Source organism: Acinetobacter haemolyticus (assembly GCF_003323815.1).
Classification (GTDB): domain Bacteria; phylum Pseudomonadota; class Gammaproteobacteria; order Pseudomonadales; family Moraxellaceae; genus Acinetobacter; species Acinetobacter haemolyticus.
In genome coordinates this window covers 288358-403700 of sequence record NZ_CP030880.1, presented here as the reverse complement: position 1 = coordinate 403700, position 115343 = coordinate 288358, and the positions used below count along the sequence as shown (strand labels likewise).

The window sequence follows — 115343 nt, the reverse complement described above, 5'->3', positions numbered from 1 at the left end:
TTAACCGAAAGCCTTAACCCAAAGCGATCTGAACATCAACACCAGCAGCAAGATCCAACTTCATCAATGCATCAACAGTTTTATCTGTTGGTTGAACGATATCGATCAAACGTTTATAAGTGCGGATTTCATACTGATCACGAGCGTCTTTGTTGACGTGTGGTGAAGTAAGAACGTTGAAGCGTTCGATGCGAGTAGGCATCGGGATTGGACCACACACTTGTGCGCCAGTACGCTTAGCGGTTTCTACGATCTCTTGAGCAGATTGATCAATCAGACGATGATCAAAAGACTTCAAACGGATACGAATTCTCTGGTTAGACATACCAGTAAACTCCAAGCCAAATATATAAAGAATCACCCATGACGCACCTCACCTTTTTGGTAAGTGTCAAGGGCAGTGAAAATCACTATGGTCGTGATCGATGCCACGACTGTAATGCGTTAACTACTTTCTTCGTAGAAAACGCCCTCCTTTTGAGGGTCGCCCATTATAGCGATTGTTTAAGTCTTATGCAATTCCTGTTTTTTATTTTTTATAATTTTATCCTCTTTAAACACCTACAACATATTCTATCGCTCGATTCAACAACTGATTACCTTGTTCGAATCTACTTTTTAGTGTCCTTTTTAGCTCCGATATGGGTTGAACGTACTCGCCATCAAAAATTGCCATTTCTTCTTCATTTTCAATCAACAACTCCAATGCATGTGGTGTCATTTCTGGATGAAATTGAAAACCAAGCACATTGCGTCCAATTTGATACATTTGGTTTCGACAAACTTTATTTTCTGCCAAATGTACTGCCCCCTTCGGGATTTCAAAAGTTTCACTATGCCACTGTAAGATATTGATCCGCTCAGGAAATTGGAAGCATGTTTCTGGAATATGTGAAGCACGCCCAACATCCATCCAACCTAGTTCCTGATGAGGATTACGGCTTACTGCAGCACCTAAAGCATTTGCAATCAACTGCCCACCTAAGCATAAACCAATGGCGGGTTTTCCTGCTGCCAAATAGCGGCGTAACCAGCGTTTTTCCAGCCTCAACCAAGGATAGTTCGCTTCATCATTTACACTCATGGTTCCCCCCATGATAATGAGCAAGTCCACCTCATCCACACGCGGCAACGCCTCTAGCTCAAGCGGCAAATCTACAGGCAAAGCAAAAAACTCAGTGGCTGTGATTTTTGCTTTATGTGCCTTTAGAAATTCATAACAACTTCCAAAACCCTCACCGGCGATGTGCTGAAAATAATGCACTCTTAAATGCGACTTCATGCGCTAAAACCTATTATCGTTAGAATGATAATAATTCTTAGCAAAAATAACGCCAGTTTTATTCCAAAGCATGATGCCCGTACCGATTCTGTACAAAAGCTGCAAATTACTGGCAGATAGATCACTTTTATCTTAACCTAGATCATCATATCGTTTTGATTTTGCCCCATGACTACACATAAAAATAGACAAACGCTTCTTATTCATGCACCACGCCAAGCCCCTCAATACATTGAAACCATACAACCTCCCCTATTTCGTGCATCCACCATCATTTTCCAGTCAACAGCGCACCTTTTTGATCGTCACTGGACCGATGCCTATGACTATAGTTATGGCACACATGGCACCCCCACAACATTCACTCTAGCCGATAATATTGCTCAGATTGAAGGGGGGCGATATTGCTTACTTGCACCGAGTGGTCTATCCGCGATTAATCTCGTGAATAGTGCAATATTAAGCAAGGGAGATGAAGTCTGGGTCGCTGATAATATTTATGGCCCTAATTTAGAACATTTAAGAAATCTGCAAGAACGCTACGGCATCATTGTTAGCATTTACAATCCAATTGATGCTGACAGTTTCCAACCGACAGAGAAAACCAAGCTAATTTGGCTAGAAGCAGCAGGTTCAGTTACCTTAGAATTTCCCGATCTAAAAAAATTAGTTAAAAAAGCCCAAAAAGCCAATGTGCTGACCGCACTGGATAATACTTGGGGGGCGGGCCTTGCATTTAATGCTTTTGATTTTTCAGATGAACACCTTTCAGTTGATATCACTGTTCATGCTTTAACCAAATATCCAAGTGGTGGTGGCGACATATTAATGGGTTCAGTGGTGACACGTGATCAAGCTTTACATCACAAATTGTTCCGTATGCATGCCATTCAAGGCATTTCTGTTTCAGCTGATGACACTGCTCAAATTCAACGTAGTTTGGCACACATGTCCTTTAGATATGACCAACAAGCACAAAATGCGCTTACTTTAATGAACTGGTTAAAGCAACAACCTCAATTCGCCCAAGTACTCCATCCAAGGCTTCCAGACTCTGCTGGCCATGCATTTTGGAAACAAATTTGTACCACAGGCAAAAGTGCAGGTCTTGTCAGTGTCATCTTTAAGCCTGAATATGATCTCGCTGCGATTCGGAAATTTTGCGACCACTTACAACTATTCAAACTTGGATTTAGTTGGGGAGGTCCTGTGAGCCTAGTAATGCTATATGACTTAAAAACAATGCGTTCACTCAAGAATACACATTTACAACAAGGATTATTGGTCCGCTTCTGTATTGGACTAGAACATGCTGAGGATTTAATTCAAGATATTCAAAATGCATTAAAACAACTGGAATGAAATCAAGAATAGGTGAAGAATGAATACACCCATCGTTATTGCTAAAAAAACCACAGATACCACACAAGATATTGTTCTACATTCTAAATTTGCCAACAGACACGGATTGATTGCAGGTGCAACAGGAACAGGTAAAACCGTTACCTTAAAAGTACTGGCAGAAAGTTTTTCTCGCCTTGGTGTGCCTGTATTTCTTGCTGATGCTAAAGGTGATGTCTCGAGTCTCGCCAAGGCAGGTTCGAGCAATCCCAAATTTGAAGAACGCCTTAGTCTACTCAAAATCAGCGATATCCCTTTTGCAGCATCACCTGTCATTTTTTGGGATTTATTTGGTGAGCAAGGTCATCCTATTCGTACCACCATTTCTGAGATTGGACCCTTATTATTAGCCAGAATGCTCAATCTCAATGACACACAAGAAGGTGTGCTTTCAGCAGTTTTCCGAATCGCAGATGATCAAGGTTTATTATTAATTGATTTTAAAGATTTAAAATCGATGTTGAGCTATGTCAGTGAAAATGCTTCGGCACTCAAAGCTGAATATGGCAACCTCTCTCCCGCAAGTCTTGGTGCCATTCAACGCAATTTACTAGCACTAGGTGATCAAGGTGGCGAACAATTCTTTGGCGAACCGAGTCTCAACATTTTAGACTTTATTCAGACCGATACCAACGGTCACGGCTATATCAACATTTTAGCTGCGGATAAGTTAATGAACACCCCGAAGCTATATGCCACATTCCTGCTTTGGATGATGTCAGAACTGTTTGAACAGCTCCCAGAAGTGGGTGACATGGACAAACCCAAATTGGTATTCTTCTTTGATGAAGCACATTTACTGTTTGATAATGCCAGTCCAGCTTTGCAACAAAAGATTGAACAAGTAGTTCGTTTGATCCGCTCTAAAGGTGTCGGAATTTATTTCATTACTCAGAATCCACTGGATCTACCAGAGAGTGTACTTGGACAATTAGGTAATCGCGTACAACATGCTTTACGTGCATTCACGCCAAAAGATCAAAAAGCGGTCAAAACAGCTGCGGATACATTCCGTGCCAATCCAGAGTTTAAAGTTGATCAAGCGATTACCGAGCTTGCTGTAGGTGAAGCACTCGTGAGTTGCCTCGACGAGCAAGGAACACCACAAATTGTTGAGCGCGGCTGGGTGATGCCACCTTACTCATCCTTTAGCCCAATTACACCGGAAGAACGTCAAGTTATCATTGCACAGAGTATTGTTGCAGGTATTTACGATCAAGCCGTTGACCGAGACAGCGCGTATGAAATGCTACAAAAGAAAGTCTTGCAACTATCTCAACAAAAAGAAGCCGATGCCTTGGCAAAACAACAGGAAAAAGAACAAGACGCTTTAGCCAAACAACAAGCCAGAGAACAAGAACGTTTTGCACGTGAGCAACAACGAGCCGCTGAAAAAGCACAACGCGATCGAGAAAAACTCACACAAGACATTGTAGGGACTTTTGCGAAAAGTGCTGCACGTAGTCTAGGGGGAAGCTCAGGACAAAAGATTGTCAGAGGTTTACTTGGATCTTTATTTGGTAAATAACAACCACATCTGCTTATAAATTAAGGGATAATAAATTATCCCTTAATTTTTTTATGGCTTTTATCATAAGATGTATTGCAAATACATTTTATAAGATGTATTTTAAATATATCTTATAAAATGATAGCCAAGAGAGATCAAACATGACTCCGCAGCAAATTGAACTCGTAAAAGCAACCGTCCCTGTTCTTCGTGAAAATGGCGTGGCACTCACTGGTTATTTTTATAACCGCATGTTAGGGAACAATCCTGACTTAAAAGAAACCTTCAATATGGGTCATCAACGTAGTGGTGCTCAAGCTCAAGCACTTGCAGGTGCCGTTCTCGCTTATGCAGAAAATATTGAAGATCCATCAGTATTGCTGCCAGTAGTTGAATTGATTGCGCATAAACATGTCAGCCTCAATATTCAAGCACCTGATTACAGCATTGTGGGCGAAAACCTGCTGCACTCGATCAGTGAGGTCTTGAGTATCTCTATGGATGATCCACTCATTGATGCATGGGCTGCGGCATACGGGCAATTGGCTGATTTATTTATCAGCACAGAAAAAGCGATTTATGATCAACACCAGCAAACAAAGGGGAGCTGGCTAGGTTGGCGTAATTTTAAAATCGCTAAAAAAGTAATTGAAAGCGATGAAATTACCTCGTTCTATTTAGCTCCTGTCGATGGTGGTGATTTACCCAAATATGAAGCAGGTCAATACATCTCTGTGCGGGTATTTGTACCTGAGCTAGGGTTAAGACAACCACGTCAATACACATTATCAACCTCACCTCAAGCTGACTATTTAAGAATTTCAGTCAAACGTGAAGATGAAAAAGAAAATTTAGCTGCGGGCTGGGTGTCCAATACACTACACAGCTTAGCCGAAGGCTCACAAATTGAAGTGTCAGCACCTACAGGCAACTTCTATCTGATTGATCATACAAAACGTAATGTATTTATTAGTGGGGGTGTCGGCTTAACTCCAATGATTGCGATGTTAAATCAACTTGTTACCTTAGATATGCCACAGCCTGTGAGCTTTATTCACGCATGTCGTAGTAGCCAAGTACATGCAATGAAAAAGCATATTCATGATCTTAAAGATAAGTATCCCCGTCTTAGTACGTTTACAGCTTATGAATTTCCACATGACGGCGATGTATTAGGTTTTGATTATGATAATGCTGGGCGTTTAGACCTCAGCAATGTAGATGCGGCTTTATTACCTAGTAATGCAGATTATTACTTATGCGGCCCTATGCCATTTATGGCGGAACAACATAAAGCTTTAATCGCACGCGGTGTTCCTGCCCAGAACATTCACAGTGAAGCTTTTGGTACAGGTGGGGTCAAACTCAGCTAATCGACACTGCATTTTGCACAGGGCTAGTCTATGATAGACTAGCCCTTTGTATTTAAAGCAATAGATTGAGTGAAATCCAATGCAACTCAATAAGTTTACTGATTATGCGCTGAGAATTTTAATGTATGTCGCTCGTCCGAGTGATGTACCTTATACAATCGCAGATATTGCAAAAGACTTACATGTCTCCCAAAACCATTTGGTTAAAGTGGTTCATTTTATGGGAAAGCAACAGTGGATTGTCACGATTCGTGGTAAAGGAGGCGGTCTTCGCCTCAATCCTGAAGCAAAAAGTCTTAAACTCGGTGAGATCGTACGCACTCTGCAAGGTCATCAACAAATTGTTGAATGCAATACCCCACCCTGTGTTTTACGTTCACATTGCGGGCTCAAAGGAATTTTAGACCAAGCTTTAGAAAGTTTTTATCAAAGTCTAAATCAATATACGCTTGGTGAGGTCATACAGCACGGCATTCTTCCATCTTCGAAGCATTCAAATATTGAGTTTCTAGAACTCATTCAAAAAGCATAACCATCAGATTCGCACGATTGACTGACATCCTTTATAATAGCTTTGCTATTTCAATTCAAAAGTAAGCTTCTATGCGTCAGCGTCAACAATCCAAAGACACCAAAGCCAAACTCGCACCCAAACAAAAAATCAGTTATGAAAAAAAGACTGATCCTGCATTGACTGAATATGCGGTACAGTCTTTGAATTGGCTACGTCAAGCTGAGTTTTTAATGAGTGCGCCAAAACTGGCTTTGTGCGTAGAAGATACGGGATATGAAATTGCATTCGCAGGACGCTCAAATGCAGGTAAATCTAGCGCGATCAACGCACTGACCAATAAAAAGCAATTAGCACGCGCCTCTAAAAAACCGGGTCGTACACAAATGATCAACTTTTTTAGTTTAGGCAACCCAGATCAACGCCTTGTGGATTTACCGGGTTATGGTTATGCAGCCGTGCCTGAATCGATGAAAATTGTGTGGCAAAAAGAACTCGAAAACTATTTAATCCATCGCAAAAGCCTACAAGGTCTAGTCTTATTGATGGATATTCGCCATCCTTTACAGCACTTTGATTTGATGATGCTGGAATGGGCTCATTCTCGTCATTTATTTGTGCATATTCTTTTAACCAAAGCGGACAAACTGAATCGTGGTCCAGCCAATAAAACCCTACTTGATGTAAAACAACAATTGAAGAAAATGAAATTAGATTTCTCGATTCAACTGTTTTCATCTCTGAATCGGATTGGTTTAGAAGAGCTCGCCAGTGTTATGGCAGGACGCTTAAATTACACCCTCGATCAACCCACTGAATTTGACCTTGATCAGATTCCTGAAGCCTCAGAAACAGACGCTGAAGAGTAAATTGCGCTTTTCATGCAACTTGATGCATAAAATAATTTTTAATTGTCCTGTATTGCTAAACACAAACACTAGGGAGTTTTCATATACTGCTTAGTGTTGGTTCATTGCACTATCGATTAGGACTAAACGATGAAATTACTATCATTTGTGAAGAACAAAGTTCTTGGTTCTTCGATTGACTATAAAATTCTCCCACGCAAAGTAAAATTTGACTGGGAGAAAACACCGGTAGACTGGATTCCAAACCAACCTTTTGCAAGTTATTTTATTAATGAAATTAATAACATATTACCTGCTGGTGAATTTTGGTTTTGCCGATTGTACAATAAAGTACTCCCGCAAATTACTGATGAAAAATTAAAGCAAGATGTCCAAGCTTTTATTCGTCAAGAAGCGATGCACGCTGTGGCACACACTTCTGCAAACAAGGAATATCTAAGCCAGCGCAATATAGATATTCAACGTAACTTAGATATTATGGACTTCCTTTTCACCAAAGCGCTTGCAGACAAGCCTTTTGATAAAGAAGTGCCACAGTTTCTAGAGCATCAATGGGATTTATTCCGTTTAGGTGTCATTGCAACTGTCGAACATATGACTTGTGTACTGGGTAAATATGCACTTTACAATAAACGTTGGGAAGAATTAGGCGCAGACCCTGAGATGATCGATCTCATCAAATGGCATGGCTCTGAAGAGATCGAACACCGTACTGTTGCATTTGATCTTTATCGCCATTTAGGCGGTGGCTATATTGCTCGTTATTATCTCAGTGTTGCGGTGATTATCGGCGTACTGGGTTTATGGGTAGATGGCGCAGCGCATATCATGAGCCAAGATCCTCGCTTTGCGGATAAAAAACCAAGTTTATTTAAACCTTGGATCTGGATTGAATGGTATAAACAAGGCCGCAAAGATGATCAAATCCTCCCAAATCCAATTTGGCTCGTTGCACAACAAATTGATTACCTCATGCCGTGGTATGATCCTGTCAAAGAAGGAAATACCCAAGATGCGGTCAACTATTTAAACAACTCACCTGCTGCGAAACGCGCTTTACAACAAGCAGCTTAAAACAAATTATTGTTTCCTTATACAAAAAAACCCCTCATCCTAGGATGAGGGGTTTTTCACAATCAACAGATATAATTAGAAACGATAGCGAACACCAGCTTCAAACGAACGTTCAGGACCTACGTAGATACCTTGACGTAAGCTCGCAATATAGCGCTTATCTTCTAAATTCTTTATTGCACCATAGAACTCAACTTGATCATTGAGTGTATAGCGAGAGGTTAAGTCAACGGTTGTATAAGCATCAATCTTTCCAGTAAAGAAACCTGATGTATTTTCTGCGATCGGCTTAGTATTGAGTTCATCAGTGAATTGTGAACCCATATAATTTGCGCTCAGTTGAGTACGTAAGCCAGCATAAGTATAACCAAAGCCTAAATTGGCGACCCATTCCGGCGTATAAGGTACACGATCACCATCTTTTGATTTAAGCGTGCCATTTTTATTAAAACGGTCACCCTTAAATTCAGCATCGGCAACCCAAGTCACATTAGCAAACATATCAAAACCGTTTTCTAACTCAACATTAATCGCACCCTCAAGACCTTGGTTAAAAGTCTTACCACCATTAGTTGTTTGGAAATCAGAATTACTGTTCGCAGGGATGATTTGATTGTCAAAATCCATTCGGAAGGCAGTCAACTCATATTTAAAGATATCTTGCTGCCCTCTTAAACCGAACTCCCAACTAACTGCCGTTTCTGCATCCAGTTTTTGATCTTTCATACCACTGAGGGAGTCGCCATTCAAAGCAGGAGAAAATGCTTTGTATACACTACCATAGAGCTGTACTGCAGGAACTAATTGGAAAGTAAGTCCCAGACCAGGCATCACTTCAGTATTTGAAGTTTTGACTGTTTCATTCTTTTTCTTATCTAAACGCTCTTGTTCATAACGTTCAATACGCAAACCAGGTGTTACTGATAGTTGATCCGTTATATCCAAACGATTCTGTGCATATAATGCAACACTTTTTGCTGAATCTTTAGTGTCTTTACTAACACTACCTGTACGTGGCATTGCGCGTGTTGCATCAATAGTAATGTCATCCATTTTTTCATTCATCAAGCGTAGACCAACTTCAGCCTCACTTGGAATATTAAATAGCGCATGTTTTGCCACCAAGCGAGTTTCAGCACCAATACGTTCAAAAGCACGGTTATTGCCACGCAAATCCCAATTATCTTGACCACCTTTTTCATTACCACGTGTTCCTGGTCCATTACGGTAATTCCATCGCCCATCATCAGTAATTGGGTTAATTTTATCAACCTCATAACGCCAGTAGTCACGGTTCATTTCACTCCAATACACTAAGGTTTGAAGTTCTGTATCCGCATTGATGTTCCAACGATGGTTAATATCGAATGAATTTCGTTCGGTCAAGAACCAATCATCTGGTGCTGGATTATTCTTTTTCTTGGCATGATATTCACCCAAGAACAGCCCACGATATGAAATGTTGGCATCATTTTCATAATGGGTAAATTTAACGCCTAACCATTGATTATCACCAATCGCCGTGCCTGCTTTGATCACAGCGTCTTTCATTTCATAGCCTTTGTCCATGAAACCATCACTTTTCGCCCAACTTAAAATTGCGCCAAAATTGCTGTCTTTATTTGGAGAACTACCACCAAGCTCAACCGTTGTTTTATAGGTTTCCCAAGATCCAATCGATACATCCACCAAAGCGCCATCTTTGGGTTGCTTGGTACGATAGTTAATTACACCACCGATATTCGATGGTCCATAACGTAATGCCGAAGAACCTTTTAGTACTTCAATACTATCCATGCGCTGTACACGTGGATTGTAATAACGGCCATTTCCAACAAACAAGCCTGGTGCAACAGGTACACCGTCTTCTAAAATTAAGGTTTTATAATCCTGTGAACTAATACCGCGCATACCAATATTTGCGACAACAGCCGATTCTTCCTCAGGTTTCACATATACGCCAGAAACACGCTTTAAGATGTCCTCTGTCGATGTTGGAACAAACTGCTGAATCTGCTCTTGATCCACAATCACAGCCGCGCCAGGAATTTTTGAAACTGCATCATCTTGTGAGCCGATTACCTGAATAGTTGGTAGTACTACAGTTTTTCGATCTTGCTCAGTTGCAGCATGCAACATAGGCGCGAAACTACCAAATAATAAGCCACTCATCACGATTGGATTTTTTAGAAAAGAACGGTTTTTCATAGCTTCCCCCGAAGCAGCAAAAAGATGGATCATCTTTTCCAACCCAAAAACTAGTAAGTGGTTAAAAAAGACACCAAACAAAAACAGACAAATGATAGTGCAAACAAGAACGATTATCCATAAAATATTAATAATTTAGAAATAAATCACTTTATTTTCATTAATTTAATTTTAATTAAACCTATTTTATTAAATTAATATTCACACACTTTATTGTTTTAAATCTGCCTATTAGAAAATTTAATGATTATTTTTTAATTTACTTTTCAACCATTTCACATAAATATATCTACTATATTGGTGTGCCAATTTTTTAGTTAAGAAATAAAACTGATGCAAATTCTGCATCAGCTTACCCTTGATCTGTTGTGGACTCCGATGCGTGTCGATCCACAACAACACTAATCATCATATCCCCCTGAACATTGACCACAGTACGTACCGTATCTAATAAACGATCAATTGGTAATAATATGGCAATCGCTTCCGCAGGTAAGCCAACAGACTGAAGCACCATAATCATGGTGACCATCCCCGCGCTCGGAATTCCTGGCGCACCTAAAGATGCAATAATTGCCACCAAGCACACAATAATTTGCTGCGTAATAGATAAATCTAGCCCCATTAAGTTCGCAATAAATAAGGCTGCTGCTGCCTCATAAAGTGCAGTTCCATCCATATTCAGCTGCGTCCCCAAAGGGATTACAAAACCTGCGGTTTGTGGCCGAACACCTAGATTTTCCTGCGCACATTTTAAACTTAATGGCATTGTTGCCGAACTAGAACTGGTGGCAAAAGCAGTCACTAACGCCGTTCTGGCCCCACGAAAGAACGTGATCGGATCCATGCGTCCAAAAACCCATAGCAAAAGTGGTAATACCACAAGACCATGAAAAATTGTCGTCCCTGTCACCACCGCAGCAAACTCAGCTAAGCGGCTCAAGACAGAAAGATCCTCTGTCACGATCAGCTTCGCCAACAGAGCGAAAATACCAATCGGAGCAAGTTTCATCACCCACCCAACCAGCATCATCATTATTTCAAAAAACTGCTGAAAACTATTCCGTACCAGTGCGAAACGTTCTCCCCCTTGTACCAAGGCCACACCTAAAAATAAAGCAAATACTACAACAGCCAATACATTCCCTTCACTAAATGCTTTGAATGGATTGATTAAGGTGTTTTGGACAAAATTGCTTAGAAAACTCGAAGGAGTCAAAGTATCAGGGCTTTGATGACTCTGCATATCCGCTTGAAAAAGCTGAATATCAACACCTTTACCCACATCAAAGAGATGAGCACATCCTATGCCTAAAATGAGCGCTAGTGTGGTCGTTGTAATGGAACATAATGCCGTGATCTTCCAAACACGACCAAATTGTCCACCTGCTTGTAGATTAGATACGCCCACAACAATTGAACTAAAAATCAAAGGAATCAATAACATTTTCAAAAGACCAATGAAAATGCTGCTTAAAATTCCTAAGCCATAAAGACTATGCTCTACAAATGCTGTTTCAGGGAAGGCGTTTAACAGGAAGCCAAACACTACGCCTAAAATGGCTGCAAATAAGATCTGGGTATTTAAATTCATTATCGGTATGAAAGCATTTTAACTTTCCAGTACTATCGCATGCTCAAACATAACAATCGAGCAATTTTTTGTCACATTGTCCCGTCCTGAAATAGATTGACAGTATTTCATTTAAAACCGAGTTAAGCAATTAGCTCGGTTTTTGCTTTCTCATACATCTGATTAGGAGTAATCATATTTAAACTTAAATGCGGTCTGTAGCAATTATAAATCACTATAGATTCCGAAATTAAATGGTCTAACTCCTCCATCGTTTTACATCGTGTAGTTAAGAACTCCTGTTTGAGTATGCCATTGATTCGCTCTGCTAAAGCATTTTGGTAACAGTCTCCTCCATCTGTCATCGAGGGACTTATACCGTAATGCTGTAGTGCCGATTGATATAATTCAGATCAATATTGAGAACCTCTATCTGAATGATGAATCAGGGTTGTTGCTCTATCTTTTATAGACTTCATTGCCATTTGTAAGGCTTGTACAACATTCTCTGCCCGCATATCACTTGATAACTTATAACCTTTAATTTGTCGGGTATAGGCATCTGTCACAAGTGATAGATAATGCACACCCTCTGCACTTTCAACATAGGTAATATCACTAACAAAGACTTCATTTGCCCGTATTGGATAATAATCCTTTAATAAATTAGGATGTTTCTTCATCCAGTGTTTGCTATCTGTAGTTTTGGTATAGCGACGTTTAGGGCGTATCAATAAATCATTCTCTTTTAATACCTTAAATAACTGATCTCGACCAAACTTCAGTCCTTGTTCTAGCAATTTTGGTTTGATCAGCCAATAGAGTTTACGCGTACCGATACTTGGCATCAAATAACGATACCCCATAACCAATTCAAGTACTTGCTGAGTTTCCTGAGCTTTGATTTGAGCACGTTTTTCTGATTGATAGTAAGCCTGTCGGGTGATTCCAACCCACTCACAATAACGTGAGACATTTAGTCTTCTTTGGGCTTGCCAATCTTTGAAACGTGCTCGGTATACTTTTTTCCAAGATCACTCCCACATTCTTTGTCTATGTGATAAATCACATCTTGGATAAATTCAGTTTTTAGCTTTTCTGCGGCTAATTGTTTTTCCAACTGGCGAATGCGTTGTTGAGGGGTGAGTTGGCGTTTTGAAGTGGAAGGCATAGCTTTAGAAGTCCAATCTTGTTGTCCGTACTTACGTAACCATGTAAGCACAGTTGATCTTCTTTGAATACCATATTTTGCTTGAGCTTGTTTATAAGTGATTTGCCCTTTTTCTACCTCATGGACAATCAGCATTTTAAAGGCAAAACTGTAATCTCGTTGTGTTCGTTTAACTCGTTGTTCTTTTTCATATTCCATAAAATAAGCCTCTTAAGGTGTAAACTTATTTCAGGACGGGACACATTTGCATCTTAAAAAAGCCATCATAATGATGGCTTTAATCTAATTTAATCGTTACTGCGTTTCAATTTCTCTGAGCCGAATCAAACCTTCTTGAACCGTGCTACAAACCAGCTGACCATTTTGCCACATACGACCAAAATTCAGTCCACGTGAACTTGCACTCACGGTTGCTTCCATTTCGTAGAGCATCCACTCATCTGCACGCAAAGGACGATGAAAATAAATCGTATGGTCAATACTTGCACACTGAAGATTTGGAGAAATCCAAGATAAACCATGTGGACGTAATGCTGTGGTCATTAACGTAAAATCAGAATAAAATGCGACAATCGCCTGATGTAACGATATCTCATCAAGATTTTTTGAAATATCACCATGTGTACGAATGTAATGCGCATAAAATGGCGCTTCAGGCTGTGGCTGAAAAGGATTGACAGGCTGAACTGGACGAATCTCAACATGACGTTCACGCATGAAACTTGCTCGAACATTCTCTGGCACGAAGTTGAGCATACTTTCTTTTAATTCATTTTCAGATTTTAAGTTTTCTGGTGCAGGATATTCAGGCTCTTTGTGTTGGTAATTCAATCCTTCTTCTGGATTGGCAAAAGATACCATTGCCGAAAAGATAATACGTCCATGCTGAATAGCACGCACTTGACGACTGGCAAAACTTTTTCCATCTCGAAGAGAATCAACTTCATAAATAATCGGTGCGTCTACATCTCCACCATAGAGAAAATATGCATGAAGCGAATGCGCTGGACGATTGGTCGTATAGGATGCTGCTCTTAATGCTTGCCCCAAAACCTGTCCACCAAACACACGTTTGCCAACCAAATTACGACTATTACCCCGAAAGATATTGGCTTCCAGCCTTTCTAGCGTCAAAAGCTCGACGAGTTCTTGCGTTAACGCATTCATTTAATCACCTTTTTAACAACAATTAGGGAGAGATAATTCAAGCAAAAGCAAGGTCCTAGTGAGAATAAGGACTAGCACGAAACAAGAACAATTATATTAATCGAGATTTATCGATTAATACAGTTAGCACTCAATATAAATGTTTTTCTCAGTATAACTTTATATTTATAACCGCTAAAAATACGTTTTTTAACGATAAAATCTACCAAATACGCTATATTTTGTCAGAAAACAACATACCGTTTTATGTAAGAATACCGCAGAATGTCGTGTTCATGTTTGTGTATTGGACATGGCCTTGTGCTGTTTAGATTGCAGCGCTATGCATTTGCTTAGGGTTATCATTTAGGAGTTTGTAATGTCCAAGACTGGATTTGGTCAAATGTATCGCCAACTTTCGAGTAAGTTACTTGACCTTGTGGTTACACCACATATTCTTGGTGAAGTTCCTGTAGAGTCCACCACAGAACAAAGCACAAACGATGCAAAAAAAGTCGTGTGTTATGTATTACAAAACTACTCTCATAGTAATGCACTGGTGGTCGATGGTGAAACCCGTCGTCTACAACTCAAACCCGCTTTGGATCCTTTGAGTTTTGGCGATTATCAAGAAAAAAATTCTGTTCTTTTTTTACATCAAAATGACAATATTCTTTTTAATACACAAACCTTCCCACCTCGTCTTTTACAACTCATTGAAGCACTCGAAAAAAATCCAGAAATCGAAGTACAACTCATCCCTGTTACTGTGCTATGGGGACGCTCCCCTGATAAAGAAGATTCTTGGTTTAAGCTTTTATTTTCAGACACGTGGGCAACTCCAAGCACTGTAAAACAATTGGTAAATATAGGCTTACATGGTCGCCAATCGTATTTAGAATTCCATGAACCACAATCCTTACGAGAATTGGTTGAGTATGCCAAAACCAATCATCCAAATGTTTCACCAGCTACTTATATTGCAAGCTCACTAGATAGCTACCTCGACCAACAGCGTGAAGTGGTACTCGGCCCAGATTTATCAGATCGTCGTAATGTAATGCAGTCTGTAGTGAAAGCACCTGACGTACAAGATGCGATTCGCCGCGAAAGTATTCAACATAAAATTAGTATGCTCGAAGCAGAGCGACGTGCGATTGGGTATGTAAATGAAATTGTATCAGACTATTCAGCCTCGGCAGTTCGCTTTGCTGATATGGCCTTAACACGATTATGGACACAGCTTTACGATGGTGTAGACGTACATAACTTTAGTACTGTCCGTGAACTTGCCAAAGATTACGAAATTATTTATACCCCATGTCATCGCAGCCATATTGACTATTTATTACTGTCCTACGTGATTTTTAAACGTGGTCTGATGATTCCTTATATTGCAGCCGGTGATAACCTCAATTTACCTTTTGTTGGTCAATTATTACGTGGTGGTGGTGCTTTCTTTATTCGCCGTTCATTCCGCGGAAACGCGCTCTACACCTCTGTGTTTAAAGAATATTTATACAGCATCTTATCTCGCAACACCCCAATCGAGTACTTTATTGAAGGTGGACGTTCACGTACAGGTCGCTTATTACCACCAAAAACAGGCATGTTGGCAATGACCGTACACGGACATTTACGTGGTCGCGCCAAACCGATTGCCTTTGTTCCGACCTATATTGGTTATGAACGTTTAATGGAAGGTTCAACCTATGTTGGTGAAATGCAAGGTAAACCTAAAGAAGCTGAATCCATTTTTGGTATTCTCAAGTCATTGCGAAAAATTGAACGTATCTTTGGTAAAGTACATGTGAACTTCGGTGAGCCTGTATTCTTAGATGATGTATTAAAACAGCACAATGCTGACAAGATTCAAATTGAAAAGAATGATGCGCCAGCACCAATTGAAATTTCTCGCGTTGTCTCTGATTCAGCCAACCGTATCTTAGAAAACATTAACCGCGCAGTAGTGATCAACCCTGTATCGCTATTGTCTTTAATTTTATTGGCGACACCAAAACATACTTTAGATGAAGAAATTTGCGCAAAGCAACTAGATATCTACCGTGACCTTGCTGCTAAACAACCTTATGATCAACGTACCCAAGTGACGTCGTTATCGGGTAAAGAGATTATCGAATATGGCTTAAAACTTAAACTCATCAAACGCGTTCAACATGTCTTAGGCGATATTATTGCGATCGAAGACAATCAAGCCGTATTACTAACGTATTTCCGCAATAACATTTTACATGCCTTTGTCCTACCTTCGTTGGTTGCATCTTTGGTTGAACATAATGGCAAGATTCACAAAACAGATTTAAGCAATGTCATTCGTACCTTATATCCATTCTTAAAAGCTGAATTGTTTATGAAATGGCAGTCATCTGAGTTACAACAGCAGATCGGCGCCTATATCGATGCCTTGTCAGAAATCGGGTTAATTTTCCAAGATCATGATGGCAATCTATTCAGCCCAACACCAAATAGCGAAGAGCATCAAAAACTTCTCACTTTGGCTATGCCAGTAAAACAAAGTTTAGAGCGTTATTACATGACCCTTGCGCTTATTACACAACGTGGCTCTGGCAACATCTCGACCAAACAAGTTGAAGAATTGAGTCATTTATTGGGCCAACGACTCTCTGTACTTTATGAGTTCAACTCACCTGAATTCTTCGATAAATCATTGTTCCAAAGTTTTATCAAGGTACTGACTCAGCAAAACTATATTCGCAACAATGAACAGGGCTTCATTGAATACGATGATAACTTTAGTGAAATGGCGGCAGGTGCTCAACTGGTACTGGATGAGACTACTTTGCAAATGCTGCAACATATCACCACATTTAGTGATGAAGAGCTTGCCGCTGCTTTAGAAGCGATGGCATCACAACAAGCGAAACGACGCTTAAAACGTAAAAAAGCATAGGTACAGTAAAAATAAAACGGCAACTTTGAGTTGCCGTTTTTTATTCATCCCTACTTTCTACATTCTATATATTTGGGTTCATCTAGACATCGTAATCGCCGAATCAGTTCAACCAAATAAGCATCATAATATCCCGATGCAACATAGCGATTGCGAATTCTGGTGACTAATGCATCATAGCCCTGCTTTTCGTAACTCGAAATATCTGCCCAATAATAGGCAGGCAAATGGTTTTCCCACTGCATCGCTTGTGCAGCCAATACATGGCTATTTTTTGCAAACCATGCGCGAATCGTATGACCAAATCCTGTAGGGTAAGCTTGTGGTCTGATTACAATATTGACTGCGAAATATGCAATAGGAAAATTGACCACTTGAGTCGATTCTCCAAATTCTTGTTTCAGGTTATACGGCAAAATACCATAGGCTGGCGAAGCCAAAATATCCATTTTCTTTTGTTTAAATAAATCAATCGCATTTGAGAAGTCCACATACGTAGGTTTTGCCCCAACACTTTGTGCTAGTGCCAACTGCGGAGGGTTATCTACCAAAATGCCGATACTCTTATTCCTAAGCTGTGAAACTTTATTAATCCTTTGGGTATTCATAATCATATAAACCGTACCCACAGGAATCATTCCAACCGCTTCATACTCAGCTTCTCGCATGCGCTTTTCAACATTCGGATTGGTAAATAACTGTAAAAATACACGTGCGGTTCGATTATTGGGAATTAAACCAATGGCGGCAGTACTACCCATAAATCGATTATAACGATAGGTGTTAAAATTTGAGGCAACCAAACCTGAACATTCTTTTTGATCAAATGCTTTAATCGCCTCTTGTTCATTTTTAAACGTTTTAAATTTCAACTGTACTTGGCTTTGCATTGCATGCACACGTACATCTTGCAAACGACGGCTTATATCACCTTGAGTACTTAAAGGATCAAATACACACCATGTCTGCTCTCCAGCCCAACTGATTGTTGCCATCAGACCAAGTAACATCGAACACATTATTTTTTTCATCATTGACCTTCAATGCCTCGCTGCAAACCCTGTGCACAATTCAGGCAGTTCCTTTACGGAATCTATTGGTATTTAAAATCCAAAATCCATACCAAGTATTATGGGCGCTTAAATATCAAAAACACCTTAATATTGTTTTTAGTTTAATCTAATTTTTCAGCATTACTATGTGCCGATAAAGCTGCTGCGTAGTCATTAAAGCAAATCAAATGGTCAAATTTAAAACCTGTCTGCATTAATCTGGTTGCATAAATTCGTTTGCCTGTTTGCTGCTCAGTGAGAAGTTTTAAAAGAGGTAAACCTAACTGCTGTTGAAACCACTGCAAAATTTCATGCATTGGCAATGGCTGATTATTAGACACAATATAACTGGCTTCTACATGGGGCAGATCGACCAACAATGCTAAAAATTTCGCTAAATCATCGATATGAATACGATTGCTAAAATGCAGGTTTGGATAGCTTAAAGTCTGCTCAGCCAAACGCTTTAATCGTGCAATCGAGATGCCATAGATCCCCGTCGGTCTAACAATAATACTCTGCAGTGGATAATAGGACTGCCAAAGTAATTCCATCTTCCGTAATAAGTGTCCTTGCTCATCAACTGGTTGGATTTCAGAATCATCATCAACTCGCTCCCCTGCATTCTGACCATAGACACGTGTTGACGATACAATCACGATACGCTTTACAGGATGCGAGGCTAGCGCTTGTACAATCGGTTTAATGCTATCCACATAAGTGTGTTGGTACGCATCTAGACCACTTTGAGACGGGGCTAAGATCACATAAACCACATCAATCGGTGCTAGGTCAGACACATCCAAGCAATAAACATCTTGAGTATAATGCGTCGCGTAACAATCTGTTTTCGGCGTGCGACTAATTGTGCTAATGTGGTGACCACGCTCAAATAAGTGTTTAGCAACACGCTGAGATGTTTTACCATAACCAATAAATAAAATATGCATATATATCCTTGATCAAGAATGACTTCAGTCCAGCAGTTACAAGGCGTTGGTGCTGCCGCAGCGACCTTATTAGAAAAGCTTCATATTTTTAGCACGGATGATTTGTTGTTTCATCTGCCGCGTGACTATGAGGATCGTAGCACTATTATTCCGATGAATCAGCTCATGGTCGGACGTAGTTACCTGCTAGAAGGCGAAGTTCGCTCTATCGACTTTCCACCTGGAAAAAAGAAATCTCTTGCAGCATTGCTACAAGATGATTTTGGTAAAGTCACTTTGCGTTTCTATCATATCTACAAAGGCTTAACTGATCGTATTCAAGTAGGAAATCGATTACGCATATTTGGTGAAGTTAGAGTGGGTGCACGGGGGCTTGAACTTTATCATCCCGAGATACAAGTGATTCTACAGCACACGCCTTTGCCTAAAACACAACTGACAGCGATCTATCCGAGCACTGAAGGGCTCACGCAGCCCAAATTACGCGAATATGTGCGGCAGGCTTTGGCACATCATAGTGATGATTTAGCAGAGCTATTACCCAGTAAATACAGCAATGGTTATGAATTAAAACAAGCGCTGCATTATATCCATGAGCCACCGATTGATGCCAATATGTTACAACTCAATCAAGGTTCTCATCCCGCACAACAACGTTTGATTTTTGAAGAATTGGTTGCGCATCAGATTAGCCTGTTAACCCGTCGTGCCTATATTCGTCAAATTGCGGCCCCCCAATTTACCAGCAGTAAAGTTTTAGCCAAACAGCTCTTAGAATCATTGCCGTTTCAGATGACCAATGCCCAAAAGCGCGTATCCAAAGAAATCTTGCAAGATCTAAAACAACAGCAACCCATGTTGCGGTTGGTTCAAGGTGATGTTGGTGCAGGTAAAACACTTGTGGCAGCCATCGCAGCGTGTCATGCACTTGAAGCTGAGTGGCAAGTCGCACTCATGGCACCGACTGAAATTTTAGCAGAACAACATTATTTGAATTTTAAACGCTGGTTTGAACCCTTAGGCATCGACGTCGCATGGTTGTCTGGTAAACAAAAAGGCAAAGCTCGCACCCAAGCAGAACAGCACATTAGAGAAGGCCATTCGCAACTGATCGTCGGTACACATGCTTTATTCCAAGACAATGTTGCATTTTCTAAGCTTGGTTTGGTGATTATTGATGAACAACATCGTTTTGGTGTTGACCAACGCCTTGCCTTACGCAATAAAGGTGCGGATCAATTTACACCACACCAACTCGTCATGACGGCGACCCCCATCCCCCGCACCTTAGCTATGAGTGCGTACGGTGATTTAGATACCTCAGTGATTGATGAACTCCCACCAGGACGTACACCCATTCAAACCGTAACTATTCCGCTAGATCGTCGCGAAGAAGTACTACAGCGAATTGCCCAAAATTGTCGTGAAGGTAAACAAGCCTATTGGGTCTGTACCTTGGTTGAACAATCTGAAACACTTGATGCTCAAGCTGCGGAAGCCACCTATCAAGAAATTAAAGAACGTTTCCCTGATCTAAATGTCGGACTTGTACATGGCAAAATGAAAGCCGATGAGAAACAAGCTGTTATGCAAGCCTTTAAAGATAATCAATTACAACTGTTGATTGCCACCACAGTCATTGAAGTAGGGGTTGATGTTCCTAATGCTTCAATTATGGTGATTGAAAATGCAGAACGTTTAGGCCTTTCCCAATTACATCAACTTCGAGGACGTGTGGGACGAGGCGCGACTGCGAGTTTCTGTGCGCTTCTTTATAAAACACCATTATCGCAAAATGGTCAGGAACGACTCTCCATCTTACGAGAAAGTAATGATGGCTTCGTGATTGCAGAAAAAGATCTAGAAATTCGTGGACCAGGTGAGTTGCTTGGAACTAAACAAACGGGAGACATGGGTTTCCGTGTGGCACGTCTAGAACGAGATGATCATTTACTGACACAAGCACATTATGTTGCAGAACAAATTCTGGAAGACTATCCGCAACATGCAGAAGGTCTATTAAAACGTTGGTTACCTGAAGCACCAAGATATGCTTATGTTTAAGTTACTTGGCAGTCAAACCCAACGATTCTTAGATCATTTCACTGCATGTGATTTATGTGAAATAGGAGCCAAACAATACTTTGGCGTATGCAAAAATTGTTGGGATGATATGCCTTGGCTGAAACAAACAATTGAACGCAATCAACAGCAGGTCTTCGTTGCCTGCCATTATCAATATCCCATCAACCGCATTATTCAACAATTTAAATATGAGCAGAAGCTACATCACCAGCGAGTGCTCAGTGGCATATTACAACAAGTTAGACTTCCCAAAGTTCAAGCGATTGTTCCCATGCCCATTTCAACCGATCGCTTAGTCGAACGAGGCTTTAATCAATCTTTATTATTGGCTCAAGGCTTAGCACAAACGCTCAATATTCCAGTTTGGCAACCTGTTCGACGTTTAGCCCAACACTCTCAAAAAGGCTTATCCCGCCAAGAACGTTTGGAGAATATCGAGCATCAGTTTATTGCTCATCCACCGAATAAAATCCGTTATCGCAAAGTCTTAATTGTTGATGATGTCATCACGACTGGCAGCTCGATTGATGCATTATCCAAAAGCTTACGCCAATTGGGCTGCCAACAGATCTATGCTGTTTGTCTTGCTGCTGGTGGGGTTAAGGACTCAATCCTGCCATCTGTTGCTTAAGCATCCACGGGATCACCACCTCTTTGGTTAAAGGGGCGAGTAAAGTCGCTGAATCATTTAAATCAATCCATTTCATTTCTGCAATTTCTGCTGCAATCTGCGGTTGTTGTTTTAACTCAACCATGTAGAGATAACTGACTAATAGATGATCAGGTTCATTGGCAGCAGCTGTCTCAAACTTTCCAACAAATTGCTGAATCTCACACTCACAACCAATCTCTTCCAAGATTTCACGTTGAATCGTGATTTCAGGTGCTTCATTGATTTCCAATTTACCACCGACCTGCATAAATGCTTGCGTATTCTTTTTCCGCACCAACAAGAGTTGATGATGTTGATTTACGATGACCGCCGCTGCAACCGTTATAATTTCCAATGAAACGTCCTCATGCTTGAATTTCATCAACCGACATCCATTTAGGCATCGCAGGTTGATAGGTAGAAAATGCGGTTAGGATTTCATTAATATCATTTGCCACAATCAATTGATCAACAAAACGTGACTGACTAAATCCACGTGCCACCGAACCTTGAATCATTTTAATTAAATCATCGTAAAAACCACCAACATTTAAAAATGCACATGGTTTTTGATGAATGCCGAGTTGATTCCAAGTCCATTGCTCAAAGATTTCTTCTAATGTTCCCGCACCACCAGGTAATGCAATAAATGCATCTGCTTGCTCAGACATCTGGGTTTTACGCTCATGCATATTATCAACCACATACAGTTCGGTTAACCCCTTATGTGCAAGCTCCCGATCAACCAATGCATTTGGAATAATACCAACCACACGTCCTCCAGCCTTTAATGCACTATCAGCAACGACACCCATTAAACCAGAACGACCACCACCGTAAATCAGCGTCTTACCTTGCTCTGCAATCGCCTGCCCAGTTGCTTGTGCCATTTGTTGATATATCGGATCGTTTCCAAGAGAAGAGCCACAGAAAACACATATTGAATTCATACAATTAAAACCGTTTTATGCAATTGTCATGCTGTTAAAGTAAGCTAAGAAACAAGATTTTTGAGAAAATAACGATTAGGCAAGTGTTTTTCATTGCATCCTTGTCTAAAATACACGCTGACTTTCTGCAAAGTGCAAAAAGTCCTGATATTCACTGCGCGAGGAAAAAAGACATGCTTGAAGCCTTTTATGCCACAGAGCGCGGTAGCCTAGAAGACGCAACCATCAATGGTGGTTTTGATCTCTACCCTGAGTTGGTCTGGATCGATCTAATCGCACCATCCCAAGAAGAGCAGCAATGGGTACTCGATGCCTATGAACGAAATTTACCTACCTTAAAGTCACTGGAAGATATTTCCTCATCTGCACGATTTTACCGTGATGATGATGGGATTTTGCATATCAGTACTTATTTTTTAACAAAGAATAAAAACTTTCAATCTGATCGAGAACAAGACGATTTAGAAAATACATTGGCGGCGACGGTACATACCGTTGCATTCTTGCTTGAAAAAAATCGACTCATTACTTTGCGTGGTGAAAAACTCGTTGCTTTCCGCGCCTTTCGTTCACGCGCTCGGCGGAATGATTATGAGATGGACTATAAAAATCCCGTTTGGATTTTATTAGGACTCTTAGAAGCTAAACTAGATGAACTGTCAGATATTCTTGAGGATACTCATCGATACCTTGAAGAATATTCTGCTGAGGTTCTCAATGATCATCATCGTGAGCAAATCTTGGATCTTGATGACATGATCACACGGTTAGCGCATCAAGAAGATATGCTAGGAAAAGCACAGCTCTGTCTAACTGACTTACGTCGAGTGCTGACCTTCCTATCACGTCCACGTGCATTAGGCAGTCATATATATGATGCTGATATTCGAGAAATGAGTGAAGATGTACGCTCTTTACTTGAGCATAACGCGTTCTTATTCCAGAAGCTAAAATTCTTACTTGATATCACGACTGGTTTTGCCAACACTGAAATGAATGAAACCTTTAAGCGTTTCTCTATTTTACCCAGTATGTTAGCCCCACCCATGTTGGTTGCCAGTATCTACGGTATGAATACAGATGTATTACCTTTTGCTCAAGGGGATACCAGCTTCTGGATTGTTATTACCTTTGTTACTACATTATTAATCGGTCCAATCCTCTATTTCCGTTGGAAGAAATGGATTTAGTGTGAAAAGTTGCGCTCTTTTTATGAGCCTAGCTATATTGGGATCAATTGCGTTAACACATACTGCATTTGCATGCTTGCCACATATATCTGATGACGTGTTTGTTGCACGTCTTCAAGCTGTTCAAAAGACAACAGCTCAAGATTATTATCATCTAACAATGAATCATCCTCAGTTTATCTTCCGAGGTTTTGGTGCATGGATAAAGTATCCAAAAGCAAAGCAATGGCAGAGCCACTTCTATCCAAACCTAAAAAAAGATGATTTAGTGATTGGCTTAGCCTACGTTCAAGATAGTGCAAATCCAAAAATATATAACATTACGTCCTTAGCGCGATTGTATTGTCACAATGATATTCTCTCAATTGGTCAACCAATCACACCATTCACCGCATGGGATAGAAAAAATAAAAATTGCCAATACAGCACCTCTATAGGGTTATTAGGTGGTTTTTTAGCACATGATCAAAGTTATTATCTTAAAAAGCTACGCAAAAAATACCCAACTTGCCAGTCTCTTTTATCAGCCTTTCCAAAATTATAGTTACAAAGAAAAAGAGAGCTTTATCAAAAGCTCTCTTTTCATACTTCTATTTCAGATCAATTTCAGATCATCTTGCAAATGACTCGCTTGGATGATTTTCAACATTTTCTCAGAAACGTTTTTGAAATGCAGCCCTTTACGCTCTGGTGTTTGACGCAACCATTGCACCAATACTGCCAATGATAAAGTATTACCATTTTCAAGCTGCGCAAGATCAACCACCAAAGGAAAATTCTGATGTTGCTGAATATGCTTTAAGCCAGCCTGATAAACTTGCTCTGCATTCTCAAAATTAATCGTTTTCGAAACAATCAATTGCTGATCAATATACTGAATCACCCATCACCTACTTATTTCTTTGTAACTGCAGCATCTGCATCTGGTTTAAAGGTTGCAATTGCTTTGTTGATGTCACCACCATTACGCTGAACAGTCGCAGCAAACTGGTTACGGAATTGCAAACCTAAGTCAATACCCGCCACATTCACATTACGGATGCGCCATTGGTCGCCTTTATCTACCAACTGGAATGACACAGGAATCTTCTCACCATTATTAAGAAAATCTAAAGTCACTACAGGATTTTTCGAGTTTGTCGCGCGGTATGGACGCATGGTGTAACTTTGATTCGTGTATTTCGCAAAAGCACTGCCATAGTTTTCGATGATCACTTCACGGAAGTTTTTTTCAAACTGTGCGCGTTGTGCCGCAGTTGTATGCTGATTATTTGCATAAGTACCCAATACGATACGAGTAAATGCTTGTGAATCTACATATGGATCAAGATTTTGGCGAATAATTGTTCTAACCAATTCAGGGTTGTTTTGTAACTTCGCATGATCAGCTTTTAAACGTGTCACCAAACCGTCCGCCACACGCTTTACAAAGTCTGGTGGGGTTTCTGTTGGTGCTGCAAATGCTGCACTAGCAAGCATAGTTGATAATACACTTGCAGTTAAAGTCTGTTTCAATAATGTGTTCACTTTAAACTCCTAAATACGATTACTCAGCAAAAGATGGTTCAGCATCTGCTTGTGATACTGAACTTTCAGTATCAGATGCAACTTTGCCAGCACCGCCACCAGTAATAAACTTACTGATTAAATCTTCTAGATCCATTGTACCTTGGGTATTTGAAATTACGTCACCACGCTTTAAGTAGTTCACACCACCACCTGGGATAACTTTCAAATATTTCTCACCCAATAAGCCATTGGTCGCTACCATTATATAAGCATCTTCATCAATACTGGTGATGGAGGTCATGTTACTGATAAGTTGCTGTTCCATTGCTTTTTGTTGCGCAGCGTCGGCTTGCTCATAATCAGCACTGTAACGTAACTCTTCCAAAGCATTGTTTTGAACTTCTTTGAGTTGTTCTGGATTAAAGCTCGTGAGTTTTCCATCTAGATCAAATTTAACTGTTGCTAAACGAGTCACTGGATCAAGCGTAATCGAGTCCACACGACCAATGGTAACACCACTCATGGTGACCTTAGCGCGCGTTTTCAACCCATTAATATTGTCAAACTGGGCTGTCATGCTATAACTGTCACGAAGATTAGTACCAACTAAACCACTCACCTTCATTGCCAGAAAAAATAGAGCAATACCGAAGATAATGACAAAAATACCTACGGCCAGCTCACTAGTACGTGATTTCATTAAATCCCTCCGAACATGACCGCAGTCAACACGAAATCAAAACCTAATACACAAAGCGAAGAATATACGACTGTTCTCGTCATCGAAGTCGCGATACCCTCTGGGGTCGGATCACAAGCATAACCTTGATAGACCGCCACCCATGTACAAATCAGAGCAAATACAATACTTTTGATGATGCCGTTGACCACATCATGTCCAAATTGAACACTGCTTTGCATCCCGCCCCAGAATGAACCTTCATCCACGCCAAGGAAATCCACACCTACCAGCTTACCGCCAACGATACCAATTGCAGCAAAAATCACCGTTAACATTGGTAAACTCACAATACCAGCCCATAATCGTGGCGATACGATTTGTTTCAGTGGATCGACTCCGATCATTTCCATACTTGCAAGCTGTTCACTTTGCTTCATGGACCCAATTTCGGCAGTCAGTGCTGACCCAGCCCGTCCTGCAAATAATAAAGCAGCTACGACAGGCGCTAACTCACGTAACAGGGTTAAAGACACCATGGTACCGAGCATGGCTTCACTGCCCACATTGACTAGAATCGAATAGCCTTGCAGCCCTAATACCAAACCAATGAATAAACCCGATACGGAGATAATCAATAAAGACATCACCCCGACACGGTACATTTGGTAAATAAAGCGTTGAAAACCACCTTTTGATGGCATTGAAAATAAAATTTGTAGGAGCATCAGTGATGCAGCACCAATCCCCTTTATTCGCTCAATAACGAGTCTACCTAGCCAGGCAATCGTATTCATGGACGAACCTCGTTATCTAAATATGCTTGATGCGTAAACTGGTATTCAACAGGCCCCTCTATTGAGCCTGTTAAAAACTGACGAACAAATGGTGAGGCATGATTTTTTAATTGTTCAGGTGAACCTTCTCCCTGAATTTTTCCTTCTGCAACCACATAAATATAGTCAGCAATCGACAATGTTTCTGCAACATCATGTGAAACAATAATTGTAGTTAAATCAAGCGCTTCTCGTAAAGATCGAATTAAGCGCGTCAATACACCCATCACGATCGGGTCCTGTCCAGCAAACGGCTCGTCATACATAATGAGTTCTGGATCTAATGCAATCGCACGTGCCAAAGCCACTCGACGATTCATCCCGCCTGAAAGCTCAGAAGGCATGAGTTGTTCAGCACCGCGTAACCCGACAGACTCAAGCTTTAAACCAACCAGTTCAGCAATAATGTGTTCAGGTAATTTGGTATGAGCGCGGATTGGGAAGGCAACATTTTCATACACAGACATATCTGTAAATAAAGCACCGCTTTGAAATAACATGCCCATACGCGCACGAGCAGCAAAAAGCTCTTGCCGAGACATCGTGGCAATATCTTGACCGTCTAGCAATACTTCGCCTTGATCTGGAACCAGTTGTCCACCGATCAAACGTAGTAAGGTGGTCTTACCCGTACCAGAAGGCCCCATAATTGCAGTAATTTGACCACGTCGAATTTCAAGACTGATATCGTCATAAATGACGCGTTCTCCTCGATTAAAGCTTAAGTTTCTAACTTCAATTAAGGCTTCAGCATCGAGAGGAGAGTTATTATTCATAATGGCATTCATTCCTGCACTTTTTATGCACGCATACTATACACTGAAAGATTAAATGGTTGTTTTTATTTTGATAAGTGATGTATCAAGATTATTTAATTTATGTAGCCATGTTTGGAATCAACATGCTCAGTTGTTTGTTGGGTATTTACTTTAAAAGCATTGGCATTAGTTTGATCAAAAACAGCATAAGCAAAAAATAAACCATTGCATAACATTAAGATGACGAACAAGCATGGCAGCCCTTCATTGCAAATGAAAGACCAGATTTGATGGCTAAAACCGTTGTTTTGATTAATCCTATTCATTTCTTTTATAAAATTTGAATTAGTACTCGTTTTTACAATTTTACCTGACTAATCACAAATAAAAAAGCCAGTTTTTCAACTGGCTTTTTCTTTTCATCGGTTTTTATCGATTAAAAATCGTTTTTGCGACGACGGTCGCCACCGAAAGTCTCTTCACGTGCACCACGTACCGGGCGATCATCGCTACCAAACTTACGTTTTGGACGGTCATCACCACCACCGAAACTACGTTTTGGACGGTCATCGCCACCACCGAAACTACGCTTTGGACGGTCACCAAAACCACCTTCACGCTGTTGCGGACGATCACCAAAATCACGTTTTGGACGATCACCGAAGCTGCCTTCACGACGTGGCTTATAATCTACACGGTTACCACGGTTGTCATCATTCGAGTCAAAACGCGGCTTATCATTGAAACCACCCTCACGGCGTGGGCGATCTGAATTAAATTCGCGACGTGGACGGTCTTCACCACCAAAACTACGCTTTGGACGGTCATCAAAACCGCCTTCACGACGTGGGCGATCTGAATTGAACTCACGACGCGGACGATCTTCAAAACCACCTTCGCGGCGTGGACGATCTGAATTGAACTCGCGACGCGGACGGTCTTCAAAACCACCTTCGCGACGTGGGCGATCTGAATTGAACTCACGACGTGGACGGTCTTCACCACCAAATGATGGACGTTCACCACGTGGTTTATCATCGAAACTACGACGTGGACGATCATCACCGCCTTCACGACGTTTGAAGTTACCTTCACCTTCGAAACGACGACCACCGCCAAAACCACCACGACCACGACCGCCGCCATCACGACCACCGCGACCACGACCACCGCCATCACGACCTGAACGTGCAGGAGGTGGAGATGGCTCTAAACCTTCAATTTCAGATACATTCAAACGTGCATCTAAATAATCTTCTAAAGCGCGAATTTTGCCGCGTTCACGGTAAGTTGCTAAAGTCACAGCTTGACCTGTACGACCCGCACGACCTGTACGACCAATACGGTGTACATAGTCTTCATTTTTCATCGGTAAACCGAAGTTAATCACGTGTGAAATCGTTGGTACGTCTAAACCACGCGCTGCAACGTCAGTCGCAACTAAGATTTTTGCACGACCTTCACGAATGCTACGTAAACGACGGTTACGAACGGTTTGTGGCATCGCGCCATGCAATGCAACAACAGAGTGACCTGCTTCAGCCAATTCTTCAGCAAGCATGTCTGTGTCTTCTTGCGTGCTCGCAAATACTACAGCTTGATCTACTGACTCATCTGATAACCAGTGAGTTAATAATTTTTTCTTGTGTTCGAAACCATCAGTCCAATGCAATGTTTGAGTTACATCAGTGTTGGTGCTGTGACCAGTTTCAATCGCAATACGTTGTGGATCATTCATCATACGTTCAGCAAGACGAATAATACGATCTGCAAAAGTTGCAGAGAACATTAATGTTTGATTACGGTTTGCAGCTAATTCACCAATCGCTTCTAAATCTTCAGCAAAGCCAAGATCAAGCATACGGTCTGCTTCATCAACAATTAATGATTCAACTTTATCAAGTTTTAATTGACGACGATTTACAAGGTCAAGTAAACGACCCGGGGTCGCAACAACAACTTGTGCACCTTTAAGCTGTTGAATTTGTTTACCAAAAGGCATACCACCCATAATTGCAGCGATACGAACACCTTTCATGTGACGTACAAATGCAATCGCATCTTGGCTAACTTGTTGAGCCAATTCACGCGTAGGAGAAATAACTAAAATCGTTGGCTGAGTCACTGCTTTCATGCGCTCTTTAAATGGCACAAAAGTTTCCTGACCCGCTAAAGCATTTAATGTAGGGAGTAAGAATGCTGCTGTTTTACCAGAACCAGTCTGGCTTGAAACCAATAAATCTTTTCCTTCTAACGCAGCTGGAATCGCTTGTTCTTGCACAGGAGTTGGTGTAGTGAAACCTAAACCTTCTAAAGCTTGTTGTAAGGTTTCGTGCAAAGAAAATTCGGCAAAAGTTTTGCTCATAGAGAGTTTCACCCTAATGGGTGCTCCATTTTAATAAATACAAAAAATAGACATCGGCAACAAGCGGCAAAGCGACTCAAGCTGAAAATAGATAAAATTCAGCGGCAATCCGAATAACGACGATGTGGACTAACGCACGCTTGATTACTGCCTCAACCTGAAGAATCGCTAAGCGATTTGGGCGCAAGATGTGGTCCTCTCTATGGACAGCGTGCGCATAATATGAATAGAACTGAATGTTCAGGTAATGAACTGGAATTTAAGTGCGTGGGCGGATTATAGCAGAATAATTTTAAAAGTCACCTATTTTAATTGGTTTTCGTGATTTTATAATTAAACTTCAATCAAAAATCTCTTCAAAATAACCATAGTTTTAAAAATTATTCATATAAAACAATCAACAAAGATTCTAAAAGAATGATTTCCTACTTATTTCCCCAATATTTCTATTATTCTAGAAACCACTAGTGTTGGTGTTTCACTTGTTAAAACGATTTTACAATTTAATCCAGTATAAAGTTTAAATCGTGCTCTGATCTTTAATTCTTCTTTTTCAGCACTCATATCTTCTAAATACACTCGCCCCATCTGCCTTTTAAGCGTCTCCTTAACGCATGCTTCAAAATCCAATGAAGGTAACAGTAAAAAAGTAAATAGATGGTGTTCTACCTCCTGTTTTATTTTTAAATAGTCTTGATGTACATCATCTGAATAAGTCATAAATCCAGATGAACACACGATAATGCTTACCTTTTTAATCTTATGTTTTGCTTGTAATTCTAAAAATGCCTGAACATTCCGAGATGCATACTTTTGATAGCCATTTTCTTTGATGTACTTAGAAATATCACCCTCTATTTGCATAAAGTATTCATCCAAATCGTAGCAAACTCCCCCTAATTGAAATGCCAATAAATGCCCCGTGGTTGTTTTCCCTGCCCCACCAGGACCAATGAAATAGATCAGCAATCTATGTGCCTCCTTACGCTAAGCTCGCATAAAAAAACCCTCAAATATTGAGGGTTTTTTTAGAATTCGACAAATTATTTTGCAGCTTCGCCCCAAGCTGGAACAACGGTCTGCATCAATGGTTTTAACAATTTAAGTGAACATGCTAGCACTTGACCATTATCAAATGAATCATTACCACCACGAGCATCAACCACGACACCACCCGCTTCTTTGACAATCAATTCACCCGCAGCGATATCCCACGGTTTTAAACCTAGTTCAAAGAAACCATCAAAACGACCCGCAGCAACATATGCTAAATCTAAAGCAGCTGAGCCACCACGACGGATTTGCGCGCCAGATTTAGTCACTGCCAATAATGAAGCGAAGTGTTGCTCTGCATAAGAAACAATTTCACCATTACGTTTTGCACGGTACGGATGTCCTACTGCAAGAAAAGTGTTTTCAAGACTTTCTTTGACATTGGCACGAATACGACGTTGATTCATCACTGCACCACGACCGCGACTCGCAGAAAACAACTCATCACGTACTGGATCGTAGATCACACCGTGTTGAGTTACACCTTTGTGTTGTACAGCAATAGAAATACAGAAATGTGGGAAACCGTTGATAAAGTTCTGTGTACCATCTAAAGGATCAATCACCCAGCACCAATCTGCATCGTGACCTTTACCTTCTTGCATACCAAACTCTTCACCATGGAAGCTGTGGTTTTTATAACTTTTACGGAGGGTATCAATTGTTAGTTCTTCCAAGTAACGATCTACACGCGTTACTGGACCATCAATGCCTTTTTCTTCAACTTGTAAATCGAGTTTATGACGATTTTGATGAGCCTTTAAAAGCTCTTGACCAACTGTTTGAGCTGCGCGCGCAGCCATAACCACCATAGGTTCCATTGAACACCCACAAATTTGAAGATTTTGACAAAGAATAATGCATAAAAGCCCGCATATTCTATCAAATATACGGGCTTTTAGGTAAAAAATGTTTACTAAAAATTATCTACGTATTTACAGATGCTTATGTGTCATAACCAAGCTTGTTCAATAGAAAGTAAAATTCCTTTGGCATCCAAACCACAGTCTGCAAGCATTTGTTGATGTGTTGCTTGATGTAAGAACTCATCTGGAAGCCCCAGATTTAAAATTGGTTTTACAATCTTCGCTTGCGCCAAGAACTCATTCACAGCACTACCGGCACCTGCCATCACCGCATGCTCTTCCACTGTCACAAAGAGTTGCGTACGTGGCGCCAAATCTCGCAGTAATTGCTCATCCAATGGCTTCACAAAACGCATGTTCACCACACGCACCCCAATAGCTTGTTGATTGGCAAATTGCTCAGCCGCTTCGATTGAAGCTGCAACACGACTACCAAATGCAAGAACACTAATTTGCTGATCTGCGTTTGAATTAAACTCAGCAACAATCTCAGCCTTACCAATCTCTAAAGCTGTCATTTGCTGTTGTATTTCCACACCTAAACCGACACCACGCGGATATCTTACTGCCGTAGGTCCGTTAAAATGATAAGCGGTATGTAGCATTTGACGGCATTCATTTTCATCTTTTGGAGCCATGATGATCATATTCGGGACAGTCCGCATAAACGCATAATCATATGCCCCAGCATGGGTTGGTCCATCTTCTCCAACGAGTCCTGCACGATCAATTCCAAAGGTCACATCCAAATTTTGCAATGCAACATCATGGATCAATTGATCATAACCACGTTGTAAGAAGGTTGAATATATCGCTACCACAGGTTTTAAACCTTCACATGCCATGCCAGCAGCTAAAGTCACAGCATGCTGTTCGGCAATCGCAACATCAAAAAAACGCTCAGGATAATGTTGGGCGAACTTAACCATACCCGACCCTTCACACATCGCAGGGGTAATAGCCAATAAGCGCTGATCTTGAGCTGCTTCATCACACAACCATTGTCCAAACACATCAGAATATTTTGGTGGTGCTTTCTTAACGGTTGTAGAGGTTACTGGTGCAATTTTAGTAATTGCATGATAAGTAATTGGATCGGCTTCAGCTGGCGCAAAACCTTTACCTTTTTTAGTATAAACGTGAACTAAACGTGGTCCTTTGCGTTTTTTCAATGCCTGAAAAACTTGTGTCAGTTGTTCAACATCATGACCATCGAATGGGCCAAAATAGTCAAAGCCAATCGCTTTAAATAAATTATCAGCAGCATCTGTTGCAGATTGATGCAAACGTGAATTATAAGTCCATTTTGGATGGGGTTGAACATAGGCTTCGCCATGTTCATTGACATTAACAAGATGTCCTGTTTCCCAGATTGCAGCCAAATGTTTAGCAAAACCACCTGTACTACACGAAATAGACATGTCATTGTCATTTAACACAACAATTAAATCAGCATCATGAGCTACTGCGTCATTCATGGCTTCAAATGCCATACCTGCAGTCATTGCACCATCACCAACGATCGCTACTACATCACATGGATCTTTTTGATAGCGACGTGCAAGCGCCATGCCCAAACCGGCTGAAATTGCAGTAGATGAGTGTCCTACACCAAAAGTATCAAACTCAGATTCGTCACGGGCTGGAAATGCAGCTAAACCGTTTTTTGTACGAATCGTCGTGATCTGCTCACGGCGACCTGTGAGTACTTTATGTGGATATGCTTGATGCCCTACATCCCAGACCAAACGATCTTGTGGTGTATTAAAGCAATAATGCAAAGCAACAGTAAGCTCAATCACGCCTAGATTTGCGCCAAAGTGACCACCGCTTTGCCCTGCTGCATACAAAATATATTGACGTAACTCATCCGCCACTTGTACGAGTTGGCTTTGCTCGAGCTGACGTAATTGTTGCGGATGATCAATTCCATCTAACAATGGCGTAACAGGGCGTTGAGTTGGAATTTCGGTATACAACATAGTGTGGCAAAGCCTTTTTAAGCCTGGCAAATCCGAAGCTGGGTTAAATGAGGCCAATCATACAATTAAATACGATCTACCTTCAATCAGCCACCTGTGCGAATGATGCAGCGCTGAACATTCTTTTACCAATCATTGGTGACTGGCTCGGTGATTATCCTGAATTATGTCACTGTTAATCAACCATTATTGTGTGGTTTGTATGAAAAAGAAAAACTCAATATAAAAAATCAGAAATTCCAATTCACTCAATCTTCACACATTAAGCTATACTTTCACTGTTTTAATCATAATAGTGAGCTCTCTGTGCCAATTGAATTTATTGCTACATCAAAGCTACCAACTGCTTTTGGTGACTTCAATATTTCCGTGTTCCAAGACCCAGAAACAGGTGAAGAGCATGTGGCGCTTTCTAAAGGCTTAGAAACTGCTCCCAATCAACCCGTACTGGTACGTATTCACTCTGAGTGTTTAACTGGTGACGCTTTTGCTTCATTAAAATGTGATTGTGGACCACAGCTGCAAGCCACGCAACGCCTAATTAATGAGGCTGGACAAGGTGTAATTTTATATTTACGTCAAGAGGGTCGCGGGATTGGTTTGACCAATAAAATTCGTGCCTATGCCTTGCAGGATCAAGGTCATGATACCGTTGATGCAAACTTATTGTTAAATCTACCTGCTGATGCGCGTCGTTATGATATGTGCAGCATTATGCTCGATCATCTGCAAGTGAAAGAAGTAAAATTGCTGACGAACAATCCACTCAAACTAAAAGCACTCACTGATCTTGGAATTAATGTGGTCGAGCGCGTTCCGCTCACTGTAGGTCGTAATCCGTTCAATGAACATTATTTAAAGACCAAACGTGAGCGTATGGATCATCTTTATAAAAAAGATGACTTCTAATTCACATTTTAAAACTTATAGAAATAAATGAACTAAGGGATTTTTAATCATGCTTTTAAAAATCCCTTACTTTTTTTATGGATTTATGTTTTGATGTTACTAATTCCTAGATCACCTTAAGAGGATCATCATGCAGCATCCAACTTCAGCTGATATTCAACGTGTTCGCGAGTTTTTACTCGATCTTCAAGCACGAATTTGTGCAGGACTAGAGCAACAGGAACGTGCAGGCGGCGGAACCGCTGAGTTTATCATTGATGATTGGCAACGAACCGAGGGTGGCGGTGGTCGCTCACGGGTTTTGCAAAATGGTGAAGTGATTGAAAAAGGTGGAGTGATGTTCTCCCACATCAATATCAGCAAACTCCCCGCTTCGGCCACTGAACGCCACCCACAAATCGCTGGTGCAAAAGCACAAGCGTTGGGTGTATCACTTGTGATTCATCCTAAAAACCCGAATATTCCGACCTCACATGCCAATGTGCGTTTATTTGTCGCAGAGCCAGAAGGTCAAGATCCCGTGTGGTGGTTTGGGGGTGGTTTCGACTTAACTCCATTTTATCCAGATGATGAGGATGTTCAGAACTGGCATCAAACTGCCTATGACCTATGTCAGCCTTTTGGCGAAAATGTCTATGCTGAACATAAACAATGGTGTGATGATTATTTCTATTTAAAGCATCGTGATGAACAGCGTGGCGTTGGTGGTTTATTCTTTGATGATTTGAATCAGTGGGATTTCGGAACTTGCTTCAAATATATGCAAGCTGTGGGTAATGGTTATTTAGAAGCCATCTTACCGATTTTTGAAAAACATCGAGAACAAACTTATACCGAAGCACAGCGTGAGTTCCAACTGTATCGTCGTGGTCGTTATGTTGAATATAATTTAGTTTATGACCGTGGCACTTTATTCGGCCTACAAACAGGTGGAAGGATTGAATCCATTCTCGTGAGTTTGCCGAATCTGGCGGGCTGGTCTTATCGTCCAGAGTGGGAAGCTGACTCCCCGGAAAAACGTCTTACCGATTATTATTTAAAGCCGAGAGATTGGTTAAATCTGCAAAAATAATAAGTAGCAATCCCTAATCGTATATTAGGGATTTTTTTTGAATATTAAAAAATAGACACTACTCCCCAATAAAATGTACAATAAGAAGAGGGTTTAAAATGTCACATATCTCATTTACACATGCCCGAGCCAATCTGGCTAAATTAATTCAGCAAAGCCAACAAGGCCAAAGAACCTTTATTGCCCAACACGGTCGCACTTCTGCAGTTCTTCTTTCTTATTCTGAATATCAAAAATTACAAAGTGAGCCAGAAAACTTTATGCAGGCTTGGGAAAACTGGCACCAACAAGCACTTCAAGAATTAAATACCGAAAATACTGAATTTAATCCTGAGCGAGACTCAAGCCAAGGACGTGAATTTTCATGGTAAGTCAGATCAGCTATTTACTTGATATTAATATTATTTCTGAATTAGCCAAATCTCAACCGGACTCAGCCGTGTTACAACAATTTTATCATGCTCAACATGAAATTGCGATTTCGAGCATTGTCTGGCATGAATTACGGTTTGGCTGGCTCAAAATGCCTGATGGACAACGCAAGCGACTCATTACCAAATTTTTACATGATGTGGTGAGTTTAATTCCGATTCTGGATTATGATGCACAAGCCGCTAAAATTCATGCAGAAATTAGAATACAAACTCAAAAAAATGGAAATAATATTCCTTTTGTTGATGGACAGATTGCAGCCATCGCAATGGCTCAAGGCTTGACACTGGTCACTCGAAATACGAAAGACTTTCAAGCCATAGAGGGGTTACGACAGATCAATTGGTTTGCCGATTCCTTATGACCAAGAAACATTAGCACTTGATCCTCTTCCTGATATTGGTGAATCACTCATGACCAAACAATTTGCTGTAATTGGAAATCCAATCGAACAATCTCGCTCACCAGAATTGCATCATGCTTTTGCAGCAAAAACAGGTGTTGATTTAAATTATAAAAAAATCCTTGCTCCACTAGATGGTTTCGAATCCGCAGTCAAAGCATTCTTTAATCAAAATGGTGTAGGCATGAATGTCACTGTGCCATTTAAAGAGCAAGCTTTTGCGCTATGCGATCAATTGACTGAACGCGCCAAGATTGCCAAAGCCGTAAATACTTTATGGATGCAAGATGGCAAACTATATGGCGACAATACGGATGGACAAGGCCTGGTTGCAGCGATTCAAGCCTTAGGTTGGAATCTTGAAAATAGCCGCATTCTCATTTTAGGTGCAGGTGGCGCAACCCGTGGTGTAATTTACCCACTGGTTCAAGCTGGCGTAAAACAGGTCGTGATCGCCAACCGTACTTTAGCCCGTGCAGAACAATTGGTTGAGGATTTAAAAGATGCTGTACCAAATGCAGTACTTCAGGCTATCAGCCTAGAACAACTCACTGGCGAATTTGATATCGTAATTAACGCAACATCGGCAAGCTTAACAGGCGATGCGTTACAACTCCCCGAAAGCCTTGTGTTCCACCATGCTTATGAAATGGCCTATGGCAAACCGTCAAGTTTTCTAGATCAAGCTCAAGCTCGCCAAGTTCCCGCGACTGATGGTTTTGGTATGCTGGTTGGTCAAGCAATAGAAGCTTTTTATATTTGGAATAAGGTTAAGCCTGAATTAAACGATTTTTTGTAAATCCAATAAAAAGAACCTGCATGATGCAGGTTCTTTTTAGATCTTAGTATTATTTGACCATTAACATCTTTTGATAAACATCTTTAAAGATTTCATAATCAATAAACTCTTCATGTTCAACCTTTAAGTTTTGAATCGTCTTCAAAGTCAATTTGTTATGACGTGCGGCGACATAAACTTGCCCTAGAATATTTGCAGTCTGCTCTAGTAAGACTTTTTCTTCACTTGAAGCACCATTCTCACGTTCAAATTGAGCTTGGTATTGCTTAGCAAACAACTGTTGCGGCTGTTTATATTGAGCTTGCAACTTTTTCCATGCTTGGCGATCTTGATCGCTATGCATTGCCTCACTCACAATACGATTTACAGACTCACCCAAACGATAATCGAACTGCTCGTCATCTTCTAAATGATGTTTTTTCTGTAAGGCTTCGATTGTTTTGAGTGCTGTGCCTTTGGGATTATAGACGTCTTCACTAGAATACCAATACGCATAAACACTTGCTATTTCTTGCAACTCTTGAGTGGAGTAGCGTTGGACCATCTGTGGTGAGCTTTCAGTTAATTTAGCAATAAATACGGCTTTATACGTTTGCTCATAAGAGCGTGTTGCATCATACCGTTGTGCTGCAATCACTTTGAGTTGATCATCTAAAGAAAGGGTATAAGGTTCGGCTGCACGCTCGACAATTCCCGACTGCCCCATTTTTTCAGAGAAACGCCCTATCGCTTGCTCAAACATCGATCCTTTACTTACTTCTGACCATGACTTTGCACGTTTTAATTGTGCTCGATCAATCGGCGTGCCTTTCCCATAATTTAAAACTTGCATATCCGCTTTAATGTTCACACGCGATCGCAATTCTGGGGAAGTGTAATTTAAATCATAGTCATAGTTAATCGCACGCCCTTTTTCATCCAAACTAATATCCATGATCAATGGATTGCGTTTATTAGTCGCTGGCAAGGCTTGATTGATTTCAGACTGATGCTTCATCCAAAGTGCTTTGAACGCATGATCGTCAATAAACTGAGCTTGGTTATAGACAGAGAATAACTCTTCTAACGCACTTAATTTCGCGATATAAGAAATTAAACTTGAGGTACTAGACTGTGTTGGATTGAACACATCTATACCATACATACTTTGGCAAAATTGTGCATTGCCATAGGTAATTTTAGGGTTTGATGATAAAGAGTCACATTGCTCACGACTTAAACCACTTTCATCAGCAGCATCCATATCCGATTCGGAACCATAGTCGCTTTCTGCTGCATGATCCTCACCATCACTTTCCCATGCAGCTGCTTGGCTTGATTCCGCTGCGGCCATGGCTTCTAAAGCGGCAACAGTTGCGTCATCAGAAGCAGAACCATATACATCATCTTCAACACCAAAATGTTGATTCACCAATCGATAGAGCTGCTGGCTCACCACACTGGCATCATTCGATGAAGTTTTGGCATTTTTAGAAGATACTGTTTTAGCCTTAGTTTGAGCATCAACTTCATCTGCAATTAGTTTTTCTAAGCTTTGTTCATTGATATTTAAAATGCTTTGCATTAAATATTTTTCATTGACCTTGCCATATAGCGTCGATTGTAAGATCGCTTCTTCAATAGTGGTTTTTAAGCGAATTTTTTCAACGACGCCTGCTGCACGCTCTTTAGATGACACAGGTAAGGTATGTATATTTTGCGGATCAGCTAAACGATAAAACACGCCACTTGAAGCTTTTAGATACTCAACAAACTTCTTGTAATCAACTTGTTTGATCAAACCTTGATATTTAGAAAAATCGAAATAGGCTAAATTATTCTGATTTTCTTTATTCACCAAATACGGCATTAAGCCAAAGTAATTGACATAAAACTTATGGTCGTTTAAATCCAGCACCATAGGCAATTTGGCTTGTACCAATAGCGTCGGTTTCTCATAACGCGCTGTCAGATTAAATGATCCCATTTTTTGACGATAATGCACTGAACCATCGTATTCAAATTGCATATCATTCAAAATCGTTGCCATTCCTTGGATCACTTTATCCACTTTGGCTTGACCATACGAACGATTATCTTGTGCCAATACATCATATAACGCTTGTTTTTGTTGCTGATTCAACTTGACTTTTTGCTCACGCAAATATTGATCAACTTTTTGTTTCACCCCAGTATCTAGCGTTGCTTTGGTTTTTGAATTGGTTGATTGATCACCATCTTGCTCAACCTGGATATTAAACTTTCCTCGATAATCATAACTTGGATATTCATACATCGCATTGATGCTATTAATCGCTTTTTGATCCAACCCCACCTGAGCATTATTGGTTTTAATGACATGCTGAGAACAAGCTGACAGACTCAGTCCCAACAAACATAAAGTTAAATATTTTAAACGCATAGTTTTACCAATCACCCTTATATCATTATATTTTCAATAAAAAACCGACCTATTCTCATTGTAAACTTACGTTTAAAAATCAAATAAAAAAAGGACTCACTCACGAATTAAAGCCTTACAAAATTCGCTTTTCTGACATTTTTTTCTACTGGGCTTATCAATGTATTTTGATTACCATTGTGAATAATCTAAATTATCGAAACAGATAATCCAAAATGATTCAAATACAGGATTAAGATTATGCCAGCATATAAAGCCCCGCTCCGTGATGTTCGTTTCTTAATGAACGAAATGTTAGATTATCCAGCACATTACCAAACTTTGACAAGTGGTCAAAATGCGGATGCTGAAACTGTAGATATGATTTTGGAAGGTGCAGCAGATTATTGCGAAAATGTACTTTCTCCACTAAACCAATCTGGTGATGAAGAAGGTTGCACATTCAACAACGGTGAAGTGACTACGCCTAAAGGCTTTAAAGAAGCGTATGACCAATTTGTAATGGGTGGATGGCAAGGTCTTTCTTATCCTGAAGAGTTTGGTGGTCAAGGCTTACCAATGTCTCTAAACCTCATCAAGTCTGAAATGATGGGTACTGCTAACTGGTCATTCACCATGTACCCTGGTTTAAGTACAGGTTGTATGAACACCATCATGCAGTTCGGTACGGATGAGCAAAAAAATACGTATATGCCTAAACTCGTTGAAGGCACTTGGTCTGGCACAATGTGCTTGACTGAGCCTCAATGTGGTACTGACTTAGGTCAAGTAAAAACTAAAGCAGAACCTGCTGCTGACGGTACTTATAAAATCTCTGGTACAAAAATCTTCATCTCTGCAGGTGAACACGATTTAACAGAGAACATCATCCATATCGTACTTGCTCGTCTTCCAGATGCACCTGCTGGTACTCGTGGTATCTCTTTATTCATCGTACCTAAGTTCATTCCAACTGCTGATGGTGGCGTAGGTGAGCGCAACACGGTTTCTTGTGGTTCGATCGAGCACAAGATGGGGATTAAAGCCTCAGCAACAGCAGTATTGAACTTTGATAACGCAACTGGTTACTTAATCGGTGAAATCAACAAAGGTTTACATGCAATGTTTACCTTTATGAACACTGCACGTATTGGTACAGCTGTTCAAGGTATCGCACACGCTGAACTTTCTTTCCAAGGCGCTTTACCTTATGCGAAAGATCGTATGTCTATGCGTGCCCTTTCTGGTAAGAAAGAGCCAGAGCGCGTTGCTGATGCAATCATTCACCACGCAGACGTTCGTCGCATGCTTTTAACTCAAAAAGCTGTAGCTGAAGGCGGTCGTGCCATGATTTATCATGCTGCAAAACTTGCTGATAAAATGACTGATGCGCTTGTAAACGGCGACCAAGCAGCTTACGAAGCATACGATGACAAATTAGGTTTCTATACACCGATTCTTAAAGGTTTCTTGACTGAACTCGGTTTAGAAGCAGCGAATCACGGTATGCAAGTTTACGGCGGTCATGGTTACATCCGTGAATGGGGTATGGAACAAATCGCACGTGATGCACGTATCTCTACACTATATGAAGGCACAACAGGTATCCAAGCACTTGACTTAATTGGCCGTAAAGTTCTTTTAAGCTCAAAAGGTAAAGTTGTTCGTGACTATACTGCTGAAATCTTAAAATTCTGTGCTACACATGCTCGCAACAAGTATCTACGTCGCTTCGCTTGGGACTTAACTAAGCTTTGTGCACAATGGAACACATTGACTGTTCGCATCATGCTTGCTGCACGTAAAGACCGTGACATCGTATCTTCTGCTTCTGTAGATTTCTTGATGTTCTCTGGTTATGTCATGATGGCTTACTTCTGGGCTCAACAAGCTGTGATCGCTTCTGAAAAATTAGAAGCTGGTAACGGTATTGAAACACCTGAGTTCTATAAAGCAAAAATCAAAGTTGCAGATTTCTACTTTGATCGTTTGTTGCCACGTGCTCAAGGTCATGCAGAGTCGATGGTTACTCCATCTCGCACCTTGACTTCTCTAGCACCAGAACATTTCAGCTTCGATTATTAATTCAATCTAAACTGATAAATAAAAAGAGCGCTTTAAAGCGCTCTTTTTTACTTTAACCAACTCGTTTAAAAACATACGCTTTTTTCGGGAATGGGTACTCTTTAAAGAATGCTTGATTCTCTCCGTTATTTGCATGCCATAACTTATCTAAATCTAAGACCAGATCTCTATCTTGATTGATCTGATAATACAGACTGATATTGGCAGCATCACAACGCACCATAATTTCATTCTGTGCTTCATGCGCATACCATTGCACTTGATTACACATCTGCTCTATTTTCGTCACATTGCGTGAAGGATCTGCCCCTAAACGGCCAAAACTGGTATTGGTCCAATACACAGAACCATCTTCAAGCAGATTGAGAATATACTCCGCCTCATTTTCATGATTGACACAACCCGCAAAAGGATCAGTACATGGGATACGAGCATGGTAACGTCCCACATACGCCAAACTCGCTTCTGAGGGCTGAGTCAAATTACGCACTGGAGTTCCTGAATAAGGCAATGATGCTTGCCCTGCAACTTTCGTTAGGGACATTCCTTCAGCGACCACTGACTGCTCATCTGCCTCATGGCTTGGTTGCGTCTGGGCTTGCTGGGTTGACTCTGGGTGCTGGCGATCACAAGCACTTAAACCCAAAACCAAAAGGATTCCTACGCTAAAATGCGGGAAGGACAACCGGAACTGCATATCCACAAATCTCTAACATCAACAACATGGCTATCGCACATTACACTTAGATCTTTGATAAACGATAAGTGTATTAATTACATCAGAGTACTGGCTTATTGAATGTTCATTCAACCAATACTGCGGCAAAGCGATAGGACTGTAGCACAAGGGACAAAGCGACCTGCTTTAAGTCGGTGCATTTTAGGCGATACTGTTGGTTTTTCCAGCAAGAAATTACACATCGTAACTAATTTATCTCTTATTTAAACTTTAAATCACCTGAATAGCCCCTATCTCATAATTATCAGTAATTCACAAAGCTATTGTTTACTTTTTACTGAGGTTTCATTTAGTTAAGGAGAAGAAATCGATGACCAATTCTGGTTTATATCGCTCAAACCAAAAAAGCATGATCGCAGGTGTAATGGGCGGTATTGCTGAACGATTTGGTTGGAATGCAAATTTACTACGCCTGATCTTTGTTGTGATCTCGATTATGAGTGCAGCGTTTCCTGGGATTTTGGTTTACCTCATTTTATGGTTGGTTATTCCTAAAAAGCAGGATACCCAAACTGCACAGGTACAAGGTTATCAACAACCTGTAAAAACGATTTATGAAGAGAAAAATATAAACCGCTAATCTTCCCCTTACCTTTTGGTCGCTACGGTTGAGTTCACCCCTAATACAACCGTAGCTTTTTTTTAGTCAAAATTTATTGGCTTAACTGCTGTTGCAAAGCAGCAATCATATCTGCACGGCTGATCATCCCGATCAAGCACTGTTCTTCAACCACAGGAATATAATTAAATGATTTCTCTACAAAGTAAGGGAGTAAATCCTGAATCGGTTGTCGTGGATCCACCGTAACTACTCGACGATGCATAATTTGTTTGACGTAATGCTGCCAAGAGTTTCGCGGATCTGTGGCATTTTTAAACCACTCGACTACTTCATATAAAGCAAGTGTCCCGACTAAGTGATTCTGATTATTTACAACTGGCAAACTCATCAAATTCACTGCCTTAAATTTATCTAAGGCTTGATGAATATCATCATCTTCATGCAACTTAATCACATCTTTACTCATAATATCCTGACAGACAAAATCAAGATGCAATCGCCCTTGTGCACGTTCTTGTGCATCCAAAATAATTTTTTCTAAGTCATATTGACTAATATCGAGCAACTCCGTGTGTTGCTCTAGCGCATATTCAATATCTTTTGGTTGAATAGAAACCTTTTGAGTTGGCGTTGGATCCTTAGAACGTGCATTGACATGTGCGGTCATTGGATAATGACGCCCAATCACACGATTAAACAAAACGGCAAAGAGCAATAATATAACCGTGTTGAGCAATACAGGATAAAGAATGAAATAAAAACCTAAACGATGAACAGCCTCCCCTCCCAATACCGCTGTAATTGCCACAGCACCACTCGGCGGATGCAAAGAATCAGTCGTCATCATCACAAATATTGCCAGTCCCACAGCAACACTGAAAGCAGTGGTTAAATCAGGCAGTAACTCAACACATGCCACCCCAATAAAGGCTGCCAGCGTATTACCGATAATGACATTCCAAGGTTGTGCCAAAGGGCTACTTGGTAAAGCAAATAATAAAACAGATGAGGCTCCCATAGGCGCAATATACCAAGCATTCATACCGTCTAAAACATGCCAGCTTAACAAAGAGGAAATTGCCAAACCGCATAAGGCGCCAATTGCTGAAAGGAGACGCTCTCTTATCGGTAGAACTTTGTAGTTTGGTTTAAGCAAATTTAGCCAGTCTGATCGGGTCGAGCTCACAATGCACCTTGCTGGAAGCATATCATTATCATCAATCGCACAATTATATGTTGAATTATGAGAAAGATGCATTTAGGTTACACCTTAAAAACATAGGCTCCCCCCTCCGTAAGCGTTTAATATTGCAGCACTTAAGTAAAGATTAGACTAAAGTCTAATCCAGAACAAAACATAATTTATTATTAAAAAACAATAAATTAAAATTAAACATCGTTTTATAAGTGAAATAAATATCTCTCATTTTTTTATCAAAAAACTAAATATCCATTTGTGTTTAAATACAATAAAATTCAAACGTTCAAAAACTGGACAGCATAATCTTTGAAATTCATCTTTCAAAGACAGGACGATGCTCAAAAACATAAGGGATTGATTAAAAAGGTTTAATTTTAAATTTTATCTACATAATGGGCTTATTCCACCCATAAATGATCATTTTTTCTAATCCAATCCCTGTGTTAGCAACAAAAATTTAATCTCAACATCTATGAGATGAGTTGGGTAAATCACACAACTCTTTGAAAGATTTTACATGGATGATCGAAGTTAGTATTTACGATATATTTGCGAGCAATACAGTTATTCTGCCAAATGTAGCTTTGTGGCAAATAACAACACAAATAAGGATATTGTATGAATGTTCCTCACTTAGAAACACCAACCAATGCGATGCCGAAAGGTGTACTCCGCGGTTGGGTGATTATTGCGATTGCAGCCCTGCTGTCATTCGGTTTATATGAAATTCTCCCTTTTGAGCAAAATGCCAACAAAGGTTTAAGTTTATTATTCTTTATTGGTGTTTTATGGCTCACCGAAGCAATCCACATCACCATTACAGCACTGCTGGTTCCTGTACTCGCTGTACTCATCGGAATGCCAAGTGTGGGTAGTAATGATGAAGTCAGTCCAATCACGACAACTAAAGCACTAAGTACTTTCGCCGATCCGATTATTTTCATATTTTTTGGCGGTTTTGCTTTAGCAACAGCCTTACATGTGCAAAAGCTTGATCGAAAAATCGCGATGTGGGTGATTGCCTTATCACGAGGGCATTTAGGTTTAGCGGTCTTGGCGATCTGTATTGTGACTGCATTTTTATCAATGTGGATTTCTAACACCGCAACCGCAGCGATGATGCTCCCACTTGCATTGGGTTTATTAACGCATTTGGATGTTGCCAAAGAACGTAAAACTTTCGTCTTTATTCTACTGGGTATTGCGTATTCAGCCAATATTGGCGGTTTAGGGACGTTGGTTGGCTCACCACCAAACGCCATTGCAGCAAAAGCTTTAGGTTACGATTTCGCAGACTGGATGAAAATCGGTTTACCGCTGATGTTATTAATTTTCCCAGCCATGCTCGTCAGTTTGTATTTCATTTTGCGTCCTAAATTAAATCACAGAGTTGAATTTAAAGCTGAATCGATTCCTTGGAACCGCGACCGTCTACTGACCATGATTTTATTTATTGTCACTGCAATCGGCTGGATTTTTGGCAAAAGTGTAAGTGAGAAATTCGGAATCAGCCAACCAGATACATGGGTCGCTCTGAGCGCTGCGTGTATGGTGGTGATATTAGGTATTGCCACATGGAAAGATATTTCAGATAACACCGATTGGGGTGTACTCATGTTATTCGGTGGTGGTCTAACGTTAAGTGCGGTTTTAAAAGATTCAGGTTCTTCGTTAGTCCTTGGTCAAACGCTGGCAAATGCTTTCGGCGATGCATCTCCGTTCGTTGTCATCGTTGTTGTTGCCGCCTTTATTATTTTCTTAACCGAGTTGACCAGTAATACTGCATCTGCAGCTTTACTAGTTCCTGTATTTGCTGCAATCGCTGCACAGATGGGGTTACCAAAAGAAATTCTTGTGATTGTGATTGGTATCGGTGCGTCATGTGCCTTTATGCTTCCTGTTGCAACGCCACCAAATGCGATTGTATTTGGTACTGGACATATTCAACAAAGTGAAATGATGAAAGTCGGCTTTATGTTGAATATATTATGTGTGGCGATTGTATCGATCTTTATCTACCTTTTCTTCCTCTAATTTTGAGGCATAAAGATCTATCGATTTGAAAAAGTCCAAATAAAAAAAACAGCCCGCAATGCGGGCTGTTTTTTTAACAAATGAATTAATTCATTTTTGCAACACCTAACCAAGTAAAGGTGTTTGGCACATCATTTAATTGAATGGTTTGTTTGATTTTCAAGTTTTTTAAATCAAGTTCAATAATTGTTTTTGCTTCAGTGTTATTGATAAAAACGGTATCCGAAGCAGCATTGACCACTAAACGACTTTTAGAAAGCTCAGTACCAACAACATTGTTAATCGCCTGAATTTGACCTAATCGTTGCCAAGTTTGTGTATCAATCACATGTACAGTTCCCATACTATCTAAAATCGCGAGATAACGTCCAGTTGCATCAAAGCTTTGCTGTAAGCGTCGAACAGCCGTTGTCCCATCCAACTCTTTTGCATCTGCTGACCAATTTAAACTGGTTGCATTTAATTTTTCAGGATCAACAATAAATAAAGCATGTGTACCTGATGCAAAAGCGGCAAACTGATTGATTTTTTCATGCCCTGCAATGGTAGAAATTCGTTGGTCAATAAAAACCTTTTTATCTACAAATTCATCTTTCTTCTGTTCAACCACCAAAACACCATCTTCACAGCCAAATGCAGCATATTTAGCAATCGAGGCTGCCCCGTGTAAACGATTACATGGATTGGTTAAAGTCTGCTCTTCATGGAAATGATCACCATGAATATGATAGCTTTTGACTATGCTTAATGTGCTCGCATCTGTCGGCATATAAGTACTTAACACATACTCGCCACGTGGTTCAGCAACACCATGATGTCCTTTCGGTAGTTTTTGAGTCGCAATACTTTTTTGTGCAATCATACTATCCGTAAACACTTCAAACTTAGACACCTCCGAAGCACTACCATCATAGAACAATGCTGCAGTACCATTGAAACTACGATAATGGGCAGGTGTCGGACCACTCAATTGGAACGTTAAGATATTAGGTGTATTGATTTTGAGTTGGTTGCTTTGCGTAAAGATACCACCATCAGCAAATTGCACCACCCCATTATTACGGCTCAACATCACTGCATAACGTAATTGAGGGCTGCTATACATCGCTGAAGGCATGTAATTTAATGCTTTAGTATCAATCACTTTCTGATCTTTAAGATCATAGACCGATAACGAAGGACGCTCTGTATCCGCATTGGCAATCGCTAGGCGACCTTCATGACTTTGAGCTGGCTGTTCAGGCTTTTGTGTATTTGATGATGAGCTAGATGAGTTACTACTCCCCCCACATGCTGACAACAACACACTGCTGAATAAAACACTTAGTAGATAAGTTTGTTTTAACCTATTCATGCTTATTTTTCCTGTTGGACTGATTTGTATTAATTTTGAAACGTTATAACATAACATTTACTTAAAATTAATGCTTCCTTTTATTTTTTTCAGTCTTCACAAAGCCTATTCGTCAAAATCAAACTCTAAGGAGCTGTATTATTTAATAAAATCCTTTAGATAATTTTTTCGTTGAGATAACGCCAATAACGTTTTGGTAAATACTGCACATGCAATTTCACATTCTGACGCTCTTTAATATTGATACTATTAAAATAATCTTTCCAAAGCTGATCATATAATTCTTCGTGTTCATCTAATTCTAATTGGAAATTTTGACTGGCACCATTTTCGATATTACGGTCAATCTGATGGGCTTCTAAAGAGACTTCATGGATCTCGTGTAAGTCATAATACAATCCATATTTGCGTTGTTCGTCATAAATCAACCAACGTTGATCTTGATAACGACGCTTAAAATGCGGCTGTATCAAAGGCAATACATTAAAATCAGGACGGACTAAACTCAAAAAAAGCCCATCTGTGGTTTTCTTAAAACGCACAAAAGCTTCCATACGATGCTTTTCGCGCCCGACCTTTTTCGTCCATTGTGAAATCGCCAAAACACTGGGATGCGAATAATTCTTCTCAACTGAATGTTGATGCCGAAAGACGTAGATACAGTAATTAAATAAATGCTGATAAGCATCCAAGGATTCTGATAAATAGGCAAAATAAAATTGCCTCAAAGATGAATGCGACAATTTCTGCTGTAAGGCTGACCAAACACGTGCTGCATGTTGCTCATGATTTGGAATTTCAACCACCATCGCGAATAAGCCATGCTGTGCGCCTTGGTTTAAACAGAGTTGCACGTGGAATTCTTTAAATTGAAAAGCACGAAATACGCAGTTGAGTAAACCGACCATAGAGCCATCAAAGTAGTAATAAACCACACTATCACTGAGCATGTTTAGAATCCTAAACTCAGTTGTGGTGACAGTTGTTTCACGTACTTGGATGAACCCTGCGTTAATATTTGCTGACGAATATCAGTCGTAGAAAGTTCTTTTTGAAACCGTGGACTATCTTCACAACGAATAAAAAACTTAGCACGTGAATACGCCACACCGAGTTGTTTCAACAAATCAATATGCACCTTTCCAAAACGACGCGCTTGTACGATTTTCTTGGCTGATTTCACTCCGATGCCGGGTACACGAAGGATCATGCGATAGTCAGCACGATTTAAATCCACTGGAAACTGCTCAGGATGACGTAATGCCCAACTCAGTTTTGGGTCTACATCTAAATCAAGATGTGGGTGTTTTTCATTGACGATTTCATTGACTTCAAACCCATAAAACCGCATCAACCAATCACTTTGATAGAGTCGATTTTCTCTTAATAATGGCGGTGCTGAACCGACTGCTGGTAAATAGTTATTTTCCGTGTTAATTGGTATATAACCTGAGAAATACACCCGTTTGAGTTTAAATTCTTTGTAATGTCGATCTGCCATAAATAGCACATCTTGATCGGTTTCCTGATGTGCGCCGACTACCATCTGTGTGGTCTGTCCTGCGGGTACATATTTCGGGACATGCTTAATAATTTGGCGTTCATCTTTGAGTTGAATCAGCCGATCTCGAACTAGACCTAAATCTTTTTGTACTTCTTGATGGGATTTTTCAGGAGCAAATGCTTTTAATCCGATCTCAGTGGGCATTTCTAAATTGATGCTCATACGATCCGCATAAAGCCCTGCTTCATGAATCAGTTCAGGCGATGCTCCGGGAATGGTTTTAAGATGAATATAACCATTAAAATTTTCTTCTAGACGCAACTTCTTCACCACTTGCAGCATACGCTCCATCGTATGGTCTGCAGATTTAAAAATTCCTGAGCTAAGAAATAATCCCTCAATATAATTACGACGATAAAAATTAATGGTCAGATCAACCACTTCTTGTACGGTAAATGCAGCACGTTTGACATCATTAGAACGGCGTGACACACAATAGGCACAATCAAAAATACAGACATTACTGAACAGGATTTTCAGTAATGAAACACAACGACCATCTTCAGTATAGCTATGGCAAATCCCTGCCCGACTGGCATCACCTAGGCCCTTGTCTTTATTTTTACGGTCACTGCCACTGGATGAACAGGACACGTCATATTTGGCAGCGTCCGCAAGAATTTGCAATTTTTCACGAATGCGATCAGACATTTCAAACGACCTGATGAGAACAGAGAATATCGTTTAAAAATTAGCATTTTCATATTGTGAAATTAAGAGCATGGGAGATGCAATGCGTCACGTGGTGTCGTATAGTTGATTAGTTAAATATTAGCGACAACCAATTTTCCTAACCCTTTCATTTAGATAAAACAATGATCCTAAGTTTTTATAAATTACTTACCCAACGGCTTGATGTCAGTAAAGATCAAATTTGGCGTTGTTTAATTCAAACTCCGTTCTATGCTGCTATTCCAATATTTTTTATATTGTCCGTTTTTTTCGCACCTAACGATTACTTTTCTATAGAAATATTGAACGTATTCTACGAAATGTTCCTTGCCATCCTTTGTATTGTATTGATCTACTTCATCTTAGTTTTCCTTCCAACCTATTTAGTTCAAGTTTTATTGAAAAAATATAACGTCCTCAATTTCTTTTCGATTATTCCGTATGCACTCTTATTTACCTCGATTGTCCCTAGCCTGATTATGATTCTAAAAACTGCTCAGATTAATATTATCCCATTCGGCTTTTTTCTTATTTTCTGTTTCTTCTCACTCACATTTTCCCTGACCAACTGGATTTTATTACTTAGAACTGTAAATAAAGCAAAGGCATCTTACAGACTAAAAAATGCTAATTAGCGCCTCAAAGTTAAGTTTACAGTTACTCTTTATTTCAACGAATAAAAAGTGAGTACATTCTCATGATGTACTTCTAAACACCAACTACGAGTGTGATCAATAACATTTAAGCTCATTCCAATAGACCAACTAAAAATATCCCAATGCCTTACAAAAACTTTCCATTTGGTTTTAATGACATGCTCGTCATAAAGCATATAAATATCTTGATCAAAAGCAATCTTGCATTGAAATAACCATTCTCGAACTTTGGCAATTTCTTTATCAGAATTCCAACTTTCAGAAATATCTAACATAATTTTATCAGCAAACGACTTAGGAATTTCTTTAGATACAAGGCGAATAAATTCAGTTGCTTCAAAACCTTTTAGGAAACTTGTCCGTTTAGATAAGTATGTCTCTAACGCCGATTCATCGATAAGGAAAAATAAACCAGATGGCAATTCAGCATAGTTTTCCCAACGTTTGAACTTATTTTCATAATCTGTCAGATACATGATTTGCTTTAATTTTGATCTAGATGAAAAACAGTATAACTTGAGCTATAACCTTTGCCACTCCCCCCCAAAATCCTTATACTTAACCACAATTTTTGTTTGATTCCAGTGGATGCACCATGAGTCGTGCTATATCGCATATTGATACATTTCAGGGCTTAATTCTTGCCCTACAAAACTATTGGGCGGAGCAAGGCTGCGTCGTATTACAACCATATGATATGGAAATGGGTGCAGGTACATTCCACACTGCAACTTTCTTACGCGCATTAGGTCCAGAAACTTGGAACGCGGCTTATGTTCAACCTTCACGCCGTCCGAAAGATGGTCGTTATGGTGAGAACCCAAACCGCTTACAACACTATTATCAGTTCCAAGTGGTACTTAAGCCAAACCCAGACAATATCCAACAGCTTTATCTTGATTCGTTAAAAGCGATCGGCATCGATACCCTGACTCACGATATTCGCTTCGTAGAAGACAACTGGGAATCTCCAACTCTTGGTGCTTGGGGCTTAGGTTGGGAAGTTTGGCTCAATGGTATGGAAGTGACTCAGTTCACTTACTTCCAGCAAGTCGGTGGTGTTGAATGCTACCCTGTTACTGGTGAAATCACATACGGTTTAGAACGTCTTGCGATGTACCTTCAAGGTGTAGACTCAGTTTACGACCTTGTTTGGACCAAAGGTCAGTTCGGTACAGTAACTTACGGTGATGTATTCCATCAAAATGAAGTAGAACAATCGACCTATAACTTCGAATATGCGCCAGTCGATAAATTATTTGAATTATTCGATTTCTATGAAGCTGAAGCAGCTCGTTTAATGGAAGCTGAACTTCCACTTCCTGCTTATGAGCAAGTGATTAAAGCATCGCATAGCTTTAACTTGTTGGATGCGCGTGGTGCGATTTCTGTAACTGAACGTCAACGTTACATCTTACGTGTTCGTACCTTAGCGCGTTCAATCGCTCAAAGTTATGTGGCTGCACGCGCGAAACTCGGTTTCCCAATGGCAGAACCTCATTTACGTGATGAAGTATTAGCGCAGTTAAAAGCACAAGTTGAAGCAGAAGCAGCCCAAGCTGAAAAAGCGAAGGAGAATAAATAATGACAAAGCATACTGTTTTATTCGAGCTTGGCTGTGAAGAACTTCCACCAAAAAGCTTAAAAACTTTACGTGATGCTTTAAAAGCTGAAACGGAAAAAGGCTTAAAAGATGCAGGCTTAAATTTTGCTGCAATCGAAGCCTATGCAGCACCTCGTCGTTTGGCATTAAAAATTGTTGATATTGATGCTGCTCAAGCAGACACACAAAAACGTTTTGACGGCCCTGCTGTTCAAGCCGCTTATGATGCTGAAGGCAAACCAACTAAAGCACTTGAAGGCTTTATGCGTGGTCAAGGCATCACGGTTGATCAGCTTTCGACGTTCCAAGCAGGTAAAGTTGAAAAAGTTTGCTTCTTGAAAGATGTGAAAGGTCAAAGCCTTGATGCTTTACTGCCACAAATTTTACAAACTGCGCTAGACAACTTACCGATCGCAAAACGTATGCGTTCAGCAGCAAGTCGTACTGAATTCGTGCGTCCAGTAAAATGGGTCGTATTGCTGAAAGATGATCAAGTGGTTGAAGCAACCATTCAAGATCATAAAGCAGGTAATGTGACTTATGGTCACCGTTTCCATGCACCTGAAGCTGTGACTTTGGCGCATGCAAATGACTACCTTGCTGCTTTAGAAAAAGCTTATGTTGTTGCGAACTTTGAAAAGCGTCAAGCAACGATTCAAGATCAAGTGAAAAAGTTAGCTGATGAAGTTAATGCAACTGCGATTGTCCCAGCAGACTTACTTGATGAAGTCACCAGCTTGGTTGAATGGCCAGTTGCATTACGTGCGACTTTTGAAGAACGTTATTTAGCTGTTCCACAAGAAGCCTTGATTACCACGATGCAGGATAACCAAAAGTATTTCTGTTTGATCAATGCTGAAGGTAAATTACAGCCTTACTTCATTACTATTTCAAATATTGAGTCGAAAGATCCGATTCAAATTATTGAAGGTAATGAGAAAGTTGTACGCCCTCGTTTGTCCGATGCAGAATTCTTCTTCTTACAAGATCAAAAGCAACCGCTTGCATCTCGTAAAGAAAAACTCGCGAATATGGTATTCCAAGCGCAATTGGGTACGCTTTGGAACAAATCAGAACGTATTGCGAAATTAGCCGTTGCCTTGTCACCGATTACAGGTGCAAATGCAGCGGATGCTGAAAAAGCAGCGTTACTGGCTAAATGTGATTTGACCTCTGAACTTGTGGGTGAATTCCCTGAACTTCAAGGGATTGCAGGCACGTATTATGCTCGCCTTGAAGGTGAGAATCATGAAGTTGCTGAAGCTTTAGGTGAGCAATACTTACCTAAGTTTGCGGGTGACGTATTACCACAAACCAAGACAGGCACAACGATTGCGCTTGCAGATCGTTTAGATACGCTGGTTGGTATTTTTGGTATTGGTCAAGCGCCAACAGGTTCTAAAGACCCATTTGCATTACGTCGTTCTGCAATCGGTATCTTACGTTTGATCATTGAAAATGAACTCGATGTGACGATTGAAGAACTGGTTAACTTTGCGCTTCAAGGCTATGGCGATGTAGTTAAAGATCATGACAAGACCCGTGCGGATGCCGTTGCGTTCCTTGAAGGTCGTTACCGTGCTAAGTATGAAGACCAAGGCGTAGCAGTTGATGTGATTCAAGCGGTTCAAGCACTTGCTCCAAAATCTCCACTTGATTTTGATAAGCGTGTGACTGCGGTGAATCATTTCCGTACTTTGCCAGAAGCGGCTGCATTGGCTGCGGCTAATAAGCGTGTTGCGAATATTCTTGCTAAAGAAGCAACGCCTGAAGGTGCTGTGGTTGACGCGAATCTAGTTGAAGCTGCTGAAAAAGCGCTTTATGCGGAGTTGTCTGCACTTACGCCAGTGGTTCAGCCTTTACTTGCTGCGCGTAACTATACAGAAGCGTTGTCTAAGCTTGCTGCCCTTCGTGCACCTATTGATGCTTTCTTTGAAGGCGTGATGGTTATGGCAGACGACGCTGAATTAAAAGCGAACCGCTTACGTTTACTCGCTCAATTGCGTGATTTATTCACAGCGATTGCAGATGTGAGTGTATTGCAGGGTTAAATCTTTATTTAACTGAATAATTAAACAGACCCCGCTATAAATTAGCGGGGTTTATTTTCGGCGATTTCGTTGGCGGCTTTTCTATACGTTGCGGACGCAGCAGATTTTGGTTTATTGCTCATCTAATTTCTCCCGAAGACTCTAACGCCTAAGTTAAGCCGCGCCACGAAGCGGCGTCGGCTTGAGGAAATTGTTAGCCATCATCACCACACTCTGCGTGCGCTGAAAGGCCCTTCGATGTATAGGATTTCGCAGTACTTCGTGTCAGTCTCTTCAACCACTCAAAGTCGATCATAACCAGCGAGCATTCCTTTCGTATCTGGGGTAAGGCGAAGAATGGACTCAGGGGCTTTCGACAAGCTGGACTATCGCCCACACAGGAACAACTTCGGTAAACCGTTCAGTAAGGCTGCTGCGTTCTAAATGCTACTGCACGATCTTCTTATTGCAGTGTGCATGTTGCTGGGATTCGCAGCTAGAGAAATCTTCTGAGCCGATTCAAACACCCTGGTGCTCACTGATCACCTTGCAAAAATTATGTGCCGAGTATGTGCAACCAGTCAGTTCATAGGTCGCCTGCTTCGGCTGGACAACCACAGTCTACTGCTTTGTCGGCAATAAATCTATGAAAAAGGGTGCCAAGTTAATCGACTTCATGCCTAACTCTTCACAACCATTTTGGCTTACGAATAGTGATGCTGGGAAGACCTTGGCTCGACTTCCTGATAGTCACGTCGGGTGTAACCTTAGCCACCGCATCTGCCGCTTGTCTACCAGCGGTCGCAATCGCGATGTTCGTGTTCGTGATCGCCCTGTTGATTTCTCGATTCACGTTGCGCGTTGCTTCCGCCATCTTGTATGGGTCCATCGAGAGCCGTGCTGCCTGCCATGCTTGAAACGCAACGCTGTTTGCACCGAGAACATTTTTAAGCTGGCTCTCAATTTGATCGTAGGCTTGCGTGATTGAGTTGTTGGGGCCGAAACAGCCATTGGAAGTTCCTATGCCACCGGAGAAGCATTTATCCAGTTCCCGTTCCAGTAGTCGACCACCCGCGCAGGCCACGAAGAGCTTAGGCTGGCCACCCGTCGTAGCGGCGCATTCAAGTGCGATGGTGGTCTCTGGATTAGGATTGAATATGGACTTAGGAAGGGCGCACAACCCCATTGTCCAGTAGTTTGGTGTCTGTCCTGATATCATTTGAGTGCGTACACAGTTAACCAAATTAGCCGCTTCTGGCGGCGCATTCTTCATGGCAAGACACTGCGGATAGGCGTTCCACTCCTGTCCGTACTGGGCGTAGCAGTCAGCAGCATCCTGAGCAATCTTTTTATTACCGCTCCCCAACTGGTCATTAAGGATGCACATGCCCAACTCGATCCTATCCTCGGCCTTTTGAGCGCATTCCATCGCGGCCTTCTCATGTGGCCCAAATACGCTACCTGCTATGCATGAATAGAAAGCTGACTCATCCCCGTCAGCACTAGTGAGGCAGGCCCGAGCTTTCTGCTCGTCAATCAGTGGTGGGATGCCTGAATAGGTACCTTCACTGAAAGCGTTCGCGGGAATGGGATTTCCAGCAAGCTGCCTGGCCATTATTTGCGGCGACTGACCTGGCATTGAAAAAAAAGAAACCTGAACGACCTCCTGCGGCTGAGGCGTGAACGGCGCCGGAAATTGTGCCGCCCACATTTGATCGAACTGACATTGCCCGAGAGGAACCACCCGGGTTGGCTCAACTGCAATCAGCATTCTGTTTCGCTGGATCCAGAACTGGACGCCAGGCACTGCCGATTTCACCTGCATCAAATTGATACCGGTCGGATCGGGACGCATTTCGTACTCGGCATAGCTGTAGCCAGGTTGATGCGGTCGAATAAGCTGGCTGAAGGTAGGTGTCATCCCACCGATCACCGGGTTAAACACCCGAGTCTCGACGATGTCGAGGTGCTGATAATGCATTTGGTCGTAGCACTCGCCGACCTTGACCCGCTGCTGCGCATTGGCTGTACCATGCGCCAACCAGAGACATAACCCAATCAAAAGCCCTATCACAACTTTCATAGCATTTCCCCTTAGTCAAATAAGGTACAGCCGCAGCCCCTACTTTCGCGCCTCAATTTGTACGTTTAAGCTCTTTGATTAGATCGTACACAATGGCTCTAGACGAGACTGTGTTTTCCACGCTATTGATTAAAATAAAACGTGAAAATATTGATTTTACTGAATTAAAACTATCATGGGGAAAACAGGGCGTCAACGATCATAATTTCTTAATTTGGTGAGGTAGCGAATACAAACATATGTGTTATCGAACTGAACAGACATAATTTTTACGTACCGTATCAATTTCACATCACCTACATTCTTTTCTTGAACTTGGCGATAAGCTATAAAACTTGAATTGCAGCAATATTGCCAAAAGGATAAAAGATGATGAAAAAAGTACCTGCACTGTGTTTAGCGACTGCACTGATCGCATCGTCTTCTCTCTGGGCAGCCGAAACAAATACAACTACGGCGAATGCAAATACTGCAACGGCTGAAAAAACACTTCCTTATGGTGACAACCCAAGCCTTGGTCGAGTATTGCTATATAAAACAGGCAAAGGCATGCAAAACCTAGGTGAATCTATCCAAGGTGCATCTGAAAACACCTCACAAAAAATGAGTGAGAGATGGAAAAACACCAAAGAATATACCGCTGAACAATCTGAAATCGTTCAGGAACAAACACAAAAAGCCAAACAATTTACCGCTAAAAAATGGCAAGACACCAAAGATGCGGTGGTTGGTACCAATGATGGAAATGTTCCTATTGAACGTGCTGAACTCAGCCAACCGTCATCGAATTAAAAATAAAATACCTCTAATCAAAAGTTAGAGGTATTTATTAATGGCAGATATTTAAGCTGTTTCAGTTTCGAGCTTAACCTGATGATCAATCAGATATTCATTTAAGTTAAAACGGCTAAGTTGCTGACGCATCTTAAACGTTGTCCACGGCCAGACCGTACTATTTCGCCCGTTCCGATCAATGAAATAACTCTGACAACCACCCTTGTTCCAAACCGTGGTTTGTAAAGCCTCTTGTACGCGTTGATTAAACTCAGCGATACGCACAGGATCAGGTTCTATGGTTTTGATATTTTTTTGAATCGCTTGTTTCAACGCATCCATAATATAAGTGAGTTGCGCTTCAATAATGATAAAAGCCGAAGAACTCACCGCAATATTCGGTCCAAACATCAAGAAACCATTCGGGCAATCTGCCACCATTGTTCCCATATAACCTTCTGGACTGCCCTGCCATACATCAGACATGCTTTGTCCATAACGGTTATAGACACGCTGAGCAATTGGCGGTTCAGCCACCTCAAAACCCGTCCCAAGAATGATCACATCAGCCTCAAAGCTTGAACCATCACTGGCAATTAACTGCTTGCCTTTGACTTCGCTTAACGCCCCTGCAACTACATTGACATTGTCTTGAGCTAAGGCTGGATACCATTCATTAGATTGCAGAATACGTTTACAACCGATCACATAATTTGGCGTCACTTTACGACGTAATTCAGGATCTTTGATGCCCTGTTTAATATGAAATTCAGCAATACGCTGTACTTGCCGCATCGCAGCATTACTTTGTAAACCACCATTTAAGGTTTCAAAGATGCCATAGACTGAACCACGCATCACTGACTGAGTGACAGGAATATATTTAAATAAAGTTTGAATGGCACTTGGCAATGGCATATCAGATTTTGGTAATACCCAATGCGGTGTACGTTGAAATACAGTGAGTTGTTTTACCAACGGCTGAATTTGTGGTACAAACTGAATTGCAGATGCGCCTGTACCAATCACCGCAACACGTTTACCTGTTAAATCCACATCATGTCGCCAACGAGATGAATGGAAAATCTCACCTTCAAAATCTTTGAGACCTTTTACATTTGGGATCACAGGTTCATGCATTGGCCCACATGCCATGATCGCAAATTGTGAATGGAATTCACCTTGATTGGTTTTGATAATCCAACACTGTTTAACATCCGACCACGTTGCAGCTAAGGCTTCATGATTGAAATGAACATGCGGTAAAACTTGATATTTCTGCGCGGTGTTCTGTAAATATTGTTTGATTTCCGCTTGTCCCGCGAACACTCGACTCCATGTAGGATTCGGCTCAAAAGAATATGAATACAATGCCGATGGCACATCACAGGCACATCCCGGATAGGTATTTTCACGCCATACACCACCGAGTTCATTGGCTTTTTCGAGCAAGATGAAATCATGAATACCCGCTTGTTTGAGTTTAATCGCAGCACCTAAACCCGCAAAACCACCACCGATCACAATCACTCGATAAAATGGCACAGTCTTCGACTTGGTATTCATGACTCGTTTTCCCTTATTTTCATTCCGCATACAACATGGCATAAACTAAAAATAAGTTCATTAACCTGACTGACCTTTCCGATGGTCATTTTTGATACAAATTACTAATTATATTTTTATCTTTTCCAAAGAATTCATTATAAATTTACATGGCCATTTCAAAAACTAAATTGAACTTAACTCGCTTTGCCGACACACTGAAATGATTGATATTTATAGAACTGGAATTTCGCACATGAATGTAACGCCGTTAAAAGCACTTTTATTTTCAATCACCACAAGCCTTATCTTTACAGGCTGTTCTTCTTCTCCGATCCAGACAACTACAGCTACTCAAATTTTAGAACAAGTTCAAAATATCGAAGCAACCCCTACGACCGAAAACAATACCGCTCGACTTATTCAACAACCGAAAAATTGCTTTATTGAATTCACGGGTAATTTTGAGGGTGGTCAAGCTGTGGAGCATTGGATTTTTAATCGTCAAGGCTTAATTTCAGCCAGCACCAGCACAACACAATATTCAAATAATACCAACTCACCCACCCAAACATCCGCCATATTTAATATTCAAGAACCAGCCATTCAAGCAAATTTTAAGAAGCTGCAAAGTAATTTTAGTGCTGACAATTTAGCTAAATGTCATTAATAATTTAAAAAAAACTCGTTGCAGATTAAGATCATGCAACGAGTTATGGCACTTTAAAACGTACTCTAGATCAATTTAAACTATAAAAAATTAACCTTAATTGGATGATAAGCCGTTACTTGCAGCCAATACATCAATACGCGGGAAGACCAAACCAGTTCTCGTATCGGTAACTGACTTGCCTGTGACTCTCAAGCGATGAATGGTTTGATCAATGCTTTCCGTTGGACTCACACTATTCGCACGCAACAATGCTATCGCCCCTGCCACATGCGGTGCAGCTTGTGATGTTCCACCTTGTGTCTCACCACCTGCGGTAATCAATGCACCTGGTGCGAGTAAAGTGACCAGTGAACCACCATTGCTGAAACAAGTAACCTTATCCGCATTTGTAGTTCTATCAGTACAATTACTCCACGCTAAACTTCCCATATTACTATCGTATACAGCACCTACACGCACGGCACCTGCAACACATGCTGGTGAAGATATCCCATCAGCAAATCCATCATTACCAGATGCGACGACAGGAACAACCCCGGCTGCACGTGCATTGGCAAAGGCAGTTGCGTAACTACTGTTTTGGCATTCCGAGGTATATTTCACTCCAGGCACGCCCAAACTCATATTAATCGCTTTAATATTATAGGCTTGAGCATTATTTACTGCCCAATTTACACCTGCGAGAATATCACTATCATAGGCCGTGCTGACCCATTGCCCTTGGGATCTGACCTTTCTAAATGCATCGATACCAATAATTTTAGTTTTCGTCGCAACTTTAGCAACGATGGCCGAAACATTACTACCGTGCCCATCATCATCTAAGCTGCCATCGTCAGGTGCAGTATCAAAGGAATGCACCACGCGACAGGTTGAAGCTGGCGTATTGACTGCCGTACAACCGAAATCCGAGTGCTTATAATTCACCCCAGTATCGATCACCACGACACTCGAACCTTCGCCTGTAAAGCCATTCGCTACAGCTTGAGGTTGATTGATTAATGGCAAACTTTGCATTGTGGTCGGTGTATTCTTACGATTCGGATATACCCCTTTGACTGAAGGATCATTTAGAACCTGAGCCAATGTTTTTCGGTCTTGAATTCGATAGAGTCCCATCGGTATTCCATTAAATTCGCGTAAAGTTTGGAAACCTGAAGCTTGAGCAAATTTTGCTTTAAACTGCGTTTTTCCCTCAGCAATATAACTCAGCTTTTCTGCACTTGGTGAAATATGAGAAAAATTCGTCTCATACTCGATGAGTAAATCATTCGACTCATTATTTACCAAAGCATTAAGATCGATCTTGCCTTTAGCAACTTTAGCTAAAGCAGTTGAATTCAACTGTTGCTTTAACTGTGCTGCACTCAGCGCTGCTGCTGTAGTATTGGTACTGTATAAAATACATAAACTTAGTAATAACAACGTTTTATTTTTCAATTTCTATCTCCATTGTTCTTGGATAAAGAACATGTATCTCTCATGGGCTTGGATAAAGACCATGCGATGATTAAAGCGTTTTAATTTGATTTGCTGGATCAGTTTCTGGATCTATCGGTTGAATCGCTGGGTCACTTTTGGTGTTATAAAATTGAGCCTCCTCTTCCGATGTGCCAGATTGGTTTAATAAAGTTGTTGTTTTAATCTCTTTTTGGTTAATCTCCTGCTGATTGAGTGGTTTGGATGGAACTTCAAGATAATCATCTTTCATCTGGTGGATATACAGATCATTTGATGAAGTCAGTGGGTCAGATGGTTGGAAATACAGTACGATCACGCCTAATCCAACCAATAAGAGTAAAAATGCCGCAATCATTTTCATTCATATTCTCCAATATTTCTTTTACTGCTTATTGCAAGGTTTTGTTTTAATCATCTATTAACCAATAATTATTAACATTAATATTCACATTAATTTTCATATTTTACAAACATTGAAATGAATTAAATGCAAATTGCGATAATACTTGGTTTTTAGACGGCAATTACCTCATAGTAGAATGGTTTGAGAGATGATAAGTTTTCTATTGAGATCAATAAATTTAATGAAAACTCAAAATAAATTTTCCACATTTTTATACCAAGCAATAAAAATGCCACTTTTTAATTTAAATCATGTTTGAGTAAAAATTAGATAAAAGAACGGCTCTTCTTCATTTTCATCGAGATTAGCTGCATCATAAAATAAGCTAATCACCAAGAGATACATAGATTTCAAACTTTAATTAAAACTATATATTTCACATATTTATAGTTTTAGGCATTCTCCACAATTTACCGCTAGAGTGTGTTTCTGCTGTAACGTGCTTGTAAAGTTTTGCTGAAATCCATAGCTTTCTCCTTTTTGCTCGCTATGATGCAATGGCGATTATGAAGTGCCCTGATATGGCACATCACTTAAGGAAACCGCAATGAAAAAAATGATCAAAACAGCTATCGTGACAACAAGTATTCTTGCTTCTGCATCAGTTTTTGCACAAAACGTTGGTGCAAATGCGAGTGGCTCAGCACAAGTTTCTGTACAGTCAAACGGCTTAATTAAAGGCGTTACGGGTGCAGTCAAAAATACAGCACAAGGCGTAGGTCAAACAGCTCAACATGTTGGTCATGCGGCTGTAAACACTGGGGTAAATGTCACCCAAAAAACGGTGGGCACTGCTGCAAATGTTGGCTCATCTGTCGTTCACACGACTGGTGCTGCTGTTAAAAATGGAAGCAACTACACGGTAAACAAAGCAGTAGATGGTAAAACTGTCGCTACTGAAACACGTGCAGAGGCTAAAAAACGCTATCAGGATCGTAAAGCTGAATCAAAATCAATAGGTCTAAATACACAAACTGGCGTTCATGTTGGCAACTCATCTGTGCAAGCACAAACAGGCTTGAATGCTGATCGAAAACAAGCACAAGCAGGTGCAAATGTTGGTGTAAAAGTGTTAGGCGTAAACGCGAATGTAAACACCAATGCTAAAGTGGGTGCGAACTAAACTCAAATATTCATCAAAAAAAAGCCTTTTGAATGCTCAAAAGGCTTTTTTTATGCTTCTGATTTCGCACTCAAATCAAGAATAATTTGGTCTGTTCATCTACGTTATTTTCAATAAAATGGCTTAAACCGTTTGCATCACAAGCCAGAGTCAATTGCTTATAGCTCACACTGCAAAATTCAGCATATTGCTTGAAAATCAATGGCGATTGATCCAAAGGTAACGGTTCATCTAACGCGATCAGCTTATGTATACCCCGATCATTCATCGTCAATAAATAATGGTCGCCATTCAACGCTAACTCGACCAAAGCAGTACCTTTACCATTTAAAGGAAGCAAATATTGCGACTGTGCAGCAACCACATCTGCACAATAACTTTCGAGTTTTAAACTCACCAAATTAAAAACCAAGAACTCATGCTGACTCGTGCTAACTTTTGGGCTTACCGCCCCATTTTGTTGCACAAAATGGGGTAATGCTCCTAATTTCACTAAGTTCTGCTCAGTGCCCTGTTTCATTCGGAACAATTGCTGCACGAGTTTTTGTTTCATCACTGCATCGAAATAACGTTCATCTAACTGTAGATCGTTATCTTCTAAAATTTTTAATAACGCCTGATGATGTCGAGGCAGTAAAGCATCAAGTACATGACGATAATAGAACTTACTCTGCTTCTTCACTTGACGAACCCGCTGATAGAAGTAGGTAATATCAAATGGCTTTTCAACAAAATCATTCAGTAATTCAGAACTCGCCAAAACAGAAAGTGCTTCATGTCCTGTAAAGGGTAAATGAATCACATGCATTTGCGGTAATAATGGTTTAATTTTTAAGAAATGCTCTTTGTCTTCAGCAAAATATGGATCATAGACAATGATATATTCACGAGATGAATCAACTTCATCCGATTGAATTTCCATATGTTGATGAATTGATACATCAAAAAACTCTGCATAACGGCGGTCTTGCACCACTTCAGGATCAATGGTGTATTGTGGTACAAAAGCCACAATTTTTTGCATATTCAATAAATTTGAATACTTAATGGCAGCATAGCCACCCATCGAGCCACCATAGCCGACTCGCTCTTTAAACTGTGCTAAAAATGGTTGAATCTGTTGCTGCATGTTGAGCATGCTGCTTTTGGGAAACCATGTCTTTTGCTTCGGCATAATGCCGATCACATTGTATTGGTATTTTATTAATGATTTTTCAGCATTGATGGACATGCCTTTAGCGCGACTAATCAAATCGCCAAACGAAACCACTAAAGTATCACTTGAACCTTTTAAAAAAATAACGCGAATATGATCATCTTCAAATATTATTTGTTTATCCATGCTCACACTAAAAAAAGATCCTTGATGGGAATCAACAAATACTTACTTTGCCAATCCAAAATTGCGGAGTATCTTATTTTATAGAGATCGGGCAGATTAAAAAGCGCAAAAAATGACACAATCCTTGCATCCAGCGGCACAAAAGGGCTTTAGTTTAGGGGCTGAACTCTACCAACAGGTTCGCCCCAATTATCCACAAGAAATAGGGGTTTGGCTGCAAGATCGACTCCAGATAGATGAAAATTCCACTGTTATCGACCTAGGTTCTGGGACTGGCAAATTCTTACCTTACCTCTTACAAACCCAAGCAAAAATTGTTGCAATCGAGCCTGTAACCGAAATGTTACAGCAGTTACAACAAGCACATCCTATGGTAATTTCACTACAAGCGTTTAGTGATCAACTCCCTTTGGATGATGAATCCATTGATGCCATTGTTTGCGCACAATCATTTCATTGGTTTGCTAATCTAAAAACATTGAAAGAGATGCATCGTGTGTTAGCACCTTCAGGACATTTAGGCCTAGTCTGGAATCAACGCGATATTGACGTCGATTGGGTGAAAGCCCTAGCAAATGAGATTGCACCATTCGAAGGTGATACGCCTCGTTACCATACTGGACAATGGAAACAGGTATTTGAACATCAAGGACTGTTCAAATTCAATGGACTACAAAACTTCCAGCTCTATCATCATGGTACTGTAGAACAAGTGGTGAGTAAGCGCTTACTTTCGACCAGTTTTATTGCTGCCATGTCCCAACACGAGCAACAACGATTAAAGGCAAAATTTGAACAAATTGTATTTGATTTTACGGGATTAAATCCGCAAGATCAGATTGACTTTCCTTATCGTACTTTTGCTTATCATTTTCAGAAAATATCAACTTGAGTGGAACTATGTCTAAAATTAAAAAAACGCTGGCGATCACATTTACATTAACTGCAGCGCTCATGCTCAGTGCATGTAACAAAGAACAAGAACCCTCACGATCAAATGATCGAACGAGTGATTCTGTCAAAGATGCAATTGGTCAACTCAATCCAGTGCCAATCAAGCAATTTCCTGATACTGCAAATGACGCTGCGGATATTGCCATTCTAGAAGATTACGAGCAACGCTTCACGGACATGACGGACAGTATGGAAATTGAAGTAGCGGAAATGCGTGAGAAAGGGACACTCACACCTGAGTTTGAACAGCAACGCCAAAAAGATAATGTAAAATCTGCGCTGACCATGCTCAAGGAACTAGATCTTAAAACCGAACAAGGACGTTATATCCAAGGTCTACTCTATAGTTATTGGGAACATCAAGCCAAAGTTTTGGATCAACCCAATACTCAAGCAGATTCTGCTCAGCAAGTAGACCAACTTAATCAGTATTTGCATGCTCAAAGCCAATTACACCACTGGAAAAACAAGCAAACACCTGAAGACTAATTGAAAGTTTATACATTTATCTCATAAAAAAGCCCCTCGTCTTAAACTCAGGGGCTTTTTTCCATTTAAAGCTATCTTTTTAAATTTTCTGTCTTTCGATCCATTCAATCGAACTCACGCGAAATAACTCACACGCACCATCACCAACGCCACCAGGAGTTAGAGAAGATGTCCAAACTAGATCCTTATCACGCACTTCAACCAACTCACCTTTTAGATTGACTAAATCCCCACGCTTGACTTGTTTGATTTGCTTTGCAATCTCAGGATTTGCTGGAATGATGTGCATATTTGATACCATTTTAATGGCTTGATCAGGTGGCACAGGCAAAGTTTTCATGTTCCAATTGAGATAACGATCATACTGACGAACCGAGATGGTTCGAGCAATTTCTGGATCGGTAAATAAATCCAGACTCACGGCGTAATCAATCGGTGAAAATTTTGCTTGCTCATCATCATGATAGACTTTAGAACCAAGAATTCGAAAGTTCCCATCAAAAGGTTGAAGCACAGAAATTGATTGGTACTTCACGACTGGCGCTAAGCCGTTGGCAATATTATATTCAACGCCATTACTTGATGCGTGTGTTTGTCCAAGTGCCGCAACCATGCATAAACTCATCCATAGACGCTTTTTCATGGCTCAATCATCCTCAAAATATCACTAAAAACTTAAAAAACTAACTCTCTTCATAGTATGCTTGGATGGTGAAAAAAAGTGCGTTTTTTAGTAACAATCAAACTCACTTTGGTCATATTTTTGTGCTGTTATTTATGTGTTGCTTTATTTAATCAAGGGATGGATCTGTATGATTTATCAATTTTATCAACGCCGTATCTTTCCTCATTTACTCAATCAAGTCATGCAAACAGCCAGTTTGATGGATCGACGTCGTGAACTATTACTGCCGATTGAAGGCGATGTACTAGAAATCGGCTTTGGTACGGGCCTAAATATTCCATTTTATGGCAATATCGACACGCTATATGCATTAGAACCAAATCCTGATATCTACCAACTTGCGGTAGAACGTGTTCAACATGCGCCATTCTATGTCAAACATATTCAAGCCAGCGCAGAAAAGCTGCCTTTTGCTGATGCATCTTTGGATCATGTTGTATCAACATGGACATTGTGTAGTATTCCTCAACTCGACCAAGCACTTGCAGAAGTTTTCCGTGTGCTAAAACCAACGGGAACATTCCACTTACTCGAACATGTCAAACATCCAGATTCTGCTAAAATCCAATCTCTACAAACGATCTTAACACCTATTCAAAAGCGCATTGGCGATGGCTGCCATCTCAACCGAGATATAGAACGGCATCTATTGCAAACAAAGTTTCAATTTGCAGAAAAAGAATATTTTGACGCTGAAGGTATCCCCGTCATTGCTCAAAAAATGTTATTGGCAAGAGTACAAAAGTCTAAAAATGCCTAGCCCTCAAAATCGATTCTCAGCGTTTCAAAGCGTACCCGCCCTTCTTGCACTGCTTGAGCAATGGCTTGCTGCCCTTTACTCAAGCGTGCACCACCACTTTTAATATCCAGTAAAATCACCTCAATATCTTCGGCCTCGCCATCCCCATCACGAAAGTCGGTATAACCATCAAAAATGACATAATCCACTGGGTCACCCAAAAACTTAGCATCACTGGGTAAATAACGAAACTCTGGAAGGATGGGCGCAAACTGCTCAGCCATTTTTCCTTTGAGTACAGCACGACTGGTATTCACACTGCGTTTCTGTGCATCTAATAATGCTTGTTTATGTTCCAACTCTAATTCTGCAATATATTTTTCATACTCTGCTTGAATTCGTCCGTTACGACTATTGGACAAAATAATTGTGGTCAAAACCACACCGATACAAGCACCTATCAGCATTGCAAGCCAAACCGACATAAAAACGTCCTTATCCTTCAAGGTTGCTATTTAACTGCAACATTAAACTTTTGTCATGTGTCACACACTCTGGTAAAAAAGATGCTAAGGTATAGTTGAATATATAAAGACCTGTTAAATAAATCTAAGTTCATGAAGACAATATTAATCGCAAATCAAAAAGGTGGCTGTGGTAAAACCATGACGGCAATCACCCTCGCTACAGCATTATCACAAAAAGGATATAAGGTTGCTTTAGCAGACGCTGACAACCAAAAATCCGCATTACAATGGTTAAAACAACGTCCTGAAACCGTCACAGAGATCCAAAGTCTAGATTGGCGCCATGAGAAATCAATTGGTGATGCACCTAAAAACTTGGATTATTTGATTATTGATGCGCCTGGGGCACTTTCAGGTGAACACGCTGAACAACTGGTCAGTGAAGCACATGCGATTGTCACACCGATACAGCCTTCATTTTTTGATATTGATAGTACTCGTCGCTTCCTCAAACATTTACAAGAGATTAAACGCATTCGTAAAGGTAAAGTACAAATTTTACTGATTGCCAATCGCGTTAAGCCAAATAGCGCGAGTTCCAAAGATATTCAAAACTTTTTTACCAAAATTGAGCATCCACCTGTGGCATGGATTTCTGAACGAAGCGCCTATGGAACACTCGCTATGCAAGGTTTGAGTATTTTTGATAAATCACAAAAGAATTTTGTGACGATACAAAGCCAATGGCAGCCTGTGCTCAATCAGTTGGTTGATGATCCGAGTGAATGGTTTTAGCTTTTGCAAAGAAAAATAGGGTCTGTTGGCATTTCACAGATGCTTGCGGCAGAGGATATTTTTTAGATGATACAAGGCATGTTTTGCGAAATTTAGTCATTCTAAATGAGCAAAGCATAACGCAGTAGCGGCAAAAAACATCCCTGCCCCAAAGGGTTATGGCTAAAACTTCCCCAAACTGCGTTATGAAACTTGACAAGGGGATCGCCATTGCCTGCATTTCATGCCTTGTTTGAGTCGTTTTTGCCTATAACGCAATGCATGGCTGAAATGTCAACAGACCCTAATCTTTTGATATCAAATCTTAAAAGATGAAAAGGAAAATATCGCTGCTCTGATTTTTCAGTTAATATGGATTCATTCAACTTCAAGCACTAGAGAAAATTATGGTGCAACAATACGCTCCTGTCTTACAACGCGTTTTGCTGTTTGGACTGTTCTTTGTCCTGATGTTTTTGGGATTTAATATTCTCAAATATTTTATTGTTCCAGTTCTTTGGGCCGCGATTATTGCTTATATGACGTGGCCAGTTTACCTATGGGTGCAACGTCGCTTTTTTGGGGAAAATCGTCCAACCTTAAATGCAACAATCATGATTAGTTTGGTCATTCTAGTGATTGGAGTCCCTTTTATTTTTGCGATCTTCTTGCTTCAATTAGAAGGTCGAAACCTCTACATGAACTTACAAAAACAATTATTTTCAGGGCATATTCAAGTTCCTGACTTCATTCGAAACCTTCCTGTTATCGGTGAAGATATTAGCCATACGATCAATGAACTCAGCGGTGACCCCAATAGCATCACCCGCAGTATTGCAGAATGGATTCAAAGCCATTTAAGTTATGGTCGCTTTGTCCTAAGTGAAATTAGCCGTAACTTGGTCAAATTGACCTTTGCCTTGATGACTTTATTCTTTTTCTATCGAGATGGACAAACCATCTTGGCGCAAGTCAGTCGTGCACTCGAAATGGTGATCGGCCTTCGTGTACACCATTACTTGCAAACCATCTCAGAAACCACACGTGCTGTGGTATACGGCATCGGTTTAACAGCAGTCGCCCAAGCACTTTTAGCGGGTTTAAGTTATTTTGTCGCTGGCGTGCCGAACCCGATGTTGCTGACGATTGTTACTTTCATATTGGCATTGATTCCATTTGGAACCCCTGTTTCATATCTTGGCGTTGGGTTATGGCTATTTGCCCAAGGACAAACGGTTGAAGCAATTGGTGTCGTGACATGGGGAGTATTGATTGTAAGCAGTGCTGACAATGTTATCCGTCCACTTGTGATCTCTGGCGCAACACAGATTCCGTTCTTATTGATTATGTTTGGTGTCTTAGGCGGCATTGCGAGTTTCGGTCTTGTTGGCTTGTTTATTGGACCTGTCATCTTGGCGGTGTTACTGGCAATTTGGCGCGAATGGCTACATGAAAATGTCGAACAGCAACCTGTTGCTCAACTCGATGCTCCTCCTGATCCTAAATAAATCGCTGTGGGTATCTTAAAAGATATCCACAGTTTTCTCACTTATTGACTAAAACTTCTTTCTTAAGTATTGGTGCATTCTTTATAGTATCCCGATAGACAGCATCAAAGGCATTTAAGAAAGAAGTCTAGTAATTGTCCATTACTAATATTCAAAATCATAACTGTGCATAGATCTTGCTTAATAATTAGTTGAACAATCAACCTAATCTTGATGCAAAAAAATGACATATCATATTGATCAAACAATACTTCGATCAGGAAGATTTGTTTGTATGACAAAAACCAGATCAATTGAAGAAAAATAATTATGAATAGTCTGTATCTGCTCTTTAATCGTTTTGGATCAAATTCAATTTTGCGGTATTGCCTACAAATTTTTATTGTTTTAATCGGTACAACATTACTGCTACACGCATTGGGTCTAAGTGAATTTATTGTGCCTGTCACACTAGGTGCAATTGCAGCAGCCCTGACTGATTTTGATGACCGACTCAGCATCCGACTTCGAAACTTATTTTACGTCTGTGTACTGTTTTTTACGGTCAGTACAATTTTAACCTTTCTAGCACCTTATAAATTCTGGTTTATCGTCTATTTGAGTTTATCTAGTGCTGCTTTTGTACTCATGGGTGCATTAGGTCAACGCTACGCTACTATTTCTTTTGGCACAATCTTACTTTCCATCTACACCATGTTTGGATTGGGTGATTACCCACATTGGTATCAGCAACCTAGTTATTTTGTCTGTGGTGCGCTGTGGTATGGTTTTACCTCTATCCTGTTTTTTATCATTCACCCTACATTACCGCTACAAGAAAAGATTTCGACTACGTTTAAAGAAATGGGGGAGCTGTTACAGAGCAAAGCTAAGCTGTTCGATCCTGACAATGTCGATAATGTTGAAACGCTGCTATTTGAACTCTCACAGAAAAATGCACAGGTGGTGAATAGCCTGAATCAAGCCAAACAATCTTTGCTCTCTCGCCTTAAATCTTCACGCATGAATAACAGCAGTATCTATTGGTTAAATTTGTATTATTTTGCCCAAGATATCCATGAACAAGTGACCTCAAATTATTTACATTATGAAAAAATCCATCAGAACTTTAACCGGAGTGATTTAATTTTCCGTATACAAAAAAATATGTTCTTACAAGCAACAGCCTGCAAAAAACTGAGTCAGGCATTGCTACATAAAACCACTTATCAAAACAGCCCACTTGCCGATGCTGCCCTTGCCCAACTCGAAGCCTCAATGCAAGATTGGATCGCGCAACACCCATATAATTTAGAAGTTAAAAACTTAGAACTCATTTTGAATAACTTAAAAAGTATTCACGAACAATTCGCGCAACTGCAATTAAAACAAAACATTGAAACGGGATCACCACAACATCAGCAAGCACACCTCAATCTACTAGATGAAGATATTCAGGGATTTCAGGACTTCTTCTTAAAAATTAAGCAACATCTTAGTCCACAGTCTGCTTTATTTCGTCATGCTATTCGTTTAGCAATCGTCTTTGCTGTAGGTTATGCAATTTCTTTGCTGCCGTTTGCCAAAAATGGTTATTGGATTTTACTGACCAGTTTATTTGTTTGCCAGATCACCTATTTTGCAACCAAAAGTCGGCTAAAACTGAGAACCATCGGCACGTTATTGGGTGTGTTGTTAGGCATACCTATACTTTATTTTGTACCCAGTATTGAGGGACAACTTATCATTACCGTGATTAGCGGTGTGTACTTTTTCTATTTACGCCAAAAGAAATACGCGCTGGCTACGGTGATGGCAACACTGATGGTTTTATTGATTTTTAATCTTAAAGGTGCTGGTTTTAGTATCGTTTTACCAAGAATGATCGATACGCTGATTGGCTGTGCCATTGCTTGGTTAGCAGTGAATTTGATTTGGCCAGATTGGAACTTCCGCAATATTCCTGAAAACATCCGTAAAAGTAGTCAAGCAACGCTGGATTACTTCGATGCTGTCATCCAGCAATATCATCAAGGTCGTTCCAATGATCTTGAATATCGAAAAGCGCGTCGTGCGGCCCATAATGCACAGATCGAGTTGTCTAATATGATTTCGAGTCTCAGTACCGAACCACAACCCAATCAAGAACTGATCCATTATGCATTTCGCTACTTGGTCTATAGTCATAGTCAGTTGAGCTACGTTTCGGCACTGGGTCATCAACGTACTCAGATTCAAGATCAACACATCTTGGCGCTGCTTGATCAAAGTGTTGAATTGCTCAAACATGCTTTGATTCAACAACAACCGATTCCACATCAGCAAATTGAAGACATGTTAATCAAAATCCAGCATTTAAGTTCGCAGGGTCAGGTCTCAGAGCAAAACCAATTGTTGCTAAAACAAATTAGTCTGTTGCTTGAGACCCTCACTGAACTGGTGATGTTGAAAAATAAACTTCTAGAACTGGAAATTCGCTAATCAACTCACACTTCAGCGGTTTTAATTTATGCCTTGTTGCTGACGATCTTGCATTACTTGTTTCAAAACACGTCTAGGCTGAGCAAACCATAAAGCAATCAAGGTCACGCTTGCGAGTGCAAAAGCCCAAATATGGAAATAAGTATACATTAGACGAACCAACTCAATGATAATGAAGAAACTCATCATCATCACCATGGATACCGCTGCAGCTACTGTTCCCTTCGATACTTCTGAGGACATCAAGGCAAAACGATACATCACAGAGAAACTAATCCCTTCGCCAAAGCTGATCAAAGTCATACCGATCAATAAACATGGCACTAAATACAGCGGCCAAATTACACCCAAAATCAGAAATAATGTACCGAGAAACATAATCGGCAAACCCACCAAGATGGTTTTACCTAATGCAAAACGATCCATGACTTTGATCAAGACGATGTTACCCGCAATCAAACCGAAGAAAATTGGAAATTGCGCCAAGCCATATTGCAAACTACTCAGTTTCAATTCATCGACCAAAATCACAGGAGACAATGCAATCCATAACATCAACGGCATCGCAACCAAAGGCAAAGCTAAACTTGTACCTAAGAAACGACGATTACTAAATACCTTTTTGAAATCATCAAAGATATAACTAAATGGTTGCTTGGCTCTGCTTTCTTGTACAGATGGCATAAATTTCTTTAAACCAAACCAACTCAAAAAAGAAACTGATGCAATTGCAACAAAGCCCCAATGCCAGGAAATATGTTCAATTAAAAAAGCACCCAGTACAGGGCCTAATAATGGCGCAAGCAAAGAAATATTGGCCATCAACGCCATGACCTTAATGGCATCTCGCTCTTCAAATGTTTCTTGAATAGCCGCGTAACCAACTGCAGAAATGACAGTCAAACCAATGCCTTGCAAGAAACGCAATGCTAAGAATTGTTCGATGTTATGCGTCAATAAAATCAACAAGCAACATATCGTAAAGAAAGCGACACCCGCTAGCAGGACTTTTTTACGTCCAAGTCGATCTGAAAGGGGGCCAAGCAACCACGCAACACTGGCACCACCCAATAAATAAAATGACATAGATGAAGGAGCCCACGTCGCACTGACACCAAATTCTTGGGTAATCGACAGCATTGCAGGCTGTATCAAGTCATTACCAATATAAACCGCAAACTCAAATAGCACCAAAGCTAAAGGAAACATGAGCGTTATACGGTTTAACGTCATATTTTGATTATTCGTCATCATGTTCTATTCACAAAAACAACCAATTCGGATGCGCCCCATTTCCATACAAAGAAAATAGGAACATCACCACACGATTTTATGGTTTAGATTTAAATTAAATTTTGATTTTCATGCTGTGAGAGCGCATGTAATAAATGTGAAAACACCGTATTCACAAGGTGTATATAAGAAAAAATATATTTTCGTGAGATTGATAAAATATTTTATCGTTAGGAAAAATTTCCACGCGCAACTGTAGCACTTTTTAAAAATGACCGCAATTTAGGCAAATGTTTTAATATGTGAATAACCCAAAAGTTATCCACAATATTGTCTATCTTTCAGTCAACTCAAAATCATATCAATGGATCAAGGGCATAACTCAAATTGGAAGTTAGCTGTGTTCTCCCCTCTAGCACATTGATAGCTTTGTTTCTTATTCACGATTTTCCACACCGTTTGATCACGTTTTAATTGATATTCTGTACGAATGGCAATCACAGAATCATCGAGTTGAGACTGTTCAACTGTCACTTGTGCTTCACTAGGATTTTCTGCACGATTAAATTGCTGATCTATTTTTAGATTACTGTCTTCATCAAATAAATTCGGCTGATCTGATAATACCGCATGCATCGCTGTATTCGGTTCGGTCTCGGCTTGCTGCGGAGATGATGGCGTAGGTTGATTACATGCAGTCAAAAACAACCCAACGCCTAAGATCATACAAAGTTTGTGCATTTTTCATTTTCCTCTAAGCATTACCTATTTATGTTACTCCTCAGAAATAAATCGACTAGTCGTTATATGTATACGTGCTGCAGATCCATGTTGTATTTACGATATAAGCGACTGAGAGCGAACTTGGAAGCAGCGTTCATCAAGCAATCGTTGATTTTTGGTCAATAGTATTTTGCTTATTTATACATTTTTACTCATGAATAGACGCTCTAGAATGCACTCAAGTTTTTGAAATCTATTTTGAGTTATTCCATGAGCAATATTTTAATTATTAATGGTGCTAAACAATTCGCTCACTCAAATGGTGAATTGAATGACACCTTGACCGACTTTTCAGAATCACATTTAAAAAGCTTAGGTCATACAGTACAAGTAACACGTACCGACAGTGACTATGATATTCAAGCCGAAATAGCAAAATATCTCTGGGCAGATGTGGTGATCTATCAAATGCCGGGTTGGTGGATGGGTGCGCCATGGACCATGAAAAAATACATTGACGATGTGTTTACCATTGGTCATGGCTCACTTTATGCCAGCGATGGACGTAGCCGTTCTGATGCTTCTAAAAAGTATGGTTCAGGTGGTTTGATTCAAGGTAAAAGATACATGTTGTCGCTCACATGGAATGCACCAATGGAAGCATTCACTGATCCTGATCAATTCTTTCACGGTGTGGGTGTAGATGGTGTGTATTTACCTTTCCATAAAGCCAATCAATTCTTGGGTATGGAATCACTCCCGACCTTTATCGTAAATGATGTAATCAAAATGCCAAATGTCCCAAGCTATATCGAAGATTATAAAGCCCATTTAGATCAGTTTTTTACGAACACGAATTAAGAGAGAAATACTATGTTGACGATTATTGCTGAAATTCAGACACATGCAGGCACAGAACACCGCCAAGCCGTATTAGATGCGTTCCAAAAAATCATTCCAACTGTATTGGCAGAAGAAGGTTGTCATGGTTATGCCCCATTGATTGATCATCTGCCAGCGATTGAAATGCAGTCACAAGATGAAAATAGCATTGTGATGTTAGAGCAATGGGAAAGTACCGCTCATCTTGAGGCACATATGCAAACAGCACATATGCTGAAGCATTTTGAAGCGACCAAAGCGCATGTGGCTGATGTAAAAGTGCGTATTTTGGAAAGTGGGATTTAGAACAAAGATTGGTTATTTATCAAATCCTCATAAAATATATGATACTCGGTAATGTCATCTGCAACCTGCGTGATTTCAAGAAGATACTGTTTCTGCGATAGATTTTAATTAATGCAAGAAGTGAACAGGTTTTGCAGATGACAATGCCTTTGGTTACTTTGGGCAAAACCAAAGTAACTCCAGCCGAAGGCTAATCTTAAATATGAATGAGAACACAATACGACTCCGTCAAGACAAAGAAAAATATAAGCAAATGATTTTACTGATAATAATACTGCTTCATATGTCGGCTATACTCCGTTAAATAACGCTCTAAGCCCTCTCGACGATCAGCTTTTTGCATCTCTTTAGCAGCCAACTGCTCAATCTTAGTTTTAAGTAAATTCAGAATCGCTGCTTGTTCCGCTTCAGGGAGTTGGGCTTTTTCTTTCTGCTGTTTTTTAATTTCCAAATAATCCTCTGCCCAATGACGTAATGGATCATGTTCAGAAACTTGTGCAAATAAATCGGTAATCAATAATTCAGGCATCACTTCTTGAGTTGCTAACTCTGCCGACATCAAACCACGAATCGAATAAAATACTTTTTTATAAGTAAAATTATTTGCGGTTTGCATCACTTTCATCCCGCCCTTCGCCAGCGATAAGTAGTGGTGATAAAGCGCGCTATAGTCGATTCGCTCTAGCAGTCCATCTCGAAAGCTTTGCCATTCTGGAAAAGCATTAAAATACACAATATGCGCTCTTACCCACTCCAAAACTGTTGGGTTACTTTTTTCCAGTAATCCAAACATTTTATCGAGATCATAAGAAACGAAATCAAAATCCCCATCCATGATCTCAATTAGATCACGGTACTTTTTATAGTCAAAATATTGATCTTTACTCGGCAAATGAAAACCACGTACATCATAGTCGCTGTCAGGGCTAGCCATACCCCATAAACGGCTACCACTTTCAATATAAAATAATGGGATATCTTGACGTTGTTGAAACAGTTTTTCGATTTCTTGGTGGATGTTCATATTTCTCTCTAAGATTCGATTAAACGAGAATTTTATTATTTGTAACCTATCAATTTGATTCTCTACCCTTAATTTGTCCAATAAAAAATAGTATTTTTAATTTAATAGCTAAGTTAACCTATAACACATCAGTAAAATAGATAAGTCCTATCCGTTCATTGTTTAAGTTATGGAGCTCGTAATTCTTAAAGAAATTTAATTCTCCGTTATAACAAAGAAAATTTATTTCACAATGAATAAGCTCTCCTAATATCCATGAAGAGAAGTCTTTGAATATAAATGAACAAGAGTAAAATAGATTCCCAATTTTTACTCTCAACATAATACGCATACACTTTACATTATGTTCATTATAAAAATGATCAATATAGTCTCCATATACTTGATCACTCTCTAGATAAATATAAGCTTGAGTTTTCATATTGGTTTTATAAAAAAAGCGCATCTTACGATACGCTTTTAGCAGAAATTCTTTTATCTAATCAAGCATTAAAGATCAAATAATTTGCCTGGGTTCATAATTCCTTTCGGGTCAAATGCCAGCTTCAATGCTTTCATATATTCAATTTCTTCAGGCGAACGAGAATATTCCAAATATGGCTTCTTGGTCATGCCCACACCATGCTCAGCAGAGATCGAACCATCATATTTTTTCACGGTATCAAATACGTATTTATTGACCACCTGACACTTCGCAAAGAACTCATCTTTAGTTAAGTTTTCAGGTTTCAAAATATTTAAGTGTAAGTTACCGTCACCAATATGACCGAACCAGCAAATCTCAAAATCTGGATAATTATCAGCAACAATTGCATCAATTTCTTTGATAAATGCTGGTACATGGGTAATCAACACTGAAATATCATTTTTATAAGGAATAAATGGCGCGATTGACTCTGAAATATCTTCACGCAAACGCCACAAGCTTTGCGCTTGATCTAGACTTTGGCTCATCACACCATCAATGACCCAACCCTGTTCCATACAATGCTCAAAAATCTGCATGGCTTTGTCCATGATCGGCTCATACGGCGCTTCAAATTCAAGTAACACATAAAATGGCGCTTGCGTTTCAAACGGGCGCTGAACATGGCCGCGATCCAAAACTTTCTGCATTGCCACTTCACCAAAAAACTCAAACGCGGTTAAGTCGATTTCTTTTTGGAACGCATGCAATACTGGCATCACCGCATCAAAATCAGGTGTACCCAAAACCATCACTTGCAAGTTTTGTGGTTGACGCTCTAGCTTAATTTCAGCTTCAGTGATCAGACCTAATGTGCCCTCACCACCGATAAATAAATGCTGTAAGGCATAACCGGTCGCATTTTTAATCATGCCTTTGTTTAGGCGTAAAATATCGCCTTTACCCGTAACAACCGTTAAACCAAGCACCCAGTTACGAGTCATACCGTATTTGATGACTTTGATCCCGCCTGCATTAGTACCAATGTTCCCACCGATCTGGCTTGAACCCGCTGATGCGAAATCCACTGGATAGTACATGCCTTGTTCTTCGGCATAATTCTGTAGTTGCTCAGTCACCACACCCGCTTGGACGCGTACCATACGATCTGCTGGGAAGAACTCCAAGATCTGATTCATCTTGTCAAAGCTAATCACGATCTCGCCATTGCTTGCCACTGCACCAGCCGAAAGCCCTGTACGACCACCTGATGGTGTAATCTCAACATTAAATTGGTTGGCAAGTTTGACAACAGACTGAACTTGCTCAGTGCTTGAAGGAAAAACGATGACTGATGGGTTCGGATCAAAATGTTTAGTATGATCTCGTCCCCAATTTTCCAAGCTATCGGCATCGGTTTTTATACGGTTTTCACCCACAATTGCCGTTAATTGGGTCAATAACTCAGGGGTTAAAGCGACTGAAGCATTCATCGTTTATAGGCCTAGCAAGAAGTAAATATAGGGCATTTGAATCACCACATTATTTTTCTAATCTTGAGAAAAATGAAGATGATGTGATAACTCAAATATAGCAACACTACAGAACAGCTCAAACCCGTTTGTATTCAGGCGAGCGCATTAGGTCTATCCATTTTACATCGAAGCGTGCATTGGATAAAGCATTGCATCAAGATACTGCATCGTACAAGGCTAAACTTGAAAATCAGTCAACATTTCCATGAAAAATGATCAGTATTTCGATGCCCCAATTTGCAATCAAATCGCCCTCATTTTGATCAAACATGTTATGATACGGCGATTTAAATCCGACCTGATATAGCGTAGAGCCGTTATGAGCCAACATCTATCACTCCCTAAAGATAAAATCCGTTTTCTATTGTTAGAGGGCGTTCATCAAAACGCTATCGATACTTTAAACGCTGCGGGTTATACCAATATCGATTACCACAAAACTGCACTTGAAGGCGATGCATTAAAAGCCGCTGTCAAAGATGCGCACTTTATTGGTATTCGTTCGCGTACTCAATTGACTGAAGAGATCTTTGAAGCAGCGAATAAATTGATTGCGGTAGGTTGTTTCTGTATCGGTACAAACCAAGTCGATTTAAAAGCAGCGATGTCGCGTGGTATCCCTGTTTTCAACGCACCATATTCAAATACTCGTTCAGTTGCTGAACTCGTTCTAGCTGAAACTATTTTATTACTTCGTCGTGTTCCTGAAAAATCAAAAGTTACACATGCTGGCGGTTGGGATAAATCAGCTGTTGGTTCGTATGAAACTCGTGGCAAAACTTTAGGTATTGTCGGTTACGGTTCAATTGGTTCACAGCTTTCTGTTTTAGCTGAAAGCTTGGGTATGAAAGTCATCTATTTTGATGCTGTGACTAAATTACCTTTAGGTAATGCTCGTCAAGTTGGTTCTATGGATGAACTTTTAGCAACTGCTGACGTAGTTTCATTACATGTTCCAGATGTACCATCTACACGTAACTTCTTCAAGAAAGAACAGTTTGCAAAAATGAAACAAGGTTCGATCTTCTTAAATGCAGCACGTGGTACATGTGTTGTTATTGAAGATCTTGCAGATGCGATTAAATCAGGCCACCTTGCAGGTGCAGCGGTTGACGTATTCCCGAAAGAGCCTAAAGCGAATGGTGAAGAGTTTGTTTCACCACTACGTGGTTTAGACAACGTGATCTTGACTCCACACGTTGGTGGTTCAACCATGGAAGCGCAAGCGAACATTGGTTTAGAAGTGGCTGAGAAATTTGTTGCGTATTCAGACAAAGGTATGACGCTTTCTGCGGTGAACTTCCCTGAAATCGCATTACCGCTTTCTGATGGTCAACACCGTTTACTTCACATCCACAAAAACGTTCCTGGTGTATTGTCTAAGATCAATACATTATTCGCTGAACAAGGCATCAATATCTCTGGCCAGTCATTAATGACTAAAGGCGATATCGGTTACTTGGTAATGGATGTTGATGCTTCTGCATCTCAAGAAGCTTTGGATACGCTACATAATGTAGAAGGTACAATTCGCGTACGTGTATTGTTCTAAGTCCATTGACTGCAAAAAAATCACAGCATTAGCTGTGATTTTTTTTGCTCAACGATTAAGGACAGTTTGGAATAACGACACCACTATTATCTTTGGCTTCATCATTACCCCAACGCGATAGCATATACGCGGAAACCCATTGATTGGTCGGTCCAACATCTAAATCTGTTTTTAACCACCAATGGTTCCACTGGGTACCTGTCGAGTTTTGAACCTTCGGTCCCCAAACCTTACAATACACATAATGGGTCCCTTTATATAACGTTCCTGTAATCGTACCACCCGGACTAGAACGTCCATTGGCATCCGCCCACGTGTCTACCCAATATTTATTGCCACTTGGTGGCGGTGGTGGAGGTGTTGTACCTCCACAACCATTATCACTGGTGAGAACTCTTTGCCCATAACTTCCTGGATAAGGCGCAAGCGAGTTTCCATTAATCACAATACTTTGTGCTGTACTATTTAGACGTTGTTCATAATGTAAATGTGGTCCTGTACTCTGTCCTGTACTTCCGACAGTACCAATTTGTTGACCTTGCCCAATTGAAGCCCCCACACTGACATGAATGGCATTTAAATGAAAATAATGAGTTGACCAACCATTTCCATGATTGATCACCACCATATTACCTGCACCACCATTCCAACCGATCGAGCTTACCGATACAGTTCCACCAGCAGAAGCAAGCACAGCTGCTCCTGATGTTGCACCATTATCCCAGCGCACAAAATCTAAAGCATTGTAGTTGTGACCTGGGTAAGTGCTATAACTCCAAGTTTGACCACAGGAAAAAGGAGCTTTAAAAGCAGGTGCGGCATATACTGAGAAAGGAATGAATGTCATGATACCGATGGCAAAAACTTGTTTTAGTTTCAACATCTTATTATCTCCATAATTATTATTTCATTTATTTAAGTATTGTCAGTTTTACTACTTTTCGGGGTCTATAACGCCCCCAAGTTTTATAGCAGAGATACAGAAAGCTTTGTTTAGTGATCTGACGAACTGCATCGACTCTCACGACTATTCACACGAATTTAGAAGATTAAACACTTCATCAAACTTGGAATTAGAATCCAATGAATCTGAATATGTATGAGAGTTATTCGTAAAATAGGATCAATAAAATCTGAGCGATAAAATGATATAAATAAATAATTATTAAAAAGAACCTTAAAACTTATTTAATAATTAAAACAGTCATCATCGCAACTTCAAAATCAATAAAATTATGCTCGTTTCACAACCAATCTTGAGATAAAATTAAATTATTATGTGAAAATTACACCAACTTGATTGATGATTAAATGTCCAATTCTTCTCTAAAGTCACCACTCTATGCCATAGCATTATTGATGCTTGCAATGATTTGCGTTCAAGGCAGTGGTTCTTTAGCAAAAATTTTATTCCAAAGTTTCCCAGTTTTGACCGTTTCTGCGATGCGTTTATGTTTAGGTGCAATCATTTTGGCGGTAATTTTCAAAGTTTGGACTATTAACTTTCGTGCAGTCCGCTGGAAAGCGATCTTGAGCTATGGTATTGCTTTGGCTGGAATGAATGGATTGTTCTACTTATCGCTAGAGCGACTTCCTCTCGGGATTGCCGTTGCTTTTGAATTTATTGGGCCCTTAAGCGTCGCGCTCTATCATGCACGCCAAAAGTATGACTTTATTTGGGTTGGTTGTGCCATTTTAGGCTTGATTCTCTTATTTCCATTGCAACAGGCTCAGCATAGTCTTGATCTCGTTGGTGTATTTTTTGCCATCAGTGCAGGTGCATGTTGGGCACTCTATATTATTGCAGGACAAAAACCTTCAGGTATTTCTGGCAATCATACCGTATGTCTTGGAATGAGCATCGGCATGTTGTGTTTACTACCATTTGCTGTATTTTCTGGTGCAATTGATCGTGTTTTTGAGCTACCAAATCTGTATTATTTTATTGGGCTTGCCATTCTCGCCAGTGCCTTGCCATTCTCCTTAGAAATGATTGCTTTGCGCAATCTGACTCCATTGAGTTTTGGTACATTAATGAGCTTGGAACCAGCAGTTGCGGCACTTTCAGGTTTTGTATTTTTAGGTGAAAAATTATTGTGGAATCAATGGCTCGCCTTAACCACCATTATCATCGCCTCCATCGGCTGTACTTTTACCATGCAACGCGCTCGACAGCAAAAAGAGGCTAAATGAAAAATCTCCAATTGGTTGCTGTGCTTTACATGGTGTTGTCCATGGTGGCTTATCAAATCAGCGCGTCATTTGCTAAACAGCTGATCACAACACTTGATCCCCTCACTGTGACGATTTTAAGGCTGAGCTTTGCAACAATCATCGTGGCAATCATGTTTCGGTCTTGGACTATCATTTCCAAGCTCAAACACCTGAAATGGCGAGATTTACTGCTTTATACAGCATCCTTAGGCTGTATGAATATTTTGTTTTACACTTCTCTGGGCAAGCTTCCTCAAGGCATTGCTGTAGGTTTAGAGTTCATTGGACCGCTAGGGTTAGCATTGCTTTCAATCAAACAACGCAGTGATTATCTTTGGGTCGCATTTGCAATTTTAGGCATTGCCTTAATGGTCCCTTGGCATGATGCCAACCAACATAATTTTTCTTATTTTGGTGCTGCTTGCGCTGTAGGTGCGGGGATTTTTTGGGCCTTATATATTTACTACGGACATCGGGTCGCACAACAAAATATAGGAATGCATGCATTAACGATTGCCATCGCATTATCTGCCTTGACCTTATTGCCATTTGGTTTATGGAATAATGCGCCTGTTCTTCTGGATACCCAATATTGGGGTAAAGCTCTCGTAATTGCGATTCTTGCGACGGCGATTCCGTATGCGCTCGATCTAATGGCATTGAAACGTTTAAGTAAACTGAGTTACGGGACATTGACCAGTCTAGCGCCTGCTTTAGCGGCATTGGCAGGACTGGTCATTCTCCATGAACAAATTAGCCTGATTCAATGGGTTGCCTTATTTTGTATTATGATCGCATCCATTGGTGTGACCTTACGTGGAGAGAAATCTCCAGCCCCGTAAAGTCACAATAGCGTCTTTTTGACCTCAAGCTGTTTCGGTTTTATATTTTTTATACTCCGCAAGATATTGTTTACCTAATTTTTCTTTTTCAGCATCTGCCAAGATTTTTCCAGCTTGCTGGAAAAATTTATGTTCCTCTTCTTTTAAATGATGATGTACCTTTTCACTTAATTGTTTAGCAGTTGCCAGCCAGCTTGGATTACTCATATCTGTTTCTTCAAGTGTCTCAACTAATTCATCCATTTCATGATGTTCAGCCAAGGCATGACGTGTAATGTCCAACCCGACATCATCAAACATCAGTGGAATATATAAATAACGATCTTCAGCAACTGAGTGTGCATAGAGTTCATTTTTCAACAAATCAAAAAGCTCTTTTCGCTCCTCACTATGTCCGCTGGTTTCAACTAATTTTTTTGCAAGTGAACGTTGCTTATCATGACTTTCTCGTAGTGCTTCAAATATATTCATTCTTCACCTCTAAAATTGGCTAACAACCACAATACGAGACATATCTCGATACTGTGGAACTTGGCTAGAATCTCATCTTAGAAAGTGTGCGTTTTTTAGACAGCATCATTTAAGTATGTTTTTGTTGTCAAACTTTATCTTTTGAGTCAAACCGCAACAATAATCTGATATCCCAAACGGCAAATTAAGATACTCACTAAAATCAAAAATAAGATACGAATAAAACCACTACCATATTTTAACGCCAAACGAACACCGAGTAATGAACCCGCAATATTGGCAACCGCCATCATCAAACCCAATGTAAACAACACATGACCTGTGGGGACAAAAAAGCTGAGTGCAGCGAGATTGGTCATAAAATTGCCAATCTTCGACAAGGCTGAAGCATGTAAAAAATCAACTTGTAGAAAGCGAATGAAAAAGAAAATAAAGAAGCTACCCGTCCCTGGGCCAAAGATACCGTCATAGAAACCAATTGCTAAGCTTCCGATCGCAGCGAACATAAGCAGCTTCGGTGTAATCCGCTGATCGACATGCACTTGCCCAAATTGCTTTTTCATCAAAGTATAGACTGCGATCACAATCAACATGATCAAAACAAAGGGTCTTAGAATATGTGTCGGAATCATTGAGACACATGCCGCTCCTGCAAACGAGCTGACAAATGCAAAAATTGCTATCACCAACAATAGTGGCCATTTCAATTTTACTCGTCGTACAAATGAAAAAGCAGCTGAAGCAGTGCCACAAATCGAAGCGAGTTTATTGGTTCCAAAAATCGTGGCTGGTGCGGTTTGAGGTAGTGCCCCCATCAATGCAGGAATTTGAATCAATCCACCACCACCAACGGCAGCATCAATCGTCCCCGCACAAAAAGCAAAGAAGACTAAGCTGAGAATGAGTTCCCATTCCATGGAGCAAGACCTTATAAGTTGAGTAAGCGTTTTGGTACAAGACGTTTTTTATCAGTGATTTCAGCTAAACCTAAACAACGCTCTCCATCAAAAACTAACACCTCAGCTACAGCCTCATGATCAATATTGCTTTCTTGACCATTACCAAAATATTTTTCACGTCCTTCTGGTAATTGAACACGTGGAAAATGTTCTACAGGTGCATACACTGGAAGCAATAATGCATCCCGTTGTTCTTGTGACAAACTTTCTAAATACTCAATGGTATAGTCTGGATTAATTTCAAAATGACCCGTCTGAGTACGATGCAAATACGTCAAATGACCACCGCAACCCAAAGCTTCACCTATATCCTCTCCAAGTACACGGATATAAGTCCCTTTTGAACAGGTCACATCTAAAGTTAAACTATCTTCGTTAAAACTCACCAAAGTTAGATCATAAATCGTGACAGGACGCGCTGCTCGTTCAATCTCAATGCCCTAGCGTGCCAACTCATATAAAGGGCGGCCTTCTCGTTTCAATGCAGAATACATCGGAGGCACTTGCTGAATATCACCACGAAATTGAGCTAAAACCTGTTCTATACTTTCACGAGTCAAAAGCGGAACAGTTCGTTGCTGAAGAACTTCGCCTTCGATATCTCCAGTCGTTGTGGTTTGTCCAAGCTTTACCGTCGTTTGATAACGTTTGGTTGAATCCAATAAATAATGAGAAAATTTGGTTGCTTCCCCTAAACAAATCGGCAATAAACCTGTTGCTAATGGATCTAAAGCACCTGTATGTCCTGCTTTTTGTGCATTAAAAAGTCGACGTACTTTTTGCAATGCTCCATTTGAACTCATCCCTATTGGCTTATTTAAAAGAAATACACCACTCAAATGACGATAAGCACTTTTTTTCATAAATAAAAAGTCGAAATACAAAGATACATTTTATCAAAACTATTCATTAATTTTTTAAAAATAACTGTTCAAAAAAAAATCAATCATGCTAGACTCCTTTCGCTTTCGAAAACAAAAGAAAAATGGATGCGGTTTTATGAATAAGAAAGGAAACAAAACGATCATCTACGCTGGACTCATACTCAGTTCCATTTTATGTATCGTTGTTATTTATTGGTTCTATCCGAAGTCCGAAAACTATTCAGGAAATATAACATCGTCTTCTGAAAATCAATCTAGTCAACACGTTCAGCAACTCAATTCACACAATAATTTAGCCCAAACATTACTTGGATTTCAAAGCTCAAGCCAGACAGACACAGAAACCAATTGTCAGTTGCAATTTAATGCCTCAAAAACATTAATCATAAATGAACAAACCCGAAACTGTTTCGAATATTTCCTATCACAGTATGGAGAAAGAAATATCACAGAAATTCGCAAGAATTTTCAACTTTATTTAGAACATCATTTTCAATCAGCACAACAACAGCAAATCTTAGCACTTTGGTCTCGTTATTTAGATTACCGCGAAGCACTGAGCCAACTACAAATACATGAAACAGCGAAGGAAAACTATCGCTATTTCCAAGCAGCTTTTCACACCATACAAGATCTAAAACAACGCTTCTTTTCTACCACAGAAATAGAGGGGTTATTCGGCACAGAAGATGAATATCAACAATACACTCTAGATCATATGCAAATTTTAGAGAATAACTCGCTAGATACGTCAACTAAAGCCAAATTACTCCAAGAGCGTTTTGAACAACTTCCTCAGGACTGGCAAGAAAATATTAAAGATTTATCTAGATTAGAAGATTTGCGTGCATTAACAGCACAAATTAAAGCCCGCAATGGTTCACCACAAGAATTACGTGATATGCGTCTTCATTTAGTTGGCGAAGCAGCAACACAACGCCTAGAACAACTTGATCAACAAAGATCAGTATGGAAGCAACAAGTACAATCCTATTTAGAAGAACGTAAAACCATCATCGATAGCAATATGAGTGCGTCTGCCAAGACTCAAGCAATTCAACGGCTCAAACAACAACAATTCAAATCCACACAAGAACAACAACGCCTACAAACTTATGAAACGATCTATGATCAAGGAGGGACACTACCATTTAGTTATTAAAAAACAAGCACAAGACATTGAAAGATCATCAAAGGACAACGATGCAATGTCGAATTCAAATAAATCATTAAAGACCCAATTTAGGAATTTTAAAAGAGAATAAAATGCAAAATTTAATTCGTTATCTTGCTTTAACTGTAATGACCATCGGTATCTCAACAAGCTATGCTTCAAATGCGACCCAAGTCAAAAGCAGCTTTGTTATTTCAGACTATGCAAAAACCAAATATCCCATTGTTTTTGTCCATGGTGTCGCGGGCTTTTCCCGTGTAGGTAGTGACCCGATGGGGGTCGATTATTGGCATCAGATCTTACCCAATATTGCAAGAAATGGCGGCAATGTTTGGGCTGCCCGTTTATCCCCATTTAACTCAAATGAAGTTCGTGGTGAGCAACTCTTACAGCAAACTGAAGAGATTTTAGCGATTACAGGCCAATCCAAAGTGAACTTTATCGCTCATAGCCAAGGCGGACCAACTTCCCGCTATGTTGCAGCGATGCTTCCTGAAAGTGTAGCGTCTATAACCAGTGTGAGTGGCACTCATAAAGGCTCACCTGTTGCTAGTCTTTTAATGAAAAGTTCGGGAACCATGTTTGGTGATGCGAGTATTGCCTTGACTAATTTCTTCTCAGCGGCGACTGTTTGGGCCCAAGGACTTGATCCCCAAAGCTACCCTCATGATGCTGAGGCGGCTGGACAAAGTATTTCTGTGGAAGGTTCAGAAAAGTTCAATGCTCAATATCCAATGGGCGTTCCAACGACTGCTTGTGGAGAAGGTAGCTATAAAGAACAAGGAATTTACATGTATTCCTTTTCTGGCGTTCAAGCCGCGACCAATATTCTTGATCCACTTGACCCAATATTTATCGGTGGCAGTCTGATTGTTGGTCCTAGAGGGGATAATGATGGTATGGTCAGTCGCTGTAGTGCAAAATTCGGTCGTACTATACGCGATAATCTGCCATGGAACCACGCGGATGAAGTCAATCATGTAATGGGATTAAAAGCACTGTTTGCACCTGATCCAGTCGATATCTACCGTCAACATGCAAATCGCCTTAAGTTGCAAGGCTTATAAACTCAACATAAAAAAATGCGCCTCACGGCGCATTTTTTATGCTCTACAACAAAGTTAAAATTAACCTTGTTTACGAGCTGGTAACTTTTCACGAATACGTGCAGCTTTACCAGACAACTCGCGTAGGTAGTAAAGTTTAGCACGACGAACGTCACCACGACGTTTCACTTCGATTTTAGCAACGATTGGAGAGTGAGTTTGGAAAACACGCTCAACACCAACACCGCTAGAAATTTTACGAACTGTGAAAGCTGAGTTTAAACCACGATTTTTCTTCGCGATTACAACACCTTCAAATGCTTGAAGACGCTCACGATCACCCTCTTTTACTTTAACCTGAACAACAACTGTGTCACCAGGAGCAAAAGCAGGGATATCAGTTTTTAACTGTGCATTTTCAACAGCTTGAACTAAAGGATGTTTACCACTCATTGTGGAATCTCCAATATGTGCGGGAGAGAAGAGGTCTCTTACACCGCTGAGGATAGAGGCTAAAGCGCATATCTCTCGTTTAACTTTCCCTTTAAAGCAGAATGCCTTAAAGAGCCTATTTATACTTAAATAACTTTAAGTATCTAAACTTTTTAGCCATTTTTTTTGCTGTTTGGTCAGCTCAACTTTTTCCACCAATTCTGGTCGACGATCTAAAGTTCGCTGATAACGCTGCAAAAAACGCCATTTCTCAATATTGGCATGATGTCCTGATTTTAGTACTTCAGGGACATCCAAACCTTCGAAATGGTCTGGCTTTGTATATTGTGGACAATCCAATAAACCATCCACAAAAGAATCTTGAACTGCAGATTGTTCGTCAGACATAACATTCGGCAAACGACGAATAATACTATCCAACAACACCATCGCAGGTAATTCACCGCCCGATAAAACGTAATCTCCAATTGACCATTCTTGATCAACATAATGCTGGATTAAACGCTCATCAACACCCTCATAACGTCCACACAATACAATCAAACCATCATAATCAACGAATTGTTGTACTGCTTGTTCATTTAAGGTTTTGCCTTGTGGTGACATATACACCACTGGAGCATGAACACAGCCTGCTTGCGCTGCAAGTTGTTTAGCATGGGTAATTGCTTTCGCGAGTGGCTCAGCCATCATCACCATACCAGGACCACCACCGAACGGACGTTCATCCACTCGTCTATAGTTGCCCTCTGCAAAATCTCGAGGATTTATACAAGAGACTTGTACAATCTCTTTTTTTACAGCTCGACCGCTAATCCCGTACGCTGTAATCGCTGCAAACATTTCAGGAAATAATGTGATGACTGCAAAAAACACCGCAGACTCCTCTATTTTCCTGCTGCGCTACAACTCTATCAAGAGTTAGTAATCTACGCCCCAATTGACGTAAATGCGACCCGCTTCAAGATCAACACGTTGTACTACATCTTTATGCCAAGGAATCATTCGCTCTTCGGCATCAATACTGTCCGGTGTCGCTTTGACCACCATGACATCATTGGCACCCGTTTCAAAAAGCTCAAAGATTTGACCGAGATTAACTTCCTGTTCATCCTCACCAAGACCAAACACAGTTAAGCCTTTAAGATCAGACCAGTAGTACTCGTCCACATCCGCTTTAGGAAGCTGAGATTTAGCAATCCAGATATTGGCACCGACTAAGTTTTCTGCACCAGTGCGATCAATCACACCTTTGAGCGAAACTACCAAGCCTTTACCATGTGGTTTCCAACGTTTTACATCGATGGTTTGCCAACCTGCCTTGGTCTCAATGTACCAAGGAAGGTAGTCAAACATATTGCTCATAGGCTCAGTATTTGAGTAAACCCAGAGCCACCCATTCAGTCCATATGCTGAACGTAACTGTCCAATCTGAATACGATCTTCGGGTACATTCTGTGTTGCTGTCATGGGTTACCTACTACAAGCTTATGCAGTAGCTGCAGCTTTTTTAGCTTGAGCAGCTAAAGAAGCAACACGCTCAGAAGGTTGAGCACCTTGTGAAATCCAGTGTGCAAAACGGTCAGCATCTAAACGAACTTTTTCAGCTTTACCTTGTGCAGTTGGGTTAAAGAAACCAATACGCTCGATGAAACGACCATCACGTGCATTACGGCTATCAGTAACAACGATTTGATAGAATGGACGTTTTTTTGCACCACCGCGCGCTAAACGAATAACAACCATGAGAACAACCTTATAGTTTTTACGGATTATCCCTGCGCCGACCATCGACAGCATTTCAAACCCCTTTAATAGAGGGCGATATTCTACGTTAAATTTACACTGAATGAAAGATTAAATATTAAGTTATCCGCAGCTTTGAATTTAAATCGCTGAAATCTAAATTTATTACCACTCTTCTGAAGCTAAACCACAACTTTGATTGGTGATATTGGCTGGTGTTTTAGTCTTACATTTTAGACCAATACTGGTCATAAGTAAGGAGTAATTACGTGGATTTTGGCTTTCAGCCTTAAGTGACCAAGTCTGTGAATCAACCGTTAAAATCAAGGTAAATTTTTGCTTACCACTCGATGCATTTAAAGGTAAAAGCAACATTGTCTTGGTTGCATTATCCACATCTGCATAGGGTCCTTCATTGCGCACAGGATCTCTTAATATGAAGCCCTCATAACTGAAGTTACGCGTTCGATGTTGTTCTAATAATGCAGCAATTTTATGCATCTCTTGTTGAGCTGTTGATAAGTCTGCTTTACGAATATAAATGTCATAACTCGGGATAGCGATCACTGCTAGGATAGCAATGATCGCCACTGTGATCATCAGCTCAATCAGAGTAAAGCCAGATCGCCTATTCATTACTTTCATACCATTTTAGTGGCACAATTTGACGGCGCATGGTATTGATTGGAATTGAACCAGTAGCAGCCACATTACTTTGAATTAATGCACGTGACGGTGAACCACTTGTTCCACTACTTTGACCAGAACCAACATTGAGTGCCACAATCCCTTTACCTGCTACAAAATTATTAACTTGCCCTTTATTCGTTTGGAGCTCTTGCTCACATATGCCAAACGGTAAACAGTAACGATGCACTTTGGTTTCTCCACGTACTTGAACGGGACACGTTGGTGTTATGCCAGGATCATAAACACCAGCGTATAAATTTTTATTGATCACCGCCATTTCATTCAACACTTTTTTACCGTCAGCAAAGGCAACGAACCAACCATGTGGAATTAAATCCTTAACTTCCTCAATATTTTTACCTTCAGTATCTTCGAATGTAAGTGCTGCTTTTAATACGCCACCACTTTCTGTCTCTAACGCGAGCTTTATATTTTTAGTCTCAAGCCCACTCTCTGCTAGTGTATATAAATTTGTTTTGGTGACATCTTTATCAAAAATATTATAAATCGCTCCTGAACCTGGGTCACTTACAGGTAAACTACGATTCCCCGATGCAATACTCACTACTGCTAAAGGTTTCTCATATCCATACACACTAAAACTCGGTGCATCATAGAATCGTGGAATTGGTTTTGTAACATCACTTGGACGGACATTCAAAATTAGTGTTGCACGTTGTGCAAAATCGCCTGTAGCTGTATTCGCATTAATATCTACACGCCATACTTGCCCACCCAGATCACCAAAATATAAATGATCTGCCAATCCATCGCCATTTCGATCTGCAACATTAATACGGCTGACCACACTATATTTCATATCGGTGACATTTAAAGCATTTTCTGTTGCTGTATTTTTCGTGGTTGCGTTGGCACTTGCCCACCATAACAAATCACCATTATTGGCATCAAACATATAAACGCCAGCACCTTCTGAAAGACTAGGGTTATAATCTTTATCTTCATAACCCATATCATAGCCACCACCGACAAACATCACCTGTTTACGCTGGCCTTTCCAATTAATATAAGCAATGGTGGGTTTAGACCAACTTTGCCCCATACAACCTAGTGGATTTGAATTAGAGCAATCTCCTGTTGGATTGATATGGAATTTGATTTTCGGATTGTCTAAATCTGTAAGATCAAGTGCGTAATAGCTACGCCCACCCATTCGTAGTCCACCATATAGCACTTGTTTACCTTGTGGTTTATTTGTACCACGCTCAACCTGATCAACAGTGGCAATCACTTTACCGTCTTTCATCCCATAGACATATTCAGTATGCGCAGTCCAAGCACCATCAACACCATAAGACATATTGCGCCAACTTCCCTGACTCTGAGCTGTAAAAGCTTTTCTTTGCTCACTGTTTTCAAGCATTTCGTTAGGCACAAAGGCAAATTTTTCTTGGCCATCATCTGCATCGACCACATGCAACAAACCTTGGGTTGAACCAAATACAATATAATCATCACGGGCAATGCTGCCGTTACTATTAAACTTGGCAAATTGTGTGATTTTCAATGGTGTAGAATGAAGCGGCATTCCGATTTTCCAGAATGGTTCACTTGTGGCTAAACTCCCTCCTGTCGCTGTTTCAGCATCGACGTTATAGCCCAATAAATTCATCAAATAACCACCTTTGGTATCTTTTGCAGTAGCATCTATTGCGCAACGAGCTTCACTCGAATCATTCAAATAGTCAGATGTTACTTTTTTCAGGCTTTGACTTTCAGTAAACTTTCCATCTGCATCACAGTTTCGATTGATCCACAATGTTCGGGTAGACGTATCTGTTTTTGTTGGACGTAACGTTTTTAACTGATCGAGCATTCCTCCCTTAAATAAAGTAGAACCATCTGCCGCTTCGGCTGTGTTTGAGCTCCATTTGTCTTTCCAATCCACGGTACGAATAATATTGTCGCCAGTGCCTGTATTCGCTGCGGAATATCTTTTTAGATTTCCGCTCCAACTTTGGTGATCTGTTGGCTTAAAGATACTGTTATAAACATCATCACTGAGTTGATAAGGCGTTAATGGATCAGCAGGGATCGTTTGTAAACCCATAAATGGGTCTGACTCTGCGTCGACGATATGTTGACTAAAATCAATGATACTTTGTGCAATACCACCCGTACTGGCTTCAGTGTACCAACCACCTTTACCATCTTTACCCCAATGTACGAGATTTTCGACATCATCAGCAGGAAGAGATGTTGGTAAAACCACATTGACCAAATTTGTAAGACGACCTAGATCTAAAAGACCTAAGGTTACAGCGTCTACAAGTTCTAATACAGAAGTTAATAACATTTTTACAGCACCGAGCAAAGTATCAACAATACTTCCACTCGTACCTGCGCCAGAGACCGTATTACCATTTAACTGTACATAATGAAAATCTTTACCAATCCCCGCCACACCTGTTTTCAGTTCATACACGGGGGTGGTTGGTGTATTCAATAAAGCTTGTGAATAATTGGCAATACATTGCCATGTTGCCGTTGTTGAACCTCTAGTTGACCATCCAGCAGGTGAATTACTACAAAAATCCGCCAAATTATTACTTGGCGTTTGCCCAAGTGATTTTTGCATCACTCGTTGCACACCTAATGAATCTGCTGGAGCAATTTTTGGTATGCTCCCAGTTAAAACAAGAATTCCTTGAGCCTGACATTGTGATGTTGTTACGTTCGTTGAAGGTTTAGGTTTAATTGAGTCTGGTTTAATATAATGATCACTATTCTGAGTTCCATTTGTAGCATATTTATAGCCTGAGTAAATCGCATCCGAAGCATAATAGTAACGAATCACTCGTTTATCAGTATTTCCAGATAGCCAGCCAAAAATAGAACCAAGTAAATCTCCTAATAAACCATTACTTGGTGTAATCTGTTCTGTACGAATATGGCCTGTTGGAACAGGATATTCTTTCAAATCTTGCGACCAGCCACCTTTTTTTTCATATGAGTTACAATCATTGTCTGCCTGACGAGATAAACATTTGTAGGCCACATCAGATTTTCTAACAGGAACTTCAAATTCAGATAAACGTTCACCTGTCCCTCTCGTATTCGTCCCAAGCAGATATGCACCCGTTTCAGCATAAGTCGTTGCCAGTGGTGATTCTGGGTTTTCCAGTAATGCAGTGACTGTAGTACTCAACCCACCAATCAGATCAAGTATACTTTTTAATAAAGGTCCAATACTTCCAACCAAATCTACTGCATTTAACTTTAGCGTCACTGCATTTGAAACAATCTTAAGAATATTAACAACACTATTCAGCGTACTCGCCAAAGGATCAGAACTTGGTACTAAACTATCAATTGCAGTCTGTAAAGCCTGACGTTGTGCACTATCTTGCGTCATCGTTACACCATCAACCACATCACCTTTTTTATGTCCTAATTCTTGTGCAGGAACGACGATCATGCCTGTTTTTTGATTGACTACACCGTCTTTTTTGGCAGGAGAAATAGAAAGCCCAATAGTCGTTTTAGCAGGTAGTGCAGTAATCCCATTATTACCATTAAGTACATCACGTACCGCCATTTTGATGCGAGACAAACGACTATAACAACGATAACCCTCACCTAAACTCAAATTCACAGAAAGTATTGTATTACTACGTTCAGGCTCATCTACTTCCAGTTTAGAAAATGGAATACAACTAGCACGCATATAGTCCAAAGAACTTTGCAAACCTAATAAACTATTTCTTTGTGTTCCAGTTACTGTATCAACTGTTCCCAGCAAATCTAAAACCGATTTTGGAAAAACCACATCACAATATGCTTCATTTTTCTTTCCTTGAGTTGCAGGCGGCGCAAGTTTAACATCCACCACAGGTAAAGCACCCACAACCGCAAAAATCTGACCACTGATACATAATGGATAATCTTTCAATAAATCTAGTGCAGGTGAACCCATACCTTGTGAAGTATCCACCATCAACATAATGGTACTGTTGCCACCATCCGTCCCTTGACGATAAATTTCCACATCACTTGCATAGGCGGTGGGTGAAATGATCAACAAACATGCCAATGCTGAACCGACAAATACAGACCACTTTTCTTGTTTCTTTCTTGCAGCCATTTGTTTTTGTTGTTTCATTTTATTATTTTTCATGACCTTTTCTCCCTTATGAACCTGATGGCTCAAAGTCAGATAAGAAGCGATATTCTGCGACTTGCATGTTATATAGAGGATTCTCTTTATTTTGTTTTAGGCACTCAGCCACTTCATTTTTCCCAGCATTGTCGATGCTTTTCACCAAGCAACCTTCATCAGCTGCAGTACTTTTTTTAAATAATATTTTATCAGTATCCGATAATAAGCCTTGCATCACCGATACCACGAAGACTTGTAAACGAATGCTTTCTTCAGTTTTTGCACCCAAAACTTCTGTGCCACGCGCCAAATCAGCAAACGGAGCTGTCGGTGTAGTGGCTCGTTTAATATAAACTTGTGTTACAACTTGCTTGCGACCAGCTGACTTCGAATCTTTAGTACAAGCTCCCCCTCCTAAACTCTCCCAATTCGGGCTATTTAAGAGATATGCCCCTTTACTCAATGTAAAAGGGCTGCTCTCCGAAAAACAAAATACCAATTCAGCTTCTTTATGGTTTTCATTTTTAAAGAAACCGACAATACCATTGGCTGCTGCAATATCAGGTGTATTATTGGGATTTTGTAAAGCCAACAAAGCTGCATCAGAACTCTGTAACAACAATGCTTGTATCTGATTATTGGTGACCAATTTCAATGAGCTGATACTTTGACGAATTGCCAATGTTCCTACAATCATAATCAGTAACAAGACCATCAATACAACGATGAGGGTTGAACCTCGTTCAGATCGAATCATGTCTCATCCCCCCCAGTACAATCGTCAACATCTGCCTTACACCCTTCCGAAACCCACCCCATTGCATTTCTCAATGAAATCGTTTGATTGACCGCTTGGCGTAAATGACCATTTTGATATTTTTTATCTAATTCAACCTCACTTCCCAAAACCTGAAATGCTCTACTATTTCTTTCCTTCGCAATCGATTGATTACCCGTCGTATCTGTGGATTGAACCAATACCCCGATTTGAATCGCATGGATATGTGGACTTACATCCTGCATGACTCCATCAATATTTTTCCTTACCGATTGGGTCAAATAGGTATCCAAACTCCCATATTGAATCTTGCTGCTCTCATCATTTAGACCACCATCCATCCATCCATAGCGCACCACAAAATAATCAACATTGGGTAAGATCACTTGGCTGCTTTTCCAGTCAAGTAGCAACTGGTCATCTTTTGATTTTGAGTCAAGGTTTGTATGAGTATATTGAGCTGCCTGACAGCGTAAAGAACGGCGCCCATTAGTTTCAGCTAGGTCAACATAATAACGTTGCACCACAATAACATCTTTTTTGAGCTCATTACCCGAACAGTCAAAACCCTCTTGTTGCGCTTGATAACGAATCAACAACTGATCATTTTCAGTTGTATTATTTAGATTGGCACGCTGATAACGCTTTAAAGGCTGATCTTCATCCTCCTCTTCATCAAAACATACTGTGCAATTTAAATTGATTTTCTCTCCCACATTTTTCGGTGTGAGAATAATCCCAGTATATTCAATTTGATCATTCACGGCAGGGATAGGCGCACTCAAATTTGCCTTACGAATATCCTCCACAATAAAATTCAAACCCAAACTTGCACTGTCTTGGATATGTGACATCGCTTTCTGTAATTTGTAACTGGTCACTCCAGCGATAAATAGTTGTATTGCAGCAGCAACAATAATTAAGCCCAAGGCTAATGAAATCATTAACTCGATAAGCGTGAAGCCTGAGACCCGATGAAACCGAGCAACGCTCGGTCGGGTCGTAAGATGAGAGGTTAAGCTTCGAGTACAAGGGTTTCTAGCGCAAGACGAAGAACTGTGCTTAAAGCAATTTGTAAGACTTTTTTTCATGTTAATAAGCCTCCAAAAATAGACAGTGTGATCCTTTTACATACACGCCATCTTTAATGCATGCTTCTACATCATCCTTACCACTACCCTTGCTACTAGATAAAGACGTACTCCCCCATGCCACATAAATGCATTGGCGATGTTCACCAATAGGACAATCAGTAACCGCTAGATTCATACCATTTTTATTTGCTTGAAAAGATGCATTTTGAAGGTCTTGTTCCGCGATTTCCTTAGCACTTCCTGCTGTAGTTTCTACTTCTGTGGGGATAGCTACCGCCCCAATTTTATATTCGCCCTCTCTTAATCCTTGTGGATTCGCTCGCATACGCTCTGCCAAATCACGAGCAATGGTTAATGCTAATACTTGCTGATTTGCTTCGGCACTTGCATCTACTGCTTTTAACTGTAGAGCAGCAAACCCCAATACGGCGATAGCTAGAAGTAGCAATGCAACTAAAACCTCTACTAAACCCACACCTTTTTGATTGTTATGATTCATGTGCAAGTCCCTTCTTTTATTGTTGTATCATTGGTTATCCCGACATTGATGTAATAACAAATTCCTTTTCTTTTTAATTGGAAATTTGTTGAAGCAGCAACACTGCCATTTTTTCTAAATATAAGACTAGTTTTATAAGGGCTACTAGTAACGGCAGTTATCCCATTTTTCAATTGAGCCACAAAAGTTCTTTGAGTTTCAGTTTTAGGAATTTCAATCGCTGTTGCGCAATCATCTGCTGATAAAGATCCTAAACACACTCCTGTCGTTTGACGGAGTAGAACTGCCTGACTTCGGGCCTCAGATACTTTCATCACCACTTCTCGGGCAGCACTTTCTAGTTTTTTGCGTGTTATCATGTCGGCAAATGAAGGCGCAGCTATCACTGCAATAATGGCAAGAATTGCAATCGTAACAATGAGCTCTATCAGCGTGAATGCTTTATACTTTGCTAGTTGCATACAGCCCTCCCATATGCACAATTTTTATAATTTTGAATAATGTTCTAATGTTTAATTATCAATTTCCTACCAAAACAACTGGAAATCTATTTTTTGCGGATAAAAGGTAGATATTGTCAGATAATCGACAAATTATTTAAATAGAATCAACTTATGTTATAAAAATGATAAATAAATCACACATCAACAAGATTAAATAAAGAGTTTAAGTAAATAAAAAAGCAAATACCTTTCGATATTTGCTTTGGTTAAATATTAATAGTTTATGATCGAATTAACGACCATCCCAATTAGAAGTTGCGGATAGTGTACATATAGAAGCACCTTTAACCCAACACTTTTGTCCCTCACTATTTAGTATCAGTATTCCATCGCCATTTTGTGCCGATGTTGTTATTGGCATGGCCGTCAATGTCCACGTTGAAGGTGTAACAATTAAATCTAAGCTATATAAAGCTGTTCCACTTTTAGGTGTAACATTAATCCCATAAATATCGTTAATTGTGGCGCTAGAATAATTATGATTCACCACTTTATATTGACTTAAACGGTGAGCAATATCCATCATTTCAGCTTGTGCATCAGTGCGCTTGGTTTTACGCACATAATCTTGATAAGATGGGTATGCAATCGCAGCTAAAATCGCAACAATCGCCACCACAATCATTAACTCAATAAGCGTGAATCCTCGTCCTTTTTTTTTAGGCATTATCAATCCTCTTCACCTCCATCATCCTCGTCATCGTGCTTATAATCACATCCTACGCCTTTTGCTGGATCTATCTCTATATTCGCTGGAGTGATTGTTTCACATTTAACACCTGTGCTGGTCAGCAAAAAAGAACTATTTCGCACATTATGACTTACAGCTTTAATCGCCCATCTTTGTCCAATCGCGTCTGAAGAAGTCAATAATGGATTACCAGCACTACCGTCTACAATCGTAAGTGTATATTTAGGATTAGAACTCTCCAACGGCAAGGTTAATTCTTGCTTAGTTTCATCAAAACTATCAACTCGCGGACCAGGCGGTGCCGGATACAAATAACGCGGATTGAATCCTCTATAAGTAAAGTTTCTTGATTTATGCCGCTCTAATTGCTCAGCAAGTTTATGCATTTCTTGCTGAGCCTGAGCTGCTATCGCACGACGAGTAAAGTGCTCATAACTAGGTATAGCAATTGCTGCAATAATTGCAATGAGCACAAGCACAATCATCAGCTCAATTAAAGTGAAACCTCTATTATTCATAATTCGATCTCACTTATTTCTTCGCATAACGTTCATACCAACGATTTGGAATAAAACGCATTGAACCACCAGCTTCAATGAACTTTTTACCAGCCTTACAATCAGCCCCCACACAACCTTTACCAACATCATCTCGGTCAGGTACAACAATCGACTTGGTACTTCCACCACTCACAGAACCAACATTCAGGCTCACAATACCTGCACCAAGGTTATAGCTATAGTTGGCATCTTCGGCACAAACACCTGTTGGCAAACATAACCTCTGAGCAAAACTTTGTCCTTTAACCCCTGCACCACAACGAGAAGATGTACCATCCTCAGAAGCATCATACATAGTGACATATAAGCTGCCTTCCATAGCAATTAATGGTGCTAAGCCTTTGATTACACTTTCATCAGCATCAACATGGTCTTGACCTGTTGCACTAAACTTTTTATCGAATCTGAAGTACCATCCTCCCCAGCCCGTTGTGGAGTTTGCTATCGCCCCCATTACTCTAGTCCGATTATTTCCATCTGCCTGATCTTTACGTACTAAACTATCGTAACCAATATACATAAGCTTTGTTGTTGTTGCGGTTGTATCCGTTGTTGTAGCTAAGGTCCGAGCAGTAATATTAGAATCAGGGTAAAACTGACCATTCGGATGAATATCATAATCATAGATTGCATAGACGGCATCATATTGCAATCCTGTTGAATTTCGCTTCCCTGTTGCCTCTGGAGAATCACTCGTTGCTAAGAGCGGTGAACTTTTATTACCTGAAACAAAGCTTACAACCACAACATTTGCACCTTCCAAACGATCTGAACTATGGTGAGCGGTGAAAACAGGAGCCAAATAAAAACGGGGGCTCGTACCATCCGTTTGATGTACATCTAGAATTTTAGTAATTTGACTATCAAACTTTGTAGTACTTCTTGCAAAATCAACACGGAATGCTTGGCCAGCCAAGTCACCAAAATAGATATGATCAACCATACCATCATTATTACGGTCTACCGTTTTAATTTCACTCACAACACTATATTTTAAGTCGCTATGTGATATATGAGGAATTGCTTCTACAGGAGTAGATGGATCTGTTGTAGGGGCTGACGATTCACTTTCAGCATCAGAATCAGCTGGTGTATTGGCATACCACAGTAAATCGCCATTATCAGCATCAAACATGTATACACCTGCACCACGTCTATTTTCCTGCTGATAATCATAATGCTCATAGCCAGCGTAACCTGTACGGACACCATCCACCCAGAGACCATCACCATCATTACCGCCAGCATCGTATCCACCACCAACAAACATGACTAGTTTACGCTGCCCTTTCCAATTGACATAGTCAAGTTTAGGTTTAGACCAACTCTGTCCCATGTTTTCAATCACAGAGAACGCTTTACCCTCTGGATAATCTTTGGAATATACCTTGCCTGAGCTTGGATCAATATGAAATTTAAGCGCGGGATTATCAATGTCAGTCAAATCTAATGCATAGTAACTGCGCCCCCCCATTCGCATACCACCATAAACCCATTGTTTACCCTTGAAGTTCTCTTTGTCTTCTTCTGTACCAATTACATTACGTACAGCTTCTTTTACCGTTAATGTCCCATCTGGTTTAGTGACATAGACTGTATGTGCAGCCCACTCTCCATCCATACCATAATAAAGTGCCTCTTTACCGCCAGTTAAACTCCCTGCATTTTCTTTAAAAGTTTCATACTGTTTCTCAATCATTTCTTTTGGTACAAAGCTAAATTTCTCTATACCAGTTTCTGCATCAACAACACTAAGCAGACCTTGTGTCGTACCAAACATGACATAGTCTTCACGTCCTGTAGTCCCAATGTGGATTTTCCCAGCAGCATCACGGGTTGCCTCGGCTTTTCCTTCCTGTGTCAGTAATACAGGCAATGAATGATAAACACTCCCCATTTGTCGTAATGTTGCAGTCATTGTTGCCAAATCTAAACCATTAGTGTCAGTTGCTGTAGGAATATTATATCCCAGCAATGACATTAAACCTCTGACACGGGATGCATCATCATTTTTAGTTTTTGCATCCGTGGTATAGGTATAATCGATACGACTCAAATCAAAATTACGGCTGATTTGTTGATCTACACTTTTTGTACCATCAAAAACATAATCTGTAAGAACTTTACGTCCGGCTGTTGTCGTCGACTCTTCTCCATCAGTAAAAGTTTGAGTACCTAGCTTTAATTTACTTAGCGCACCATATTTCTGATAAATTGGTGTATTTTCTGGATAAGAAGCACTTTCAGCCCCCCAAATATCACGTAAATCTTGCAATTCACTTTTTAAAACAACCGTATTTGCTGCACCGCCATTCTTATTTGAGTAAACACTATTATTCACAACATAATATTTTTTGACATTGCCAAACCATAATTGCTGCAAATCTCCAGCTTTAACTTTGGGCTCAAATTGTGGAAAATATGCATAAGGTTGAATAATTTCAGGGTTCAATGCATCTATTGGAATCATTGATGAACCTGTACTAATACTTGGGATTTCACCACTATTTTTGTTTACAAAGTCTTCAATACTTGAAGCAACATCACTCGCATTCGATCCTGAATACCACCCGCCTTTTCCCCGGATTCCCCATTTAGCAGCCTGTTTAACATTATCATCAATGCCGGTTAAAGCATCTACAGCAGCTTCTGTCTGAACACTTGAAGAAATACTATTAAAATCACTACCAAAACCGACTACAGCCGTTTTAAAAGCAATATTTGCTGGGTTCTTGGTAGAATCAAGTATCGTCTCAGCTAATTGTAAAGTACAGTCCCACCCACTAGAGCTATCCGTACAACTAAAACCATCTCCTTTGTTACCTAATGCTTTTGCGATTAACCCTGATGTACCATTCCCATAATTTGGGACACCATCCGTTAAAATATAAATTCCCTGCCCATTACAACTTTTTTCATCATCCGTTAAATCTTTTTGACGAGAAATTGTATTAGGTGCAAGATATAGGGTTTGTGCGGTATTTTTTGAGGAACTATCTGAGTATTCGAACCCACTATATTTCTTACTCGCCACATATACATTACCTGAATAACCCTTAGCTGTGGTTGCAGTACCTTTAGTGAAACCACTAGGAACGTTACCATAAAAAACATTACCCCATGAGGTACATTTTCCCGTTGCATTCATGCTAATACATTCAGCATAAATAGATTGCTTATTATAAGTACCACCAAAATACCATTCACCATTACCTACTTCGGTTGTAGATCCCATTAAATAGGCAACAGCTTCTGCATAAGAACGTGTAGTTGGCGTATTAGTCTGCCCTCTTAACTTTTTAATTTCTTCAATTAATAATGCACGCTGAGTTTTCGTTACGCTAGAAACAGTAACTGAATCTTTTAATGCTCGAGCAGGAACCTTTATTGCCCCAGCTTCATGATATGTTGTTGTATATGCACCCAATGTTGATAGGCCAATTACCAAATCGTCATTCAATGCTGCTACCCCCTTTTCATTATCTCCTTCTAATACAGCCAACATCCCCTGACGTAACCGAGAAATACGGTCATAACATTTATAATTGTTTCCTGACTTTTCACAGTCTTTGATAATTTGATTAGTTATTTCACTACCTGATGCCGTGCAATATTGCCCATTAACTGCAGTTCCTTCAAAAACTACGCGCCCTTGCCAGTTACGCTCACAAATCGTTCCATAATCCTGCTCAATAGAACGAGTATCCATTGAACCAGATATATCCAACAAAAACATAATCGTAGTCGCACTTTGTACATTGTTTCCAGAGACATAAATCTCTAAATCAGCCGCATGACTTGCTGCACTTACACAAATTAATGAAGTTGTTGCAGCCGTTATTGTGCCCACCTTAAGCTTATTTAACCAATCATTGTGCTGCATATCTGCCTGCGCATCATTTAGGTGAACTGTTTTCTTATTTAACATTTTCATAATTCACTCTCCTAAGACGTACGTACAGTTTTAATGGTATATTCCATTTCTTGTGTACTGTATGGAACATTATTTTTAGATAAACAGTCTGTTACGGTATCTTCATCCGCATTTTCATCCCAAAAACTGGTGTAATTATTCAAACAGTTATCAATGCTTGATCTTGGGCGGTCACTTAAATTGGGTAAAATTGAAGTTGCTGTAATCACAACTTTTTGAATCCCTGTACTCTTTGAGCTTTCCTTATCATCGCCTTCCATCATGTGCTCCCAATCTCGACTATTATCCGCAGCACGCACTGATACTTGTGTCATAACCGCATTACGACCACTCAAAAAGTCAGTCATTCGACTTACTTTACAGAAACCATTTTGTCCCATTTCAGTGTTTTTAATTGTCGAACCTTCCCAATACACCACACTTGCTATACGGCTTCCTTCAAAGTTATCTGTCGATGTTCCGCGAATACAAAACACCAGTTCCTTACCTTTATTTTCTGGACGTAAAGTATAGTTCAGCATTCCATCACCTATCCGCATATTGGCAAAGTCCAATTCATCATCAGTTTTATTTTCAAGCGTAAAAAAGACAGAATCGCTGGTCTGTTTAAGTAAAGCCTGAGCTTGTGCATTCGTTGCTATTTTTAAAGAGATGATACTGCCACGTATAGCCCATGTCCCAACGATAGTGAGCAAAACCAACATGATGAGGACTACAATCAAGACTGACCCTGTTTGCGCTTTTTTTTGTATTCGATTATTCATATCAGTGCTCACTCAATTCCAAAACCATTTCGAATTGCGATGGTCTGCGTTACAACTGTGCGTAAATACAATTTATTACGGGCATGGTCTATTAAAGGGCCTTCAACATTTAGGACCTTATATTTATGTTCCGCATCGAAAAACTGATTATTCCCTATCGTATCGGTAGAGCGAACCAATAAACCAAACTGTACAGAAACAATTTGGGGTTTTTCACCTGTTAAAGCACGATAATCTTCGATACTCATGTAACTAAAACAATCTAGACGAGTATCTGCCTCAAGATTTTCAGTTGTTGTAGTTGGAGGCGTTCCACTAGTTGTAGAAGCTGTAACACTATTACAGGCTGCATTTGCTCCATCATAAGCAACACCCAATCGAATACTTAGATGATCAACCCGAGGAATAATGATTTCTCCATTTCCTGCTAAATTTAAAGTAGTATTGGTTTTAGCTGATGCTTCGGTATAACGAGCAGCTTTACAGGCTAAAGCAAGTGGTTGATTCGGATCACTGCGATTAGTATCTGCTCTTAAAAAATAACGCTCCACCACATAATCACTCACTGTCACTCCAGTCCCCTCACAATCAAACTGATTAGGTGTATTTACTCGGTACTGAATGACTAGTTGATCGCTACCTAAAGCATTGTCATCAGAATCTTTAATATCTATATTTGTTGCTCCAATTGCCCCACGCGTCAACAAATCATCACTTATACTAAAAGCTGAATTATCATCAGAAATATTCTCTTTAGATAAAACAACACCTCCATATAAGGTCTTATCATTTATAATAGGCTTGGAAGAGTTGAGATTCGCTAGACGAATATTATTAATTACAGTACCCAAACCGAATAACGTTGAATTCTGTAGATTCATCATGCCTTGCTGAGCTGTTGCACTTCTTTGACTCGTTAAAAAAAGCTGTATAGCAATCGCACTCACCAATAATCCCAAAGCTAATGCAATCATTAATTCAATTAAGGTAAATCCCTTCTGTTTAGCTAAATGACGATTCATTTTAGAATGCCTCCATGACTAAACATTTGGTATCAGTAAGATAAGCACCTGTTGTAGTATCTACACATTGATTAATATTGTTTGCAGCAATAATTGTTTTTCCCCATGCGACATAAATACAGTTCAAATCACTTCCCACACAATCCTCAATAACAATGGTTTGTCCATGTTCATTGGCTTTTGCAAGAATCTCTGTAGCATCATGCTGTGCCATTGTTGCTGGATTACACTTTGGCAAATCAACTTTTACTGTAGATGGAACAGCATTACGGCTGCTGGTCCCTACACAGCTAGAGACATTTGTTGTTTTTGCATTAATGGCTGTTTTGTAGTTAGTTAAGGCTGTACGATTCACCCTAATGCGCTCAGCTAAGTCTCGTGCAGTATTCATTGCAACTGTTTGTTCTGTTGCTTCTTGTGCTGCATCTAAAGCCCTAAGTTGCAATGCTGAGAAACCTAGGACACCAAGAGCAAGGATCACCAAAGCAACTAAAACCTCAATTAAACCAACACCATGTTCTTTATTTTTACTAATCATCAACATGTCCCCGAGGTAATACTATCAACCGTTCCCATTTTCGATACTAAAATGGTCCGACTCTCTTCCAGCGTTGCATTACATAGCGTAAAGCTCAAAGGTACAATTTCAGGAATCTTAGGTGGATTATTTGTAGGATCAGACTCACAAGGGTTTGGAGACGGATCATCGCACACAGGATTATCTATTTCTTTTGTTCTCTGTTTAGCTGTCCCTAAGTTTGAAAAAACCACATCAATTGCATCACTTGTCAGTACAATTCCCTCTTTCGGAGATACCCAATACAATGTTGTAGAGCTATTGACGGGGCAAACCACTTTCGTTTCACCGCTATTGGGATCTGTTTCAGTCGGACAAGTCAACTTGATCGTAATATCTTTACGTAATGAAATTGCTTGCCCTCTAGCTTCACCAAAAATCAGCGCTAAATCTCGTGCAGTGGTATCCAACTCTTTCTTTGCAATAATGTTTCCAAAAGATGGAGCAGCCAACATCGCGACAACTGCCATTACAGCAATTGCCACCATCAACTCAATTAAGGTGAATCCCCGACTTTTCCCCATTACCTTGTACCAATTTTTTTTAAATTTATGAGGCTATAATAGATTTTATTTTTACAGAACCAATACAAAGCAGATAAGCACCAAAAAAAAACGGATGGAGTGCAATCCATCCGTTTCTAGTTCACATTTTTCTAGTAAAATTAGGCTTGTATCACCTGTATACGTAACTCTTTTGGTAGACTAAAAGTAATGTTTTCTTCCGTACCTTGTAATTCTTGAGGTGGCGTTGCCCCCCAATCTTGTAAACGCTGAATCACTTGCTTGATCAAAATTTCAGGTGCTGATGCACCCGCCGTCACCCCTATTTTACTATCCGATTTAAACCATTTTTGCTCAAGCTGATCTGCATTATCGACTAAATAAGCTGACTTTCCCATACGCTCAGCAAGTTCACGCAATCGATTTGAATTAGATGAATTTGGAGACCCTACCACCAACACGACATCACATTGTTCTGCTAAATCGCGTACCGCATCTTGACGATTTTGCGTTGCATAACAAATATCATCCTTGCGCGGCCCTTGGATCTCAGGGAACTTACGTCGCAATGCATCAATCACTTTTGCTGTATCATCAATTGATAAAGTCGTTTGTGTCACAAAGGCAACTTTCTCCGGGTGTTTCACCACCAAGTCATCAACGTCTTTTTCATCTTCAACTAAATAAATCGCGCCGCCGCGAGACTTATCATATTGTCCCATCGTACCCTCAACTTCAGGATGACCTTCATGGCCGATTAAAATTGCTTCCGTTCCCTCACGCGCGTATTTGGTAACCTCAATGTGAACCTTGGTCACCAAAGGACAGGTTGCATCAAATACTTTTAATCCACGTCGTTCAGCCTCTTGTTGTACTGCTTTTGATACGCCATGTGCGCTAAAAATCACAATAGAGTCATCAGGCACCTGATCAAGCTCATCAACAAAAACCGCGCCACGCTGACGCAAATCATCTACCACAAATTTGTTGTGTACGACCTCATGTCGCACATAAATTGGCGGATTAAAACATTCGAGTGCTCGATTGACGATCGCTATAGCACGGTCAACACCAGCACAAAAACCTCGTGGATTGGCCAACACGATTTCCATAACATCCTCTCTCATCATCTGAATATTTCAATCAAACTATTTCGTTTAGCAGCTCGCTACACTACAATAGCCAAGATATTTTATCATATCAGGAAAAATATCATGTCGGGTCTATTGTTTGTCGTTTCTGCTGCCTCAGGAACAGGCAAAACATCTTTGGTAAAAGCCCTACTCGATCGCGTCAGCAACCTTCATGTTTCAGTATCGCATACGACTCGCAATCAACGCCCAGGTGAACTAGACGGCGTTCATTATCATTTTACCAATAAAGAATCCTTCTTGTCTCAAGTCGAGGAAGGCGGTTTTATCGAGTATGCAGAAGTCTTTGGTAACTATTACGGCACATCGCAAGCTAAGGTAAAAGAGCAACTTCAACAAGGTCATGATGTTTTACTTGAAATCGATTGGCAAGGTGCTGAACAGGTTCGTCGACTATTTCCAGAATCAAAACAAATATTTATCCTACCACCAACACAGTACGATCTAAGACAACGTCTTTCAAACCGAGGTACTGACTCAGTTGAAGTAATTGAACACCGCCTCAGTTGTGCTGTTGAAGATATGCGTCATTTCGCAAGCTTTGACTATGTGATTATCAATGATGACTTTAATAAAGCCGTACATGATTTAGAAGCAATTATCACTGCAAATCGTCTAGAAACATTGCAGCAAAGTAACCGTCATCAGCAGTTAATTGAAAACTTGATTACACTCAATCGCGAATGACTTGAGTCTTGGACAAAAGCCTTTTATACTATTTAGTCTTTCAGATGTATTGTTCAAACGAGACAACTTATGGCACGTGTAACCGTTGAAGATTGTTTAGACCATGTCGATAACCGCTTTGAGTTAGTACTGGTAGCGAGTAAACGTGCACGCCAAATAGCACGTCAAGGCATGGAACCTACTGTAGAATGGGACAATGACAAACCAACAGTTGTCGCTTTACGTGAGATTGCAGTGGGTCATGTCACCAAAGAAATTTTGAAACAACGCGACCAAGATTATCAAACTTCAAATCTAGATATGGTGTTATCTACAAATTCATTAAACTTAGAAGGCTTTTCTTTCTAAGTCGAATTTGCTATACATCGAAGCCCATTGTGAAGACACTGGGCTTTTTTGTTTGTTGATCTTATTGTGAAATTTTCTCCATATTGAGAAAAGCAATATACTTCATTGAAAAAATTTACGAGTTTTTATAATGAACAAATTGACAAGTTTAGCAATATGCTTTTCATTAGAAGATAAGCAAAGTATCAACAAAGATTATCCTTACTGAATCCAAGTTATTAAAGGTGTTTTCTATGCCAGGCGAAGAGGTCAGCCAAGCCAAGCAACAGCTAAAAGTAATTATTGATGCCTATCTGAAAGATAGTGACGTCCAGCGTGTGCTTGCTGCCTGTGATTTTGCCGACTTAGCGCATAGCGGTATTACCCGTAAAAGTGGTGAGCCATATGTCTTACACCCGATTGCTGTCAGTTGCATATTGGCCCATATGCGTCTCGATGCAGATACGCTCATGGCAGCACTATTACATGATGTCATTGAAGATACTGATTTTAGCAAAGATGAAATTGGCGAAAAATTTGGACTGGTCGTTGCCGAGCTAGTCGATGGTGTAACCAAACTCAGTCATTCCAGCGATAAGGAATACAATAAAGCGGCCTCCTTCCGGAAAATTCTGCAAGCGACTTTACAAGACCCACGTGTCATTATTATTAAACTTGCCGATCGTTATCATAATATGACCACTCTAGGCGCACTTCGTCCAGACAAACGTGCACGAATCGCCCAAGAAACGCTAGATATTTTTGTACCAATGGCGCGTCTGGTTGGTATGAATGAAATGGCAGACAACTTAGAACATCTATGTTACCAAAATCTCGATTTGGATATGTTCAATGATGTACAAGCTGCTCTTTTAGAAACCAAGCCAAAACGTTGTGAATATCAGGCCATTTGGGAGCAGAAACTATCAGACCTCTTAGAAAATCACAAAATTAAAGGTCGAATTAAAAAGAAAAATAATAATATCGAGTTGCTGCGCCATTTTGTAAAAAATGAAATTGATTTAAATGAACTTAGCCACAGTCATGCCTTCGAGATTATTCTGCAAAGCATCGCGGACTGTGATCGTCTTGTGACCGCATTAAAAGATAATTTCCAAGTCTTACAATACAAAGACTATATTCGTCGCCCGTTGCCAGGTGGCAATCAATCATTAATGATCAAATTAAAAGGGGAAAAAACCACCCTTTCTCTCACCATTCAAACTGAGCTTATGCGCAAAGCCGCGCGTTTTGGTGTCGTACTGGGTGAAAATGCGCCTCAAGCATGTCGATCTGCCATCCAAGCATCCATGCAAAACCTGAATACTTTAATCGATAGTGACTGTGCGAAAACCACTTTTAGCGATTTATTGGATTATTTACACCAAGAGAAAATTTGGGTGTATACCCCACACGGGCAATTGCATGAACTTCCTCAAGGCGCAACTGTTGTTGATTTTGCTTACTCAGCCAGTTTATTTCTAGGTAACCACGCTGTTGGTGCCAAAGTTGATGGAGAAATTCGTCCTTTATCAACGCCATTGAATAGCGGTCAAGTAGTGGAAATCATTACTGATGTACTCGCCACACCTAATCCAGACTGGCTCAGCTTTATCAATACGCAAAAAGCACGACGTGCTTTGCAAAATATACTCAGAGAACAGGATATTGATGAGCAACGTCTAGTGGGACAACAAGCATTAAATCGCGCTTTAAAATTGTTTCATCGTTCGACCAATGATCTCTCTCCTCAGGACTGGATTAATGTCTTAGAGTGGCGACATCTCACTGACAAAGACACCTTATTTGAACAGATTGCTGTTGGGGACTTATTACCTCAATTGGTTGCAAACCATCTCTTTGCTCAAGATCATCAACCTCATCCACAAGACAGTTCCGATCGTTTGATTGTTGGTACTGAAGGGGTTGATGTTAAATATGCACATTGCTGTAATCCTGTTTTGGGTGACCCAATTCAAGGACATTTATCTCGTCGCGGATTAATCGTCCACCGCGCACGTTGCCGCAACCTCTTGCATGAGCAACATTTACATCCAGAAAACATCATGCCTTTACATTGGCAATCTGAAGAAATCGAAGATGTTCGCTTTAGCGCCTATCTTTGTATTCACATGGCAATGAATGATGAGCAAATCTCTGACTTGATTTATCAATGTCGTAAGGCCAAAACAGGGGTTGAAATGGTGCATTCACAAGAGCAAAAGACGTATGTGAATATCGTGGTCAATAATCGAAAACAATTAGCCCAAATTATTCGAGATTTGCGTATGCATCTTGGCTTCCCTCGAATTGAGCGTTTAAATATGCCTGTAGCACAGCCAGAAATGGCAAAAATAGGTTAAAACCAATCGCAACGACTACTCAGTATTCAATTGCTCCCATGCTAGATTTTTGTGTTAAAGTCGCTGTGCTTAAGATAGGAAAATGACATAGGAGAGCTTAATGTCACGTCAAGTTATTCATACTGAACACGCGCCTGCAGCGATTGGAACATATTCTCAAGCAATTCTTGTTGGCAATACGCTCTATCTTTCAGGTCAAATCGGCTTAGACCCATATAGTATGGAACTTGTAGATGGTATAGAGGCTCAAATTCGCCGCGTTTTTGATAACCTTAAAGCAGTATGTACCGCAGCGGGTGGCAGCTTAGCTGATATCGCCAAACTGAACATCTTCCTCACAGATTTATCGCACTTTCAACTCGTCAATCAGATCATGGGTGAATACTTTGCCCAACCTTATCCAGCACGCGCTGCACTCGGTGTTGCTAGCCTACCAAAGGGTGCATTGGTTGAAATGGATGGAATTGTGATTATTCCATAATATTTAACTCATACTTTTCAGTCAGATATATAATTATAAAAATAATCGGTCTTAAATATTTAGCTCTAAATGATGAATCAATCTTGCGCGGAAATCCGAGTTTAACTCGGATTTCCGCTCATGTTTAACTTTTTTATCCAAATTCCCAATAACCAAGACAAACCGTTTAGAATGAAATTCATTGACAAACGATAACAATTATCAATAATATCAATTATCGCATTTGTATTTGTGGATACAACTCCCATGTATGTTTGTTTATGTCGCGGAATCACCGATCAGGATATTAAAGATGCTGTTGCGAACGGCACCGAAAGCTATCGTGAAATCCGTGAACAACTCGGCTTAGGCACTTGCTGCGGACGTTGCGCTCCAGAAGCCAAAGCCATTATCAGTGAAGAACTTGCAGAAATTGCTGCACGGATTTCCGTGGCTGCATAATTTTGAATTAAATCCGTAGTGTTTACGACTCCACCGCTTTTTGTAGAACTTTAACCACTCTTCATCCAAGCGGTTTTTTTATGACAAATCACATCCCTATAAAAATTTAATCCTGCAAACAATAAGGCACGATACTCATTCATCATGATTGTGATTTTCATTTGCCGTTCTATAAATTACTCGCCAGATTCTTATTTGTTGATTAAGATAATATAAATTGCCGAAAAGGCATTTTGTTGGTGTTTATGGAGCAAGTGCAATGAAAGGCAATCGTGAAGTGATTAATCAGCTGAATCAGGTGCTTTATCACCATCTGACTGCAATCAATCAATATTTTTTACACTCTCGTATGTTTAATGATTGGGGTATTGAGCAACTCGGTAGTGCTGAATACAAAGAATCAATTCGCCAAATGAAACATGCCGACAAGATTATTGAACGTGTTTTATTTCTAGAAGGTTTACCTAACCTACAACATCTCGGAAAACTATACATCGGACAACATACTGAAGAAGTGTTGAATTGTGATATTCGCAAAGTCAAAGAAAATATCGCAACACTCAAACAAGCCGTTGAATTGTCTGAAGCTGAACAAGATTACGTGACCCGTGATCTGGTCCAAGAAATTTTAGAGAAAGAAGAAGAATATTGGGATTGGCTCGATACACAACTCGATCTAATCGAAAATGTAGGCATTGAAAATTATATCCAAAGCCAAATTTAATGTTTAAAAAAGCCCTTTCAGGTTATAACTTGAAAGGGCTTTTTTATTAACTTTAACTTTTAGGCTGACCCACCACCTGCTCAAAAGTAAATTGCTTTCGGTATAAACGATTCCACACCGCAATATATTGTTTCGCTTCAGTTTCCTTACCGTTATAAGCTAATAATTGCGCATATTTCTTAAGATTATACGGTGTAGCACGATTTTTCACGATTTTAGCCAACTGCTGTAACTCAGCATCAGACATTTTGGTATTCGGTGACAATCCAATCCAATTTAAACGCCATTTAAATTGCGTCAGTAAGATAATTTCGGAACTCCCTAAAATACTAACGGTTGGTTGCTTATTTGCAAACACTAAACGGCTATTCTCTTGATAAAGCTTATAATCTCGCCAAATGAGTAGCATGACCACAATGGCAATCACCCATACACAACGTACAATATTTTTATGAACTTCAATTCCTTTTAAATTCGGCGTTTGTGACTGAACTAACCCAAGTAAGAAACCCATAGGCAATAAGAAATAGGCATAGCGCTGAGGAAACTCTAACATGGCATGAATCAGGATCGCTGAAACCATGAGCATCGCCACAATCGAAACGGTTTCTTTGCTCTGTAGATTCAACCACAACAGCCATAATCCCACATATCCGATAATTAACAACCCGAGTGGAATGCCATTCCAAACCAACACATCCAAAAGAATATTATGTGAGCTGTTAAACCAAACTTGTACCGTATTGAATTCAAGACTTTCCACAACCGCAATACTGGTCTGGTTCCAACCATAGCCCCACCAGGGTTGTTCAGCTATCGCATGAATAATTTGCATCCACATGCCTAAACGTTCATGGCCACGGCCAGCTCGATCAACAATAGAAGCCGTTTGTGTCACGCTTGAACTTAACTGCTCCGCACTGATCCACTGTGTCAACCACGGCAATAGATAACTCGAAAGCAATACAAATACAGCGCACCATAAAACAAGTTTCGGGAAGTTTAATCTTGGGCTATGACGGTATTGCTTATAAATCCAATAAATAAATGTAAAGATCAATACAATCCAAGAAGTTCTCGACTGCCCCAAACTGATCGCAAATAAGATAAGTAAACTGGATGGAATCAACAACCATAATGCTGCTTTTTGTTTTTCATATAGATAAAGCGCGCCAAACAACCCGACAATCAAGAAAGTTGCCATATTATTGGGTTGTCCAAAATTGGCAAAGGGACGACTTCCTCTTAATTGATTGACAAAGCTAAAATGCGATTCCAACTTTAACCATTGCAGAATTGCCATCAAACTCGTTAGCACTGCTGCTGCTAGAACGAGATAGCTAAATCCTTGCATCAATTGTTCACGGCGGTTTGGGTGCTGTAGCGATAAATTAAAGCCCAACACGACCATCAACCAAAACGTAAATAAATAGAACGCACTTAATAATGCGATACTTAAATCACCAATTAAACCGAACCCCCACTGAATGAGTGGAATCGGCAGCATCGGCAGCATCCACAGTTGTGCTTTAGGGATTTTTATATTTTGGTTGAATGCTAAAGTAAAAAGTGCAATTGCAGCTGCAAATCCAGCGAGATCACTGGAAAATGTCACCCATGGATAGGTATGGAATGGCGAGAGCCATGCAAAGCCAAGCAAAATGCTGGCGAGAATAAAACAGAAAGCTTGCATAGGATGTAGAAAAATAAGGCTTCGCTGTAGTATATAACGAAGCCTTTTGTTGATCTCAATTTGGTGTCAAAAACTACAATTTTATGTGCAAACTGATTACAGTTAATTAAACCAGTAATACCATTTGCTAGAACTATTTGAAAAATAGATACTTCTACTTCCAAGGTCGCAAATCTACAATCTTTACGACTTCGCCTTTTTCTTTATTAATCAATACCGTCATATCGACTGCTGTTGCTTTAAGTGGAACAAATGCATCGGCTTGAGGATATTTGGCTAAAATCTTCTGTACAGATTGTGGATCGTTGAATTGCTTGAGGAGTTTCATATCTTGGGCACGTTGTTGGATTTGGTGTTTCACCTCAATCAATGGCACGTAACGTTCAGGTTTTTGTGCAATTGAAATACCCGCAAATAACTCTTGGAACATTTCATCGCTACGAATGTTATTGTCTTTTGCAAAAGCAACGCCAACAAACTGCGGTTTCCACCATGAAGGTTGTTGATATTGTGGCAATGCTTGTGCAATATGATCCTCAATGATTTCATTATTTCTTATCGCTTCAAACCGATCTACGTTATAAGCTAACCATGCAGGGCGACCTTGCCCGATGCTGTAGATGCCGTAGAGTAAAGCTGCGAGTTGAAGCAAAATGATAATGCTTAGATCCATTTTTAAGGTTTTTTTACCTTCTTTATAGACCACCCACCCCAACATTGGGCCTATGATAACGTCAATCGCCAACAACATCAGAAAAATATCTGTTACCCCAACCGCTTCGGCAAGTGGTTTAGGATACCAAATAAAGAAAACAAGCCCCACAACGATTAAAGCAATCAGTAATGAAATTGATAAATGGCCTATAAAAAATTTTGTTCTTTTTAACATATTCATACATCTACATAAATCTAATCATCTACAGTTAATAGGTAAATACCTTGAATCAATCCCTGTTCCATCCTGTTTGGCTTGACATTTCCAAGCACGAACTTCTTTAGAGGTTGCTGTTGCAAAATCAACCGCAACAGAGGGATTATTCATAGTACCATCGCTATATGGTACTAGCTCCAGATTAACCTTTACACCTAGTTCAGGAAGATTTTGTGCTTGGACAGAAATCAGTCCATCTTGATTAGTTGTAATAATTGCAACTTTGCTGGATACACCTGATGCCGTACCACAACTAAATTCACTGCCTGTCGTTGGAGCAGAAATAAAACCAGATTGCGATGCTTCGGTTACAGCTGCGCGACATACAGAAGTTGCCATGACAACTTCTGAAACTTTACTACGAATAACATAATCATTATATGCAGGTAAAGCTATCGCGCTTAAAACACCTATGATTGCAACTACAATCATAAGTTCAATTAAAGTAAATCCATTGGCTTTCATTTTCACCCCCACTTTATAAAAAAGCTAACGCAAAAATAGTGCCAATAAAAAAACCAATAAAATCAAATAATAATAAACACACCAAAAATACCACTTGTCATTCTTTGACATTAATTGTCATTTACTTAATCCTTGCTCCATCAATCTGCACCCCACTTCATATTCTGTAATTTTCGATTTATAAAAAGCATTAAATAATCTCAACATCTGCTTCATTTCTACATCCTGATCATTTAAATATAAAAATTGTAAATAACGATACAGCACAGGTCTTTCCGGATATCGATACACAATATAACGAATTCTTTTTAACTCTTGCTCTGTTAAACCTGATCGAGGAGTCTGACGAGCAAACCACACATACTCATTTAATTGATTTAGAAAAATTGCTTTATTTTCAATTGAGTTAACATCCACATTACGAAGTTTTACATTTTCATAACGCATTAATTCATGATTAGCTTCAACTTTCTTATAATCATAGAAGAATATAAGCATAAGAAACAAAAAGAATAAAACGAAAAGTCTTAATATAAATTTATTTAAATAGAAAAATTTAATATTACAATCTTGCTGTGCATATAGAAAACCTATAAGAAAGCCCATGGGCAATAAAAAATAAGCATAAGCAAAAGGATATTCGAACATACTATGCACCAGTATTGCGCCCACCATTGCCAAAATTATGATGGACCTTCGATCTTTTACATTTATAGCTATTTTGACTAAAAAAATTAAGATAAAAAGAGATATAGCCCCACCCAATAAAACTCCATTCCAAACCAAAATATCCAATATTAGATTATGGCTATATCCAAATAATGGAGTAGCAATGCTATCGCTTGTATTTGATAGTTGCGCAACATTCAGTTGCCCCCAACCATATCCTAATAAAGGAGCATCTTTTAAAATAATAAGGATTTGTTGCCACATCCCAATTCGA

Annotated in this window: 104 protein-coding genes and 2 pseudogenes (1 of these 106 running past the window's edge); 43 read left to right on the top strand and 63 right to left on the bottom strand. The window is 40.1% G+C overall.

Annotated elements, in window-relative coordinates; translation table 11 throughout:
- Positions 1-13: 13 nt before the first annotated feature.
- Together rpsJ and DS737_RS01875 are read right to left on the bottom strand one after the other, a co-directional pair.
- Positions 14-325 (bottom strand): 30S ribosomal protein S10, encoded by a 312-nt coding sequence (gene rpsJ, locus DS737_RS01880; RefSeq protein ID WP_000070912.1) that lies wholly within the window; start codon positions 323-325, stop codon positions 14-16.
- Between the two features lie 228 nt (positions 326-553).
- The gene (locus tag DS737_RS01875; RefSeq protein ID WP_004641076.1) at positions 554-1282 is read right to left on the bottom strand and encodes a type 1 glutamine amidotransferase; all 729 of its coding nucleotides are present in this window, start codon (positions 1280-1282) and stop codon (positions 554-556) included.
- Between the two features lie 168 nt (positions 1283-1450).
- Between DS737_RS01875 and DS737_RS01870 the strand changes: the two genes are divergently transcribed.
- The 6 genes from DS737_RS01870 (at position 1451) to DS737_RS01845 (ending at position 8020) form a co-directional block, all read left to right on the top strand.
- The gene (locus DS737_RS01870; protein ID WP_113996646.1) at positions 1451-2644 is read left to right on the top strand and encodes a PLP-dependent transferase; all 1194 of its coding nucleotides are present in this window, start codon (positions 1451-1453) and stop codon (positions 2642-2644) included.
- 19 nt (positions 2645-2663) lie between these two features.
- The gene (locus tag DS737_RS01865) at positions 2664-4211 is read left to right on the top strand and encodes a helicase HerA-like domain-containing protein (RefSeq protein WP_005088327.1); all 1548 of its coding nucleotides are present in this window, start codon (positions 2664-2666) and stop codon (positions 4209-4211) included.
- Positions 4212-4354: 143 nt separating this feature from the next.
- On the top strand, positions 4355-5566 hold the full coding sequence (gene hmpA, locus DS737_RS01860; protein WP_113996645.1) for an NO-inducible flavohemoprotein: 1212 nt from the start codon (positions 4355-4357) through the stop codon (positions 5564-5566).
- Positions 5567-5645: 79 nt separating this feature from the next.
- Complete coding sequence (locus DS737_RS01855; RefSeq protein WP_113996644.1) at positions 5646-6098, top strand: RrF2 family transcriptional regulator; 453 nt, start codon at positions 5646-5648, stop codon at positions 6096-6098.
- A 71-nt stretch (positions 6099-6169) separates the two neighbouring features.
- Entirely contained in the window at positions 6170-6946 is a 777-nt protein-coding gene (yihA, locus tag DS737_RS01850) for a ribosome biogenesis GTP-binding protein YihA/YsxC (protein WP_004641084.1), read from the top strand.
- 129 nt (positions 6947-7075) lie between these two features.
- Positions 7076-8020, top strand: coding sequence for a metal-dependent hydrolase (locus DS737_RS01845; protein WP_005086849.1), 945 nt, complete (start codon positions 7076-7078; stop codon positions 8018-8020).
- 75 nt (positions 8021-8095) lie between these two features.
- On the opposite strand, the gene DS737_RS01840 is transcribed toward DS737_RS01845, so the two are convergent.
- The 4 genes and pseudogenes from DS737_RS01840 to DS737_RS01825 form a co-directional block, all read right to left on the bottom strand.
- Positions 8096-10261: a TonB-dependent receptor family protein gene (locus DS737_RS01840; RefSeq protein ID WP_113996643.1), complete on the bottom strand. Its 2166-nt coding sequence runs from the start codon at positions 10259-10261 to the stop codon at positions 8096-8098.
- Between the two features lie 319 nt (positions 10262-10580).
- Positions 10581-11822 carry a dicarboxylate/amino acid:cation symporter gene (locus DS737_RS01835; protein WP_005086853.1) on the bottom strand — a complete coding sequence of 414 codons (1242 nt, stop codon included), beginning with the start codon at positions 11820-11822 and terminating at the stop codon, positions 10581-10583.
- A gap of 122 nt (positions 11823-11944) precedes the next feature.
- Positions 11945-13170: pseudogene (locus DS737_RS01830) on the bottom strand (IS3 family transposase).
- A 96-nt stretch (positions 13171-13266) separates the two neighbouring features.
- Positions 13267-14139: an acyl-CoA thioesterase gene (locus tag DS737_RS01825; protein ID WP_113996642.1), complete on the bottom strand. Its 873-nt coding sequence runs from the start codon at positions 14137-14139 to the stop codon at positions 13267-13269.
- A gap of 358 nt (positions 14140-14497) precedes the next feature.
- On the opposite strand from DS737_RS01825, the gene plsB reads away from it, so the two are divergent.
- Positions 14498-17050 carry a glycerol-3-phosphate 1-O-acyltransferase PlsB gene (gene plsB, locus DS737_RS01820; protein ID WP_004641098.1) on the top strand — a complete coding sequence of 851 codons (2553 nt, stop codon included), beginning with the start codon at positions 14498-14500 and terminating at the stop codon, positions 17048-17050.
- A 50-nt stretch (positions 17051-17100) separates the two neighbouring features.
- Here plsB and DS737_RS01815 read toward each other — a convergent pair whose 3' ends face one another.
- Both DS737_RS01815 and DS737_RS01810 read right to left on the bottom strand, forming a co-directional pair.
- Positions 17101-18081: a putative solute-binding protein gene (locus DS737_RS01815; RefSeq protein WP_113996641.1), complete on the bottom strand. Its 981-nt coding sequence runs from the start codon at positions 18079-18081 to the stop codon at positions 17101-17103.
- A gap of 143 nt (positions 18082-18224) precedes the next feature.
- The gene (locus DS737_RS01810; protein ID WP_113996640.1) at positions 18225-19052 is read right to left on the bottom strand and encodes an NAD-dependent epimerase/dehydratase family protein; all 828 of its coding nucleotides are present in this window, start codon (positions 19050-19052) and stop codon (positions 18225-18227) included.
- An 18-nt stretch (positions 19053-19070) separates the two neighbouring features.
- On the opposite strand from DS737_RS01810, the gene recG reads away from it, so the two are divergent.
- Positions 19071-21116 carry an ATP-dependent DNA helicase RecG gene (recG, locus tag DS737_RS01805; RefSeq protein WP_113996639.1) on the top strand — a complete coding sequence of 682 codons (2046 nt, stop codon included), beginning with the start codon at positions 19071-19073 and terminating at the stop codon, positions 21114-21116.
- Positions 21109-21768, top strand: coding sequence for a ComF family protein (locus DS737_RS01800; RefSeq protein WP_113996638.1), 660 nt, complete (start codon positions 21109-21111; stop codon positions 21766-21768). The genes recG and DS737_RS01800 overlap by 8 nt, the downstream gene beginning before the upstream one ends.
- Here the strand turns inward: DS737_RS01800 and DS737_RS01795 are convergent.
- Together DS737_RS01795 and DS737_RS01790 are read right to left on the bottom strand one after the other, a co-directional pair.
- Positions 21737-22144 (bottom strand): NUDIX hydrolase, encoded by a 408-nt coding sequence (locus DS737_RS01795; RefSeq protein WP_026070361.1) that lies wholly within the window; start codon positions 22142-22144, stop codon positions 21737-21739. The genes DS737_RS01800 and DS737_RS01795 overlap by 32 nt on opposite strands.
- A 10-nt stretch (positions 22145-22154) precedes the next feature.
- Positions 22155-22739, bottom strand: a complete 585-nt coding sequence (locus tag DS737_RS01790) for an LOG family protein (protein WP_026070360.1) — start codon at positions 22737-22739, stop codon at positions 22155-22157.
- 173 nt (positions 22740-22912) lie between these two features.
- On the opposite strand from DS737_RS01790, the gene DS737_RS01785 reads away from it, so the two are divergent.
- Positions 22913-23929, top strand: a complete 1017-nt coding sequence (locus DS737_RS01785; RefSeq protein ID WP_017395317.1) for a CorA family divalent cation transporter — start codon at positions 22913-22915, stop codon at positions 23927-23929.
- A 1-nt stretch (position 23930) separates the two neighbouring features.
- A complete protein-coding gene (locus DS737_RS01780) occupies positions 23931-24473 on the top strand; it encodes a hypothetical protein (protein WP_113996637.1) in 543 nt (180 codons plus the stop codon).
- Positions 24474-24524: 51 nt separating this feature from the next.
- Here DS737_RS01780 and DS737_RS01775 read toward each other — a convergent pair whose 3' ends face one another.
- The 9 genes from DS737_RS01775 to dxs all read right to left on the bottom strand — a co-directional run bounded on the left by DS737_RS01775 (position 24525) and on the right by dxs (position 33977).
- Positions 24525-24812, bottom strand: a complete 288-nt coding sequence (locus DS737_RS01775) for an STAS domain-containing protein (RefSeq protein WP_004641115.1) — start codon at positions 24810-24812, stop codon at positions 24525-24527.
- Between the two features lie 11 nt (positions 24813-24823).
- Positions 24824-25456, bottom strand: a complete 633-nt coding sequence (locus tag DS737_RS01770) for an MlaC/ttg2D family ABC transporter substrate-binding protein (RefSeq protein ID WP_004641117.1) — start codon at positions 25454-25456, stop codon at positions 24824-24826.
- Between the two features lie 19 nt (positions 25457-25475).
- Positions 25476-26138 (bottom strand): outer membrane lipid asymmetry maintenance protein MlaD, encoded by a 663-nt coding sequence (gene mlaD, locus DS737_RS01765; RefSeq protein ID WP_113996636.1) that lies wholly within the window; start codon positions 26136-26138, stop codon positions 25476-25478.
- Complete coding sequence (mlaE, locus tag DS737_RS01760; RefSeq protein ID WP_004641120.1) at positions 26138-26914, bottom strand: lipid asymmetry maintenance ABC transporter permease subunit MlaE; 777 nt, start codon at positions 26912-26914, stop codon at positions 26138-26140. The genes mlaD and mlaE overlap by 1 nt, the downstream gene beginning before the upstream one ends.
- On the bottom strand, positions 26911-27729 hold the full coding sequence (locus DS737_RS01755) for an ABC transporter ATP-binding protein (protein WP_113996635.1): 819 nt from the start codon (positions 27727-27729) through the stop codon (positions 26911-26913). Before DS737_RS01755 ends, mlaE begins: the two co-directional genes overlap by 4 nt.
- A gap of 418 nt (positions 27730-28147) precedes the next feature.
- Positions 28148-30076 (bottom strand): DEAD/DEAH box helicase, encoded by a 1929-nt coding sequence (locus DS737_RS01750; RefSeq protein WP_005086875.1) that lies wholly within the window; start codon positions 30074-30076, stop codon positions 28148-28150.
- Between the two features lie 429 nt (positions 30077-30505).
- Complete coding sequence (locus DS737_RS01745; protein WP_017395315.1) at positions 30506-31045, bottom strand: shikimate kinase; 540 nt, start codon at positions 31043-31045, stop codon at positions 30506-30508.
- 74 nt (positions 31046-31119) lie between these two features.
- Positions 31120-31950 carry an inositol monophosphatase family protein gene (locus tag DS737_RS01740; RefSeq protein WP_004641131.1) on the bottom strand — a complete coding sequence of 277 codons (831 nt, stop codon included), beginning with the start codon at positions 31948-31950 and terminating at the stop codon, positions 31120-31122.
- 131 nt (positions 31951-32081) lie between these two features.
- Positions 32082-33977, bottom strand: a complete 1896-nt coding sequence (gene dxs / locus DS737_RS01735) for a 1-deoxy-D-xylulose-5-phosphate synthase (protein ID WP_017395314.1) — start codon at positions 33975-33977, stop codon at positions 32082-32084.
- A 306-nt stretch (positions 33978-34283) separates the two neighbouring features.
- On the opposite strand from dxs, the gene ribA reads away from it, so the two are divergent.
- The 5 genes from ribA to aroE all read left to right on the top strand — a co-directional run bounded on the left by ribA (position 34284) and on the right by aroE (position 37592).
- Positions 34284-34886, top strand: coding sequence for a GTP cyclohydrolase II (gene ribA, locus DS737_RS01730; RefSeq protein WP_026056260.1), 603 nt, complete (start codon positions 34284-34286; stop codon positions 34884-34886).
- Between the two features lie 130 nt (positions 34887-35016).
- A complete protein-coding gene (hemF, locus tag DS737_RS01725; RefSeq protein ID WP_113996634.1) occupies positions 35017-35958 on the top strand; it encodes an oxygen-dependent coproporphyrinogen oxidase in 942 nt (313 codons plus the stop codon).
- Between the two features lie 98 nt (positions 35959-36056).
- Positions 36057-36329: a type II toxin-antitoxin system Phd/YefM family antitoxin gene (locus tag DS737_RS01720; RefSeq protein ID WP_008941196.1), complete on the top strand. Its 273-nt coding sequence runs from the start codon at positions 36057-36059 to the stop codon at positions 36327-36329.
- Positions 36323-36754 (top strand): type II toxin-antitoxin system VapC family toxin, encoded by a 432-nt coding sequence (locus DS737_RS01715; protein WP_113996633.1) that lies wholly within the window; start codon positions 36323-36325, stop codon positions 36752-36754. Before DS737_RS01720 ends, DS737_RS01715 begins: the two co-directional genes overlap by 7 nt.
- A 49-nt stretch (positions 36755-36803) precedes the next feature.
- The gene (aroE, locus tag DS737_RS01710) at positions 36804-37592 is read left to right on the top strand and encodes a shikimate dehydrogenase (protein WP_113997944.1); all 789 of its coding nucleotides are present in this window, start codon (positions 36804-36806) and stop codon (positions 37590-37592) included.
- Positions 37593-37641: 49 nt separating this feature from the next.
- On the opposite strand, the gene DS737_RS01705 is transcribed toward aroE, so the two are convergent.
- A complete protein-coding gene (locus DS737_RS01705) occupies positions 37642-39993 on the bottom strand; it encodes a hypothetical protein (protein WP_113997943.1) in 2352 nt (783 codons plus the stop codon).
- Positions 39994-40233: 240 nt separating this feature from the next.
- On the opposite strand from DS737_RS01705, the gene DS737_RS01700 reads away from it, so the two are divergent.
- Positions 40234-42057 carry an acyl-CoA dehydrogenase C-terminal domain-containing protein gene (locus tag DS737_RS01700; protein ID WP_004641145.1) on the top strand — a complete coding sequence of 608 codons (1824 nt, stop codon included), beginning with the start codon at positions 40234-40236 and terminating at the stop codon, positions 42055-42057.
- Positions 42058-42109: 52 nt separating this feature from the next.
- Here DS737_RS01700 and DS737_RS01695 read toward each other — a convergent pair whose 3' ends face one another.
- Positions 42110-42754: a hypothetical protein gene (locus DS737_RS01695; protein WP_113996632.1), complete on the bottom strand. Its 645-nt coding sequence runs from the start codon at positions 42752-42754 to the stop codon at positions 42110-42112.
- 352 nt (positions 42755-43106) lie between these two features.
- Here DS737_RS01695 and DS737_RS01690 point away from each other — a divergent pair, with 352 nt between their 5' ends.
- The gene (locus tag DS737_RS01690; RefSeq protein WP_004641148.1) at positions 43107-43376 is read left to right on the top strand and encodes a PspC domain-containing protein; all 270 of its coding nucleotides are present in this window, start codon (positions 43107-43109) and stop codon (positions 43374-43376) included.
- 73 nt (positions 43377-43449) lie between these two features.
- Here DS737_RS01690 and DS737_RS01685 read toward each other — a convergent pair whose 3' ends face one another.
- On the bottom strand, positions 43450-44544 hold the full coding sequence (locus tag DS737_RS01685; protein ID WP_026056258.1) for an HPP family protein: 1095 nt from the start codon (positions 44542-44544) through the stop codon (positions 43450-43452).
- A gap of 633 nt (positions 44545-45177) precedes the next feature.
- On the opposite strand from DS737_RS01685, the gene DS737_RS01680 reads away from it, so the two are divergent.
- Complete coding sequence (locus DS737_RS01680; RefSeq protein WP_017394752.1) at positions 45178-46593, top strand: SLC13 family permease; 1416 nt, start codon at positions 45178-45180, stop codon at positions 46591-46593.
- A gap of 85 nt (positions 46594-46678) precedes the next feature.
- On the opposite strand, the gene DS737_RS01675 is transcribed toward DS737_RS01680, so the two are convergent.
- From DS737_RS01675 to DS737_RS01655, 4 genes are all read right to left on the bottom strand, one after another.
- Positions 46679-47947, bottom strand: a complete 1269-nt coding sequence (locus DS737_RS01675; RefSeq protein WP_113996631.1) for a YncE family protein — start codon at positions 47945-47947, stop codon at positions 46679-46681.
- 155 nt (positions 47948-48102) lie between these two features.
- Positions 48103-48897, bottom strand: a complete 795-nt coding sequence (locus DS737_RS01670) for a TIGR03915 family putative DNA repair protein (RefSeq protein ID WP_113996630.1) — start codon at positions 48895-48897, stop codon at positions 48103-48105.
- A gap of 2 nt (positions 48898-48899) precedes the next feature.
- Positions 48900-50162, bottom strand: a complete 1263-nt coding sequence (locus tag DS737_RS01665; RefSeq protein ID WP_113996629.1) for a putative DNA modification/repair radical SAM protein — start codon at positions 50160-50162, stop codon at positions 48900-48902.
- 685 nt (positions 50163-50847) lie between these two features.
- On the bottom strand, positions 50848-51315 hold the full coding sequence (locus DS737_RS01655; RefSeq protein ID WP_113996627.1) for a hypothetical protein: 468 nt from the start codon (positions 51313-51315) through the stop codon (positions 50848-50850).
- 119 nt (positions 51316-51434) lie between these two features.
- Between DS737_RS01655 and glyQ the strand changes: the two genes are divergently transcribed.
- Together glyQ and glyS are read left to right on the top strand one after the other, a co-directional pair.
- Positions 51435-52424, top strand: a complete 990-nt coding sequence (gene glyQ, locus DS737_RS01650) for a glycine--tRNA ligase subunit alpha (protein ID WP_004641159.1) — start codon at positions 51435-51437, stop codon at positions 52422-52424.
- The gene (gene glyS / locus DS737_RS01645) at positions 52424-54493 is read left to right on the top strand and encodes a glycine--tRNA ligase subunit beta (RefSeq protein WP_113996626.1); all 2070 of its coding nucleotides are present in this window, start codon (positions 52424-52426) and stop codon (positions 54491-54493) included. Before glyQ ends, glyS begins: the two co-directional genes overlap by 1 nt.
- 667 nt (positions 54494-55160) lie before the next feature.
- On the opposite strand, the gene DS737_RS01640 is transcribed toward glyS, so the two are convergent.
- Positions 55161-56555: a hypothetical protein gene (locus tag DS737_RS01640; RefSeq protein ID WP_113996625.1), complete on the bottom strand. Its 1395-nt coding sequence runs from the start codon at positions 56553-56555 to the stop codon at positions 55161-55163.
- A 372-nt stretch (positions 56556-56927) separates the two neighbouring features.
- Here DS737_RS01640 and DS737_RS01635 point away from each other — a divergent pair, with 372 nt between their 5' ends.
- Positions 56928-57347: a hypothetical protein gene (locus DS737_RS01635; protein ID WP_005086925.1), complete on the top strand. Its 420-nt coding sequence runs from the start codon at positions 56928-56930 to the stop codon at positions 57345-57347.
- Between the two features lie 51 nt (positions 57348-57398).
- Here the strand turns inward: DS737_RS01635 and DS737_RS01630 are convergent, their stop codons facing one another.
- Positions 57399-58895 carry a flavin-containing monooxygenase gene (locus DS737_RS01630; protein ID WP_113996624.1) on the bottom strand — a complete coding sequence of 499 codons (1497 nt, stop codon included), beginning with the start codon at positions 58893-58895 and terminating at the stop codon, positions 57399-57401.
- Positions 58896-59130: 235 nt separating this feature from the next.
- On the opposite strand from DS737_RS01630, the gene DS737_RS01625 reads away from it, so the two are divergent.
- Entirely contained in the window at positions 59131-59544 is a 414-nt protein-coding gene (locus DS737_RS01625) for a hypothetical protein (protein ID WP_005086927.1), read from the top strand.
- A gap of 96 nt (positions 59545-59640) precedes the next feature.
- Here the strand turns inward: DS737_RS01625 and DS737_RS01620 are convergent, their stop codons facing one another.
- Entirely contained in the window at positions 59641-60987 is a 1347-nt protein-coding gene (locus tag DS737_RS01620) for a S8 family peptidase (RefSeq protein WP_113996623.1), read from the bottom strand.
- A gap of 70 nt (positions 60988-61057) precedes the next feature.
- Complete coding sequence (locus tag DS737_RS01615) at positions 61058-61369, bottom strand: hypothetical protein (RefSeq protein WP_004641190.1); 312 nt, start codon at positions 61367-61369, stop codon at positions 61058-61060.
- A 589-nt stretch (positions 61370-61958) separates the two neighbouring features.
- On the opposite strand from DS737_RS01615, the gene DS737_RS01610 reads away from it, so the two are divergent.
- Positions 61959-62534 (top strand): hypothetical protein, encoded by a 576-nt coding sequence (locus DS737_RS01610; protein WP_113996622.1) that lies wholly within the window; start codon positions 61959-61961, stop codon positions 62532-62534.
- A 70-nt stretch (positions 62535-62604) separates the two neighbouring features.
- Here the strand turns inward: DS737_RS01610 and DS737_RS01605 are convergent, their stop codons facing one another.
- A complete protein-coding gene (locus tag DS737_RS01605) occupies positions 62605-63876 on the bottom strand; it encodes a hypothetical protein (RefSeq protein WP_113996621.1) in 1272 nt (423 codons plus the stop codon).
- Between the two features lie 112 nt (positions 63877-63988).
- Between DS737_RS01605 and DS737_RS01600 the strand changes: the two genes are divergently transcribed.
- Together DS737_RS01600 and DS737_RS01595 are read left to right on the top strand one after the other, a co-directional pair.
- Positions 63989-64768 carry a class I SAM-dependent methyltransferase gene (locus tag DS737_RS01600; RefSeq protein ID WP_017395948.1) on the top strand — a complete coding sequence of 260 codons (780 nt, stop codon included), beginning with the start codon at positions 63989-63991 and terminating at the stop codon, positions 64766-64768.
- Between the two features lie 8 nt (positions 64769-64776).
- Positions 64777-65319 carry a hypothetical protein gene (locus DS737_RS01595; protein ID WP_113996620.1) on the top strand — a complete coding sequence of 181 codons (543 nt, stop codon included), beginning with the start codon at positions 64777-64779 and terminating at the stop codon, positions 65317-65319.
- 79 nt (positions 65320-65398) lie between these two features.
- Here the strand turns inward: DS737_RS01595 and DS737_RS01590 are convergent, their stop codons facing one another.
- A complete protein-coding gene (locus DS737_RS01590) occupies positions 65399-65962 on the bottom strand; it encodes a hypothetical protein (protein WP_004641202.1) in 564 nt (187 codons plus the stop codon).
- Between the two features lie 169 nt (positions 65963-66131).
- Between DS737_RS01590 and DS737_RS01585 the strand changes: the two genes are divergently transcribed.
- Positions 66132-66764, top strand: a complete 633-nt coding sequence (locus tag DS737_RS01585; RefSeq protein WP_004641203.1) for a class I SAM-dependent methyltransferase — start codon at positions 66132-66134, stop codon at positions 66762-66764.
- On the opposite strand, the gene DS737_RS01580 is transcribed toward DS737_RS01585, so the two are convergent.
- The gene (locus DS737_RS01580) at positions 66761-67228 is read right to left on the bottom strand and encodes a Holliday junction resolvase-like protein (RefSeq protein ID WP_005086937.1); all 468 of its coding nucleotides are present in this window, start codon (positions 67226-67228) and stop codon (positions 66761-66763) included. The genes DS737_RS01585 and DS737_RS01580 overlap by 4 nt on opposite strands.
- 132 nt (positions 67229-67360) lie before the next feature.
- Here DS737_RS01580 and DS737_RS01575 point away from each other — a divergent pair, with 132 nt between their 5' ends.
- The 3 genes from DS737_RS01575 (at position 67361) to yccS (ending at position 71952) form a co-directional block, all read left to right on the top strand.
- Positions 67361-68005 carry a ParA family protein gene (locus DS737_RS01575; protein ID WP_004641207.1) on the top strand — a complete coding sequence of 215 codons (645 nt, stop codon included), beginning with the start codon at positions 67361-67363 and terminating at the stop codon, positions 68003-68005.
- A 389-nt stretch (positions 68006-68394) separates the two neighbouring features.
- On the top strand, positions 68395-69492 hold the full coding sequence (locus DS737_RS01570; RefSeq protein WP_162784534.1) for an AI-2E family transporter: 1098 nt from the start codon (positions 68395-68397) through the stop codon (positions 69490-69492).
- 309 nt (positions 69493-69801) lie between these two features.
- On the top strand, positions 69802-71952 hold the full coding sequence (yccS, locus tag DS737_RS01565) for a YccS family putative transporter (protein WP_004641211.1): 2151 nt from the start codon (positions 69802-69804) through the stop codon (positions 71950-71952).
- A 21-nt stretch (positions 71953-71973) separates the two neighbouring features.
- On the opposite strand, the gene craA is transcribed toward yccS, so the two are convergent.
- Positions 71974-73203 carry a chloramphenicol efflux MFS transporter CraA gene (gene craA, locus DS737_RS01560; protein WP_171055819.1) on the bottom strand — a complete coding sequence of 410 codons (1230 nt, stop codon included), beginning with the start codon at positions 73201-73203 and terminating at the stop codon, positions 71974-71976.
- Positions 73204-73554: 351 nt separating this feature from the next.
- Positions 73555-73926 carry a hypothetical protein gene (locus DS737_RS01555; RefSeq protein ID WP_113996618.1) on the bottom strand — a complete coding sequence of 124 codons (372 nt, stop codon included), beginning with the start codon at positions 73924-73926 and terminating at the stop codon, positions 73555-73557.
- Positions 73927-74178: 252 nt separating this feature from the next.
- Here DS737_RS01555 and DS737_RS01550 point away from each other — a divergent pair, with 252 nt between their 5' ends.
- Both DS737_RS01550 and DS737_RS01545 read left to right on the top strand, forming a co-directional pair.
- The gene (locus DS737_RS01550) at positions 74179-74769 is read left to right on the top strand and encodes an NAD(P)H-dependent oxidoreductase (RefSeq protein ID WP_113996617.1); all 591 of its coding nucleotides are present in this window, start codon (positions 74179-74181) and stop codon (positions 74767-74769) included.
- A gap of 12 nt (positions 74770-74781) precedes the next feature.
- Positions 74782-75096, top strand: coding sequence for a putative quinol monooxygenase (locus tag DS737_RS01545; RefSeq protein WP_113996616.1), 315 nt, complete (start codon positions 74782-74784; stop codon positions 75094-75096).
- A gap of 259 nt (positions 75097-75355) precedes the next feature.
- Here DS737_RS01545 and DS737_RS01540 read toward each other — a convergent pair whose 3' ends face one another.
- Positions 75356-76120: a nucleotidyltransferase domain-containing protein gene (locus DS737_RS01540; protein WP_113996615.1), complete on the bottom strand. Its 765-nt coding sequence runs from the start codon at positions 76118-76120 to the stop codon at positions 75356-75358.
- A gap of 489 nt (positions 76121-76609) precedes the next feature.
- The gene (locus tag DS737_RS01530) at positions 76610-78019 is read right to left on the bottom strand and encodes an FAD-binding oxidoreductase (protein WP_113996614.1); all 1410 of its coding nucleotides are present in this window, start codon (positions 78017-78019) and stop codon (positions 76610-76612) included.
- A gap of 361 nt (positions 78020-78380) precedes the next feature.
- Here DS737_RS01530 and serA point away from each other — a divergent pair, with 361 nt between their 5' ends.
- Positions 78381-79613 carry a phosphoglycerate dehydrogenase gene (gene serA, locus DS737_RS01525; protein WP_113996613.1) on the top strand — a complete coding sequence of 411 codons (1233 nt, stop codon included), beginning with the start codon at positions 78381-78383 and terminating at the stop codon, positions 79611-79613.
- A 55-nt stretch (positions 79614-79668) separates the two neighbouring features.
- Here serA and DS737_RS01520 read toward each other — a convergent pair whose 3' ends face one another.
- Positions 79669-80496 (bottom strand): M23 family metallopeptidase, encoded by an 828-nt coding sequence (locus tag DS737_RS01520; protein ID WP_113996612.1) that lies wholly within the window; start codon positions 80494-80496, stop codon positions 79669-79671.
- 428 nt (positions 80497-80924) lie between these two features.
- On the opposite strand from DS737_RS01520, the gene DS737_RS01515 reads away from it, so the two are divergent.
- Positions 80925-81806, top strand: coding sequence for an EamA family transporter (locus DS737_RS01515; RefSeq protein ID WP_113996611.1), 882 nt, complete (start codon positions 80925-80927; stop codon positions 81804-81806).
- Positions 81803-82669, top strand: coding sequence for an EamA family transporter (locus tag DS737_RS01510; protein WP_005086968.1), 867 nt, complete (start codon positions 81803-81805; stop codon positions 82667-82669). The genes DS737_RS01515 and DS737_RS01510 overlap by 4 nt, the downstream gene beginning before the upstream one ends.
- A gap of 24 nt (positions 82670-82693) precedes the next feature.
- On the opposite strand, the gene DS737_RS01505 is transcribed toward DS737_RS01510, so the two are convergent.
- The 3 genes and pseudogenes from DS737_RS01505 to truB all read right to left on the bottom strand — a co-directional run bounded on the left by DS737_RS01505 (position 82694) and on the right by truB (position 84962).
- A complete protein-coding gene (locus DS737_RS01505) occupies positions 82694-83140 on the bottom strand; it encodes a hemerythrin domain-containing protein (RefSeq protein WP_004641237.1) in 447 nt (148 codons plus the stop codon).
- 146 nt (positions 83141-83286) lie between these two features.
- The gene (locus DS737_RS01500; RefSeq protein ID WP_008941171.1) at positions 83287-84057 is read right to left on the bottom strand and encodes a sulfite exporter TauE/SafE family protein; all 771 of its coding nucleotides are present in this window, start codon (positions 84055-84057) and stop codon (positions 83287-83289) included.
- 11 nt (positions 84058-84068) lie between these two features.
- Positions 84069-84962, bottom strand: a pseudogene (truB, locus tag DS737_RS01495) (tRNA pseudouridine(55) synthase TruB).
- Between the two features lie 136 nt (positions 84963-85098).
- Here truB and DS737_RS01490 point away from each other — a divergent pair.
- Together DS737_RS01490 and DS737_RS01485 are read left to right on the top strand one after the other, a co-directional pair.
- On the top strand, positions 85099-86145 hold the full coding sequence (locus DS737_RS01490) for a lipase secretion chaperone (RefSeq protein ID WP_113996610.1): 1047 nt from the start codon (positions 85099-85101) through the stop codon (positions 86143-86145).
- Positions 86146-86249: 104 nt separating this feature from the next.
- Entirely contained in the window at positions 86250-87224 is a 975-nt protein-coding gene (locus DS737_RS01485) for an esterase/lipase family protein (RefSeq protein WP_113996609.1), read from the top strand.
- A gap of 60 nt (positions 87225-87284) precedes the next feature.
- Here the strand turns inward: DS737_RS01485 and rplS are convergent, their stop codons facing one another.
- From rplS to ispH, 18 genes are all read right to left on the bottom strand, one after another.
- The gene (gene rplS, locus DS737_RS01480) at positions 87285-87656 is read right to left on the bottom strand and encodes a 50S ribosomal protein L19 (RefSeq protein ID WP_004641247.1); all 372 of its coding nucleotides are present in this window, start codon (positions 87654-87656) and stop codon (positions 87285-87287) included.
- Positions 87657-87791: 135 nt separating this feature from the next.
- The gene (gene trmD, locus DS737_RS01475; RefSeq protein ID WP_004641249.1) at positions 87792-88532 is read right to left on the bottom strand and encodes a tRNA (guanosine(37)-N1)-methyltransferase TrmD; all 741 of its coding nucleotides are present in this window, start codon (positions 88530-88532) and stop codon (positions 87792-87794) included.
- Positions 88533-88577: 45 nt separating this feature from the next.
- Complete coding sequence (gene rimM / locus DS737_RS01470; protein WP_004641251.1) at positions 88578-89126, bottom strand: ribosome maturation factor RimM; 549 nt, start codon at positions 89124-89126, stop codon at positions 88578-88580.
- An 18-nt stretch (positions 89127-89144) separates the two neighbouring features.
- Positions 89145-89402, bottom strand: a complete 258-nt coding sequence (gene rpsP, locus DS737_RS01465) for a 30S ribosomal protein S16 (RefSeq protein ID WP_004641253.1) — start codon at positions 89400-89402, stop codon at positions 89145-89147.
- Between the two features lie 165 nt (positions 89403-89567).
- The gene (locus tag DS737_RS01460; protein WP_113996608.1) at positions 89568-90047 is read right to left on the bottom strand and encodes a type IV pilin protein; all 480 of its coding nucleotides are present in this window, start codon (positions 90045-90047) and stop codon (positions 89568-89570) included.
- Positions 90031-94230, bottom strand: coding sequence for a pilus assembly protein (locus DS737_RS01455; protein ID WP_113996607.1), 4200 nt, complete (start codon positions 94228-94230; stop codon positions 90031-90033). Before DS737_RS01455 ends, DS737_RS01460 begins: the two co-directional genes overlap by 17 nt.
- Before the next feature lie 13 nt (positions 94231-94243).
- Positions 94244-94969: a pilus assembly protein PilX gene (locus DS737_RS01450; RefSeq protein ID WP_113996606.1), complete on the bottom strand. Its 726-nt coding sequence runs from the start codon at positions 94967-94969 to the stop codon at positions 94244-94246.
- Positions 94966-95934, bottom strand: a complete 969-nt coding sequence (locus DS737_RS01445) for a PilW family protein (RefSeq protein ID WP_265735950.1) — start codon at positions 95932-95934, stop codon at positions 94966-94968. The genes DS737_RS01450 and DS737_RS01445 overlap by 4 nt, the downstream gene beginning before the upstream one ends.
- Before the next feature lie 148 nt (positions 95935-96082).
- Positions 96083-96583 (bottom strand): type IV pilus modification protein PilV, encoded by a 501-nt coding sequence (gene pilV, locus DS737_RS01440; RefSeq protein WP_113996604.1) that lies wholly within the window; start codon positions 96581-96583, stop codon positions 96083-96085.
- A complete protein-coding gene (locus DS737_RS01435) occupies positions 96580-97044 on the bottom strand; it encodes a GspH/FimT family pseudopilin (protein ID WP_113996603.1) in 465 nt (154 codons plus the stop codon). Before DS737_RS01435 ends, pilV (DS737_RS01440) begins: the two co-directional genes overlap by 4 nt.
- Positions 97045-97318: 274 nt before the next feature.
- Complete coding sequence (locus tag DS737_RS01430) at positions 97319-97753, bottom strand: type IV pilin protein (protein ID WP_109441034.1); 435 nt, start codon at positions 97751-97753, stop codon at positions 97319-97321.
- 2 nt (positions 97754-97755) lie between these two features.
- The gene (locus DS737_RS01425) at positions 97756-98295 is read right to left on the bottom strand and encodes a type IV pilin protein (protein WP_113996602.1); all 540 of its coding nucleotides are present in this window, start codon (positions 98293-98295) and stop codon (positions 97756-97758) included.
- Between the two features lie 13 nt (positions 98296-98308).
- Positions 98309-102271, bottom strand: coding sequence for a pilus assembly protein (locus tag DS737_RS01420; RefSeq protein ID WP_113996601.1), 3963 nt, complete (start codon positions 102269-102271; stop codon positions 98309-98311).
- A gap of 11 nt (positions 102272-102282) precedes the next feature.
- The gene (locus DS737_RS01415; protein ID WP_113996600.1) at positions 102283-103035 is read right to left on the bottom strand and encodes a pilus assembly PilX family protein; all 753 of its coding nucleotides are present in this window, start codon (positions 103033-103035) and stop codon (positions 102283-102285) included.
- An 8-nt stretch (positions 103036-103043) separates the two neighbouring features.
- The gene (locus DS737_RS01410) at positions 103044-104057 is read right to left on the bottom strand and encodes a PilW family protein (RefSeq protein WP_113996599.1); all 1014 of its coding nucleotides are present in this window, start codon (positions 104055-104057) and stop codon (positions 103044-103046) included.
- Position 104058: 1 nt separating this feature from the next.
- Complete coding sequence (pilV, locus tag DS737_RS01405) at positions 104059-104595, bottom strand: type IV pilus modification protein PilV (RefSeq protein ID WP_109441074.1); 537 nt, start codon at positions 104593-104595, stop codon at positions 104059-104061.
- The gene (locus DS737_RS01400) at positions 104595-105158 is read right to left on the bottom strand and encodes a pilus assembly FimT family protein (RefSeq protein WP_113996598.1); all 564 of its coding nucleotides are present in this window, start codon (positions 105156-105158) and stop codon (positions 104595-104597) included. The genes pilV (DS737_RS01405) and DS737_RS01400 overlap by 1 nt, the downstream gene beginning before the upstream one ends.
- A 140-nt stretch (positions 105159-105298) precedes the next feature.
- Positions 105299-106249, bottom strand: coding sequence for a 4-hydroxy-3-methylbut-2-enyl diphosphate reductase (gene ispH / locus DS737_RS01395; protein WP_113996597.1), 951 nt, complete (start codon positions 106247-106249; stop codon positions 105299-105301).
- Between the two features lie 102 nt (positions 106250-106351).
- On the opposite strand from ispH, the gene gmk reads away from it, so the two are divergent.
- The 6 genes from gmk to bfr all read left to right on the top strand — a co-directional run bounded on the left by gmk (position 106352) and on the right by bfr (position 111311).
- Positions 106352-106975: a guanylate kinase gene (gmk, locus tag DS737_RS01390; protein WP_113996596.1), complete on the top strand. Its 624-nt coding sequence runs from the start codon at positions 106352-106354 to the stop codon at positions 106973-106975.
- Between the two features lie 69 nt (positions 106976-107044).
- Positions 107045-107323 carry a DNA-directed RNA polymerase subunit omega gene (gene rpoZ, locus DS737_RS01385; protein WP_004641282.1) on the top strand — a complete coding sequence of 93 codons (279 nt, stop codon included), beginning with the start codon at positions 107045-107047 and terminating at the stop codon, positions 107321-107323.
- 233 nt (positions 107324-107556) lie between these two features.
- Positions 107557-109665 carry a RelA/SpoT family protein gene (locus DS737_RS01380; protein WP_004641284.1) on the top strand — a complete coding sequence of 703 codons (2109 nt, stop codon included), beginning with the start codon at positions 107557-107559 and terminating at the stop codon, positions 109663-109665.
- Between the two features lie 100 nt (positions 109666-109765).
- Positions 109766-110146 carry a RidA family protein gene (locus tag DS737_RS01375; RefSeq protein WP_004641286.1) on the top strand — a complete coding sequence of 127 codons (381 nt, stop codon included), beginning with the start codon at positions 109766-109768 and terminating at the stop codon, positions 110144-110146.
- 246 nt (positions 110147-110392) lie between these two features.
- A complete protein-coding gene (locus DS737_RS01370) occupies positions 110393-110587 on the top strand; it encodes a bacterioferritin-associated ferredoxin (protein WP_004641287.1) in 195 nt (64 codons plus the stop codon).
- A gap of 259 nt (positions 110588-110846) precedes the next feature.
- A complete protein-coding gene (gene bfr / locus DS737_RS01365; protein ID WP_005087000.1) occupies positions 110847-111311 on the top strand; it encodes a heteropolymeric bacterioferritin subunit Bfr in 465 nt (154 codons plus the stop codon).
- Between the two features lie 52 nt (positions 111312-111363).
- On the opposite strand, the gene DS737_RS01360 is transcribed toward bfr, so the two are convergent.
- The 4 genes from DS737_RS01360 to DS737_RS01345 all read right to left on the bottom strand — a co-directional run.
- On the bottom strand, positions 111364-113004 hold the full coding sequence (locus tag DS737_RS01360; protein ID WP_113996595.1) for a PglL family O-oligosaccharyltransferase: 1641 nt from the start codon (positions 113002-113004) through the stop codon (positions 111364-111366).
- Positions 113005-113158: 154 nt separating this feature from the next.
- Positions 113159-113893 (bottom strand): TfpX/TfpZ family type IV pilin accessory protein, encoded by a 735-nt coding sequence (gene tfpZ / locus DS737_RS01355; protein WP_171287572.1) that lies wholly within the window; start codon positions 113891-113893, stop codon positions 113159-113161.
- Positions 113894-113917: 24 nt separating this feature from the next.
- On the bottom strand, positions 113918-114400 hold the full coding sequence (locus DS737_RS01350; RefSeq protein ID WP_113996593.1) for a pilin: 483 nt from the start codon (positions 114398-114400) through the stop codon (positions 113918-113920).
- A gap of 117 nt (positions 114401-114517) precedes the next feature.
- A protein-coding gene (locus DS737_RS01345) for a PglL family O-oligosaccharyltransferase (RefSeq protein ID WP_113996592.1) crosses the window boundary here: on the bottom strand, positions 114518-115343 show its 3' portion. 815 nt of this gene lie beyond the right edge of the window; only the last 826 of its 1641 coding nucleotides appear in the window; its start codon lies beyond the right edge, outside the window — the gene reads right to left on this strand; its stop codon occupies positions 114518-114520.

Bases quoted from the DNA above. Each gene is read 5' to 3' on its own strand.
- rpsJ (WP_000070912.1), bottom strand. From the start codon at position 325: ATGTCTAACCAGAGAATTCGTATCCGTTTGAAGTCTTTTGATCATCGT.
- DS737_RS01875 (WP_004641076.1), bottom strand. From the start codon at position 1,282: ATGAAGTCGCATTTAAGAGTGCATTATTTTCAGCACATCGCCGGTGAG.
- DS737_RS01870 (WP_113996646.1), top strand. From the start codon at position 1,451: ATGACTACACATAAAAATAGACAAACGCTTCTTATTCATGCACCACGC.
- DS737_RS01865 (WP_005088327.1), top strand. From the start codon at position 2,664: ATGAATACACCCATCGTTATTGCTAAAAAAACCACAGATACCACACAA.
- hmpA (WP_113996645.1), top strand. From the start codon at position 4,355: ATGACTCCGCAGCAAATTGAACTCGTAAAAGCAACCGTCCCTGTTCTT.
- DS737_RS01855 (WP_113996644.1), top strand. From the start codon at position 5,646: ATGCAACTCAATAAGTTTACTGATTATGCGCTGAGAATTTTAATGTAT.
- yihA (WP_004641084.1), top strand. From the start codon at position 6,170: ATGCGTCAGCGTCAACAATCCAAAGACACCAAAGCCAAACTCGCACCC.
- DS737_RS01845 (WP_005086849.1), top strand. From the start codon at position 7,076: ATGAAATTACTATCATTTGTGAAGAACAAAGTTCTTGGTTCTTCGATT.
- DS737_RS01840 (WP_113996643.1), bottom strand. From the start codon at position 10,261: ATGATCCATCTTTTTGCTGCTTCGGGGGAAGCTATGAAAAACCGTTCT.
- DS737_RS01835 (WP_005086853.1), bottom strand. From the start codon at position 11,822: ATGAATTTAAATACCCAGATCTTATTTGCAGCCATTTTAGGCGTAGTG.
- DS737_RS01825 (WP_113996642.1), bottom strand. From the start codon at position 14,139: ATGAATGCGTTAACGCAAGAACTCGTCGAGCTTTTGACGCTAGAAAGG.
- plsB (WP_004641098.1), top strand. From the start codon at position 14,498: ATGTCCAAGACTGGATTTGGTCAAATGTATCGCCAACTTTCGAGTAAG.
- DS737_RS01815 (WP_113996641.1), bottom strand. From the start codon at position 18,081: ATGAAAAAAATAATGTGTTCGATGTTACTTGGTCTGATGGCAACAATC.
- DS737_RS01810 (WP_113996640.1), bottom strand. From the start codon at position 19,052: ATGCATATTTTATTTATTGGTTATGGTAAAACATCTCAGCGTGTTGCT.
- recG (WP_113996639.1), top strand. From the start codon at position 19,071: ATGACTTCAGTCCAGCAGTTACAAGGCGTTGGTGCTGCCGCAGCGACC.
- DS737_RS01800 (WP_113996638.1), top strand. From the start codon at position 21,109: ATGTTTAAGTTACTTGGCAGTCAAACCCAACGATTCTTAGATCATTTC.
- DS737_RS01790 (WP_026070360.1), bottom strand. From the start codon at position 22,739: ATGAATTCAATATGTGTTTTCTGTGGCTCTTCTCTTGGAAACGATCCG.
- DS737_RS01785 (WP_017395317.1), top strand. From the start codon at position 22,913: ATGCTTGAAGCCTTTTATGCCACAGAGCGCGGTAGCCTAGAAGACGCA.
- mlaD (WP_113996636.1), bottom strand. From the start codon at position 26,138: ATGAAATCACGTACTAGTGAGCTGGCCGTAGGTATTTTTGTCATTATC.
- mlaE (WP_004641120.1), bottom strand. From the start codon at position 26,914: ATGAATACGATTGCCTGGCTAGGTAGACTCGTTATTGAGCGAATAAAG.
- DS737_RS01755 (WP_113996635.1), bottom strand. From the start codon at position 27,729: ATGAATAATAACTCTCCTCTCGATGCTGAAGCCTTAATTGAAGTTAGA.
- DS737_RS01750 (WP_005086875.1), bottom strand. From the start codon at position 30,076: ATGAGCAAAACTTTTGCCGAATTTTCTTTGCACGAAACCTTACAACAA.
- DS737_RS01740 (WP_004641131.1), bottom strand. From the start codon at position 31,950: ATGGAACCTATGGTGGTTATGGCTGCGCGCGCAGCTCAAACAGTTGGT.
- dxs (WP_017395314.1), bottom strand. From the start codon at position 33,977: ATGTTGTATACCGAAATTCCAACTCAACGCCCTGTTACGCCATTGTTA.
- hemF (WP_113996634.1), top strand. From the start codon at position 35,017: ATGCAGCATCCAACTTCAGCTGATATTCAACGTGTTCGCGAGTTTTTA.
- DS737_RS01720 (WP_008941196.1), top strand. From the start codon at position 36,057: ATGTCACATATCTCATTTACACATGCCCGAGCCAATCTGGCTAAATTA.
- DS737_RS01715 (WP_113996633.1), top strand. From the start codon at position 36,323: ATGGTAAGTCAGATCAGCTATTTACTTGATATTAATATTATTTCTGAA.
- aroE (WP_113997944.1), top strand. From the start codon at position 36,804: ATGACCAAACAATTTGCTGTAATTGGAAATCCAATCGAACAATCTCGC.
- DS737_RS01705 (WP_113997943.1), bottom strand. From the start codon at position 39,993: ATGCGTTTAAAATATTTAACTTTATGTTTGTTGGGACTGAGTCTGTCA.
- DS737_RS01700 (WP_004641145.1), top strand. From the start codon at position 40,234: ATGCCAGCATATAAAGCCCCGCTCCGTGATGTTCGTTTCTTAATGAAC.
- DS737_RS01695 (WP_113996632.1), bottom strand. From the start codon at position 42,754: ATGCAGTTCCGGTTGTCCTTCCCGCATTTTAGCGTAGGAATCCTTTTG.
- DS737_RS01690 (WP_004641148.1), top strand. From the start codon at position 43,107: ATGACCAATTCTGGTTTATATCGCTCAAACCAAAAAAGCATGATCGCA.
- DS737_RS01680 (WP_017394752.1), top strand. From the start codon at position 45,178: ATGAATGTTCCTCACTTAGAAACACCAACCAATGCGATGCCGAAAGGT.
- DS737_RS01675 (WP_113996631.1), bottom strand. From the start codon at position 47,947: ATGAATAGGTTAAAACAAACTTATCTACTAAGTGTTTTATTCAGCAGT.
- DS737_RS01670 (WP_113996630.1), bottom strand. From the start codon at position 48,897: ATGCTCAGTGATAGTGTGGTTTATTACTACTTTGATGGCTCTATGGTC.
- DS737_RS01665 (WP_113996629.1), bottom strand. From the start codon at position 50,162: ATGTCTGATCGCATTCGTGAAAAATTGCAAATTCTTGCGGACGCTGCC.
- DS737_RS01655 (WP_113996627.1), bottom strand. From the start codon at position 51,315: ATGTATCTGACAGATTATGAAAATAAGTTCAAACGTTGGGAAAACTAT.
- glyQ (WP_004641159.1), top strand. From the start codon at position 51,435: ATGAGTCGTGCTATATCGCATATTGATACATTTCAGGGCTTAATTCTT.
- glyS (WP_113996626.1), top strand. From the start codon at position 52,424: ATGACAAAGCATACTGTTTTATTCGAGCTTGGCTGTGAAGAACTTCCA.
- DS737_RS01640 (WP_113996625.1), bottom strand. From the start codon at position 56,555: ATGAAAGTTGTGATAGGGCTTTTGATTGGGTTATGTCTCTGGTTGGCG.
- DS737_RS01635 (WP_005086925.1), top strand. From the start codon at position 56,928: ATGAAAAAAGTACCTGCACTGTGTTTAGCGACTGCACTGATCGCATCG.
- DS737_RS01630 (WP_113996624.1), bottom strand. From the start codon at position 58,895: ATGAATACCAAGTCGAAGACTGTGCCATTTTATCGAGTGATTGTGATC.
- DS737_RS01625 (WP_005086927.1), top strand. From the start codon at position 59,131: ATGAATGTAACGCCGTTAAAAGCACTTTTATTTTCAATCACCACAAGC.
- DS737_RS01615 (WP_004641190.1), bottom strand. From the start codon at position 61,369: ATGAAAATGATTGCGGCATTTTTACTCTTATTGGTTGGATTAGGCGTG.
- DS737_RS01610 (WP_113996622.1), top strand. From the start codon at position 61,959: ATGAAAAAAATGATCAAAACAGCTATCGTGACAACAAGTATTCTTGCT.
- DS737_RS01605 (WP_113996621.1), bottom strand. From the start codon at position 63,876: ATGGATAAACAAATAATATTTGAAGATGATCATATTCGCGTTATTTTT.
- DS737_RS01600 (WP_017395948.1), top strand. From the start codon at position 63,989: ATGACACAATCCTTGCATCCAGCGGCACAAAAGGGCTTTAGTTTAGGG.
- DS737_RS01595 (WP_113996620.1), top strand. From the start codon at position 64,777: ATGTCTAAAATTAAAAAAACGCTGGCGATCACATTTACATTAACTGCA.
- DS737_RS01590 (WP_004641202.1), bottom strand. From the start codon at position 65,962: ATGAAAAAGCGTCTATGGATGAGTTTATGCATGGTTGCGGCACTTGGA.
- DS737_RS01585 (WP_004641203.1), top strand. From the start codon at position 66,132: ATGATTTATCAATTTTATCAACGCCGTATCTTTCCTCATTTACTCAAT.
- DS737_RS01580 (WP_005086937.1), bottom strand. From the start codon at position 67,228: ATGTCGGTTTGGCTTGCAATGCTGATAGGTGCTTGTATCGGTGTGGTT.
- DS737_RS01575 (WP_004641207.1), top strand. From the start codon at position 67,361: ATGAAGACAATATTAATCGCAAATCAAAAAGGTGGCTGTGGTAAAACC.
- yccS (WP_004641211.1), top strand. From the start codon at position 69,802: ATGAATAGTCTGTATCTGCTCTTTAATCGTTTTGGATCAAATTCAATT.
- craA (WP_171055819.1), bottom strand. From the start codon at position 73,203: ATGACGAATAATCAAAATATGACGTTAAACCGTATAACGCTCATGTTT.
- DS737_RS01555 (WP_113996618.1), bottom strand. From the start codon at position 73,926: ATGCACAAACTTTGTATGATCTTAGGCGTTGGGTTGTTTTTGACTGCA.
- DS737_RS01550 (WP_113996617.1), top strand. From the start codon at position 74,179: ATGAGCAATATTTTAATTATTAATGGTGCTAAACAATTCGCTCACTCA.
- DS737_RS01545 (WP_113996616.1), top strand. From the start codon at position 74,782: ATGTTGACGATTATTGCTGAAATTCAGACACATGCAGGCACAGAACAC.
- DS737_RS01540 (WP_113996615.1), bottom strand. From the start codon at position 76,120: ATGAACATCCACCAAGAAATCGAAAAACTGTTTCAACAACGTCAAGAT.
- DS737_RS01530 (WP_113996614.1), bottom strand. From the start codon at position 78,019: ATGAATGCTTCAGTCGCTTTAACCCCTGAGTTATTGACCCAATTAACG.
- serA (WP_113996613.1), top strand. From the start codon at position 78,381: ATGAGCCAACATCTATCACTCCCTAAAGATAAAATCCGTTTTCTATTG.
- DS737_RS01520 (WP_113996612.1), bottom strand. From the start codon at position 80,496: ATGTTGAAACTAAAACAAGTTTTTGCCATCGGTATCATGACATTCATT.
- DS737_RS01515 (WP_113996611.1), top strand. From the start codon at position 80,925: ATGTCCAATTCTTCTCTAAAGTCACCACTCTATGCCATAGCATTATTG.
- DS737_RS01510 (WP_005086968.1), top strand. From the start codon at position 81,803: ATGAAAAATCTCCAATTGGTTGCTGTGCTTTACATGGTGTTGTCCATG.
- DS737_RS01505 (WP_004641237.1), bottom strand. From the start codon at position 83,140: ATGAATATATTTGAAGCACTACGAGAAAGTCATGATAAGCAACGTTCA.
- DS737_RS01500 (WP_008941171.1), bottom strand. From the start codon at position 84,057: ATGGAATGGGAACTCATTCTCAGCTTAGTCTTCTTTGCTTTTTGTGCG.
- DS737_RS01490 (WP_113996610.1), top strand. From the start codon at position 85,099: ATGAATAAGAAAGGAAACAAAACGATCATCTACGCTGGACTCATACTC.
- DS737_RS01485 (WP_113996609.1), top strand. From the start codon at position 86,250: ATGCAAAATTTAATTCGTTATCTTGCTTTAACTGTAATGACCATCGGT.
- rplS (WP_004641247.1), bottom strand. From the start codon at position 87,656: ATGAGTGGTAAACATCCTTTAGTTCAAGCTGTTGAAAATGCACAGTTA.
- rimM (WP_004641251.1), bottom strand. From the start codon at position 89,126: ATGACAGCAACACAGAATGTACCCGAAGATCGTATTCAGATTGGACAG.
- rpsP (WP_004641253.1), bottom strand. From the start codon at position 89,402: ATGGTTGTTATTCGTTTAGCGCGCGGTGGTGCAAAAAAACGTCCATTC.
- DS737_RS01460 (WP_113996608.1), bottom strand. From the start codon at position 90,047: ATGAAAGTAATGAATAGGCGATCTGGCTTTACTCTGATTGAGCTGATG.
- DS737_RS01455 (WP_113996607.1), bottom strand. From the start codon at position 94,230: ATGAAAAATAATAAAATGAAACAACAAAAACAAATGGCTGCAAGAAAG.
- DS737_RS01450 (WP_113996606.1), bottom strand. From the start codon at position 94,969: ATGATTCGATCTGAACGAGGTTCAACCCTCATCGTTGTATTGATGGTC.
- DS737_RS01445 (WP_265735950.1), bottom strand. From the start codon at position 95,934: ATGATTTCATTAGCCTTGGGCTTAATTATTGTTGCTGCTGCAATACAA.
- pilV (WP_113996604.1), bottom strand. From the start codon at position 96,583: ATGAATCATAACAATCAAAAAGGTGTGGGTTTAGTAGAGGTTTTAGTT.
- DS737_RS01435 (WP_113996603.1), bottom strand. From the start codon at position 97,044: ATGCAACTAGCAAAGTATAAAGCATTCACGCTGATAGAGCTCATTGTT.
- DS737_RS01430 (WP_109441034.1), bottom strand. From the start codon at position 97,753: ATGCCTAAAAAAAAAGGACGAGGATTCACGCTTATTGAGTTAATGATT.
- DS737_RS01425 (WP_113996602.1), bottom strand. From the start codon at position 98,295: ATGAATAATAGAGGTTTCACTTTAATTGAGCTGATGATTGTGCTTGTG.
- DS737_RS01420 (WP_113996601.1), bottom strand. From the start codon at position 102,271: ATGAAAATGTTAAATAAGAAAACAGTTCACCTAAATGATGCGCAGGCA.
- DS737_RS01415 (WP_113996600.1), bottom strand. From the start codon at position 103,035: ATGAATAATCGAATACAAAAAAAAGCGCAAACAGGGTCAGTCTTGATT.
- DS737_RS01410 (WP_113996599.1), bottom strand. From the start codon at position 104,057: ATGAATCGTCATTTAGCTAAACAGAAGGGATTTACCTTAATTGAATTA.
- pilV (WP_109441074.1), bottom strand. From the start codon at position 104,595: ATGATTAGTAAAAATAAAGAACATGGTGTTGGTTTAATTGAGGTTTTA.
- DS737_RS01400 (WP_113996598.1), bottom strand. From the start codon at position 105,158: ATGGGGAAAAGTCGGGGATTCACCTTAATTGAGTTGATGGTGGCAATT.
- ispH (WP_113996597.1), bottom strand. From the start codon at position 106,249: ATGGAAATCGTGTTGGCCAATCCACGAGGTTTTTGTGCTGGTGTTGAC.
- gmk (WP_113996596.1), top strand. From the start codon at position 106,352: ATGTCGGGTCTATTGTTTGTCGTTTCTGCTGCCTCAGGAACAGGCAAA.
- rpoZ (WP_004641282.1), top strand. From the start codon at position 107,045: ATGGCACGTGTAACCGTTGAAGATTGTTTAGACCATGTCGATAACCGC.
- DS737_RS01380 (WP_004641284.1), top strand. From the start codon at position 107,557: ATGCCAGGCGAAGAGGTCAGCCAAGCCAAGCAACAGCTAAAAGTAATT.
- DS737_RS01375 (WP_004641286.1), top strand. From the start codon at position 109,766: ATGTCACGTCAAGTTATTCATACTGAACACGCGCCTGCAGCGATTGGA.
- DS737_RS01370 (WP_004641287.1), top strand. From the start codon at position 110,393: ATGTATGTTTGTTTATGTCGCGGAATCACCGATCAGGATATTAAAGAT.
- bfr (WP_005087000.1), top strand. From the start codon at position 110,847: ATGAAAGGCAATCGTGAAGTGATTAATCAGCTGAATCAGGTGCTTTAT.
- DS737_RS01360 (WP_113996595.1), bottom strand. From the start codon at position 113,004: ATGCAAGCTTTCTGTTTTATTCTCGCCAGCATTTTGCTTGGCTTTGCA.
- tfpZ (WP_171287572.1), bottom strand. From the start codon at position 113,893: ATGTTAAAAAGAACAAAATTTTTTATAGGCCATTTATCAATTTCATTA.
- DS737_RS01350 (WP_113996593.1), bottom strand. From the start codon at position 114,400: ATGAAAGCCAATGGATTTACTTTAATTGAACTTATGATTGTAGTTGCA.